This is a genomic window from Pseudomonas syringae group sp. 247E2 (assembly GCF_032587795.1).
GTDB lineage: Bacteria > Pseudomonadota > Gammaproteobacteria > Pseudomonadales > Pseudomonadaceae > Aquipseudomonas > Aquipseudomonas amygdali.
This window is the reverse complement of sequence record NZ_JAWHPK010000025.1, coordinates 111,958-227,300: the sequence shown is the minus strand read 5'-3', so window position 1 is coordinate 227,300 and position 115,343 is coordinate 111,958. Positions and strand designations below refer to the sequence as shown.

66 protein-coding genes and 4 tRNA genes (1 of these 70 running past the window's edge) are annotated in these 115,343 nt (G+C 60.5%); 30 read left to right on the top strand and 40 right to left on the bottom strand.

The window, feature by feature from the left end; genetic code table 11:
* The 7 genes from RYC18_RS21295 to RYC18_RS21265 all read right to left on the bottom strand — a co-directional run.
* A protein-coding gene (locus RYC18_RS21295; RefSeq protein ID WP_080900596.1) for a translation initiation factor 2 crosses the window boundary here: on the bottom strand, positions 1–444 show its 5' portion. The gene continues 198 nt to the left of window position 1, outside the view; 444 of the gene's 642 nt are visible here — the first part of the coding sequence; its start codon is at positions 442–444; the stop codon falls past the left edge of the window.
* Between the two features lie 116 nt (positions 445–560).
* Positions 561–2,000: a PLP-dependent aminotransferase family protein gene (locus RYC18_RS21290; protein WP_002552970.1), complete on the bottom strand. Its 1,440-nt coding sequence runs from the start codon at positions 1,998–2,000 to the stop codon at positions 561–563.
* Positions 2,001–2,216: 216 nt separating this feature from the next.
* The gene (locus tag RYC18_RS21285; protein ID WP_316886715.1) at positions 2,217–3,032 is read right to left on the bottom strand and encodes an OmpA family protein; all 816 of its coding nucleotides are present in this window, start codon (positions 3,030–3,032) and stop codon (positions 2,217–2,219) included.
* On the bottom strand, positions 3,029–3,382 hold the full coding sequence (locus RYC18_RS21280) for a DUF4398 domain-containing protein (protein WP_004658957.1): 354 nt from the start codon (positions 3,380–3,382) through the stop codon (positions 3,029–3,031). The genes RYC18_RS21285 and RYC18_RS21280 overlap by 4 nt, the downstream gene beginning before the upstream one ends.
* Positions 3,383–3,392: 10 nt before the next feature.
* Positions 3,393–4,220: a substrate-binding periplasmic protein gene (locus RYC18_RS21275; protein ID WP_316886713.1), complete on the bottom strand. Its 828-nt coding sequence runs from the start codon at positions 4,218–4,220 to the stop codon at positions 3,393–3,395.
* Positions 4,221–4,341: 121 nt separating this feature from the next.
* Positions 4,342–5,271, bottom strand: a complete 930-nt coding sequence (locus tag RYC18_RS21270) for an electron transfer flavoprotein subunit alpha/FixB family protein (protein WP_316886712.1) — start codon at positions 5,269–5,271, stop codon at positions 4,342–4,344.
* Positions 5,272–6,021, bottom strand: a complete 750-nt coding sequence (locus RYC18_RS21265) for an electron transfer flavoprotein subunit beta/FixA family protein (protein ID WP_005617248.1) — start codon at positions 6,019–6,021, stop codon at positions 5,272–5,274.
* 519 nt (positions 6,022–6,540) lie between these two features.
* On the opposite strand from RYC18_RS21265, the gene RYC18_RS21260 reads away from it, so the two are divergent.
* On the top strand, positions 6,541–8,196 hold the full coding sequence (locus tag RYC18_RS21260; RefSeq protein ID WP_316886711.1) for an electron transfer flavoprotein-ubiquinone oxidoreductase: 1,656 nt from the start codon (positions 6,541–6,543) through the stop codon (positions 8,194–8,196).
* Positions 8,197–8,243: 47 nt separating this feature from the next.
* Here the strand turns inward: RYC18_RS21260 and RYC18_RS21255 are convergent, their stop codons facing one another.
* Positions 8,244–9,137 carry an AraC family transcriptional regulator gene (locus tag RYC18_RS21255; RefSeq protein WP_058400453.1) on the bottom strand — a complete coding sequence of 298 codons (894 nt, stop codon included), beginning with the start codon at positions 9,135–9,137 and terminating at the stop codon, positions 8,244–8,246.
* A gap of 179 nt (positions 9,138–9,316) precedes the next feature.
* Between RYC18_RS21255 and RYC18_RS21250 the strand changes: the two genes are divergently transcribed.
* Positions 9,317–10,369, top strand: coding sequence for an NAD(P)-dependent alcohol dehydrogenase (locus RYC18_RS21250; RefSeq protein WP_004664663.1), 1,053 nt, complete (start codon positions 9,317–9,319; stop codon positions 10,367–10,369).
* 11 nt (positions 10,370–10,380) lie between these two features.
* On the opposite strand, the gene RYC18_RS21245 is transcribed toward RYC18_RS21250, so the two are convergent.
* From RYC18_RS21245 to leuC, 9 genes are all read right to left on the bottom strand, one after another.
* Positions 10,381–11,190 carry an IclR family transcriptional regulator gene (locus tag RYC18_RS21245; protein WP_005745244.1) on the bottom strand — a complete coding sequence of 270 codons (810 nt, stop codon included), beginning with the start codon at positions 11,188–11,190 and terminating at the stop codon, positions 10,381–10,383.
* Positions 11,191–11,266: 76 nt separating this feature from the next.
* Entirely contained in the window at positions 11,267–12,577 is a 1,311-nt protein-coding gene (locus RYC18_RS21240) for an MFS transporter (RefSeq protein ID WP_002552961.1), read from the bottom strand.
* Positions 12,578–12,880: 303 nt separating this feature from the next.
* On the bottom strand, positions 12,881–14,059 hold the full coding sequence (gene dgoD / locus RYC18_RS21235; RefSeq protein ID WP_255872618.1) for a galactonate dehydratase: 1,179 nt from the start codon (positions 14,057–14,059) through the stop codon (positions 12,881–12,883).
* A gap of 23 nt (positions 14,060–14,082) precedes the next feature.
* The gene (locus tag RYC18_RS21230; protein WP_005753318.1) at positions 14,083–14,718 is read right to left on the bottom strand and encodes a 2-dehydro-3-deoxy-6-phosphogalactonate aldolase; all 636 of its coding nucleotides are present in this window, start codon (positions 14,716–14,718) and stop codon (positions 14,083–14,085) included.
* A 1-nt stretch (position 14,719) separates the two neighbouring features.
* Entirely contained in the window at positions 14,720–15,724 is a 1,005-nt protein-coding gene (locus tag RYC18_RS21225) for a 2-dehydro-3-deoxygalactonokinase (RefSeq protein WP_044343275.1), read from the bottom strand.
* A 180-nt stretch (positions 15,725–15,904) separates the two neighbouring features.
* A complete protein-coding gene (gene asd / locus RYC18_RS21220) occupies positions 15,905–17,017 on the bottom strand; it encodes an aspartate-semialdehyde dehydrogenase (protein WP_002552957.1) in 1,113 nt (370 codons plus the stop codon).
* Between the two features lie 70 nt (positions 17,018–17,087).
* Positions 17,088–18,170, bottom strand: coding sequence for a 3-isopropylmalate dehydrogenase (gene leuB / locus RYC18_RS21215; protein ID WP_004658980.1), 1,083 nt, complete (start codon positions 18,168–18,170; stop codon positions 17,088–17,090).
* A 147-nt stretch (positions 18,171–18,317) separates the two neighbouring features.
* Positions 18,318–18,959, bottom strand: a complete 642-nt coding sequence (gene leuD, locus RYC18_RS21210) for a 3-isopropylmalate dehydratase small subunit (RefSeq protein WP_005753311.1) — start codon at positions 18,957–18,959, stop codon at positions 18,318–18,320.
* Between the two features lie 10 nt (positions 18,960–18,969).
* Positions 18,970–20,394 carry a 3-isopropylmalate dehydratase large subunit gene (gene leuC, locus RYC18_RS21205; protein ID WP_002552954.1) on the bottom strand — a complete coding sequence of 475 codons (1,425 nt, stop codon included), beginning with the start codon at positions 20,392–20,394 and terminating at the stop codon, positions 18,970–18,972.
* A gap of 145 nt (positions 20,395–20,539) precedes the next feature.
* Here leuC and RYC18_RS21200 point away from each other — a divergent pair, with 145 nt between their 5' ends.
* Complete coding sequence (locus tag RYC18_RS21200) at positions 20,540–21,409, top strand: LysR family transcriptional regulator (protein WP_002552953.1); 870 nt, start codon at positions 20,540–20,542, stop codon at positions 21,407–21,409.
* Between the two features lie 70 nt (positions 21,410–21,479).
* Complete coding sequence (locus RYC18_RS21195; RefSeq protein WP_004667509.1) at positions 21,480–23,669, top strand: putative bifunctional diguanylate cyclase/phosphodiesterase; 2,190 nt, start codon at positions 21,480–21,482, stop codon at positions 23,667–23,669.
* A 45-nt stretch (positions 23,670–23,714) separates the two neighbouring features.
* On the opposite strand, the gene RYC18_RS21190 is transcribed toward RYC18_RS21195, so the two are convergent.
* From RYC18_RS21190 to uvrB, 9 genes are all read right to left on the bottom strand, one after another.
* Positions 23,715–24,158, bottom strand: coding sequence for an Hsp20 family protein (locus RYC18_RS21190; RefSeq protein ID WP_002552950.1), 444 nt, complete (start codon positions 24,156–24,158; stop codon positions 23,715–23,717).
* A 129-nt stretch (positions 24,159–24,287) separates the two neighbouring features.
* A complete protein-coding gene (locus tag RYC18_RS21185; RefSeq protein WP_005745236.1) occupies positions 24,288–25,253 on the bottom strand; it encodes a tRNA dihydrouridine synthase in 966 nt (321 codons plus the stop codon).
* A 29-nt stretch (positions 25,254–25,282) separates the two neighbouring features.
* A complete protein-coding gene (locus RYC18_RS21180; protein WP_004658990.1) occupies positions 25,283–25,744 on the bottom strand; it encodes an acyl-CoA thioesterase in 462 nt (153 codons plus the stop codon).
* 318 nt (positions 25,745–26,062) lie between these two features.
* A tRNA-Glu gene (locus RYC18_RS21175) sits at positions 26,063–26,138 on the bottom strand.
* A gap of 46 nt (positions 26,139–26,184) precedes the next feature.
* Positions 26,185–26,260 (bottom strand) — tRNA-Ala (locus RYC18_RS21170).
* Positions 26,261–26,312: 52 nt separating this feature from the next.
* A tRNA-Glu gene (locus RYC18_RS21165) sits at positions 26,313–26,388 on the bottom strand.
* Positions 26,389–26,476: 88 nt separating this feature from the next.
* Positions 26,477–26,552, bottom strand: a tRNA-Ala gene (locus tag RYC18_RS21160).
* Between the two features lie 148 nt (positions 26,553–26,700).
* Positions 26,701–28,182 carry a glutamate--tRNA ligase gene (gene gltX, locus RYC18_RS21155; RefSeq protein WP_005734390.1) on the bottom strand — a complete coding sequence of 494 codons (1,482 nt, stop codon included), beginning with the start codon at positions 28,180–28,182 and terminating at the stop codon, positions 26,701–26,703.
* 632 nt (positions 28,183–28,814) lie between these two features.
* Complete coding sequence (uvrB, locus tag RYC18_RS21150; RefSeq protein ID WP_002552947.1) at positions 28,815–30,830, bottom strand: excinuclease ABC subunit UvrB; 2,016 nt, start codon at positions 30,828–30,830, stop codon at positions 28,815–28,817.
* A 381-nt stretch (positions 30,831–31,211) separates the two neighbouring features.
* Here uvrB and RYC18_RS21145 point away from each other — a divergent pair, with 381 nt between their 5' ends.
* Both RYC18_RS21145 and RYC18_RS21140 read left to right on the top strand, forming a co-directional pair.
* Positions 31,212–32,408, top strand: a complete 1,197-nt coding sequence (locus RYC18_RS21145; protein WP_005745233.1) for an amino acid aminotransferase — start codon at positions 31,212–31,214, stop codon at positions 32,406–32,408.
* Between the two features lie 235 nt (positions 32,409–32,643).
* The gene (locus RYC18_RS21140) at positions 32,644–32,967 is read left to right on the top strand and encodes a hypothetical protein (protein WP_005745232.1); all 324 of its coding nucleotides are present in this window, start codon (positions 32,644–32,646) and stop codon (positions 32,965–32,967) included.
* 55 nt (positions 32,968–33,022) lie between these two features.
* On the opposite strand, the gene RYC18_RS21135 is transcribed toward RYC18_RS21140, so the two are convergent.
* Positions 33,023–35,356, bottom strand: a complete 2,334-nt coding sequence (locus RYC18_RS21135; RefSeq protein ID WP_316886853.1) for an acylase — start codon at positions 35,354–35,356, stop codon at positions 33,023–33,025.
* Between the two features lie 209 nt (positions 35,357–35,565).
* On the opposite strand from RYC18_RS21135, the gene RYC18_RS21130 reads away from it, so the two are divergent.
* From RYC18_RS21130 to RYC18_RS21120, 3 genes are read left to right on the top strand one after another with little or no spacing between them, the layout of a single operon-like run.
* Positions 35,566–36,738 carry an efflux RND transporter periplasmic adaptor subunit gene (locus RYC18_RS21130; RefSeq protein ID WP_004664641.1) on the top strand — a complete coding sequence of 391 codons (1,173 nt, stop codon included), beginning with the start codon at positions 35,566–35,568 and terminating at the stop codon, positions 36,736–36,738.
* Positions 36,739–38,709 carry a MacB family efflux pump subunit gene (locus tag RYC18_RS21125; protein WP_316886710.1) on the top strand — a complete coding sequence of 657 codons (1,971 nt, stop codon included), beginning with the start codon at positions 36,739–36,741 and terminating at the stop codon, positions 38,707–38,709. It begins immediately after the preceding gene.
* A 7-nt stretch (positions 38,710–38,716) separates the two neighbouring features.
* Positions 38,717–40,105, top strand: coding sequence for an efflux transporter outer membrane subunit (locus RYC18_RS21120; protein WP_316886709.1), 1,389 nt, complete (start codon positions 38,717–38,719; stop codon positions 40,103–40,105).
* 553 nt (positions 40,106–40,658) lie between these two features.
* Here RYC18_RS21120 and RYC18_RS21115 read toward each other — a convergent pair.
* Positions 40,659–42,293 (bottom strand): PvdJ/PvdD/PvdP-like protein, encoded by a 1,635-nt coding sequence (locus RYC18_RS21115; protein ID WP_316886708.1) that lies wholly within the window; start codon positions 42,291–42,293, stop codon positions 40,659–40,661.
* 183 nt (positions 42,294–42,476) lie between these two features.
* On the opposite strand from RYC18_RS21115, the gene pvdM reads away from it, so the two are divergent.
* The 6 genes from pvdM to RYC18_RS21085 all read left to right on the top strand — a co-directional run bounded on the left by pvdM (position 42,477) and on the right by RYC18_RS21085 (position 52,940).
* The gene (gene pvdM, locus RYC18_RS21110) at positions 42,477–43,871 is read left to right on the top strand and encodes a pyoverdine-tailoring dipeptidase-like protein PvdM (protein ID WP_004667505.1); all 1,395 of its coding nucleotides are present in this window, start codon (positions 42,477–42,479) and stop codon (positions 43,869–43,871) included.
* Entirely contained in the window at positions 43,864–45,144 is a 1,281-nt protein-coding gene (locus RYC18_RS21105) for an aminotransferase class V-fold PLP-dependent enzyme (RefSeq protein WP_316886707.1), read from the top strand. Before pvdM ends, RYC18_RS21105 begins: the two co-directional genes overlap by 8 nt.
* A 48-nt stretch (positions 45,145–45,192) precedes the next feature.
* Entirely contained in the window at positions 45,193–46,059 is an 867-nt protein-coding gene (locus RYC18_RS21100) for a formylglycine-generating enzyme family protein (RefSeq protein WP_316886706.1), read from the top strand.
* Positions 46,060–46,129: 70 nt separating this feature from the next.
* The gene (locus RYC18_RS21095) at positions 46,130–47,806 is read left to right on the top strand and encodes a cyclic peptide export ABC transporter (protein ID WP_005779979.1); all 1,677 of its coding nucleotides are present in this window, start codon (positions 46,130–46,132) and stop codon (positions 47,804–47,806) included.
* A 307-nt stretch (positions 47,807–48,113) separates the two neighbouring features.
* Positions 48,114–50,345, top strand: coding sequence for a TonB-dependent siderophore receptor (locus RYC18_RS21090; protein WP_016982544.1), 2,232 nt, complete (start codon positions 48,114–48,116; stop codon positions 50,343–50,345).
* Between the two features lie 189 nt (positions 50,346–50,534).
* The gene (locus RYC18_RS21085; RefSeq protein WP_316886705.1) at positions 50,535–52,940 is read left to right on the top strand and encodes a TonB-dependent siderophore receptor; all 2,406 of its coding nucleotides are present in this window, start codon (positions 50,535–50,537) and stop codon (positions 52,938–52,940) included.
* Positions 52,941–53,472: 532 nt separating this feature from the next.
* Here the strand turns inward: RYC18_RS21085 and RYC18_RS21080 are convergent.
* The 5 genes from RYC18_RS21080 to RYC18_RS21060 all read right to left on the bottom strand — a co-directional run bounded on the left by RYC18_RS21080 (position 53,473) and on the right by RYC18_RS21060 (position 81,252).
* The gene (locus RYC18_RS21080; protein WP_316886704.1) at positions 53,473–62,100 is read right to left on the bottom strand and encodes a non-ribosomal peptide synthetase; all 8,628 of its coding nucleotides are present in this window, start codon (positions 62,098–62,100) and stop codon (positions 53,473–53,475) included.
* Between the two features lies 1 nt (position 62,101).
* Positions 62,102–68,557 carry a non-ribosomal peptide synthetase gene (locus RYC18_RS21075; RefSeq protein WP_316886703.1) on the bottom strand — a complete coding sequence of 2,152 codons (6,456 nt, stop codon included), beginning with the start codon at positions 68,555–68,557 and terminating at the stop codon, positions 62,102–62,104.
* A 14-nt stretch (positions 68,558–68,571) separates the two neighbouring features.
* Positions 68,572–76,512, bottom strand: coding sequence for a non-ribosomal peptide synthetase (locus RYC18_RS21070; protein ID WP_147232469.1), 7,941 nt, complete (start codon positions 76,510–76,512; stop codon positions 68,572–68,574).
* Complete coding sequence (locus RYC18_RS21065) at positions 76,509–79,919, bottom strand: amino acid adenylation domain-containing protein (protein WP_316886702.1); 3,411 nt, start codon at positions 79,917–79,919, stop codon at positions 76,509–76,511. The genes RYC18_RS21070 and RYC18_RS21065 overlap by 4 nt, the downstream gene beginning before the upstream one ends.
* 355 nt (positions 79,920–80,274) lie before the next feature.
* Positions 80,275–81,252, bottom strand: a complete 978-nt coding sequence (locus tag RYC18_RS21060; protein WP_005746825.1) for a TauD/TfdA family dioxygenase — start codon at positions 81,250–81,252, stop codon at positions 80,275–80,277.
* Positions 81,253–81,548: 296 nt separating this feature from the next.
* Here RYC18_RS21060 and RYC18_RS21055 point away from each other — a divergent pair, with 296 nt between their 5' ends.
* Genes RYC18_RS21055 through RYC18_RS21020 form a run of 8 tightly spaced genes read left to right on the top strand, consistent with a single transcriptional unit; the run spans position 81,549 to position 87,752 of the window.
* The gene (locus tag RYC18_RS21055; RefSeq protein ID WP_002552924.1) at positions 81,549–82,775 is read left to right on the top strand and encodes a PepSY-associated TM helix domain-containing protein; all 1,227 of its coding nucleotides are present in this window, start codon (positions 81,549–81,551) and stop codon (positions 82,773–82,775) included.
* A complete protein-coding gene (locus RYC18_RS21050) occupies positions 82,772–83,314 on the top strand; it encodes a hypothetical protein (protein ID WP_044320815.1) in 543 nt (180 codons plus the stop codon). Before RYC18_RS21055 ends, RYC18_RS21050 begins: the two co-directional genes overlap by 4 nt.
* Positions 83,311–83,643: a hypothetical protein gene (locus RYC18_RS21045; protein ID WP_004664615.1), complete on the top strand. Its 333-nt coding sequence runs from the start codon at positions 83,311–83,313 to the stop codon at positions 83,641–83,643. The genes RYC18_RS21050 and RYC18_RS21045 overlap by 4 nt, the downstream gene beginning before the upstream one ends.
* Positions 83,640–84,206 carry a DUF6162 family protein gene (locus tag RYC18_RS21040; protein ID WP_316886701.1) on the top strand — a complete coding sequence of 189 codons (567 nt, stop codon included), beginning with the start codon at positions 83,640–83,642 and terminating at the stop codon, positions 84,204–84,206. The genes RYC18_RS21045 and RYC18_RS21040 overlap by 4 nt, the downstream gene beginning before the upstream one ends.
* A 35-nt stretch (positions 84,207–84,241) precedes the next feature.
* Positions 84,242–85,174, top strand: a complete 933-nt coding sequence (locus RYC18_RS21035; RefSeq protein ID WP_004660181.1) for a metal ABC transporter substrate-binding protein — start codon at positions 84,242–84,244, stop codon at positions 85,172–85,174.
* Positions 85,171–85,935 (top strand): metal ABC transporter ATP-binding protein, encoded by a 765-nt coding sequence (locus RYC18_RS21030; protein WP_005746819.1) that lies wholly within the window; start codon positions 85,171–85,173, stop codon positions 85,933–85,935. The genes RYC18_RS21035 and RYC18_RS21030 overlap by 4 nt, the downstream gene beginning before the upstream one ends.
* Positions 85,935–86,834, top strand: a complete 900-nt coding sequence (locus tag RYC18_RS21025) for a metal ABC transporter permease (RefSeq protein ID WP_316886700.1) — start codon at positions 85,935–85,937, stop codon at positions 86,832–86,834. The genes RYC18_RS21030 and RYC18_RS21025 overlap by 1 nt, the downstream gene beginning before the upstream one ends.
* Entirely contained in the window at positions 86,835–87,752 is a 918-nt protein-coding gene (locus RYC18_RS21020) for a metal ABC transporter substrate-binding protein (RefSeq protein ID WP_005782918.1), read from the top strand.
* A gap of 224 nt (positions 87,753–87,976) precedes the next feature.
* Here the strand turns inward: RYC18_RS21020 and RYC18_RS21015 are convergent, their stop codons facing one another.
* The 4 genes from RYC18_RS21015 to RYC18_RS21000 all read right to left on the bottom strand — a co-directional run bounded on the left by RYC18_RS21015 (position 87,977) and on the right by RYC18_RS21000 (position 103,718).
* Complete coding sequence (locus tag RYC18_RS21015) at positions 87,977–88,195, bottom strand: MbtH family protein (RefSeq protein WP_122693768.1); 219 nt, start codon at positions 88,193–88,195, stop codon at positions 87,977–87,979.
* An 81-nt stretch (positions 88,196–88,276) separates the two neighbouring features.
* Positions 88,277–89,689, bottom strand: coding sequence for an aspartate aminotransferase family protein (locus RYC18_RS21010; protein ID WP_044320822.1), 1,413 nt, complete (start codon positions 89,687–89,689; stop codon positions 88,277–88,279).
* Between the two features lie 163 nt (positions 89,690–89,852).
* Positions 89,853–102,863: a non-ribosomal peptide synthetase gene (locus tag RYC18_RS21005; RefSeq protein WP_316886699.1), complete on the bottom strand. Its 13,011-nt coding sequence runs from the start codon at positions 102,861–102,863 to the stop codon at positions 89,853–89,855.
* Between the two features lie 96 nt (positions 102,864–102,959).
* Positions 102,960–103,718, bottom strand: coding sequence for a thioesterase II family protein (locus RYC18_RS21000; protein WP_005746812.1), 759 nt, complete (start codon positions 103,716–103,718; stop codon positions 102,960–102,962).
* A 316-nt stretch (positions 103,719–104,034) separates the two neighbouring features.
* On the opposite strand from RYC18_RS21000, the gene RYC18_RS20995 reads away from it, so the two are divergent.
* Complete coding sequence (locus RYC18_RS20995) at positions 104,035–104,571, top strand: RNA polymerase factor sigma-70 (RefSeq protein ID WP_002552913.1); 537 nt, start codon at positions 104,035–104,037, stop codon at positions 104,569–104,571.
* Between the two features lie 72 nt (positions 104,572–104,643).
* Here the strand turns inward: RYC18_RS20995 and RYC18_RS20990 are convergent, their stop codons facing one another.
* Entirely contained in the window at positions 104,644–105,168 is a 525-nt protein-coding gene (locus RYC18_RS20990) for an SgcJ/EcaC family oxidoreductase (protein ID WP_002552912.1), read from the bottom strand.
* A 193-nt stretch (positions 105,169–105,361) separates the two neighbouring features.
* On the opposite strand from RYC18_RS20990, the gene RYC18_RS20985 reads away from it, so the two are divergent.
* The 4 genes from RYC18_RS20985 to RYC18_RS20970 are packed head-to-tail and all read left to right on the top strand — an operon-like array spanning position 105,362 to position 110,005.
* Complete coding sequence (locus tag RYC18_RS20985) at positions 105,362–106,546, top strand: sensor histidine kinase (RefSeq protein ID WP_005746811.1); 1,185 nt, start codon at positions 105,362–105,364, stop codon at positions 106,544–106,546.
* Positions 106,543–107,211 carry a response regulator gene (locus tag RYC18_RS20980; protein ID WP_002552911.1) on the top strand — a complete coding sequence of 223 codons (669 nt, stop codon included), beginning with the start codon at positions 106,543–106,545 and terminating at the stop codon, positions 107,209–107,211. The genes RYC18_RS20985 and RYC18_RS20980 overlap by 4 nt, the downstream gene beginning before the upstream one ends.
* Positions 107,208–109,544, top strand: coding sequence for an ATP-binding protein (locus RYC18_RS20975; RefSeq protein ID WP_005734075.1), 2,337 nt, complete (start codon positions 107,208–107,210; stop codon positions 109,542–109,544). The genes RYC18_RS20980 and RYC18_RS20975 overlap by 4 nt, the downstream gene beginning before the upstream one ends.
* A complete protein-coding gene (locus RYC18_RS20970) occupies positions 109,541–110,005 on the top strand; it encodes a response regulator (protein WP_054076447.1) in 465 nt (154 codons plus the stop codon). Before RYC18_RS20975 ends, RYC18_RS20970 begins: the two co-directional genes overlap by 4 nt.
* A 7-nt stretch (positions 110,006–110,012) precedes the next feature.
* On the opposite strand, the gene RYC18_RS20965 is transcribed toward RYC18_RS20970, so the two are convergent.
* Complete coding sequence (locus tag RYC18_RS20965) at positions 110,013–110,444, bottom strand: universal stress protein (protein ID WP_002552909.1); 432 nt, start codon at positions 110,442–110,444, stop codon at positions 110,013–110,015.
* Positions 110,445–110,683: 239 nt separating this feature from the next.
* On the opposite strand from RYC18_RS20965, the gene RYC18_RS20960 reads away from it, so the two are divergent.
* Together RYC18_RS20960 and RYC18_RS20955 are read left to right on the top strand one after the other, a co-directional pair.
* A complete protein-coding gene (locus RYC18_RS20960) occupies positions 110,684–112,162 on the top strand; it encodes a hypothetical protein (RefSeq protein ID WP_316886698.1) in 1,479 nt (492 codons plus the stop codon).
* 25 nt (positions 112,163–112,187) lie between these two features.
* Complete coding sequence (locus RYC18_RS20955; RefSeq protein WP_187126167.1) at positions 112,188–113,690, top strand: glucosyltransferase domain-containing protein; 1,503 nt, start codon at positions 112,188–112,190, stop codon at positions 113,688–113,690.
* A 19-nt stretch (positions 113,691–113,709) separates the two neighbouring features.
* Here RYC18_RS20955 and RYC18_RS20950 read toward each other — a convergent pair whose 3' ends face one another.
* The gene (locus RYC18_RS20950; protein WP_316886852.1) at positions 113,710–115,197 is read right to left on the bottom strand and encodes a glucan biosynthesis protein D; all 1,488 of its coding nucleotides are present in this window, start codon (positions 115,195–115,197) and stop codon (positions 113,710–113,712) included.
* Positions 115,198–115,343 lie beyond the last annotated feature (146 nt).

Here is a 115,343-nt window from a genome sequence, read left to right as displayed (position 1 = left end):
CAGTTCCTTGACAAGCTCGGGCGGCAAACTCAGGTCCAGCTTTGGCGACTTGATTCGCACATCCTTGGCACTGGCCGTTTTGACATCTTTGGCGTTCTTACGTTTGCTGACAGGCGCCTTGGCGGCCACTACTTTTGAAGGCGACTTTTCAGAGGCTACCGCTTTGGTCACCGGAGGCGCTGAAGGTTGTGATTTTTCCTTGCCCACCACTACCGGAACCACCGGAACCCCCGGCATCAACTGATGCATGGTATCGGGCGCCTGTATCTGTTTTGCATCCGTCGCCACCGCCTCCACAGGGGCCTCGGTCTTCAAGTGCACTTCAGGCGAGACCGGAGCCGTAATAACCGTATCGGTTTTGGGCTTGGGCACAGACGAGTCCTGAGCATCACAACCACTCAGAAGCACAACGACAAGCAATCCCAGACAGCGAAAAACATTCATAGGCAAAAAGTCAGGCAAGACAGTGGCAAATAGCCGGAAAAGAAACACATGCTGTCCTTTTGAGGCCAACCTGACAAGCCAAGAGTTCAAAACAATTGACAAAAAATCTTTACAACTCAGTACACATGTACCGCTTCCTGACACAACTGCTTGGCCAGAATACCCAGCGTCATCAGTGCCCGCTCAGCCTCTTTGTTCCAAGGCATCCCGCAGTTGAGGCGGATGCAGTGATTGAACTGCTCGGTATTACTGAAGATCAACCCCGGCGCGATACTGATACCCTGCTCCAGCGCACGAACATGCAGCTCCTGAGTATTGACCCGGCCCGGCAGGCTAACCCACAGAATGAACCCACCCGCAGGGCGACTCATCTGCGTGCCCTCAGGGAAGAACTGCTGCACCGCCAATTGGAAGGCGCTGAGATTCTTGCGGTATTCCAGGCGAATGAAACGTAAGTGCCGATCGTAGCCGCCGTTTTCGAGGTATGCGGCGACCGCCATCTGCGTAACACTGCATGCAGAATGCGTGCTGAAAGTCTGCAGACGTTGAATTTCTGCCTGGTATTTGCCAGCAATGATCCAGCCGATGCGCACACCGGGCGACAGCGTCTTGGAAAAGCTGGAACAGTAAATCACCCTCCCCAGCCGATCGAACGCCTTGAGCGCCTTGGTCCTCCCGACTTCGAACATCAACTCACCGTAGACATCGTCTTCAACCACTTGAATATCGAAGTCCGAGGCCAGACGCAGCAGGTTCTTCTGCCGCTCCTCCGGCATGGTGCCGCCCAGTGGGTTGCTCAGGCGTGAAGTCAGTACCAGTGCCTTGATTGACCATTGATTGGCCGCCAGTTGCAGGGCCTCCAGACTGATGCCGGTGGCCGGGTCGCTGGGGATTTCGATGACTTTCAAGCCCAATAGGTCGGCAAGTTGCAACAACCCGTAATAAGCAGGCGACTCGGCAGCGATCAGGTCACCCGGCCGGGTCAGCACGCGTAGAGTCATCTGCAGTGCATCCACGCACCCGTGGGTGATCACCACCTCGGACGGATCGACCACCACGCCGGCGTCGCGCATACGGATGGCGACCTGCCTGCGCAGCGGCTCGAAACCCGGGCTGAACATATAGCTGAAGGCCCGCGGGCTGTGAAAACGCGTCACTTTCGCTAATTGCTGATGCAGCGCGCGTACCGGCAGGTAGTCCACATGAGGCACAGCGGCGCCCAGAGCAAACACGCCCTCGCGTCGGGATTCCTCGAGCACTTGCTGGATGATACTGCTGCGCGTGACCAGACCAGGCCGCTCGACCCGCGCGATATCCGGGGTCGAAGCCGTAAGTGCCGGGGTTTGATGAACATAGTAGCCGGACTGAGGACGCGCCCGGATCAACCCTTGATCTTCAAGGTTCGCATAAGCCTGCAATACCGTCGCATGGCTGACATTGAGCTGCGAACTCATCTTGCGAACCGAAGGCACACGCTCACCGGGTTGATACACCCCACGACGAATATCTTCGGCAAGCTGCTGGGCGATACGCTGATAGAGCAAAAGATTGGTCATGACACAGCCTCGAAAAGACCGGTGATTTATTGTTTTTAAAATACAGATACGGAATAACCGGCACAGTCCAGAAGTGTACGGGAACAGTTTACGTTCAAGCCAGCGGTCACGACCGCTGCACGAAAATAAACGCGGCTGAAAACGCCATATGCAAAGCCTTTAAAGCCAAAAAAGCCCGAGACCGTTTCCGGCGTCGGGCTTTTTGAAAAGTTTTTATCAGCGCGCTGCGCCTAACTGACCTTTTTCATCAGAAAAAACAATTTCCACACGGCGATTTTGCGCGCGCCCGCGCTCGGAGGCGTTGGCGTTCACCGGGAACTGCTGACCGTAGCCATCGACATGTATACGTTTTTCATCAACACCCAGGTCCATCAGAACGTCTGCGACTGCTTGTGCACGATCCTTCGACAGCTTCAGATTCTCCTGACGATCACCTGTGCTGTCGGTGTAGCCCTCGATCCGGACCACTCGACGCGGATTGATCTGCAAAAACTGCACAACCTTGAGAATGGTGCGACTGGCCGAGCTTTTCAGCTCGGCGTGGCCGGCGTCGAACAGCACATCTCCCAACGTCATGACCAGCCCGCGATCGGTCTCGGTGGTGGCCAGACTGAGGATCTGATCTTCCAGCCAGCGCCCCTGCTGCTGGGCACTGGCCAGCTTGGCCTCACGCAGCGCCAATTGCAGACGCTGGCGCTCCATGTCCATTTTCGCCAGGCGCTCCTGGCTCAGCATCAGATTGCTGTGCTCATGTGCGATCTCGCTGTAGCGGCTGCTGAGGTAGGCGTAATGACTGACGTCGGCACCGCTTCCCAGATAGCTGGACAGACGCTCGGCGCGAGCCAGAGATTCGCCAGCGCGAATCACATCCTTGGGCGCGCTGCGCAACACATCGGTATCTTCCTTGACCTTCTGGAAGTCGGCACTGGCCTGCTGCAAGGCCTGCCCGCTGTCCTGATGACCGGCACACCCGTAAAGGCCAGCCGAACCCAGCAACAGGCACACACTCAATACACGCGGAAGACGGTTCATTGCGCCTCTCCCAGTTGCTTGCGTAACCGATTGAGGCGGGTATTCAACTGATTGACCTGCTCCTGACTCTTGAGTGTGAGCACTCGGGCCTCTGCCAGCCGGGCATCCAGCTCGGCCTGTTCGGCTTTCATGCGCGCGTCCTTGTAGGCGTGGGTCGCCATGGAGGCGCGAGCTTCGGCAAAGCGGGCCAGAGCAACTTCCATCTCGGGCTGATCATCACCCGCGCCAACGGCTTTGGCCTGCTCCAGCGCCTGCTCGGTCAGCTTGAACTGCTCGGTCGGTAGCGGGTCGCTGGCGCAGCCAGCCAGCGTGGCGATGGCCATGACGGCGATTGAAAAACGAATACTCACAAAAACATCCCTACTTGTCTGGTGCGCTGGCGCTGGCAGGTTGCAACAGTTGGGCTTTCCACAACTCCAGGTTGTGCCTGATGACATAACCCGCAAGGCCGGAGGCGGCCGATTCTGTCATCTTTTTCGCCAGTTGTCCGCGCAACCATGGTTCGTTGCAGGCCGAATTGAACGACAACGCCAGATAAAACCCGGGCGTATCGACCGGCAAGGGTTGCGCAGCCAGGTCTGCAGAAAGACCCAGCGTCTGCACCATGACCATCCCGGCGTAACGACCGGCAAGCACGTAATCCACCTCACCCAGCGCCAGCTTCTGAAAAGCCGGGGTCAGGCCTGGCAAGCGTGTCAGGGTCAGATGCTGCTTGGCCGCAGCCTCGAATGAAGGCGTCAATCGGGTCTTTTCCGACATGGCACCAGGACGGTCGTGCAGCTCGGCCAGGGTATTGAACGGTACGCTGTGATCGTGGCGCGTCCAGACCATGATGTCGTTCTGCACGATCGGCGGGTGAATGTAATCAAGCGACTCAAGTTGCGCTGCATTGAACGGCGCGTCGGCCAGCAAGTCCATGCGCCCGGTGCGCACCTCCTCAAGTGCCTGACTGCGTTTGCCGCCGTACAGGAACTCGACCTTGATACCCAGCTCACCTGCCGCCTGCATCAGCAGATCGGCATTGGCGCCCATCAGATGACGTGGGTCCTGAGGATCACGCCACAGATAAGGCGGCGCGTCCGGACTGCCGGTCACAATCAGACGCTCGCACTTGCCGGCAGCAAATGACAGCGTCGGCAGCATGATCAGCCCGAGAAAAAGCGGAGACAGCAGCCGGAGGTGCACCATGAAAAGCCCTTCTGATACCCGATAAAAAAACCCGCTCGATCCGGGTCTATGTACCGCAAGCAATCTGCCGGCACACAAACCCCGAACGGAACGGGTTCTCTTTATAGTGGAAGCGCGTGGCTTAAACCAGCTTCTCCAGCTCGGGAATGGCTTCGAACAAATCAGCCACCAGCCCGTAATCGGCCACCTGGAAGATCGGAGCTTCCTCATCCTTGTTGATCGCAACGATCACCTTGGAGTCTTTCATGCCGGCCAGATGCTGAATGGCGCCGGAAATACCGACAGCAATATACAGCTGAGGCGCGACGATCTTGCCGGTCTGGCCGACCTGCATGTCGTTGGGCACAAAACCGGCATCGACCGCAGCACGGGAAGCACCCACTGCAGCACCGAGTTTGTCGGCCAGCGTGTACAGGTGCTTGAAGTTGTCGCCGTTCTGCATGCCACGACCGCCGGATACGACGATCTTGGCCGCTGTCAGTTCTGGACGATCGGATTTGGCCAGTTCTTCGCCAACGAAGCTGGACTTGCCCGCATCGTGAGCAGCCGAAACCGCTTCGATAGAAGCCGAACCACCCTCGGCAGCGACCGGATCGAAACCGGTGGCACGCACGGTGATGACCTTGATCGCGGCAGTGGACTGCACGGTGGCAATGGCGTTACCGGCGTAGATCGGGCGGGTGAAGGTGTCGGCCGAGACCACCGAAACGATCTCGGATATCTGGTCGACATCCAGCTGCGCAGCAACGCGAGGCAGGATGTTCTTGCCGTTGGAGGTTGCAGCGGCCAGAACGTGACTATGGCCCGCAGCCAGCTCTACGATCAGTGGCGCAACGTTTTCAGGCAATTGATGTGCATAGGCAGCGTTGTCGGCCACCAGCACTTTCGCCACGCCAGCAATTTTGGCGGCGGCGTCGGCAACGGCACTTACGCCTGAACCGGCAACCAGCAAGTGGATGTCACCGCCGATCTTCTGCGCGGCAGCCAGGGTATTGAGCGTAGCCGGGGCTACGGTCGCATTGTCGTGTTCAGCGATAACCAGGATCGTCATTTAGATTACCTTCGCTTCGTTTTTCAGTTTCTCGACCAGTTCAGCCACCGATTTGACCTTGATGCCCGCGCTGCGTGCAGCCGGTGCTTCAACCTTGAGGGTCTTGTTGGTCGAGGCCGTGGAAACGCCCAGTGCATCCGGGGTCAGCACTTCAAGCGGCTTCTTCTTGGCTTTCATGATGTTAGGCAGCGAAGCGTAGCGTGGCTCGTTCAGACGCAGGTCCGTGGTCACGATGGCTGGCAGGCTCAGGGAAACAGTCTGCAGACCGCCGTCGATCTCACGGGTCACGGCAACCTTGTCACCGGAGACTTCAACCTTCGAGGCGAACGTACCTTGCGGGTAGCCGCTCAGTGCGGCCAGCATCTGGCCGGTCTGGTTGTTGTCACTGTCGATAGCCTGTTTACCAAGGATAACCAGTTGTGGCTGCTCCTTGTCGACCACTGCCTTGAGCAGCTTGGCCACGGCCAGAGAGGTCAGTTCTTCGGCAGACTCGACCAGCACGGCACGGTCTGCACCCAGCGCCAGCGCAGTACGTAGTTGCTCCTGAGCAGTGGTAGGACCAATGGTGACGACCACGATTTCCGTTGCCACGCCCTTCTCTTTCAAGCGCACCGCTTCTTCAACAGCGATTTCGCAGAACGGGTTCATGGACATTTTGACGTTGGCAAGATCGACGCCGGAGTTGTCCGCCTTGACGCGAACCTTGACGTTGTAGTCGACCACTCGTTTGACAGCTACAAGAACCTTCATGGATTCCTCACTCTCCGGTGAAAAGAAGTCGCCTGGCGATACCAGGCGATCGATATGTGTCCTCAACAAGCAATCGCAATGCGTGCAGGCCGTCCGGGCGACTTCAAAAAGCCATATAAAAGCCGGGAGTCACCCATCAAGCAGCGGCAGGGTGTGTAAAATGCGCCGTGCGACGTTGACCTGTTGCCTGCACCGCGTCCGCCTGATGCCTTTTGAGAGACTTCCTGCAACGCAGGTGCCTCGTTTCAGCCTACGGCAAACGCAAAACCGCCCGTATATTGACCGCAACGCCTTTTCCGGTCAATACGCCAAATCGGCCAGTTCCGAGTCTGGTGTCTTTGATTTATCTGGGCTGCGGGCAATTCAAACAAACGTTTGTATTGGACCCATGCAGTGGTGTAGATATAATGCGTGCCATTAAAAGACGGGTGGTGCCCAACACCTCCTGTGTCGGCCTGCAGCGACTCATAAAGCAGCGCCCATAAAAATACCGTGAGCCTTGAAAGTAGGAGATAGCCTGTGGAACGCGAATACATGGAATTCGACGTCGTCATCGTCGGAGCCGGCCCTTCCGGGCTTTCTGCCGCTTGCCGCCTTAAACAGAAGGCCGCTGAAGCCGGGCAGGAAATCAGCGTCTGCGTGGTGGAAAAAGGCTCCGAAGTCGGCGCACACATTCTGTCCGGTGCCGTGTTTGAACCGCGCGCACTGGACGAGCTGTTTCCAAACTGGCAGGAATTGGGCGCTCCGCTCAATACACCGGTCAAGCGTGATGACATCTACGTCCTGCGCGACGCCGAAAAGGCGCAGAAAATTCCGGACTTTTTCGTCCCCAAGACCATGCACAACCATGGCAACTACATCATATCCCTGGGCAACCTGTGCCGCTGGCTCGCCCAGCAGGCTGAAAACCTCGGTGTGGAAATCTATCCGGGCTTTGCCGCTCAGGAAGCACTGTTCGACGAAAACGGTGTAGTGCGCGGCATCGTCACCGGCGATCTGGGTGTCGACCGCGAAGGCAACCCCAAGGAAGGCCTGTACACCCCCGGCATGGAACTGCGCGCCAAGTACACGCTGTTCGCCGAAGGCTGCCGCGGTCACATCGGCAAGCAATTGCTCAAGCGCTTCAATCTCGATGACGAAGCCGATGTGCAGCATTACGCCATCGGCCTGAAGGAAATCTGGGAAGTCGACCCGGCCAAACATGAACAGGGCCTGGTGGTGCATACCGCAGGATGGCCACTGGACGACGCCAATCCGGGCGGCTCGTTCCTGTACCACCTGGAGAACAATCAGGTGGTAGTCGGCCTGATCGTCGACCTGTCATACAGCAACCCGTACCTGTCGCCGTTCGACGAATTCCAGCGCTACAAGCACCACCCGGTCATCAAGCAGTACCTTGAAGGCGGCAAACGCATCAGCTACGGCGCACGCGCCATTGCCAAGGGCGGCCTGAACTCGCTGCCGAAGATGGTATTCCCTGGCGGCGCGTTGATCGGTTGCGACCTGGGCACCCTGAACTTCGCCAAGATCAAGGGCAGCCACACGGCAATGAAGTCCGGCATGCTCGCAGCCGATTCGGTGGCAGATGCCCTGTTCGCCGGCAAGGAAGGCGGCGACGTGCTGACCTCCTACGTCGATGCCTTCAAGGCCAGCTGGCTGCATGCAGAGCTGTTCGCCAGCCGCAACTTTGGCGTGGCGATCCACAAATACGGCGCGATCAAGGGTGGCGCCTTCAACTTCATCGATCAGAACATTTTCGGTGGCAAGCTGCCGTTCACGCTGCACGACACCACGCCGGACTACGCCTGCCTCAAGCTGGCAGCGGACTCAAAGAAAATCGATTACCCGAAACCCGACGGCAAGCTCAGCTTCGACAAGCTCAGCTCGGTATTCCTCTCCAGCACCAACCATGAAGAGGAGCAACCCTGCCACCTGAAGCTGACCGACCCGAGCATCCCGATCAGCAAGAACCTGCCGCTGTACGACGAACCGGCACAGCGCTATTGCCCGGCTGGCGTGTATGAAGTCATCACTAAAGAAGATGGCGAAAAGCGCTTTCAGATCAACGCGCAGAACTGCGTGCACTGCAAGACCTGCGACATCAAGGACCCTTCGCAGAACATTACCTGGGTTGCACCGGAAGGCGCTGGCGGGCCGACGTACCCGAACATGTAAGGCGGCGGCAAGCTACAGGCTTTGATCTTGCCGCTTGTAGCTTGCCGCTAAACCCTACAGCCCTCTTCTCCCGGACTGCGTTCAAAGTAGCGCTTGTATTCACGGCTGAACTGCGACGCACTTTGATAGCCGACCCTGAGCGCGACCTGCGACACATTCAGCCCGTCGGCCACCAGCAGTTGCTGAGCCTTGAGCAGGCGCAGACGTTTCAGGTACTGCACCGGTGACAACAGGGTGCTGCGTTTGAAGTGCTCGTGAAAGGTCGAGGTACTCATGTTTGCGCAACTGGCCAGCGTGTCGACGTTCAGCGCGTGATCATAGTGCTCATGCAGATAGGTTACCGCCGAAGCAATCCGTGCGAATTGCCCCTGCTGTTCGACCAGCGCACGCAATACCCCTGATTGCGGTCCACGCAGCGCGCTGTACAGCACCTCGCGAATCCTTGATTGCCCCATCGCCTGACACTCCAGCGGATCGTGCAGACAACGCAGCAGGCGTTCGACGCTGTCACGCATCGCAGAGTCGATGCGTACCGAGGTCATCGACTCCGGGGTCTGCATCTGGCTTTCCTGGCCGCTGGCCGGGCCCATCGCTTGCACCAACTCGCCAAGCAGCACGCGGTCGATGGCTACCGACACGCCATACAGCGGCTTGTCCGGGGTGGCGAAGGTCTCGCATTTGAACGGCACAGAAAGCGCCTGAATCAGGTAATGCCCGGTGCCATACTCAAACGTACGCGGCCCCAGGCAGGCGACCTTGCTGCCTTGCACGACAATCATCAGGCTCGGCTCGTAAATCTGCGGGCTGCTGGCGACATAGCCAAACGCCGAAAGCACACGGACTTCAGGCAAATGCGTCGCCACAAAGCCTGGACGCACTGCCAGCGGCTGGATCAAGGAGACAAGCGTGGCATTGCCATCGATAACAACAGGTAACGTCATGGGAGCAGCCTGACAGAGAAACAGACAGCTGCATCATCGCAGATTTGCGCTTCATAGCCGACCCTGAAACGCCAGGTCGGAGGAATAGGCATGAAACACGTAGGATTCACCATAGCCACGAAGGGCACGTATCAGGACAATTGACCGCCTCTATTCCGTAACACCTTGCGAGGTCAAACATGTACACAGCTATCGGTTATGCCGCACAGTCCGCTACCGCCCCCCTCGCCCCGATGACCTTCGAACGTCGCGCTCCGCGTGCCGACGACGTTGCCATCGAAATCCTCTACTGCGGCGTCTGCCACTCCGACATTCACCAGGCGCGCAACGAATGGGGCATCGCCGTCTACCCGCTGATGCCTGGCCATGAAATTGTCGGTCGCGTCACCGCCACTGGCACCAACGCCAGCAAATACAAGGTTGGCGATCTGGTCGGTGTTGGCTGCATGGTCGATTCGTGCCGCGAATGCTCGGCCTGTAAATCGGATCTCGAACAGTATTGCCTGGAAGGTCCGACCATGACCTACGCCACGCCTGACCGCGTGGACGGCAGCAACACCATGGGTGGCTACTCCAACAGCATCGTGGTCGCCGAGCATTTCGTTGTGCGCATTCCAGAGAAACTCGACCCGGCTGCTGCTGCGCCAATCCTTTGCGCAGGCATCACCACTTATTCGCCACTCAAGCACTACGGTGTGAAGGCTGGCGACAAGGTCGGTATTCTGGGCATGGGTGGTCTGGGCCACATGGGCATCAAGTTCGCCAAGGCAATGGGCGCTGAAGTGACCCTGTTCACTCGCTCCGCAGCCAAGGCTCAGGAAGCACGTCGTCAGGGTGCAGATCATGTGATCGTGTCCACCGACGCTGAACAGATGAAAGCCGCTGCCGGTCATTTCGACTTCCTGCTCGACACCATTCCGGTCCAGCATGACCTGAACCCCTACCTGGAAACACTGCGCTTTGACGGCGTGCACATTCTGGTCGGTCTGATCGAACCGGTCGAGCCGCCAGTCCATGCAGCCCACCTGGTGATGAGCCGTCGCGTATTGGCCGGATCGCTGATCGGCGGCATCGCTGAAACCCAGGAAGTACTGGATTTCTGCGCCGAGAACGACATCACCTGCGACATCGAAATGCTCGATATCCGCAATATCAACGAAGCCTACGAGCGTATGCTGGCCGGTGACGTGAAATACCGCTTCGTGATCGACATGGCCACGCTGCAGGCCTGATTCACTACGAATCAGCCGCCGAGATCGGCCGAGAGTTCCGCTGCTATCTGCTTGATCAGCGGGACCAGCTCGGCCATCTTCTCCAGCGGCATGTAGGGCACGGTACTGGCAACACTGATGCCGGCAACGATCTGTTTGCTGGCATCACGTACCGGCGCTGCAACGCAACGGATCGACGGTTCGTTGTCCTCCAGATCGAACGCATACCCTCCCTGCACGTATTCTTCCCTTCGCGCCTGCAACTGCTCCCAGGTTTGCTGCTCATGAGCAGGCCACAGCGCATTCCTGCCACTGCTCGGCATGCTGGCGTCATACAAGCGCTGCCACTCCGGCAACCCGCTGTCCAGCAGCAACGCCTTTCCGATACCGGTTCGCACCAGCGGCATGCGATGCCCGACCCGTGAGCGCATTTCCGGGCCATTGCGACCAGGGTTCTTGTGCAGATAAAGCACGTCGTCCCCTTCCCGCACCGCCAGATGCACCGTATCGCCCGTCAGCTCCGACAGCCGATCCAGATACGGCCGGGCGAGAATTGCCAGTGGCACTTCTTCGCGCGCCTGAAACCCCAGCTCAATCAGTTTCGGCCCAAGCAGATAACCCACTTGAGGCACCACCCGAAGATAGCGCTCCTCGACCAGGCAACTGGCCAGCCGGTGCGTGGTACTGCGTGTGGTGCCGATCAGCCGGGCGATTTCCTTCAGGTCGCGTGCGCCACCGGCCACCGCCTGCACAACGCCAAGCCCACGCAACAGAGTCTGGGTCCCTGTCGGCGCCGGTTCTTTGCCGGTAATTTTTTCAGGGATGATCGAATCGTTGTGCATGACAGGCCATTTTCATAAAAGGGGCGGATCGAAAAGCTGACGGCATTATCGCCGCCAGCGTCCAGATACGTCGACATCAGAGCTCGATACGCTCTACTTTGCCTACCAGCAGGATGTACGACAGCGCGCCCAGCAATGCCAGCACTGAAATGTAAGTGATGGCAGGCGCAAACGAGTCACCGGTTGCCAGAAAGCCGATCACGATCGGCGTGGCGATGGCGGCGAGGTTGCCGATGAAGTTGAACGTGCCGCCAGTCAGGCCCAGCAAGCGCGCCGGGGCCAGGGTCGACACCAGCGACCAGGTGATCGACGCCAGACCGTTGCCGAAGAATGCCAGCGCCAGAAAGGTGATAACCAATGGTGTGGAGTCAACGAAGTTGGCACCGATGATCGAGGTCGAGATCAGCAGCCCGGCAATGATTGGCAACTTGCGCGCAAAGCCCACGCTATGCCCGCGACGGATCAGCCAGTCGGAGAAGAACCCCGAACACAGCACGCCGACAAACGCCGCGAGAAACGGCAATGACGCCAGTAGCCCGGACTTGATGAAATCCATGCCGCGGTATTTCACCAGATAGGTCGGGAACCAGGTCAGGAAGAACCACAGCGTGGAGTTCAGGCAGAACTGGCCCAGATAGATCCCCCACAGCTTGCGCTTGCTCAACACAATGCCCAGGTCCAGCCAGCTGAAACCCTGCTTCTGTTTTTCGACATCCTTCTGGATGTCTACCAGACCGCCGCCCTCTTTGATCAGGTCGATTTCCTGCTGATTGACACCTTTGAAGTCACGCGGCTCGCGATAGACCGTATACCAGATCAACGCCCACAGCACACCGACACCACCTGTAGCGACAAACACCATGTGCCAGCCATAATGAGCCTGCAACCAGGCCAGCACCGGCGTCAGAAACGCCAGACCGACGAACTGCCCCGAGGTATAGACGCCAATGGCAGTAGCCCGCTCGCGCTCGGGGAACCAGGTGGTCACGACACGGCTGTTGATCGGATAGGCAGGTGCTTCCAGCGCACCGACCGCCATGCGCAGTACGAACAGCGCAATAAAGCTGGCCGCAAAACCAAGCATGATGGTCGCAATGGACCACAGCAGCAGCGCCGCAGTGTAAAGGATACGCGGCGGCACACGGTCCACCAGCCAGCCACCAGGCAATTGCATGGCGGCATAGGTCCAGCCGAACGCGGAGAAGATCAGCCCGATGTGAACCGTATCAAGGCCCAGCTCGGCGGTCAGCGCCGGAGCGGCAATCGACAGGTTGCTGCGGTCCAGGTAGTTGATCACCACCGTAATGAACAGCAGCACCATGATGAAGAAACGTTTGCGGGACGGCGTCACCAGGGATGCCGCACCCTCAAGAGTTCGAGTGCGCATGGAATGTAGCCTCTTGTTGGATTTATTGAGGTCTGTGTTTCGATTGGCGAGCTCTCGTTCCCACGCTCCCGCGCTCAGTGCTATACAAATCCGCTTTTGATTCTGGCTGAAGGCCGTGGGAGCGAACTTGTTCGCGAAAGGGCCAGCGCATTCCCCAAAAACGCATCGGCTGAACTACCTTCTTCGCGAACAGGTTCGCTCCCACGCCCTCCGGGCAGAAGCCCGATCTACGGGCTTCTCAGGACTTATGTATAACGCTGAGTGCAGAGCGTGGGAACGATGGTTATGGGGATTTACTGTGCTCTACCACTCAGCAAAACTGCCATCGGCATGGCGCCAGATCGGGTTGCGCCAGCGGTGGCCGATGGCCGCGCGTTCGATGACATATTCTTCGTTGATCTCAATGCCCAGGCCCGGCCCGTTGGGAATCTTGACCATGCCTTTGTCGTAGTCGAAGACTTCCGGGTGCTTCACGTAATCGAGCAGATCGTTGCTTTCGTTGTAGTGAATGCCCAGGCTCTGTTCCTGAATGAAGGCGTTGTAACAAACCGCGTCCAGTTGCAGGCATGCCGCCAGCGCGATAGGTCCGAGCGGACAATGCAGCGCCAGCGCGACGTCATACGCTTCGGCCATATTGGCGATCTTGCGGGTTTCAGTGATGCCACCGGCGTGGGACGCATCAGGCTGGATAATGTCGACATAACCTTCGCTCAACACGCGCTTGAAGTCCCAGCGTGAGAACAGCCGTTCACCCAGGGCAATCGGCGTGCTGGTCAGCGGTGCCAGCTCCTTCAGTGCTTCATAGTTCTCGCTGAGCACCGGCTCTTCGATGAACATCAGCTTGTAGGCGTCCAGCTCCTTCATCAGCACCTTGGCCATGGGCTTGTGAACCCGGCCATGGAAGTCCACACCGATGCCCACATTCGGCCCGACCGCATCGCGCACGGCAGCCACGTTGGCCAGCGCCAGGTCGACCTTGTCGAAGGTGTCGAGAAATTGCAGCTCTTCGGTGCCATTCATTTTCACCGCAGTAAAACCACGTCCGACCGCTTCTTTCGCAGCCCGCGCCGTGTCTGCAGGGCGGTCACCACCGATCCACGAATAGACGCGAATCTTGTCACGCACCTGACCACCGAGCAGGTCGCTGACGGAAACGCCCAGAGCCTTGCCCTTGATGTCCCACAACGCCTGATCGATGCCTGCCAGAGCACTCATGTGGATCGCCCCACCCCGATAGAAGCCGCCGCGGTACAGCACCGTCCAGATGTCTTCGATATTGCGTGGGTCCTTGCCGATCAGGTAATCGGAGAGCTCTTCCACTGCAGCGGCCACGGTGTGCGCGCGGCCTTCGACCACTGGCTCGCCCCAGCCGACAACGCCCTCGTCGGTCTCGACCTTGAGGAAGCACCAGCGTGGCGGAACGATGAACGTGGTGAGTTTGGTGATTTTCATGGGTGCGGTTTCTCTTGTTGATTCTCTTATTGGATAGCGACTACCGGCGCCGGTCAGTCTGCAAGCGTTGCGCTGTGCTGCTTCCAGGCAGCAACATAGGCCTGGGCGCGCTCAGTAACGTCGGCGACGCTCATGCCTGGCTTGAATAGCCCGGAGCCCAGGCCAAAGCCTTTAACGCCGGCATCAAGGAACACCTTCATGTTGTCCGGCGAGATCCCCCCGACCGGCAACAGAATCGTGCCCTTGGGCAATACCGCCAGCCACGCCTTGACCACCGCGGGCGACATCTGCTCGGCAGGAAACAGCTTCAGCACATCAGCCCCTTCGGCCAGCGCGGCAAAGGCTTCGGTCGGCGTCGCCACGCCCGGTGAGAGGAACAGCCCGGCAGCCTTGGCTGCACGCAACACCTTCGCATCGCTGTGCGGCATGACAATCACTTGGCCTCCGGCATCCTTGACCTGAGTCACCTGCTCCGGGGTCAGCACCGTTCCCGCACCGATCAGGCAATCGGCTGGCAGTTGCTGGCGCAACAAGCGGATGCTGTCGAACGGCTGTGGAGAGTTGAGCGGCACTTCAATGACCCGAAAACCGGCCTCGTACAACACATCGCCAATCGCAGGCGCTTCTTCGGGACGCAGGCCGCGCAGGATTGCGACCAGACCGTTTTCCTTCAATGCTTGCTTGAGCATGTCAAACCTCTCGAATGTGTTGGGACGAGCGGCGCGCGATCAGACCGGCTTGAACGGCGACCTGCCAGAGGCCGCGCTCGGTCGCCTGCTCGGCCAATGTCACGCCGGGAAAGCCACAAACGGCCAGCCCGCGTGCATAGCGCGTGCACAGCGAATCGCTGCCGATGAGGATCACCGCAGGCAATTGTTCGTGGTTGTGCAGATGCAGCCTGGCGATGGCGCCCAGTTCATGGCCAATCAACAGGCCGGAAAGATAGTCAGGTTGCGCACTGGCAGCCAAATGCCCGGTAAGGCCGAGCGTTCGTGTGCTGAAAATCGTCGATAGCGGCCCGGCAGAGCCCGCGTCGGACAGGGCAATCGACAAGCCGCGGTCAAACGCCTGCTCGTCGAACGCCTCCGAAGGCTGCATGGTGCGTCCCAGAATAGTGTGCGCGCAGAGCGCGGCGTAGACCTCGCCGGTCATGAAGGTGTCGAAGTGAACAATGCGACCCCGTTCTACCTGCACCCATTTGGAGTGGCTGCCGGGCAGACCGATCAGCAGCTGCTGGCTGCTCTGCCCGGCGTCGAGGCCGGCCAGCACACCCAGCACCTGGGTTTCTTCGCCACGCATGACGTTGGGCAGGGTCGAGCGTTGCAGGACGCCGGGGATGATGTGCACCGTCACGCCGCGCACGCTGCGCACCGTCTGCAGCGCTGCGCTCAGCTCATTGACGCTGGCCGGCGTTTCCCGGTAAGCCGCCTCGCGCCAGCCCTGTGCGCTGCCGACCATGCCACAGGCAATCACCGGCAGGTCCGGTTGGGCGTCGAGCCAGTCGCCGCACGCCTGGTCAAAGGCCAACTCGAAACCGTCACTGCAGAACTGCCCCGCGATCAGCCGCGGCGTGGTCGGCAACTGCATGATGCCCGCGCTCAATGCGCGCTGTTCCAGTACCTGGCCATGTTCGCCAAGTCGATAAGCACGAAGTGAGGTTGTCCCCCAATCGAGCGCGATCAATTGCGCCTGCATTGCGTCACCTGTTGTTTTTTTGGAAGTGAGTGCAGGACGACTATAAACCCGTTGTTACACTTATCTCAATATGTAAATTTCAATCCCATATATAGGGAAAAAAGACAGTCAATCAAAAGTATCAGGCACTAAAAAACCCGCCTTCCTTTCGGAAAGCGGGTTTGCTGTAAAACCGAAGCCTCAACGCTCCAGCAGGATTCTCAGCATGCGGCGCAGCGGCTCTGCCGCGCCCCACAACAGCTGGTCACCCACGGTAAAGGCACCCAGGTACTGCGAACCCATGTTCAGTTTGCGCAAACGGCCCACCGGAATACTCATGGTGCCGGTTACGGCAGTCGGGCTCAGCTCGTGCATGCTGGCTTCACGGTTGTTCGGCACCAGCTTGACCCACGGGTTGTGCTGGCTGATCAAGCCTTCGATGTCCGCAATCGGCACATCCTTGTTCAGCTTGATGGTCAGCGCCTGACTGTGGCAACGCATGGCACCGATGCGTACGCAAATGCCGTCGACCGGGATCGGGCTCTTGAAGCGACCGAGAATCTTGTTGGTCTCGGCCTGGCCTTTCCACTCTTCGCGGCTCTGGCCGTTCGGCAACGCCTTGTCGATCCACGGGATCAGACTGCCCGCCAGTGGCACACCGAAATTCTCGGTCGGGAACGACTCGCTGCGCATGGCTTCAGCCACCTTGCGGTCGATATCCAGAATGGCGCTGGCCGGGTTGGCCAGATCATCGGCCACCGAGGCATGCACGGCGCCCATCTGCCTGATCAGCTCACGCATGTTCTGCGCGCCGGCTCCGGAGGCCGCCTGATAGGTCATGACGTTCATCCACTCGACCAGCCCGGCGTCGAACAGACCGCCCAGGCCCATCAGCATCAGACTGACCGTGCAGTTACCGCCGATATAGTTTTTGGTGCCCGCGTCCAGCTGCTGGTCGATGACCTTGCGGTTCACAGGGTCGAGCACGATAACGGCGTCATCCTGCATGCGCAGACTGGAAGCGGCATCGATCCAGTAACCCTGCCAGCCGGCTTCGCGCAGCTTGGGGAACACCTCATTGGTGTAGTCGCCACCCTGACAGGTCAGCACTACGTCCAGGGTTTTCAGCTCATCGATGCTGTAGGCGTCTTTCAGTGGCGCAACATCCTTGCCCACCGAAGGCGCCTGGCCACCGACATTGGAAGTAGTGAAGAACACCGGCTCAATGAGATCGAAGTCCTGCTCTTCCCGCATCCGCTGCATGAGCACGGAACCGACCATGCCGCGCCAACCGATCAGACCTACACGTTTCATCGCAACTACACCTTGAATAAAAGTGGGACCACCGCTCTGCGCATGCACAGCAGGCGGCGGGCCAGAGAGATTACAGATTCCGCAGCGCGGCGACTACTGCATCGCCCATTTCCTGCGTACCAACTTTGACTTTGCCTTCCGACCAGATGTCGCCGGTGCGGATGCCCTGATCCAGTACCACGCTGACCGCCTTCTCGATGGCGTCAGCCGCGTCGGTCAGGTTGAAGCTGTAACGCAGCATCATCGATACCGACAGAATGGTCGCCAGCGGGTTGGCAATGCCTTTGCCGGCGATGTCCGGCGCCGAACCATGACAAGGCTCGTACATGCCCTTGTTGGCGGTGTCCAGCGAAGCCGACGGCAGCATGCCGATGGAACCGGTGAGCATCGACGCCTGATCGGACAGAATGTCGCCGAACAGGTTGTCGGTCACGATTACATCGAACTGCTTGGGCGCACGAACCAGCTGCATGGCGGCGTTATCGACGTACATGTGGCTGAGTTCGACTTCAGGGTAATCCTTGGCCACCTGCTCGACGATTTCGCGCCACAGCTGGCTGGACGCCAGCACGTTGGCCTTGTCTACCGAGCAGAGCTTTTTGCCACGCACCATGGCCATGTCGAAACCGACCTTGGCAATGCGGCGGATCTCGCTTTCGCTGTACGGCAGCGTGTCATAGGCCTGACGCTCGCCATTATCCAGCACGCGAGTGCCGCGTGGCGCGCCGAAGTAGATGCCACCGGTCAGTTCGCGGACGATCAGGATGTCCAGACCGGCAACGATTTCCGGCTTGAGGCTCGACGCATCCGCCAGTTGCGGGTAAAGGATCGCCGGACGCAGATTGCCAAACAGGCCCAGTTGCGAACGAATTTTCAGCAGACCGCGTTCAGGACGGATGTCGCGCTCGATGGTGTCCCATTTCGGGCCGCCGACTGCGCCCAGCAGTACGGCATCGGCCGCACGGGCGCGATCCAGGGTCTCGTCTGCCAGCGGCACGCCGTGTTTGTCGATGGCTGCGCCGCCGATCACGTCGTGGGTCAATTCAAAGCCCAGCTGATACTTTTCGTTGGCCAGTTCCAGCACCTTGACCGCTTCGGTCATGATTTCCGGACCAATACCATCACCTGGGAGAATCAGAATCTGCTTGCTCATAACATCCTCGATTTTGTGCATCGGCGTCGTGAACAACGCCTGTTTATAACGCTCGCAGCGGCGAAAAATTTATCACCTGTCTTAAACACTTTTGCCAGCAAGGCGCAGGGCCCCTTGCTGGCAAACAGACAGGTTGCGATGAATCAATCAGTCGCGGAACAGCCACGGCTGACCGGCGCGATGCCTGCTTTCGAAACTGGCAATGGCGTCAGCGTCCATCAGCGTCAGGCCGATGTCGTCCAGGCCGTTGAGCAGGCAATGTTTGCGGAACGCATCGATTTCAAAGCTCAGCACCTTGCCGTCGGGACGGGTCACGGTCTGTGCCTGCAGATCAATGCTCAACTGGTAGCCGGGGCTGGCCTCGACCTGCTTGAACAGCTCGTCGACCTCGGCTTCAGACAGAATGATCGGCAACAGGCCGTTCTTGAAGCTGTTGTTGAAGAAAATGTCCGCGTAGCTCGGCGCAATAATCGCGCAGAAACCATACTCTTCCAGTGCCCACGGCGCATGCTCGCGGCTGGAGCCACAACCGAAGTTTTCCCGGGCCAGCAGCACGCTTGCACCCTGATAACGCTCGTGGTTGAGCACGAAGTCATGGTTCAGCGGACGCTTGGAGTTGTCCTGATACGGCTGCCCCACATCCAGATAACGCCACTCATCGAACAGGTTCGGGCCAAAACCCGTGCGCTTGATCGACTTGAGAAACTGCTTGGGGATGATCTGGTCGGTGTCGACATTGGCACGATCCAGAGGAGCGACCAGGCCATTGTGCTGGGTAAAGGCTTTCATGCTGGATTCCTCAGAGCTGGATCAAGTCGCGAACGTCAATGAAACGGCCATTGACCGCCGCCGCGGCAGCCATCGCAGGGCTTACCAGATGCGTACGGCCGCCAGCGCCCTGACGGCCTTCGAAGTTGCGGTTGGACGTGGATGCGCAATGCTCGCCGGAACCCAGGCGGTCCGGGTTCATCGCCAGGCACATCGAACAGCCCGGCTCACGCCATTCGAAACCGGCTTCGATGAACACCTTGTCCAGCCCTTCCTTCTCGGCCTGCTCCTTGATCAGGCCCGAACCCGGCACTACGATGGCCTGCTTGATGGTCGCAGCCACCTTGCGGCCCTTGGCGACGTCGGCAGCCGCGCGCAGGTCTTCGATTCGCGAGTTGGTGCAAGAACCGATGAACACCCGGTCCAGCTGGATATCGGTGATCGGCTGATTGGCCTTCAGGCCCATGTACTTCAAGGCGCGCTCGATGGAGCCACGCTTGACCAGATCCGGCTCTTGCGCAGGGTCCGGCACGTTCTGATCGACGGCGAGCACCATTTCCGGCGAAGTGCCCCAGCTGACCTGTGGCTTGATCTGCGCGGCGTCCAGCCTGACCACGGTGTCGAATACAGCGTCAGCGTCGGAAACCAGATCCTTCCAGGCCTCGACTGCCAGGTCCCATTCTGCACCTTTAGGGGCAAACGGACGACCCTTGACGTACTCGACGGTCTTTTCGTCGGTGGCAACCATGCCGACCCGGGCACCGGCTTCGATAGACATGTTGCAGATGGTCATGCGGCCTTCGATCGACAGGTCGCGAATTGCGCTGCCGGCGAACTCGATGGCGTAACCGTTACCGCCTGCCGTACCGATCTTGCCAATCACGGCCAGCACGATGTCTTTAGCGGTCACGCCGAACGGCAGTTGCCCTTCGACCGAGACCAGCATGTTCTTCATTTTCTTGGCCACCAGGCACTGAGTCGCGAGCACGTGCTCGACCTCGGAAGTGCCGATACCGTGCGCCAGCGCACCAAATGCGCCGTGGGTCGAGGTGTGCGAGTCGCCGCAGACCACGCTCATGCCTGGCAGGGTTGCACCCTGCTCCGGGCCGATTACATGAACGATACCCTGACGCGGATCGTTCATCTTGAATTCGGTAATGCCGTACTCGTCGCAGTTGTCGTCGAGAGTCTGCACCTGCAGGCGCGACACCTGATCTTCAATGGCGTCGATACCCCCCTTGCGTTCCGACGTGGTCGGCACGTTATGGTCAGGCGTGGCGATGATCGAGTCGATCCGCCATGGCTTGCGCTTCGCCAGCCGCAGGCCTTCGAACGCTTGCGGCGAGGTCACTTCATGGATGATATGGCGGTCAATGTAGATCAGCGCCGAACCGTCGTCGCGCTGCTTGACCAAATGCGAATCCCAGAGCTTGTCGTAGAGCGTTTTCCCGGCCATCGGACGTACTTCCTCATCAGCTTGTTTCTATGCCTTGGGCAATCGTGACGATGACCCCTTGGCTTGTGCGGTCATCGTATGGAATATGCTTAAATAACTCAAATTCATAATTTTCATACTTTGGATAACCAAATGGAATCCGACCATGGATCTCGCCAACCTTAATGCTTTTATTGCCATCGCCGAGACCGGCAGCTTTTCCGGGGCAGGCGAACGCCTGTACCTGACTCAACCAGCCATCAGCAAGCGCATTGCCGGTCTGGAGCAACAATTGAATGTGCGCCTGTTCGACCGCCTGGGCCGGGAAGTCAGCCTCACCGAGGCCGGACGCGCCCTGCTGCCACGTGCCTATCAGATTCTGAACGTTCTGGATGACACTCGCCGCGCGCTGACCAACCTGACCGGCGAAGTCACCGGGCGGCTCACTCTGGCGACCAGTCACCATATTGGCCTGCATCGCCTGCCCCCGGTATTACGGGCATTTACCCGGACCTATCCAAAGGTCGCACTGGACATTCAGTTCCTGGACTCGGAAATTGCCTATGAGGAAATTCTTCACGGGCGCGCCGAACTGGCAGTCATTACACTCGCACCCGAACCGCATACGCTGATCCGCGCCGTGCCCGTGTGGGACGACCCGCTGGACTTCGTCGCGGCACCGGAACATCCGCTGGCCAACAGCGGCCCCATGAAACTGGAGGATGTCGTGCGCTATCCGGCAGTATTTCCGGGCGGTAACACGTTTACCCATCACATTGTCAGCGGTTTGTGCGAAGCCCAGGGCCTCAAGCCCAACATCGCGATGAGTACCAACTATATGGAGACTATCAAGATGATGGTCTCCATTGGCCTTGCCTGGAGCGTTCTGCCACGCACCATGCTCGACGAACAAGTGGCGCGCATTCCATTGCCGGGCGTGCAACTCAATCGCCAGCTAGGCTACATCCTGCATACCGAACGCACGCTATCGAATGCAGCAAGAGCATTCATGAAACTGCTCGATGCGCAGACATAGTAGGTAGACCATGCTGCAAACTGCAGACTGATCGCCCTATCGGTTCTTTCGATTAAAGGCTCGTGATCACATGTCCAACCCACCGGATAACTCCGTGCTGAAAGTCCCTGCACAGGCAGCCACCCCCAGCCTGCCGCCGACAGGCGCGGAGCGCGTCCTCCAGCAAACCCGGGACCGTCTGGAACTGGCGCTGGAACTGGCGCATATGGGCACCTGGGATCTGGACATTACCGGCAACCGGCTGCAAGCCTCGGCGCGTGCGTCTGCGCTGCACGGCATGGCGGCACTGCCCTTCGACGAGGATGGCCGACAGTTCTTCGGCAGCCTGCCCGCTGAAGAGCGACGACGCATGCGCGCAGTTTATGCTGCGGCACTGGAAAACCAGCAGGATTGCCTGCAGGTGACGTACCGTTTTCAGTTGCAAAACGGCACATCGCGCTTGCTTGAAAGCCGTGCACGAATCTATCGCAATGAACATGGCCAGGCCGTGAAGCTGTCGGGAACCGTGCTGGACATCACCCAACAGTGCGTCCAGTCAGCGCTGGAGGCCAGCGAGGAGAAGTTTGCCAAAGCATTTCACTCAAGCCCGGACTCGATCACCATCACTGAAATCGAGTCCGGCCGCTATGTAGAGGTCAATGACGGCTTCTGTCGCCTGACCGGCTTCAGCGCTCAGGAAGTCCTGGGCCGCACAGCCCACGAAATCGGTATCTGGTCCGACACTGTGCAGCGCGAATACATGATTGACGAACTACGCCAGAAAGGCCGCGTGCATCATCGGGAAATGAATGGTCAGGACAAGCACGGCGCGCCCCTGGTGCTGGACATATCGGTCGAGTTCATCACCCTGAACAACACCGCCTGCCTGCTAATGAACGCCCGAGACATCGGCCAGCTGAAAACCGCCCAGGCACAGGTTCAGCATCTGGCTTATCACGACCCGCTCACCGGGCTGCCCAACCGCGCGCTGCTGATGGACCGCCTCAGCCAGCAAGTCTCGCTGCTCCAGCACCAGAACCTGCGCGGTGCCCTGCTGTTTCTCGACCTGGACCATTTCAAGCACATCAATGACTCACTTGGCCACCCGGTGGGCGACAGCGTGCTGAGCATCATCGCCGCGCGCCTGGAGGCCAGCGTACGTCAGGAGGACACAGTGGCCCGCCTGGGCGGTGACGAGTTCGTGGTGCTGATCTGCGGGCTGGACGGCACCCGTGATGAAGTCACTCAGCAGGTCCGCGTGCTGGCCGACAACCTTCGCGAGCTGCTGGCCGAACCGATGTTCCTCGACGGTCATCGCCTGCAGGTTACGCCGAGCATCGGCATCGTTCTGATTCCGGACGATGGCCTGGCCCCTGCCGATTTGCTCAAACGGGCCGATATTGCGCTGTATCGCGCCAAGGATTCCGGACGCAATGCGTCACAGTTTTTCCATGTATCCATGCAGCAGGCCGTCAGCCAGCGCCTGCGTCTTGAAAACGACTTGCGGCTGGCGCTGACCCGCAACGAATTCCAGCTGCACTTCCAGGCCCAGATCGATTGCCGGGACCAGTACATTACCGGTGCAGAGGCACTGCTGCGCTGGGAGCACCCTGAATACGGGTTGCTGTCACCTGATCAGTTTGTCCAGATACTTGAAGAAAGCGGGATGATTCTGGAGGTCGGCAGCCATATTCTGGACGAGGCCTGCAAAACCGGAGGCCTGCTTTTAAAGCAGGGGCTGATCTCGAAAAACAAATTCCTGATGGGCGTCAATATAAGTCCGCGTCAGTTCCGCCAGAACGACTTTATCGAGCGCGTGCAACACAGCCTCAAGCAGCATCAATTACCTGCCTCCATGCTCAAGCTGGAAATCACTGAAGGCATCGTCATCCAGAACCTTGACGACACCATCCTCAAAATGCTCAGCCTGAAGGAATTGGGCGTGAGTTTTGCGATGGATGACTTCGGCACCGGCTATTCCTCACTGACTTACCTCAAGCGCTTGCCGGTGGATACGCTGAAGATTGACCAGTCCTTCGTTCAGGACGCCACCAGCGACCCCAACGACGCAGAAATCATCCGCGCCATCGTGGCCATGGCTCAGAGCCTGAACCTTAACGTCATCGCTGAAGGCGTCGAAACGCCGGAGCAACTGGCGTTCCTGGAAAGAGTGGGCTGTTACAACTATCAAGGCTACCTGTTCAGCGAACCACTGCCGGGTCCGCAGTTCGAGAACCTGCTGCTAAAACGGCAGTTTCAGGAAACTGCGTCTCTGGAATGAAGACAGAAAAGGCGCCCGAAGGCGCCTCTTCTATAGAACAACTGATTAGCTGCCCAGTACTTTCTGGGTATTGAGCGGAATGCGCTTTGGTTTTGCCTCTTCCGGCACGTTGCGCACCAGGTCGATGCTCAACAGACCGTGAGACAGGTCGGCACCCTTTACCTCGATATTGTCGGCCAGCCTGAACGACAGCTTGAATTCACGCCGGGCAATACCCTGATGCAGATAGGTCACGTTGTCGGCTTCCTGCTCGCGCTTGTTGCCGATCACGGTCAATACGCCCTTCTCGACCTGTAGCTCAAGGTCCTGCTCTTGCATGCCTGCTGCAGCGATCACGATCCGGTAATGATCATCGGTATGCCGCTCCACGTTGTAGGGAGGGTAGCCGCTGGTTGTCTCATTTCGTGCCGCCGACTCGAACAGGTCGTTGAAGCGGTCGAAACCCACTGAGTTGCGAAACAGTGGAGCCAGAGAAAATGCAGTAGCCATAACAATTCTCCTGTTTATCAGCGAGTGGTGTACGCGACCCGTTTTCGGCATCGCTTGATCAGCAAAATAGGGATACCCATTCACTTTTCAAGAGACTTTTTTCAGGTTTTTTTCGACCGTTCGTCGGGGTTAGCTTTCGGGTGAGCAGCCAGGCAGACAGCCCAGCATCACGCCGATTCGATCACAGTCGGTTTCGCGGCGTAGCGCATTGAACATCAGGGTCGCCTCAGGGTAGCTCTTGGTCAGTAGCACCAACCATTGCTTGAGACGACCCGGCGCCTGAATGAGCGTCATCTTGATCAGACAAGCCTGCCAGAAAGCACGCAGCATCGGCTGCAACTCATCCCAGGTCATCGGCACGACCTCTTCACCCTTCTGTGCCGCAGCTATCTGCCTGGCCAGATCAGGGCGCGCCACCAGCCCGCGACCAATCATGATGTCGCGTGCGCCGCATATTTCCCGGCAACGACGCCAATCATCAACGGTCCAGATTTCACCGTTGGCCACCACTGGGACCTTGACCACCTCCTGAATGCGCGCAATCCACTCCCAGTGGGCGGGCGGCTTGTAACCGTCGACCTTGGTGCGTGCGTGAACGACTATTTGCTCAGCCCCGCCGTCAGCCAGTGCCCGGGCACAGTCCAGCGTGCCATCGGTGTTTTCGTAACCCAGACGCATCTTGGCGGTCACTGGAATATGCCTGGGCACGGCACGGCGTACCTGGCTGACGATGGAATGCAGCAGTTCCGGCTCTTTGAGCAGGATTGCGCCACCACGGGAGCGATTGACAGTCTTGGCCGGACAACCGAAGTTCAGGTCCAGTACCGGTGCGCCCAACTCACAGGCGAACGCGGCGTTCTCGGCCAGACACACTGGGTCGGAGCCCAACAGCTGGAGCCGCAAAGGCGTACCTGCGTCGGTCTTCGCGCCTTTGTGGAATTCCGAAGCGTATTTGTAAAAGTAGTGCGCAGGCATCAAGCGCTCGGACACCCGGATGAATTCGGTCACGCACCAGTCGATACCACCTACTTTCGTCAGGGCATCGCGCAGGATGTCGTCGACCAACCCCTCCATGGGCGCCAGAGCAATTTGCATGGGTCACACTCGAAAAAAAGTCCGGCAGTTTACTGCCCGGCGTGCGGATTGGGAACGGTGCCGTCAGGGATGGCTGCGCCATAGCCCTCGATGAACTCGGCGGGCATGCGCTTGGGCCGACCGCTGGACAGTTCGATGCAGACAAAGGTGGTTTGCGCGCGCAGCAACGTCAGGTTGTCGGCGGGTCGCTTGAGCTGAAAGCAACGGGTCATTTTCAGGCGGCGATCCCAATCGACGATCCAGGTCGCCAGTTGCAGTTCATCGTTCTCATAGGCACTGGCCAGATAGTCGATCTCGTGTCTGACCACCGCCATGGCCCGGTCCAGACGCCGGTATTCGGTCAGGTCCAGGCCCAGATACTGCGAATGCCGCCAGGCACAGCGCTCCAGCCAGGAGACGTACACGGCATTATTGGCATGCCCCAGCCCGTCGATGTCTTCAGCGCCGACGTTCAGATCAATGACGAAAGGCGTTGCCCGATCCCAGACCATGCGTGCTCCTGCTTGAGCGAATGTGATTGGCGGGAGTGTAGCGAAGTCAGGATAGTGGCGCGTCTGCTTTTGATTCTGGCCGAAGGCCGTGGGAGCGAACTTGTTCGCGAAAGGACCTGTACATTCCTCACGCTCCAGCGCTCAAAGTCATACACAAGTCTGAATAAGCCCGGATAAAAGGGCTGAAACCGCAATTGCAGGCTGAACACATACCTGTGGGAATAAATAGAAGCAGGAAGGGCGATTTTTCAAACCCTGAAAAAACAAAAGGGCCATTCAATAATCGAATGACCCTTGGTCCCGCAGAGCGGGAAATCGTGGCGTCCCCTAGGGGACTCGAACCCCTGTTACCGCCGTGAAAGGGCGGTGTCCTAGGCCACTAGACGAAGGGGACGCAAAACCTTCAGTCAGGTTCATCGAACGATGAACCCTGGCGAATTTGGTGGAGCTTAGCGGGATCGAACCGCTGACCTCCTGCATGCCATGCAGGCGCTCTCCCAGCTGAGCTAAAGCCCCGGATTTATCGCCTCGCGGCGGAGATCAACGTTGAAGTATCACTCGGTGAAACTGGCGTCCCCTAGGGGACTCGAACCCCTGTTACCGCCGTGAAAGGGCGGTGTCCTAGGCCACTAGACGAAGGGGACAAAACCTTCTTACAAAACAAACGATTGCTGGATCCGCTTGTTTCACATCGTTTCAAAGCAGTGTAGCAGCGCTCTGAAACGCTAAATTTGGTGGAGCTTAGCGGGATCGAACCGCTGACCTCCTGCATGCCATGCAGGCGCTCTCCCAGCTGAGCTAAAGCCCCACATCAGTGGACGGGGCGCATATTAAGCGTGAGTGACAGGGCTGTCAAATTTATTTTTTACATTTTCCAAACTTTTTTGTCGGTAATACAACCACTTACCTTTAAACCCCCGGAAAACCGGGGGCGACTGACAGGAACAGGGAACGCCTCAGGCAATGGAGCCCAGCAGCTTTTCCCATTCCTTGTTTTCTTTCTTCGAAACGCCACCCAGCAAATCCAGGGCCTGACGCAGGCGGAAGCGGGTCAGGTCCGGACCGAGGATCTCCATCGCATCGGTCACCGAGACCGAATTGGCCTGGCCGGTAATCGCCGCAAACATCAGGGGCATGGCGTCACGCAGTTTGAGCTCGAGGTGCTCAACGACGGCCTGGATGCAACCCATGATCCGGTCTTTCTCCCACTGACGCAGCGACTCCAGTTTCCACAGGATCAACTGCATCACCTGACGGACCTGCTCCGGGGACAGCTTCTTGTGCTCAAACAGCTTCACATCGGGCGTAACGCCACCGGCGAAGAAGAACCCGGCCAGCGGAGCGACCTGACTGAAGGTCTCTACCCTGCCCTGCACGTGCGGTGCGATCTTCATCATGTAGTCTGGGTTCAGTGCCCACGTTTTCAATCGGCTGGCAAACTCCTCGACCGGCAGATCACGCAGCCACTGACCATTGAGCCAGGACAGTTTTTCGATATCGAAGATCGGCCCGCCCAGCGAGACACGCGACAGGTCGAAGTTGTCGACCATTTCCTGCAACGAGAACTTCTCGCGCTCGTCCGGCATCGACCAGCCCATGCGCCCCAGGTAATTGAGCATGGCTTCAGGCATGAAGCCCATGCGCTCGTAGAAGGTCACCGACGTCGGGTTCTTGCGCTTGGACAGCTTGCTCTTGTCCGGGTTACGCAGCAGCGGCATGTAGCACAGCTGTGGCTTGTCCCAGCCAAAGTACTCGTAAAGCAGGATCAGTTTGGGTGCCGATGGCAGCCATTCTTCGCCGCGCAGTACGTGGGTGATGCCCATCAGGTGGTCATCGACCACGTTGGCGAGAAAGTAGGTCGGCAGACCGTCGGTCTTCATCAGGACCTGCATGTCCATGCGGTCCCACGGGATTTCGACTTCGCCGCGCAGCATGTCCGGCACGACGCAGACGCCTTCGGTCGGCACTTTCATGCGAATCACGTGGGGCTCGCCAGCGTCCAGACGGCGTTGTACTTCTTCCTTGGAGAGCAGCAAGGCGCGACCGTCATAGCGCGGGGTTTCACCCTTGGCCTGTTGCTCGGCGCGCATCTCGTCCAGCTCTTCGGCGGTGCAGAAACACGGGAAGGCGTGACCCAGCTCGACCAGTTGCTGCGCGTATTTCTGGTAGATATCGCCCCGCTCGCTTTGACGATACGGGCCGTGTGGACCACCGACATCCGGCCCTTCGCTCCATTCGATACCCAGCCAGCGCAGTGCGTCGAAGATCTGCTGTTCGGACTCGCGGGTCGAGCGCAGTTGATCGGTGTCTTCAATGCGCAGAATGAACTCGCCGCCATGCTGTTTGGCAAAGCAATAGTTGAACAGCGCAATGTAGGCCGTGCCGACGTGAGGGTCGCCCGTGGGCGATGGCGCGATGCGGGTACGAACGGTGGTCATGGAAAATCCCGAAATAGGTCAATCAAGCGCGGAATGTTAACAGGCTGGGGGCATGCGGCTCCAGCGTGAAAGGTAATCGCCGGAACACCTATCGTTCCGCACGCTCCGCGTGGGAATGCAGTTCGTGACGCTCCGCGTCACACGGCGGTTCTGTGGTTTCAGGTAGATTAGGGTTCGACTCAGGTCACTTTTTCGCCCCTCGGCGACTCACTGTGAGGGACCAAAGTGAGCAAAGTCCTTCGCTCCTGTTTCCGGCCCGACTTCGTCGGGTTCCTTCGCCCTGGCACTGATCCGGGGGTCGCCGCAACGGACCATCCATGGTCCGGTGCGGCTAGCCTGGCGTCCTGCCAAGCTAGCCCCGGATCAGCGCCAGGACTCAGCCGTCACTAAGGTCGCACTCTGCGTCGTCAGTACCACCGTGATCAAAAAGCGCTTTTTCTATGTGCAGCGACTACGAGCGCCGATCTTGAATGTGCGGTGCGGCGCAGAATGGCATGACGACGCGGAGCGTCGCACGATAGTTTACCTATCGTTACCACGCTCCAGCGTGGTAACGCCGCTCTGGACGCTCTGCGTCCGATCTTGAGCGCATGGCGCGACGCAGGCTTGTGAGACAGAGCATCACCCCTCTCTCAAACCGCCAGCAACCGCTCGCGCAATTTGCCAATCTCGTCGCGCATCTGCGCCGCAGCTTCGAATTCCAGGTCGCGGGCCAACTGGTACATTTTTTCTTCCAGCTGGCGAATGCGCTTGTTGATCTCGCTCGGCGAGCGCAGTTCGTTTTCGTAGCGAGCGTTTTCTTCGGCGGCCTTGGCCATGCCCTTGCGCTTCTTGCTGCGCGAGCCTGGCACCGTGGCACCTTCCATGATGTCGGCAACGTCCTTGAACACGCCTTTTGGGGTAATGCCGTGCTCAAGGTTGAAGGCGAGCTGTTTATCGCGGCGCCGTTCGGTTTCGCCAATGGCGCGCTCCATGGAACCGGTGATGCGGTCGGCGTACAGGATCGCCCGGCCATTGAGGTTACGCGCAGCCCGACCGATGGTTTGAATCAGCGAACGGTCGGAACGCAGGAAACCTTCCTTGTCGGCATCGAGAATCGCCACCAGCGACACTTCCGGCATGTCCAGGCCCTCGCGCAGCAGGTTGATCCCCACCAATACATCGAAGGTACCCAGACGCAGGTCGCGGATGATCTCGACACGTTCAACTGTATCGATGTCCGAGTGCAGGTAACGCACTCGCACCCCGTGGTCGCTGAGGTAATCGGTCAAATCCTCTGACATGCGCTTGGTCAGCGTGGTGACCAGTACCCGCTCTTCCAGCGCCGTACGTTTGTGGATTTCCGACAACAGGTCGTCGACCTGGGTCAGCGCAGGGCGAATCTCGATCTGTGGGTCCACCAGACCAGTCGGGCGTACTACCTGCTCGACGACACGTCCCGCGTGTTCCGCTTCATAGTTGCCCGGCGTCGCCGAGACAAAAATGGTCTGCGGGCTGATCGCTTCCCACTCGTCAAAGCGCATGGGCCGGTTATCCAGCGCCGATGGCAAACGAAACCCGTACTCAACCAGGGTTTCCTTGCGTGAGCGGTCGCCTTTGTACATCGCGCCGACCTGCGGCACGCTGACGTGAGACTCGTCGATCACCAGCAAGGCATCGGCAGGCAGGTAGTCGAACAGGGTCGGAGGCGGCGCACCGGACGGACGGCCCGACAGGTAGCGCGAGTAGTTTTCGATACCGTTGCAGTAGCCCAGCTCCAGCATCATCTCCAAATCGAAGCGGGTCCGTTGTTCCAGACGCTGGGCTTCCACGAGCTTGTTCTGAGTGCGCAGGTATTCAAGACGCTCCTGCAACTCGACCTTGATCCCTTCCATTGCCTCGATCAGCGTCTCGCGCGGGGTAACGTAATGGCTCTTGGGGTAGAACGTGAAGCGCGGCAGCTTGCGGATCACCTCACCGGTCAGCGGATCGAACGCCGACAGGCTTTCGACCTCATCATCGAACAGCTCGACGCGGATCGCTTCCAGATCGGATTCGGCCGGGTAGATGTCGATGACATCGCCACGCACCCTGAACGTCGCACGGGCGAAGTCCATGTCGTTGCGGGTGTATTGCAGGTCGGCCAGTCGTCGCAACAGGGCGCGCTGGTCCAGTTTGTCGCCACGGTCGATGTGCATGACCATGCGCAGATAGGTTTCCGGGCTGCCCAGGCCGTAGATGCACGACACCGTGGTGACGATGATCGCGTCCTTGCGCTCCAGCAGCGCCTTGGTTGCAGACAGGCGCATCTGCTCGATGTGGTCGTTGATCGACGCATCCTTCTCGATGAAGGTGTCAGACGACGGCACATAGGCCTCGGGCTGGTAGTAGTCGTAATAGGAAACGAAATATTCCACGGCGTTGTTCGGGAAGAACGCCTTGAATTCGCCATACAACTGCGCGGCCAGGGTCTTGTTCGGTGCCAGGACCAGCGTCGGGCGCTTCACCTGAGAGATCACGTTGGCGATGCTGAACGTCTTGCCCGAGCCGGTCACCCCCAGCAAGGTCTGGTGCGCGAGCCCTGCGTCGATCCCTTCGACCAGTTGGCGAATGGCCTCGGGCTGATCGCCGGCTGGCTCAAAACGGGTAACGAGCTGGAACTCGGACATATCCTACCTCTTGGTTCATACGCGACTTGATTCGTACGCGACGGGATCGCGCAAAGGGCTCGCCTCACCTGAATGGACTGACAGGCCATGACGAAATCATCGCCAACGCCAGGTCCCGCCGGGAAAGGGCGTGCTGCGATGTCTTGAAATGATGCTTACTAGATGGAGCCACATGCTGGCCTTTCAAGTCACGCACTTAAAGCATTGAGGCTCGAACGGGACGAACGTTCTGAAAATATGCACATAACCTCGAAAAAAGCCGCCCCGACCTGTCGCCCGGCGAGGGGATGCTCTCTATACTAAGCCCTGTTTGTGCACCGCTTTGGCGCATTCAGCCGCAGCGTGCATCCCTACCCACTCTTCATCAAGAGCCGCCGCACAATGAGCCTGTTCTCCGCTGTCGAAATGGCACCCCGCGATCCGATCCTGGGTATCAACGAAGCCTTCAACGCCGACACCCGCACCACCAAGGTCAACCTTGGCGTAGGCGTCTACTGTGATGAAGAGGGGCGCATTCCTCTGCTGCGTGCCGTGGCTGAAGCTGAAAAGATCCGTGTCGCCCAGCACGCGCCGCGCGGTTACCTGCCGATCGACGGCATTGCCGCTTATGACCAGGCAGTGCAAAAACTGCTGCTGGGAGCTGATTCACCGCTGATCTCTTCAGGCCGTGTGCTGACCACTCAATCGGTCGGCGGCACAGGTGCCTTGAAGATCGGTGCCGACTTCCTCAAGCAACTGCTGCCCAACGCAGTGGTAGCGATCAGCGACCCAAGCTGGGAAAACCACCGCGCACTGTTCGAAACCGCAGGTTTCCCGGTGCAGAACTACCGTTATTACGACGCAGCCACCCACGACGTGAACCGCGCAGGCATGCTTGAAGACCTGCAGAACCTGCCAGACAACTCTGTGGTTGTGCTGCACGCCTGCTGCCACAACCCGACTGGCGTCGATCTGAGCCTGGATGACTGGAAAAAAGTGCTGGAAGTGGTCAAGGCCAAGGGCCATGTACCGTTTCTGGACATGGCGTACCAGGGCTTCGGTCAAGGCATTCAGGAAGATGCACTGGCTGTGCGCCTGTTCGCCGAGTCGGGCCTGACTTTCTTCGCCTCCAGCTCGTTTTCCAAGTCGCTGTCGCTGTATGGCGAACGTGTGGGCGCGCTGTCGATCATTACCGAATCGAAAGAAGAAACTGCCCGCGTTCTGTCGCAGGTCAAGCGCGTGATCCGCACCAACTACTCCAACCCGCCGACCCACGGCGCAATCATTTCCGCTGCCGTCCTCAATGACCCGGCACTGCGCGCCCTGTGGGAAGAAGAACTCGGCGAGATGCGCGTGCGCATTCAAGGCATGCGCAAAGCCATGGTCGAGCGCCTGGCGGATAACCCGGCCGGTCAGGACTTCAGCTTTGTCGGCCGTCAGTGCGGCATGTTCTCCTATTCCGGCCTGGCCGCCGCACAGGCACAACGCCTGCGCAGCGAATTCGGCATCTACGCGCTGGATACCGGGCGTATCTGCGTGGCGGCGCTGAACCAGAAGAATATTGATGCCGTGTGCGACGCAATCAAAAAAGTGCTCTAACCGCGCTGCCTATATCTTCTGTAGCGAACCTGTTCGCGAAGGCTATATTCCGTTCAATGCATCTCATGCAACTGTACGGCCCCCTTCGCGAACATCGTACCTCCCGTAGCCTCACACAACACCCAATCCTGCATCACCCTCCTTCAGCACCGTTCGGCAACTGAATCGAACGATCCATATGGCTACCGTTCGAAACCCTGTCAGACCATTTTCTGAAACAGATATCGAGGTACTCATGTCCATCGAACCGCAACGTCAGAAAGAACAGCCACCGGGCCAGCATACGCCCGCTGACCAGGGCGCAGACCGCAACGACCCGGCCATCGAGCCACAGGTTGCGGACGTAGAACCAGAAACGGAAAAAGGTGGAGGCCAGAATCAGGGCAAAAGCCCTGCTCCCAGCCAGTCTCAGTCTCAAGGCCAAAGCCAAAGCCAAAGCCAGTCATCCGGCGACAGCGCTTACGTGCCTGACCATGAGCCTGAGGAAAAAACCGAGGATCTGCGCAATCATCAGCCTACCCAGGGTGTTGACGCCGATATCGATACGCCCGGCGGCTAATCCCGACAGGCAAGCGCATTTGGGCCGCCCGGCCCAAACGCTTCTCCTGCCATGTTCAGCGGCTGCCCTCCTCGCTGATCACCTGCACCTGATACGCTGGATCAGCCTTGATTTGCTGTTCGGTGAACGGCAACTCACTCCACTGTTTTTTCGAAAACGCCTCGGTCTGGTCCCTCGAGTGGGCCGACTGCGGGTTGCTCGATTCAGAGAACGCCAGCAGGCCTTGCGCTTTGGGCCCCTGCTCATCAAACGTCACCACCTGCAGATAGCTGGTGCCGCTCACCACCTCACGCTTGCCGTCCTTGCCAGCGATGGTCTGCATGGCGTTGTAGACGCCGAGCCCGGCCGGGCCACCATGAATCGGAATGGGTTTGCCGCTGAGGCTGGAGACCTGAATGTCGCCCCATTTACTCTCGGGCGAAAGACCGGCCTTGGCCACCTCATCAACCGCCGCAAGCATGGCGGCGCGCAGTGCGCTGGCAACCTGAGGGTTTTCAATGGCCAGCCCGGTTGGCGTATGGATCGGGTTCTGCGGGTCGAACACCACACGCCAGCGCGAGGCAACGCCTTGCATGGATGTCATGATCCGCTGGAAGTACACGAACCCGATGCCACTGTTCAGATCAGCGCGTCCGTCCCAGGCTTTCAAGGCGGCGCACAACGGCGTCAGACGCGTTACATCATCACCCAGCTCCGAAGCACAGAACTTCAACAGATCCGGCAGCACTTGCCCGGCCTGATACACCTCGTTGTCCATGACCATCGCTTGCAGATTCTCGGCGCTGACCTTGCCAGCCTGTTGCAGGCTGCCCAGCCGATCCAGCGCGAAGCGCGCACGCTGACCGAGTGGCTGACCGTCCTGGCTGATCAACGGCGAAAATCCCTTCAGTGGTGCCGCGGGATTGACCATCCAGGCAGAGTCATTGGAATGCTGCACAAAGTCGCTACGCAACAGTTGCGGCTGGCGTGAGGACGGATAAATACCCGCCTGAGCCGCCTCCGCGGATATGTCCCAGTTACATTCACTGCGCGAGCCGTCGAGCACGATCAGCTCGGTGCCGATACGCGGGTCACTGCACTTGGCGAGCTTGGCGGCGTCCACGTTCGGTACTACCGAGAGGTTCATGTACAGCGCCTGCCCTTTGGCATCGACCGCCAGGGTATTGACCCACGGAATGCCCTGAATCTTGTGCACCGAATCCTGAAACGCCTTGAGGCTGTCAGCCTTGTCCATCGAATACCACTGCTGTAACACACGGTCGTTTTCCAGGTTGGCGTCACGCAGGCTGAAGGCGAACTTGTCATCCCAGTCCAGCTTGCCCGGCCACTGCACCACCGGGCCGAACTTCGAGGAATAAATGATGCGTGGCACAGCCTTGAGGCTACCGTCCGGCTGCTTCACCTCGACGCTGACTTGCTGCTGGCCCATAGCGATGGATTTTCCATCCAGCAGGTAACGGGTCGAGTCTTTCGGGTCGAGCTGCAAGCGATGCAAGGTGAAGTGTTTCGACGTGTCGACGGTATGGCTCCAGGCCAGATGCCGGTTGAAACCGATATTGATCAGCGGCAGGCCCGGCAATGCGGCGCCCATCACGTCGAGCTTGCCAGGAATGGTCAGGTGCATTTGATAGAAACGCATGCCGCCGCCCCATGGAAAATGCGGGTTGGCCAACAGCATGCCGCGCCCATTGGCGGACAGCTCGTGCCCTACTGCAACGGCATTGCTGCCACGCTCCAGGGCAAAGCGCTGGTTGCGCACAGCGGCCAATTGCAGCGCCTGAACCTGCTGGCTATCAACCTGCAATGGCTTTTGCGCAGAAGGCGGTTTGGCACCGGCAAAGGCCTCAGTGAACTGCCCTACGCCGCCCTCGACCAGCAAGCGGCGAGTCAGGCGCAGCAAATCATCGGTACTGATCGGTCGAACCCAATCGGCTGCGCAAGGCTGCGGCAGCCCCTTGGCCTTCTGCTCACCCAGCGAGCGGTTGTAGCCGGCGACATAGCCCTGCATCAACTGGCGAATCTCGGGCGGCTGGGCTTTCCAGAAATCAGCCAGTGCCTCAGGCGTGTTGAGCCACTTGAACAGCAGGTCGCTGGCCATGTTGCTGCGTTGCTCAAGGGTCGCCTTGTCCGGCCCGAAATAGCGTGAGCGCTCGCCGTTTACGGTGACGATTTCGTTGGCCAGCAGGCACAGGTTGTCCTGCGCATACGCATAACCGATGCCGTAACCCAGACCGCGCTCATTGGCGGCGACGATATGCGGCACGCCAAAACCGGTACGCCGGATTTCGGCACGGGCGGCCTGATGATCCGCGGCAACCAGGGCCTGGGCAGGCAATATCACCGCGAAAGAAAGACCTGCAAACACAAAACCGCACAGGGGTCTGGAAATAATCACGCTGACTCCAACTCGACAAGACGACCCGAATTAGCCGCTCCCCTTAAACGAAGCGCAGACGCAAAATTTACTCGCGCAATGCAACCCGCAGCCGACGCTAAATTCCCGTCCTCATCCCTCGTTTAAAGGGCAGCTCTATATAAAGGCCCGCTCTGCAGCCGGCGTCCGTCGATCGGTTGATTTTTCCCACCCCAGGAACCTGCATGAAACGCTCTCGCCCTCCTCGACGCGCCCTTCTCGTGGCGCTGTGCCTGTTCCCGGTCATCGCCGTGTGTGCCTGGCAGATCATGCCCGACAGCAAAGGTCATGCAGCGACCGTGACGGTGACCCGCAGCAACATCGAAAACAGCGTGACCGCACTGGGCACCTTGCAGCCGCGCAGCTATGTGGACGTTGGCTCGCAGGCCACCGGGCAGATCATGAAAATCCACGCGCAGGTCGGCGATCAGGTCAAGGAAGGCGACTTGCTGGTCGAAATCGATCCGTCGACACAAAAAGCCAGGCTGGACGCCGCGCGTTACGCCATCGAAAACCTCAAGGCCCAGCTTCAGGAACAGCGGGCGCTGCACGAGCTGGCCGAACAGAAGCAACAACGTCAGAAACGCCTTGCGGCGGGCGGTGCCACGCGTGCCGAAGACGTGCAGGCTGCGGAATCGGAATTTCGTGCCACACAGGCACGGGTCGACATGTTCAAGGCACAGATCCTGGAAGCTCAGGCGGCGCTGCGCAGTGACGAGGCGGCGCTGGGCTACACGCGCATCTACGCCCCCATGAGCGGCACGGTGGTCGCACTGGATGCGCGCGAAGGTCAGACCCTGAACGCGCAACAGCAGACGCCGCTGATTCTGCGCATCGCCCGCTTGTCGCCCATGACCGTCTGGGCCGAAGTCTCGGAAGCTGATATTGGCCATGTCAAACCCGGCATGACGGCCTACTTCACCACTCTCAGCGGTGGCAATCGGCGCTGGAGCAGCACGGTGCGGCAAATTCTGCCAGTGCCGCCCAGACCGCTTGATCAAGCCAATCAGGGCGGCGGCAGTCCGAGCAGTGCGCGCAAGAGCGGCGGCGGTCGGGTTGTGCTGTACACCGTGCTGCTGGACGTTGATAACAGCGACCAGGCACTGATGGCAGAAATGACCGCACAGATATTCTTCGTCGCCGGCAGCGCGCAGAACACCCTGACCGCCCCGCTCGCAGCCTTGCAGAACGGTCCTCAGGCCGATGTGCAGATCGCGCAGGTGCTGTCCGCCAATGGCGAAGTGCAAAACCGTCAGGTACGCACCGGCATCAGCGACCGCCTGCGCGTGCAGGTGCTCGACGGTTTGAATGAAGGTGATCGCCTGCTGGTGCCGGCTTCTGTCGGCAGCGGGGGCTGAATGCAAACGCCGCTGATCGACCTGCGCGCCATCCGCAAATCCTACGGCGGTGGCGACAGCCCGCTGGTCAACGTTCTGCGTGGCATCGATTTATCGATCCATGCCGGGGAATTCGTAGCGATTGTCGGCGCCTCCGGTTCCGGCAAGTCGACACTGATGAACATCCTCGGCTGCCTCGATCGCCCGACCTCGGGTGAATACCTGTTCGCCGGGGAAAACGTCGCCGATCTGGGCAGCGACGAACTCGCCTGGCTGCGCCGCGAGGCATTCGGTTTTGTGTTTCAGGGCTACCACCTGATCCCTTCCGGCTCGGCACAGGAAAACGTTGAAATGCCAGCCATCTACGCTGGCACACCCGCCGCAGAGCGCCACGCCCGGGCTGCCGCACTGCTCGACCGGCTGGGCCTGGGGTCGCGCACCGGCAACCGGCCACACCAGCTGTCTGGTGGCCAGCAGCAACGGGTGTCCATTGCCCGCGCCTTGATGAATGGCGGGCATATCATCCTCGCCGACGAACCCACAGGTGCGCTGGACAGCCACAGCGGTGCCGAGGTCATGGCGCTGCTGGACGAACTGGCCAGCCAGGGCCATGTGGTGATCCTGATCACCCATGACCGGGAAGTCGCAGCCCGCGCCAAACGGGTCATCGAGATCAGTGACGGCCTGGTGGTCAGCGATACCGCATGCGATCTGTCTGCGCCACGTTCAGCCAACCCCGCTGCGCTACAGGCCGTCGACCTGCGCAAGCGTCTGAGTGAAGGCAGCGGCAGTGGCGGGGCGTGGAAAGGCGAACTGCTCGACGCGGTTCAGGCCGCGTGGCGGGTGATGTGGATCAACCGCTTTCGTACCGCGCTGACGCTGCTGGGTATCGTCATCGGCGTTGCATCGGTGGTGGTCATGCTGGCGGTCGGTGAAGGCAGCAAGCGCCAGGTCATGGCACAGATGTCCTCGTTCGGCTCCAACATCATTTACCTCAACGGCAAGGCCCCCAACCCGCGTGCACCCAAGGGCATCATCACGCTTGAAGAGGTCGCGGCGCTGGGCGAACTGCCCGAGGTAAAAATGATCATGCCGGTCAACGGCGGACAGGCCGGCGTGCGCTACGGCAACGTCGATCATTCCAGTTATGTCGGCGGCAACGACACGCACTTTCCGGCGATCTTCAACTGGCCGGTGGTGGAAGGCAGTTATTTCAGCGAAGCGGATGAGCAAAGTGCTGCCGCCGTGGCAGTGATTGGTTACAAAGTTCGCCAGAAACTGTTCGGCGAGCATACCGACCCTATTGGCCAGTACATCCTGATCGAAAACGTGCCGTTTCAGGTGGTCGGCGTGCTTGAGGAAAAAGGTGCCACTTCCGGTGACCTGGACAGCGACAACCGCATCGCCATTCCCTACTCGGCAGCCAGCATCCGTCTGTTTGGCTCGCAGGACCCCGAGTACATCACCATCGCTACGCGTGATGCCAACAACGTCAAACACGCCGAAGAAGCAATACGCAACCTGCTGCAACGCCTGCATAACGGCAAGCAGGATTACGAGCTGACCAACAACGCCGCGATGATCCAGGCTGAAGCACGCACCCAGAACACCCTGTCGCTGATGCTCGGCTCGATTGCGGCGATCTCGTTGCTGGTCGGCGGCATCGGCGTGATGAACATCATGCTCATGACCGTGCGTGAGCGCACCCGTGAAATCGGCATCCGTATGGCCACCGGCGCTCGGCAGAGCGACATCCTGCGGCAGTTCCTCACCGAAGCGGTGATGCTTTCCGTGGTCGGCGGGCTGGCCGGTGTCGTGCTGGCGCTGGGCATGGGCGCAGCCTTGTTGCTGAGCAAGGTGGCGGTTGCGTTCACCGTGCCGGCAGTGGCCGGAGCGTTTGCCTGCGCACTGGTCACCGGCGTGATCTTCGGCTTCATGCCTGCCCGCAAAGCTGCCCGGCTCGACCCGGTTGCGGCCCTTACCAGTGAATGAACAATCAATGAAGCCGAGCCTTTCCCTTTTGACCGTCTGCCTGTTACTGACCGCCTGCAATACCCCGGCTCCGCGCCTGGACAGCGGCATTCAGCCACCTGCACGCTGGGCGTTTGCCCAGAGCGCTGCCGCCCAGCGCAGCGACGCCCGCTGGTGGCAGCAGTTCGGCAGCCCGCAATTGAATCGCCTGATCGAACAGGCCAGTCGCGACAGCCACGAAGTCGCTGCAGCAATGGCGCGTGTGCGTCAGGCGCAGGCCACCGCCATCATTGGCGGCGCACCTTTGCTCCCGGAGCTGGCCTTTGACCTGCGCGGCGAACGCAACAAGTTCGTGCGCAACAGCGACCGCAAGGCCAACCCTTCCGACGACAACAACACCAACAACTTCACCAGCGACCTGACCGCCAGCTATGAAGTGGATTTCTGGGGCGGTATCGCCGCCGGACGCGACAGTGCGCTACAAAGCATGCGGGCCAGCGAATTCGATCAGGCGACAGTGGAACTGACCCTGCTCGGCAACGTCGCTGACCGCTATGCGCAAACCCTCGCGGCGCGCGAGCAAGGCCGGATTGCCGAGCTGAACCTGGCCAACGCGCAAAGCGTTTTGAGGCTGGTGCAGACCCGTTACGACTCGGGTTCGGCCACTGCACTGGAACTGGCGCAGCAGAAAAACCTGGTCGCGACCCAGCAGCGCGAACTGCCACGCGTTCAGCAACTGGCCAACGAGCAGTTGATCAGCCTGGCAGCGTTGCTCGGCCAGCCGGTACAGAATCTGAACCTCGGTGATCAGGCATTCGCCACCCTGAACTGGCCGGACATCGGCCCCGGTCTGCCCAGCGAACTGCTGACCCGCCGCCCGGATCTGGCCAAAGCCGAAGCTGAACTGGCCGCGGCGCAAGCCAATGTCACGGTGGCGCGCGCTGCCATGCTGCCAAAGCTGACCCTGAGCGCCAGGCTCGGCACCGAAGCCACCCGCGCCGAAGACTGGTTGCGCGCACCGTTCAGCAGCCTGGCTGCCGGTCTGGTCGGGCCGATCTTCAATAATGGCCGTCTGGCTGCCGAGCGCGACAGGGCCACAGCTCGTCAGGAAGAGCTGCTGGAAACCTATCGCGGAGCGATCATCAACAGCTTCGCCGACGTCGAAAAAGCCCTGAACAGCATTCAAGGCCTGGACCAGCAACGCTACTGGCACGAAGAAGAACTCAAACAGGCGCAAACCGCTTTCAACATCGCCCAGAGCCGCTATGAAGAAGGTGCCGAGGACTTACTGACGGTACTGGAAACCCAACGCACGCTGTATCAGGCGCAGGACGTGAGCGTGCAGTTACGGCTGGCACGCTTGCAGGCGAGCATCGCACTGTACAAAGCGCTGGGCGGGGGTTGGCAGGTGCGCTGAGCGCACGATCCACTATCGTGCGACGCTCTGCGTCGACATGCAGGTCTGGACGCTCCGCGTCCTCTTGCGACGCAGAGCGTCGAGAGCTGCATTCCCACGCTGGAGCGTAGGGAACGATAATCTCAACTATCGTACTGAAGCTCTGCGTCGGTCTGCGCAGATAACTCAATTATCGTGCGACGCTCTGCGTCCTCTTGCGACGCAGAGCGTCGAGAACTGCATTCCTACGCTGGAGCGTGAGGAACGATAATCCCAACTATCGTACTGAAGCTCTGCGTCGGTGTGCGCAGATAACTCAATTATCGTGCGACGCTCCGCGTCCTCTTGCGACGCAGAGCGTCGTGACCTGCATTCCCACGCTGGAGCGTAGGGAACGATAATCCCAACTATCGTACTGAAGCTCTGCGTCGGTCTGCGCAGATAACTCAATTATCGTGCGACGCTCTGCGTCGCATGCCGTTCGGGACGCTCCGCGTCCTCTTTGCGACGCAGAGCGTCATGACCTGCATTCCCACGCTGGAGCGTGCGGAACGATCATCTCAACGACCGTTCGCTAAAACCACCTGTCCGGCAACAGATTGCGCGCATACCACGGCCTGCGTGGCACGCGGCGTAGCAGGTTGCTCAATTTGTCATCCGCCGCAAAGGTAATACGCAGCGCAAGCTTCATGACTTCCGGGTCCATTTCCATGGTCGTGCCTGCCGCCTGCCCGGGCACGGTGCTGCAGCCGTGGGTTTCCGGCCCCAGCCACGGGTCGCTGACTTCGACCCAGCGGCCCGCCGCGAACCACGGCACGCCATTGACTTCCAGGCGCTTCACTTCACCCGGATGAAAGCGCTCATGGGCGCGGAACCAGTCGTCGATGCGGTCGTCGATCCAGCCGTGAAACATCCAGAACACCGGGTTCACATGCGATGAAAACGGATCGGCGAGAAAGTCGTTTTCCGGCTCGAACCAGCGCTCGGCGAAGTCGTCCGAACGACGCGCCATGGGCACCGGCTGGCCGTTGGCGGGGTCGCGAGCGACGGACGCCCAACGCATGTGCAACCAGTCGTGCAGTTCCAGCTCGACCTGCGAACCAAACTGCCCCAACGTCAGCTTCGACAGAAAGCGCGGGTCGCGGTACTGCGACTCCCAGACCTGAAAGTGCGTGTGAAACGTCTCGTGGCTTTTGATATCGCTGACCAGTTGCGTGTATTCCTCATCGCCCTGGGCCAGCCAGTTGGGCGGCAGCGAACAACCGTCGTGATTATCGAAATAACGTGCGAAACCCAACCGGTCACGCTCCAGCTCAGGCTGAGGCAACGGAAACCGCGGCCACGACGGCAGGTCCTGAATCTTGCGCGCCTGAATCAGCATGTGCCGGTGCATGTAAAAGAAGTCTTCACCTGAACCATTGCGGTCCTTGTGCGGGCCACGCGCATCACGCTCTTTCTCGCGCGGCCCCGGCTGCCAGCCGATACCACGCAGGGCGTTGCGCTTGTCTTCGGGCAGCTTGTGCCATTTGTCCCGAGAAGCATGCCACAGCTGGTGAAACAAGCGATGCTCCTTGGAAACCAGCCAGGCCAGAAACGGCGGACTCAGGCCGACCCGCTCGCGCGCCTCAGGGAACACCTGCTTGATGGCAATCAGGCGGCTTTCCAGCTCCGGCAGGGCCAACGGCCGGTCCAGACGTTCGATACGTCCGCTCAACGTGCCGCTGCCCGCATTGCCGAACGCGCCCCAGACTTCATCAAGGGTCAGGCTGAATTCGTAATCCGCAGTGTCGCTGTGCGGGTCATTGCCAGCATGGCCGTCCATCACCCGCAGATACAGCTTTGCCGCGTTGGCCGGTTGCAGGTCGCCAATCACCCGGAAGCGTGGCTGTGCGTCGCTGCGCAATTGCTGCGGCGTATCGATATAACCGCGCAGGCCGCGACCGCGCGGGGCAATGTCGAGAAACATTTCCAGACCTTCAAGCGGCGCATCGGCCAGCCCGGCATCACGCCCTTCGAAACGCAGCGTCCATACCCCGCGCAGCTTGTCGGCCAGGCGCTGGGTAGACGTATCTGCGGGCCCGGCCGTGGCCTCGCCCGGTGTCACGGGTTCCTCGACACGGGTGAATTCCCGATGCGCATAATAGGCAGCCGGAACTGCCGCGCCGGTCAGCGCCAGCCCTGCTATGAACCCTCGTCGAGAAATCGTCATTACCCTACCTGTTCCAGCACCGAGACAGCCGTTATCCAAGCTAGAACGTAAACCCGGCAGACAAATTTAGCTCAGCATCCGAATCCAGGATACGGCGCTAAATTTTTCGCCCATCCGCTCGTTCTCCACCAGATAGCAACAGCCCTTGCAGGCTGCGCAACGGTTAATCTGAACGAGACGGAAATGACAAGACCGCGTTGGAAAAAGGCTCTCTTCATCGGCCTGCCGCTGGCCCTGGCCATCAGTGCAGGCGCGGGTTTTCTGGCCTGGAATTACTGGTCGCCTGCCGGTTACCCGGTCAAGGTCATGAAGCAGGCCGACGACCTGCAAGAGCGGATCATTTCCTTCGACAGCCACATCACCGTGCCGATGAAATTCGGCAGCGAGGGCAATGAAGCCGACAAGGACGGTTCGGGCCAGTTCGATCTGGTGAAAACCGCACGCGGGCGCTTGTCCGGCGCAGCACTGACGGTGTTCGGCTGGCCGGAAATCTGGAACGGCGACAATGCCCCGCATCGCCCGACACCCGGCTTTGTCGACGAAGCGCGCCACCAGCAGGAAGTGCGCTACAAGATCATCACCGGCATGGTTCGGGATTTCCCCAATCAGGTCGGCATCGCCTATACCCCCGACGACATGCGCCGCCTGCACGGCGAGGGCAAGTTTGCGATTTTTATCAGCATGCTCAACGCCTACCCGCTGGGCAATGACCTGAGCCTGCTGGACCACTGGACAGCGCGCGGCATGCGCATGTTCGGCTTCAGTTACGTCGGTAATAACAGCTGGGCCGACTCTTCACGCCCCCTGCCCTTTCTAAACGACACGCCCGACGCGCTGGGCGGCCTGTCGGAAATCGGCAAGCAGGCAGTGCAGCGCCTCAACGACCTGGGCGTAATCATTGATGTCTCGCAAATGTCGAGCAAGGCACTGGAGCAGGTCAGCCAGTTGAGCCGTACGCCAATGGTCGCCTCGCACTCGGCCCCGCGTGCGCTGGTGGACATCCCGCGCAACCTCAGCGACGAGGAAATGCAGCTCATCAAGCGCAGTGGCGGCGTGGTGCAGATCGTGGCGTTCCCGGCTTATTTGAAGCCGCTGACCCAGAAGACTCAGGACAAGCTCAACGCCCTGCGCAAGGACTTCGACCTGCCGCCACTGCCCAACCTGGCCATGGCACTGATGCCCGGCGACGCGATTATCACGGTCTGGCCGGAACAGCGCTTCGGTGCCTACGCCAGCAAGCTGTACGCGATCCTTGAAGAAGAGCCCAAGGCCACGGTCAAGGATTTCGTCGACGCCATCGATTACACGGTCAGAAAGATTGGTATCGACCATGTCGGCATCAGCTCCGATTTCAATGATGGCGGTGGCGTAAAAGGCTTCAACGATGTCAGCGAGATTCGCAACGTGACCGCCGAGCTGATCGAGCGCGGTTACGCCGAAGCGGATATCACCAAGCTCTGGGGCGGCAATTTTCTGCGCGTCTGGGAGCAGGTGCAGGCTTCGGCGCGTCCGGATGCGAAACAAACCAACCTTTCGAATGCCGCTAGCCGAACATCAGGCGCTACCGCTCATGACTGACCGCAGAACCTTCCTCAAACAGGCCGGAGTGCTGGCCGCAGCCTTGCCACTGGGCTCCGGTCTTGCGTCAACGGCACTGGCGTCCGCACCTGCACCGACATCCACAGACAAATGGGCGCGCTTGAAACAGCTGTTCAATCAGGACTCGGATTACGTCCACCTTTCCAACTTTCTGGTCACCTCGCACCCCACTCCGGTTCGCGAGGCCATCGAACAGCATCGCGCGCGCATCGACCGCAACCCCGGACTGGCGATGGACTGGGACCTGGGGGAAACCGAGCGCCGCGAACATGAAGTTCGCGTCTGGGCGGGCAAGTACCTGAATGCCCAGCCTGGCCAGATCGCCCTCACCGGCAGCACCACCGAAGGGCTGGCGATCATCTACGGCGGTCTGCATGTGCGCCCGGATCAGGAGATTCTGACCACCGAGCACGAGCATTCCTGTACCCGCGACATCCTCAAATTCCGCCAGCAGCGCGAAGGCACTCAGGTGCGCAAGATTCGCCTGTTCAAAGACCCGGCGACCGTGTCGGCAGACGAAATCATCGGCTCCATTGCGCGCAGTATTCAGCCGAAGACGCGAGTGCTGGGCATGACCTGGGTGCAGTCCGGCAGTGGTGTGAAATTGCCTATCGGCGCCATCGGCGATCTGGTCGAGGAACACAACCGCAACCGTGACGACAAAGACCGCATTCTGTATGTGGTCGACGGCGTACACGGGTTTGGCGTCGAGAACCTGGATTTCCCGGACATGAAGTGCGACTTCTATGTCGCCGGCACTCACAAGTGGATGTTCGGCCCGCGCGGTACAGGCATTGTCTGCGCCCGCTCGGAGCAGGTCAAAGACCTCACCCCACTGATCCCGACGTTCTCGGAAGCCACCGGTTTCAGCACGATCATGACGCCCGGCGGCTATCACTCGTTCGAACACCGCTGGGCACTGAACGAGGCGTTCAAGCTGCACCTGCAACTGGGCAAAGCCGACGTGCAGGCGCGCATTCACGAGCTTAACAGCTACCTCAAGCAGCGCCTCAAGGCGCAGCCCAACGTCGAACTGGTGACACCGATGGACCCGACACTGTCGGCGGGTTTCAGTTTCTTCCGGCTCAAGGGCCAGGAAAGCGACGAGGTGGCCGCCTGGCTGATGAAACAACGCATGGTCGTGGACGCCGTGAGCCGTGATGTCGGCCCGGTGGTGCGCACCGCGCCCGGATTGCTGAACAACGAGGCCGAAATCGATCGATTCATGGCCCTGCTCAGCCAGCGCAGCTGACGTGCACGCACTGAATCCACTGTTTTCCGTTTTCTATCGAGACCCGTCATGAAAAAAACACTGCTGCCCCTTTCCGCTTTGCTCGGCCTGTTGCTCTGCGGCACCACCCTCGCCGCCACGCCCGCGCCAGTACCCGCGCCCGGAAAAGTGTTCAAGGACTGCAAGGATTGCCCGGAAATGGTCGTGCTGCCTGCAGGCACTTTCACCATGGGCGCACCCGAGGAAGAAATGGGTCGCCAGCCGGACGAAGGTCCGCTGCACGACGTGACCTTCGCCAAACCGTTCGCCATCAGCCGCTTTCAGGTACTGAGTGGCGAATGGAACGCCTACATCAAGAGCTCCGGTTACAAGATGCCAGACGGCGATACCCGCCCTGGCCGCGAGTGCAAGGCCGGCAAGCCACGCTACCCGCTGACGGCGCGCCAGCCCGCCGTGTGCATGGACTGGAACGAAGCCAAGGCCTATGTCGAATGGCTGTCGAAGAAGACCGGCAAGTCCTATCACATGGTCAGCGAAGCGCAGCGCGAATACGCGGCACGTGGCGGCAGCAAGGGCTCTTTCCCGTTCCCGATGGATGAAGGCAAGCCCTACAGCATCGCCAAACACGCCAACACCTACGGCCCGGAAGACGGCTTCAGCTACACCGCGCCCGCTGGCAGCTACAGCCCCAACGATTTCGGCATTTACGACGCCCACGGCAATGTCTACGAATGGACCGCCGATTGCGAGACCAGCAACTACAACGGCGCACCCACTGACGGCAGCGCGTGGCTGGCCGGCGATTGCACCTGGAAAATGATTCGCGGCAATGACTGGACCGAAGCGCCGATCTTCTCCCGCTCCGGCAACCGCAACAGCCGTCAGCCGGATGTACGCGGCGACTGGCTGGGTTTCCGGGTCGCCCGCGACCTGTAACGGACTTCATGCGCGCCTGCGGCCTGCGACAGACGCGGGCCGCACTCACGGACACTGACGAGACACACCCATGACCCGCAAAACTGAAAGCCTCGCCCGGGAAACCCTGAGAATCCTCAAGCCCTTCTGGTGGCTGGTGGCGCTGTCGACCGTGCTGGGGATTGTCAGCGGTCTGAGCGTCACCGGCCTGCTGGCCACCATCAACAATGCGATGAACATGCCCGGCGGACCGGACACGCAGACCGCGCTGCTGTTCGCCGGGTTATGTGTGCTGACCCTGGCCTGCTCGACACTGTCCAACCTGTCGACCAACTACGTTGGCCAGCGCGTGGTCGCCAACCTGCGCCGCGAGCTGGCTGCCAAGGTGCTGGTGGCACCCATCGAGCAACTGGAGCGTTATCGCTCGCACCGTCTGATTCCGGTGCTGCTCAACGACGTCAACACCATCAGCACCTTCGCCCTGTCGGTCGCACCGATGGTCATCTCGTTCACCGTCACCCTGGGCTGCCTGACCTATCTGGCACTGCTGTCCTGGCAGATTCTGGCGTTGACCGTGCTCACCGTGGTGCTCGGCACCGGCGCGCAGTACCTGGCCCATGCGTACGGCATGCGCAGCATTCTGGCGGCGCGCAACAGCGAAGACGAATTGCAGAAGCACTATCAGGCGCTGTCTGCGGGTGCCAAGGAGCTGCGCATTCAGCGCAAGCGTCGCCAGCACATGCTCGACGAGAAGATTCACGGTGCCACCGAGCACATCTGCCGCTCGAACATTCGCGCCGCCAACATTTTCGTCAGCGCGGAAACCTTCGGTTCGATGCTGTTCTTTGCCGTGATCGGCATCGCCATCGCCTTCCAGGCCATGTGGCCGACCACTGAAAAAACCGTGCTGGGCGGCTTCGTGCTGGTGATGCTGTACATGAAAGGCCCGCTGGAACGCCTGATTACCGCCCTGCCCGGCATCAGCCGCGCGCAGATCGCCATGCGCCGTATCGCCGAACTGTCGTGGAAGTTTTCCAACCCCGAACCCCACTTGCTGGTCAGCGACCGCCCCAATTCGCTGGCCAATATGCAAACCCTGGAACTGCACAACCTGCGCTATGACTACCCGCCGGTCGAGGGCAGCGACGCCTTTCATCTCGGCCCGGTCGATTTGAGCATCAAACAGGGCGATATCGTGTTCATCGTCGGCGAAAACGGCTGTGGCAAGACCACGTTGATCAAGCTGCTGCTGGGTCTGTACACGCCGCAACAGGGCGAAATCCGCCTCAATGGGCAGACCGTCACCCCGGAAAACCTGGATGACTACCGCCAGTTATTCACTACGATCTTTGCCGATTACTACCTGTTTGATGAGCCGTTGCAGGGGCAGGCCGCGCTGCCGCAAGACGCCGGCAAATACCTGGAGCGGCTGGACATCGCGCACAAGGTCAGCATAAAGGACGGTGCCTTCACCACCACCGACCTGTCGACCGGTCAGCGCAAGCGTCTGGCACTGATCAACGCGTGGCTGGACGAGCGTCAGGTGCTGGTCTTCGACGAGTGGGCCGCTGATCAGGACCCGGCGTTCCGGCGCGTGTTCTACACCGAACTGCTGCCGGAGCTGAAGCAGCAAGGCAAGACCATCATCGTCATCTCCCATGACGACCGCTATTTCTACATCGCCGACCAACTGGTACGCATGCAGACCGGGCAGATTCAGGTGGAGAAGGTGCAGAACGACACTTACGACAAAACCATTCCGGCCTGATTCATCCACGCCTCGAAAGCCCCGCCCGGCCAGTCCGCGAGCGGGGCTTTTTCTTACCCGGCGAAGCCATACCCGCCCTAATCAGATAGCCAAGCGCCATCTTTTTTCCGGAATTGTGAAAAATTCATTAAATAAACGTTATTCGCTTTCGTTCTCATTAACAGCGAATTGCGTGCACAGCCATCTCCCGCGCAGCGCCTTATAAAAAAGTTGCTCACGCCTGCCCCGTCGACGGCTGAACCCGACTGCGCAGACTTGAACAACGCTCTCAATCTCCTTGCCGATACCCACTGGAAAGAGCCAATTCATGCACAACCCGTCACGACTTACCCCGCTCAGCAAAGCGTTGATGCTCAGTCAGATGTTCCGCTCCCGGCCATCCATGGCGGCCATGGGCCTTGCGCTCTGTATGCCGGTGGCCAGCCAGGCACAGGAAACCGCCGCAGACGGTTCGACCACAACGGGCACGGTCAACCTGGCCCCGACCGCGATCGACTCGCAGTACCTGGGCACCGCCACTGACGGCACTGGCTCTTACACCACCGGCGCGGTAAGTATCGGCAAGGGCGCGCCACAGTCGCTGCGTGAAACACCGCAGTCTGTGAGCGTAGTGACTCGGCAAGTCATGGATGACAACAACCTCAACAGCCTGAGCAAGGTTCTGGAAGACACTCCGGGGATCACCTTCCAGTACCGTAACTTCGGCGGTCACGTGTATACCTCGCGCGGCTTCTCGCTGCTGGCGGAGAGCTTTCTGGTCGACGGCATTGGCGGCCAGGGCTATCAGATCACCGGCTGGATGCAGCCGGACATGGCCATCTATGACCGTGTGGAGGTATTGCGCGGCGCGTCTGGCCTGCTGGTAGGTGCCGGTCAGCCCGGTGGCGCGGTCAATCTGGTGCGCAAACGCCCGACCGCCGACAACAAATTTTCGATCACCACTCGCGCAGGTTCGTGGGATCAGTACCGCGTCGATCTGGATGGCAGCGGCAAGCTCAACGATTCGGGTACGCTGCGCGGGCGCATGGTCGCGGCTTACGATGACAGCGGTTCGTACCTGGATGGGCGCGACAGCCGCACCCCGCTGCTGTACGGCATCGTCGAAGCCGACCTGAGCGATGACACCACGCTGACCATGAGCCTGCGTCGCCAGGAACAGGTCATCAATGGATACTCGATCTACGGCCTGCCGCGCTACAGCAACGGCCAGTCGCTGGGCCTGTCGCGCTCGACCAATCTGGCGCAGAAGTGGAACCGTCTTGAAAGCGACATGACCGAGGTCTTTACCGAAGTCGCGCATCGCTTCAATGAGGACTGGACCAGCCGCACGTCTTTGACGTATTCGCAGGGCGGGTTTGATCAGGCTATCGCTTACGCGCGGGGAGCAGTCAACCCTGCGACGCTGGCGGGCTCGACCTTCCAGAACACACTTTTTCGCAGAGACGAAGTGGACAGCACCGGCTTGAACACTCAACTGGAAGGTAACTTCAACGCTTTCGGCCTCGAGCATCAGGTGACGTTGGGCGCCGACTGGTCGAGACAGAACGCCAATACGCATCAGGCTACTGTACCAACCCGATCCGCGATCAACATTTTCGACGTCAACCAAAGTGCGTTCGCCAAACCAGCTCGTCCGGCCTGGACCACCGACATCGACACCACCGAAGAACGCGCAGGCCTGTACGCCAACACGCGTATTCACCTGAGCGAGCCGTTGAGCGTGGTTCTGGGCAGCCGCCTGAGCTGGTATGACTACAAGTACGACGTCAAAACCGGCGCAGCCAACAGTTACGAATCCAAGCAGACTCAGGAATTCACTCCGTTCGCCGGCCTGATCTACGACATCAACGACAACTGGTCGTGGTACGCCAGCTATGCCGACATCTTCACGCCACAAGCCAACTACGTAACCGCAGGCGGCTCGCCGCTGGACCCGGCCATCGGTTCCAACTACGAAACGGGCTTCAAGGGTGAACTGTTCGACAAGCGCATGAACCTGTCGATGGCGCTGTTCTACATCAAACAGAAAGATGTCGCCGCGCTGGACGTGAACACTACTCAGACCTGCCCGACCAGCTCCGACGGCTCCTGCTACCTGCAGGACGGCATCAGTCGCAGCAAGGGTGTCGACGTCGAAGCCAGCGGTGAAGTGTTGCCAGGCCTGCAGGTATTCGGCGGCTATACCTTCAACATGCTGCGTAACAATGGCGATGCAGATGTAGCCTACGAAACACCGAAACACATGCTGCGCCTCAACACCAGCTACAACCTGCCGGGCGCATGGAACCGCCTGACCCTGGGCACCGGCGTGTCGGCAGATTCGGGTTATGAAGTGCCGTCCAACAAACAGCTGGGCGTTTCTGGCAAGGCCATCTGGGATGCGCGAGCCTCGTGGAAACTGGACGAGAACTGGAAGGTGTCGCTCAACGCCGAAAACCTTTTCGACCGCAAGTATTACAGCACCTCGATCGCCACCGACCGCTCCAACGTCTACGGCGAACCGCGCAGCTATGTCCTGACCTTGCGGGGGGATTTCTGATCTGAGTCCAGGCTTTTGATTCTGGCCGAAGGCCGTGGGAGCGAGCCGGGCGACGCTTCGTTTGTTCGCGAAGAAGTCAGTATGTTCTCCGAAAATGCATTGTCTGAACGACCGTCTTCGCGAACAAGTTCGCTCCCACAGGGATTTGCATTTATCCTGCACCCTCGATTTCAATGAGCCATCCTTCCCATGCCAACACCCTTCAGCCGTCTGCGCACAGGCCGCGTGAAAACGCTTGGCTTGCGTCTGGGCGGGCTGGTGCTGGCATTGGCTTTTCAGGGCGAGGCACTGGCTGAAGAGTTCGACTTCGATATCCCCGCACAACCCTTGAACAGCGCCCTTAAAGAGCTGGGGCGCCAGGGCGACCTGCAAATTCTTTACAACTCCGATGATGTGAACGGCAAGTTCAGCAGCCCGGTGCACGGCAGGTTGACGCCTGAACAGGCGGTCGCGGATCTGCTGAAACAGGCTGGTGTAACGCACAACCTCGAGGCCGACACCCTGACCCTCGGCAGCGCGGCGTCCGCGCACCCCATGAACCTTGGGCCGGTGGCGATCAAGGGCGACCCGTTCGGTATCACCACCGAGAGCAGCGGCTCGTATGCGGCGACCGGCGTGAGCATCAACAAGACGTCACAATCGCTGCGCGAAACCCCGCAATCGGTCACGGTCATGACCCGCCAATTGATGAACGACAAAAACCTCAATGGCCTCGACGAGGTGATGGCGCAGACGCCTGGCATCACCTTTTCGCAACGCAACTTTGGCTCTCATGTGTTCAGCTCGCGGGGCTTCGCGCTGGAAGACGAGAGCTACACCATCGATGGCGTTGCCGGTCAGGGTTACAGCGTGACCGGCTGGATGACCCCGGACACGGAGATCTACGACCGCGTTGAAGTGCTGCGCGGTGCTGCCGGGCTGTTGATCGGCGCGGGCAACCCCGGTGGCGCGGTCAATCTGGTGCGCAAACGGCCGACCGCCTTACCGCAGTTCTCGATCACCACCCGCGCCGGCAGTTGGGACCAGTACCGGGTCGATCTGGATGGCAGCAGCAAGCTCAACGACTCGGGCAGCGTGCGCGGGCGTTTTGTCACGTCTTACGAAGACCGTGGATACTTCATCGACGGCCTGAAAAAGACTGCGCCGCTGTTGTACGGCATTCTGGAAACCGACCTGAGCGAAGACACCACACTCACGCTGGGCCTGCGCCATCAAAGCGCGGATACCCACGGCTATTCGATTTTCGGCCTGCCCCGCTACAGCAACGGCAAGGCCATCGATCTGCCGCGCTCCACCTCCTTGGCCCAGGACTGGAACCGTCATCAGACCCGCACCGACGAAGTGTTCAGCGAACTGGAAACCCGCTTTGACGAAAACTGGAGCGGCACACTGTCTGCCACTCACTCCGATGGGGCTTTCGATCAGAAAGTCGCCTACGCACAAGGCGCCATAGACCCTGCGACCCAGAGCGGTTCACGACTGGTCAGAACCCTGTTTCGCTCGGACACGCTGCAAAGCGACGGTTTCGACAGCCATCTGGACGGTCGTTTCGACGCCTTTGGCCTGACCCACCAGTTGACCATCGGCGGCAACTGGTCTGAGCAAAAACGTGATTCGCGCTATGCCACCGCCAACAGCAATCGGCCGCTGGACATCTTCAATCCCGATCACGACGCGATTGCTGAACCTGCGCGTCCAGCCTGGCGCAGCACCGACTACAGCGACAAGCGTTATGGCATTTACAGCAACCTGCGCCTGAGCCTGAGCGAGTCGTTGAGCCTGGTCATGGGCGGCCGGGTCAGCTGGTATGACTATCAGAGCCAGTCCGCAGGCGTGACTACTCGCGCCCAGGAGGAAAACCAGGTCACGCCGTTCGTTGGCGTGATCTACGATCTGAACCGAGACTGGTCGTGGTACGCCAGCTACACCGATATCTTCCTGCCGCAGAGCGGTTATCGAACGGCATCCGGCGCATTCCTCGACCCGGCCATCGGTGCCAGCCATGAAACCGGCATCAAGGGCGAGTTGTTCGACAAGCGTCTGAACGTATCTTTTGCGCTGTTCTATGTGAAACAGAAAGACGTAGCGGTCGAGGACGATGCCAATGCGGGCCAGTGCCTGAGCAACGACGCTTACGGCACCTGCTATGTGAATGGCGACATCCGGCGCAGCAAGGGTATCGACATGGAGATCAGCGGTGAACCGTTACCGGGCTTGCAGACCCTGGCCGGTTACACCTTCAACCTCACGCGCGGCAGCGACGGGAAATCGATTTCAGCAGAAACACCCCGGCACATGCTGCGCTTGTCCAGCAGCTACAACCTGCCCGGCACCTGGCGTCGACTGACCGTCGGCGGCGGTGTGTCGGCGCAAAGCGGCTACTCGGAGCACGAGTCGACCCAGCCCATCGACAACCCTGGCCGCGCCATCTGGGACGCACGCGCCTCATGGAAGATCGACGAACACTGGTCGGTGGCCCTCAACGGCAACAACCTGCTGGATCGCAAATACTACAAGGCAACCGGCGACATCGACCGCGGCAACTACTACGGCGACCCGCGCAACTACGTCCTGACGTTGCGCGGCGATTTTTAGAAGCCCGCGCTCGCGCCTTACAATCAAGACCGGACGCAGAGCGTCGCACGATAGTTGGGGTCATCGTTCCGCACGCTCCGCGTGGGAATGCCGTTCGTGACGCTCCGCGTCACAGATCTGCGCCGCGCCGCACAATCAAGATCGGACGCAGAGCGTCCAGAACTGCATGCGACGCAGAGCGCCGCACGATAGTCGAGATTATCGTTCCGCACGCTCCAGCGTGGGAATGCCGTGCGTGACGCTCTGCGTCACAGATCTGTGCCGCGCCGCAACCTCAAGACCGGACGCAGAGCGTCCAGAACTGCATGCGACGCGGAGCGCCGCACGATAGCTGGGATTATCGTTCCGCACGCTCCAGCGTGGGAATGCCGTGCGTGACGCTCTGCGTCACAGATCTGTGCCGCGCCGCAACCTCAAGACCGGACGCAGAGCGTCCAGAACTGCATGCGACGCAGAGCGCCGCACGATAGTCGGACCAGACACCTATCGTTCCGCACGCTCCGCGTGGGAATGCCGTTCGTGACGCTCTGCGTCACACAAGCCGCTCGGCAAGCCCCTGCAGAAACACTTCCGCGAGCACCACGTTGTCATGCCGCTGATCAACCGTTGTCGAGCTGCGCAGCCCGTTCACCGAGCACTGTTCAAGCAGCACCGCTTCAGCCCGGGCAATCTGCCCTGGCGCACGGCTCTGCCCGGCCCACCAGCAATCGGCCTGTACGTTAAGCGTTTTCAGGGTAAATGCCTGGCTCAGTTGTGCGTTGGCTTCCAGTAGTTTGTAACCGGTTTCGATCTCGTCCTGCACGGCGATGTCCTGGAATATGCTGCGCAGGTTGTCGGCGTTCATGCCGGCCTCCAGCGCGACATGGTCGACCACCCAGTCAATCACCTCGCCCTCGCTGGACAGCGACTGCCGGGCGGTTTCGATAAGCCCCACAATCGACGCTTCCTGCAAGCCCGGCACAAACGCCTGCAAGCTTTTGATCAGGCTGCGGTAGTAGTTTTCGCCCTGTTTCTGCGTGGTGACCTCCGGCGCTTCTTCGACCCACTCCATCCCGACCGAGGCAGGCAACTGGGTGTCCACCAGCCCGAGAAAGCTCACCGTGTCGCCCTCACGCTCAAGCACATGCGCCACCTCGATGGCCAGCGCACCACCCATCGACCAGCCAAGCAGGTTGTAAGGCCCGTGCGGTTGAGTCATACGGATTTGCTCGACGTAGTAATCGACCATTTCCTGCCACGACGTATCAAACCAGCCCGGCACCACGTAAGCCTTGTTGACCAGCCCGTAAACCGGTCGGCTGTCGCTCAATTGGCCCGCCAGCGGGTAATACGAGTACGTGCCGCCACCGCCCGGTGGCAGGCAGAATAATGGCGCGTTGTCAGATCGACTGGCGTTCATGGCGATTACTGCCGATTTGACCTTAGCCTCATCGCTACGCATGAAATCGGCCAGCTCACCGAGGGTCTGCATCAACAGGAAATCATGCAGTTTGATGGAGACATCAAACGTCTCGCGAATCCTGCCTGCCAGCGAAACCGCCAGCAGTGAGTGGCCGCCCAGGGCGAAGAAGTTGTCGTTGAGCCCTACCCGTTCGACCTGCAGCACCTGCTCCCACAACGCGGCAAGACGTTGCTCGAATTCCGTACGTGGTGCGACGTGGCCTTGCTGTGAACGAGCCACGTCCGGTTTGGGCAGTGCGCGGCGATCCAGCTTACCGTTGGCGGTCAGCGGCATCACCTCGATAAAAACAAAGTATGTCGGCACCATGTAATCCGGCACATGAGTCTTAAGGTGCGTTTTCAGGGTTTCGCGCAGAGCGTCCGAATCCAGACCAGCATCAGTGCGCACCAGATACGCCACCAGCTGCTTGCCGGAAGGCCCGTCAATGTCGATTACATTGGCTTCTCGCACACCGGCATGCTCATGCAGACGCGCTTCGATCTCGCCCAGCTCGATACGCAGCCCGCGAATTTTCACTTGATGGTCGATACGCCCGGCGTATTCGATAACGCCTTCGTCACGATAACGCGCCAGATCCCCGGTGCGGTAAAGACGCCCGCCCTGCTCGTCGAACGGGTCCGGCACAAAGCGTTCAGCCGTCAGCGCTGCACGGTTGTGATAACCCCGCGCCAGGCCAACGCCACCCAGATACAGCTCTGCCGCAACGCCTTGCGCGGCAGGCAGCAAGCCGTCATCCAGAATGTGGGTTTTCAGGTTATCGATGGGTCGACCAATCGGCACGCTGAGCACGTCGTCCGGGGTGCAGGTCCAGTGGGTGACGTCGATAGCCGCTTCGGTCGGGCCGTACAGGTTGAACAAACCCGCCTGCGGGAGACGCTTGAGCACCTGACCGGCGAGTTCGGCAGGCAGTGCTTCGCCGCTGCACACCACACGATGCAGGCTGTTACAGCTTTCCACCTGAGGATGAGTCAGAAACGCCTGGAGCATCGACGGGACAAAGTGCAGCGTCGTGACCTGATGTTCGCGGATGGTCTGCACCAGCCGCTCCGGATCGCGATGATCGCCCGGCAACGCCACGGCCAAACGTGCGCCGGTCATGAGCGGCCAGAAGAATTCCCACACCGACACGTCGAAGCTGAACGGGGTTTTCTGCAATACCGTATCGCTGCCATCCAGCGCGTAAGCCTTCTGCATCCAGTGCAAACGGTTGACCAGGGCGCGATGGCTATTACCCGCGCCCTTGGGCTTGCCGGTCGAGCCGGAGGTGTAAATCACATACGCCAGATTTAGCGGGTGGCTGAGGTTTTCCGGGTTGGCAGTGCTGTAACCGGCCAGCCAGTCGCCGTCCTGATCCAGGCACAGACTTTGTACTTTCGCAGGAACCGGCAGGCGCTGTAACAGCGCGCTCTGGGTCAGCAGCAAACCGATACCGCTGTCCTGCATCATGTAAGCCAGACGGTCCTCGGGGTAATCCGGGTCCAGCGGCACATAAGCGCCACCGGCCTTGATGATCGCCAGCAAACCGACCACCAGTTCCAGACTACGCTCGACACAAATCCCCACCAGCACATCCGGGCCAACACCCGCCTCACGCAAGCGATGGGCAAGCTGATTAGCGCGGGCGTTAAGTTGCGCATAGCTCAGTTGTTCAGCCGCAAAAATCAGTGCCGGAGCGTCCGGCGTGGCCAGCACCTGCGCTTCGATCAGGCCGTGCAGGCAGTGCTCACCAGGGAAATCGGCAGCCGTGGCGTTCCAGTCGCGAACAATCTGCTGCTGTTCGTGATCATCCAACAACGCCAGCTCACCAATCGCCGCCTGCGGATCACGCACCAATGCCTGCAAAACCTGGCTCAGATGCGCCGACAACTGCGCCATGTGCTGCTCGCTGAAATGCTGGCGGGCATAGCTGAAGCGCATCGACAGGGTTTCGCCCAGATTGACCACCAGAGTCAGCGGGTAATGAGTCTGCTCCTGGGTGTGCAGGCCGCCGAACACCAGCCCCTGCGGCGCGGACTGTTGCAGCGCTTCGGACACCGGGTAGTTTTCGAACACCAGAATGTTGTCGAACAGCGCCTCGCCAGCGCTGCGTGCCCAGCGTTGAATCTCGTACAACGGTGTGTGTTCATGCTCACGCAGGGCGATGTTCTTCGCCTGCACTTGCTGAACCCAGTCCGCCACCCGCTGTTCCGGGCGCGGGCTGGCAATTACCGGCAAGGTGTTGATGAACAGCCCCAGTTGCTCCTCGACGCCCGGCAGGTCAGCCGGGCGCCCGGCCACGGTTGCGCCGAAGGTCACGCTGGACTGCCCCGTGTAGCGTTGCAGCACCAGCAGCCAGGCCGATTGCACCAGCGTGTTGAGGGTGACGCGCTGCTCGCGGGCAAACTCGCTCAACTGGCGGGTGCCATCGGCATCGATCAGTTGCAGGTAATCGCCATGCCCCTGCTCGCTCCCGGACGCTTTGAAGGCCTGAACCAGCCGGGTCGGCTCGTCCAGTTCGGCAAGCTGGCCGGTCCAGAAACGTTCACTGAGCGCAGCATCCTGGCGTTGCAGCCATTCGATATAGTCGCGATAACGACTGACTTGCCTCGGCAGCGTCTGGCCGCTGTAGCGTTGCAGCACCTCGCCCAGCAGACGCGAGCTGCTCCAGCCATCCATGAGAATGTGATGGCTGGTGTAGATCAGTTGATGCGTCTGTTCGCCAGTGCGCAATACGGCCAGGCGCAGAAGTGGCCCCCGAGCCAGGTCGAAGCCCTGCTGGCGATCGGCATTCGCCCAATCGTCGATCCATTCGCCTGATTGCGCACGAGCATCCAGTTCGACAAACGGCATGCTGACATCGCGCAACACCACTTGCAGCGACTGCTCAAGATGGCTGACAAAGCCGCTGCGCAGTACTTCATGGGCATCCAGCGTGGCCTGCCAGGCGGCACGGAAACGCGGCACATCCAGGCCACTGACCTCGACGCGCATCTGGTTGATGTAATTGCCCGCGTCCTGCTCGAACAGGGTGTGGAACAGCATGCCCTGCTGCATCGGTGCCAGCGGGTAGATGTCTTCGATCTGCGCCGCAGGGATTGGCAAACTGCTCAACTGCGACTGGCTCAGGCGTGCCAGTGGGAAGTCCGACGGCGTCAAGCCTGCCACGCCTTCGCGGGTGCAATGCGCAATCAATTGTTGCAGTTCAACGGCATATTCGTCGGCCAGCCGCTGCACGGTGTCGCGTTCAAATACCGCACCGCTGAAGGTCCAGCTCAGGCGCAATTCGCCGCCATACACTTGGCCATTGATGCTGAGCGGCGCAGCCAACGGTGCATCGGCGCTCTGCGACGCGCCGCTGCTCTCGGCCGAGGGCGTGAACAACGCGCCTTGTGCGTCGAAGCTGCCGTCGAACTGCCCGAGGTAATTGAACACGATACTGCCCAGCGGCAACGCTTGCAGGGTCTGCCGCGCCGATTCACTGCCCAGATAACGCAGGGCGCCGTAACCAATGCCCTTGTCGGGCACTGCGCGCAGCTGTTCCTTGATGGCCATGAGCGAATCAGCCAACGTGGCCTGCGGCGTGAGCCGGACCGGGTACAGGTTGCTGAACCAGCCGACCGTACGGGTGATGTCCAGCGTGTCGAAGAGGTCTTCGCGGCCATGCCCTTCCAGACGAATCAGGGCATGCGGCTGCGCGGTCCAGCGACTGACCACCCGCGCCAGCGCGGTCAGCAGCAGGTCGTTGATCTGCGTGCGATAAGCCGCCGGAGCGTCTTGCAGCAGTTGCCGGGTCTGCTCGCCATTCAGTTGCGTGACCACCGACAGCGCGTGCTTCTGTTGCTGACCGCCGTGCGGGTGATCGCAGGGCAAGGCGTCGCTGACATCCTGCAACTGCGTCTGCCAATAATCCAGTTCCTGCGTCAACGCAGGGCTTTGCGCGTAGGCCTGCAAGTGCTCGGCCCAGCTTTGCAGCGAGCTGGTTTTCGTCGCCAGCGCCAATGGCCGGCCTGCTGCGATGGCGACATACGCCTGTTGCAGGTCTTCCAGCAGCACCCGCCACGACACGCCATCCACCACCAGGTGATGGATCACCAGCAACAAACGCTGCTCGCCCTGCGGCAAGTCGATCAGCACCGCACGCAGCAACGGGCCGTTTTTCAGGTCCAGACTGCGTTGTGCTTCATCGGCCAGTTCAGGCAAGCGCTCGGCACTGTCCAGTTCGTGGGTCCAGAGCAGGTCGCGAGTGTTCAGCGCACCGAATGTGGCGTGCCATTGGCCGTCTTGCTGGGTGAAACCCAGGCGCAGCGCGTCGTGCTGTTCGATCAGCGCGGTCAGTGCAGCTTGAAGGTGGATTGCATCCAGCGTTTGCAGAGGCTTGAGCATCAGCGCCTGATTCCAGTGCTGACGCTCTGGGATATCCTGCTCAAAGAAACGTGCCTGAATCGGCAGCAGCGACAGCGAGCCACTGACCTGTTCAGCCGTCGCAGCAGGCTTTTTCTGGATCAGTTTTGCCACCGAGGCCAGCTGGCCGATGGTCTGCTTTTCGAACAACTGCTTGGGGCTGAGCTTGATGCCCTGGCGCTTGGCGCGAGCGATGATCTGCAGGCTGAGAATCGAATCGCCGCCCAGTTCGAAGAAGTTGTCGGTGCTGCCGACCTGCTCCAGTTTCAATACGTCCGCCCACACGGTGGCGAGCTTTTCCTCGATCTCGCCAACTGGCGCGGTGTAGCGCTGTTTGACCACGCCGGGTTTAGGCAAGGCGCGCTTGTCGAGCTTGCCGTTGGCGGTCACGGGCAGCCTGTCCAGCAGCATGATCTGCGCGGGCACCAGGTATTCGGGCAAGCGCGCAGCCAGTTGCTCGCGCAGACCTTCGACATTCAGGCTCGCACCGGCCGCCGCAACGCAGTACGCCACCAGTTGCAGACGTGTTTCGTCGCTTTCCAGCGGCTGCGCCAGCACCACGGCTTCGGCGACGTTTTCCAGGGTTTGCAGCAACTGGCCGACTTCCCCCGGCTCGACCCGGTAACCGCGGATTTTCACCTGATCATCCGCGCGCCCCAGGTACTCCAGCACGCCGTCCACCCAGCGTGCGCGGTCGCCCGCACGGTACAGGCGCTGACCCTCGGCGTGCGGGTCCGGCACGAAGCGTTCGGCGGTCATCGCCGCACGGCCCAGATAGCCCTGCGCCAGACCGCGACCGCCCAGATACAGCTCGCCCGCCACTCGTTCGGCAACCGGGTTGAGATAGGCGTCCAGCACCCGCGCTTTGCCATTGGCCAGTGGTTGACCGACCGGCACACTGCGGCAAGCGTCAACGCGCTCGGCGACTTCATGGGTGAGGATGCCGACCGTGGTTTCCGTCGGGCCGTAGTGGTTGACGATCCGGCAGCCCGGTTTGAGCGCGCGGATTTGCTCGATCAACGCCCAGGAACTGGCCTCGCCACCCAGAATCAGCAATTGGCCCGGCAGCACGTCGGTCGGGTTGGCGGCTTGCAGCAGCCCCTGCAAATGGCTGGGTACGATTTTCAGCACTTCAACCTGATGCTCGGCCATGTAACGGGCGAAGCCATCAGGGTCGAACGCTTGCTCGTGGGACAGCAGATGCAGCGGGCGCCCAGACGCCAGCGCACCAAACAGCAAGGTATGGCCCAAATCTGCGGCGACAGTCGACACCATCGCCATGCTCGCCCCGTCATCCAGCGACAGGCGCTCAAGCACGCCCTGCACGTAGTTGGCCAGCGCGCCGTGGCTGATCACCACGCCCTTCGGCTGCCCGGTGGAGCCGGAGGTGTAGATGATGTACGCCGGTTGTTCGGCGATGACACGCACATTCAGCGTACTGCCATCCACCTCGGACCATAGCGCAGCATCGAAGGCCAGCACCGGGCACACACCCAGTTGCGCGGCCTTGTCGTCGCCGGACGCGTGAATCAACAACACCGCGCCGCTGTCACGAACCAGTTGCTGCAAACGCTCGGCGGGCTGTGCGCTGTCCAGCGGCAGGTAAACGGCACCGAGTTTAAGCACCGCCAGCAGGCTGACCACCCATTCCACAGAGCGGTCCAGGCACAGCGCAATGGTCATGCCCGGTTTGATGTCCTGCGCATGCAGGTAGCGGGCGAACTGGTTACTGCGTTGTTCAAGTTCATCAAAGCTCAACACCTGCTGGCCAACGCGCAACGCGGTCTTGCCGCGCCCGATGCGCAGGCCCTGTTGCCACAGGCTGAGGAAGTCGCCGCAGGCAAAATCGGCGGTCTGTTCAGCAATCGGCAGCGACACCGTTTGCGGCTGATCGGCAAGTCGCTGGTCGGTGTCTGCGACCAGCGCTTGCAGTACAGCGCGTAGCGCCTCGGCCATGCGCTCGATGGTCGATGGCTCGAACAGGTCGGTGGCGTAAGTGAAATAACCGCGTATGCCGCCCGGCGTGTCGGTGAAGTCGAAGGCCAGATCAAAGCGCGCATCGCTGCTGCCAATCGGAAATTCATCGACAGTCAGGCCCGACACACGTTGCCCGCTGTCGTCGGCCGCCAACACGTGCTGATTGATCTTGAACTGGAACAACGGGTTGTGGCCCAGATTACGCTCGGGCGCCAGCGCATCCACCAGATGTTCAAAGGGCAGTTCCTGATGCGACTGGGCACCGGTCACGACCTGTTTCACCTGATCCAGCAACTGCGCAAAGCTCTGCTGTTCGTCCACCTGCACACGCAACACTTGAGTATTGATGAAGAAACCAATCAGGCCTTCCAGCTCGCTGCGGGTGCGCCCGGCGTTGGGCGCACCAATGCGAATGTCGGCCTGACCACTGAAACGCGACAGCACCACCGACAGTGCCGCCAGAGTCAGCATGAACAAGGTCTGGCCACTGTTACGCGCCAGGCTTTTCAGTTGCGCGGACAATTGTTCCGGCACATCGACGCGCACCGTCGCGCCACGCTGGCTCGGTTGCAGCGGTCGCGGATGATCCAGCGGCAGACTCAATAGCGGATGCTCAGTGCCCAACTGCTGTTTCCAGTAATTCAACTGCCGCTCGCCCTCCCCGGCCTCCAGCCATGCGCGCTGCCAGATCGCGTAGTCGGCATATTGAATGGCCAGCGCAGGCAATTGCGCTGGCTGCCCGGAGACCTGCGCCTGATACAACTGCACGAACTCACGAATCAGCACTTCGCCGGACCAGCCATCGGAGACGATGTGATGCATGCACACGGTCAGGACGTGCTCGGTTTCAGCCAATTGAAACAGCCTGACCCGCAGTAATGTACCGCTGAGCAAATCGAAGGGCTTTTGCAGCTCGGCGCGCACTTGGTTTTCGAGGTCGGCTGGCGCAACCGAGGCAAACTCAAGGGCAACGGTCGCCTGCTGAAGAATCTCCTGATAGAACGCGCCGTCCTCGGAAACAAACCGGGTGCGCAGGGTTTCGTGGCGCGGCACCAGCCTGTCCAGCGCTGCGCTCAATGCCTGGCGGTCCAGCGGGCCATTCAGACGCACCGCCATAGGCACGTTGTACGCGGCGTTGCCCGGTTCCATCTGCCAGAGAAACAGCATGCGCTGCTGGGCGTAGGACAGCGGGATACGCGCTACATCATGCCGGGTTACAGCGATGGGCAGCAGTTTGAAGCTCTGCCCGGTCTCGTGCATCTTGTTCAGAATCTGGCGGCGCTGTTCGACGGGCAAACCAACGAAACGCTGGGCGATACGCTCTGCTGCAGACTTGTCCATGTCAGATACCCGCCATTTCATTCATCATTTTTTCAATATCGGACAAGCCGTCCTCGGTCAGCGACAAACCGCTGCTGGCGAAAGCCTGAATAAATTCGTTCAATTGCGGTTTCTCGAAAATCAGGCGCAGCGGGATGTCGATCCCCAGGCCCGTTTGAATTCTGGAAATCAGTTGTGTGGCCAGCAGCGAATGGCCGCCCAGTTCGAAGAAATCGTCGCTCAACCCGACGCGCTCGACTTTCAGCACGTCGGCCCAGATCGCAGCCATTTGCTGCTCCTGTTCAGTCGACGGCGCGACGTACTGGCGCTGCAACTGGCTGGCGTCCGGTGCCGGCAGGGCTTTGCGATCCAGCTTGCCGTTGGCGCTCAGCGGCATGCTTGCCAGCCAGACGAAGTGGGTCGGCACCATGTAATCGGGCAGTGTTTCCTTGAGATACACCTTGAGTGCATCACGCAGGTTATCGCCGCTGTGCTCAGCCACCAGATAGGCTGCCAGCTGCTTGCCGGACGGGCCGTCAACGTCGACAACTACAGCTTCCTGAACGTTTTCGTGTTCCAGAAGGCTGGCTTCGATCTCGCCCAACTCGATACGCAGGCCGCGAATTTTCACCTGATGGTCGATACGCCCGGCGTATTCGATAACGCCTTCATCGCGATAACGCGCCAGATCTCCGGTGCGGTAAAGACGCCCGCCCTGCTCGTCGAAAGGGTCCGGCACAAAGCGTTCAGCCGTCAGCGCTGCACGGTTGTGATAACCCCGCGCCAGACCCACACCGCCCAGGTACAGCTCTGCCGCAACGCCTTGCGCGGCAGGCAGCAAGCCGTCATCCAGAATGTGGGTTTTCAGGTTATCGATGGGTCGACCAATCGGCACGCTGAGCACGTCGTCCTTGGTGCAGGTCCAATGCGTCACGTCGATAGCCGCTTCGGTCGGGCCGTACAGGTTGAACAAACCCGTCTGCGGCAGACGCTTGAGCACCTGACCGGCCAGTTCGGAAGGCAGTGCTTCGCCGCTGCAAACCACACGACGCAGGCTGTTACAGCCTTCTACCTGCGGATGAGTCAGAAACGCCTGGAGCATCGACGGGACAAAGTGCAGTGTCGTGACCTGATGTACGCGGATGGTCTGCACCAGCCGTTCAGGGTCGCGATGATCGCCCGGCAGCGCCACGGCTAAACGTGCACCGGTCATGAGCGGCCAGAAGAATTCCCAGACCGACACGTCGAAGCTGAACGGGGTTTTCTGCAATACCGTATCGCTGCCATCCAGCCCGTAGGCCTTCTGCATCCAGTGCAAACGGTTGACCAGGGCGCGATGGCTGTTGCCGGCGCCCTTGGGCTTGCCGGTCGAACCGGAGGTGTAAATTACGTATGCCAGGTTCTGCGGGTGACTGAGGTTGATCGGGTTGGCGGTGCTGTAACCGTCAAGCCAATCGCCCTCCTGATCCAGACAAAGGCTCTGCACCTGAACCGGCAGGCCCTGTAGCAGCGCACTCTGGGTCAAAAGCAAGCCAATGCCGCTGTCCTGCATCATGTAGGCCAAACGATCTTCAGGGTAATCCGGGTCCAGCGGCACATAAGCGCCACCAGCCTTGATGATCGCCAACAGGCCGATGACCAGCTCGAGGCTGCGCTCGACACAAATCCCCACCAGCACATCCGGGCCAACACCCGCTTCACGCAAGCGATGGGCAAGCTGGTTGGCGCGGGCGTTGAGTTGCGCGTAGCTCAGTTGTTCAGCCGCAAAAATCAGTGCCGGAGCGTCCGGCGTAGCCTGTACCTGGGCTTCGATCAGGCTGTGCAGGCAGTGCTCGCCAGGGAAATCGGCAGCCGTGGCGTTCCAGTCGCGAACAATCTGCTGCTGTTCGGCAGCGTCAAGCATTGGCACCTCAGCAATACGCTGACCCGCATTGGCGCAAATGGCCTGCAACAGCGCGAGCCAGTGCCCGGCCATGCGCTCGATGGTGCTGCGTTCGAACAGCGCGGTGGCATAGGTCAGGCCCGCGCTCAAACCGCCATCGTGTTCGGCGGTGTTGAGGGTCAGGTCGAACTGCGCCGGATAGCTCTCGGACGTCAGCGCTTCGACCTGCAAACCGGGCAGTGCGCGCACCTCAGCACTGGCCTGGCTCTGGTGGTTGAACATCACCTGGAACAGCGGGCTGTGGCTGAGGCTGCGTTGAGGTTGCAAGGCCTCGACCAGCTGTTCGAACGGCAGTTCCTGATGCGCTTGAGCTTGCAGGGCCGCCTGTTTGACCTGTTGCAGCAGCTCGCTGAACGTGGTGTGCAGGTCGAATTCGGCGCGCAGCACCTGGGTGTTGACGAAGAAACCGATCAGGCCTTCGGTTTCCGCGCGGGTGCGGTTGGCAATCGGCACGCCGACACGAATGTCCGGCTGGCCGCTGTGGCGATGCAGCAAGGTCTGGAACGATGCCAGCAACAGCATGAACAGTGTGACGCCCTGTTGCCGCGCGACCTGTTTCAAGTCGTCGATCAACGCTGGCGCCAGCTCGACCGCCAGCCGCGCACCGGCGTGGCTTTGCACCACCGGGCGCGGATGATCGGCGGGCAATTCCAGAATCGGCTGCTGTTCGCCCAGTTGCTGCTTCCAGTAATCCAGCTGCCGCGCCTGTTCTCCGGCGTCCATCCAGTTGCGCTGCCACAGTGCGTAGTCGGCGTATTGCATGTCCAGCGCGGTCAACTCCACCTCACGGCCTTGGCTGTAGCCTTCGTACAGGCGCACCAGTTCATCGACCATGATCGGCATCGACCAGCCATCGGAAACGATGTGGTGCTGGGTCAGAATCAGCACATGTTCGTCAGCAGCAAGGTTCAGCAAGCGGACGCGCAGCAGCGGGCCCTTTTCCAGATCGAACGGGCGCTGCATTTCCTGCTCCACGCAGGCTTCAAGGGGTTGACCGGCAGGCACGGACTCGACCATCAGGGTCAAGGCACGCGGCGCATGGATGATCTGCACAGCCTGTTCGCCCTGCTGGCGGAAGGTAGTGCGCAGGGTTTCGTGGCGGGCAATCAATGCGCTGAAACTGTGCTCCAGCGCGGCAATGTCCAGCGAGCCGCTCAGACGCAGGGCCGCAGGAATGATGTAAGCAGTGCTTTCTGGATCAAGCTGCCAGAGAAACCACTGGCGCTGCTGCGCGTAAGACAAGCCCAGCGGCTGGCTGCGGTCGGCCTTGATAAAACGCGGCGCAGCATTGCCCTGCCCGTTGCCCGCCGCCTGGGCGAAGGCTGCCAGATCACGCGCTTCGAACAGGTCGCGCAACGACAGTTCGACGTCCAGTTGCTGACGGATGCGCGAGATCACCTGAGTGGCGAGCAACGAATGCCCGCCCAGTTCAAAAAAGTTGTCGCTACGCCCGACCTGCTCGACTTTCAGCACATCGGCCCAGATCGCCGCCAGTTGCTGCTCCAACTCGCCTTGCGGGGCGATGTAGGTCGCCTGCAACTGGCTGGCATCCGGCGCGGGCAGCGCCTTGCGGTCCAGCTTGCCGTTGGCGGTCAGCGGCATCTTGTCGAGGACGATAAAATGCGTCGGCACCATGTAATCCGGCAGATGCGCACGGAGCTCGGTCTTCAGGGTTTCGCGCAGGCTTTGCTGATCCTGATCAGGCTCGGCTGGGACTAGATACGCGGCCAATTGCCCGTCCACGGCCAGCACGATCACTTCGCGCACGGTCGGGTGCGCTTGCAGCCGCGCTTCGATTTCACCCAGTTCAATGCGGAAACCACGGATCTTCACCTGATGGTCGATACGCCCGGCGTATTCGATCACTCCGGCAGCGCGATAACGGGCCAGGTCGCCGGTGCGGTACAGGCGACCGCCGTCGCTGGAGAACGGGTCCGGCACGAAGCGTTCGGCAGTCAGCGCCGCGCGATTGTGATAACCGCGCGCCAGACCGGCATGGCCGATGTGCAGTTCACCGCTGCAACCCTGGGCGACCGGGTTGAAATCAGCGTCCAGCACGTACCACGACAAATCCGGGATCGCCTCGCCAATCGGGCTGGCCGGGTTTTGCGTGTCGGCCTCGGTTATTGGCCTGTAGGTCACGTGAACCGTGGTTTCGGTAATGCCGTACATGTTGATCAACTGCGCTGCCTGATCGCCGAAACGGTCGAACCACGGCTTCAGGCTGGCGACGTCCAGCGCTTCGCCGCCGAAGATGACTTTTTCCAGCGACATCGGCGCAGGTGAATCACACGCCACACGCATCAACTGCTTGAACGCCGACGGCGTCTGGTTAAGCACTGTGACGCGCTGTTCCACCAGCAGCGCATGGAAGTCTTCCGGCGAGCGGGTCACCTCGCGCGGCACGATAACCAGTCGGCCGCCATGCAGCAGCGCGCCGAAAATCTCCCACACCGAGAAGTCGAAGGCGAAGGAATGGAATAGCGTCCACACGTCCTTTTCGTTGAAAGCAAACCACTCGTCCGTGGCAGCAAACAGGCGCATCAGGTTGTGATGGGCGAGCAAGGTGCCTTTCGGTTTGCCGGTCGAGCCGGAGGTGTAGATCACGTAGGCCAGATTGTCCGGCGAGGTCTGGTTGACCGGGTTTTCCGTGCTGTAACCGTCCAGCGCATCCGCCAGATCCAGTGTCTGAACATGTGCAGGAATCGGTAACTGGCCAAGCAAATGTGCTTGAGTCAGCAACAGTTCGATGCCGCTGTCGTGCATCAGAAAGCTCAGGCGATCCTGCGGGTAATCCGGGTCCAGTGGCACGTATGCACCACCAGCCTTGAGGATCGCCAGCATCCCTACAATCATGTCCAGACTGCGTTCAGCGGCCAGCCCCACGCGAACATCCGGGCCAACGCCCTGCTCGCGCAGTTTATGGGCCAACTGGTTGGCACGGCTGTTGAGCTGTTGATAGCTCAGTTGCTCGCCAGCAAAAGTCAGAGCGATGGCCAGCGGCGTGCGCTCGGCCTGAGCTTCAATGCGTTGATGGGCGCAATATTCACTTGGATAAACCGCAAGGTTAGGGTTCCAGTCGCGCAGAGTGTCTTGCCGCTCATCGACGCTTAACAGCGGCAGATCAGCGATACGCTGGTTGGCGTCGCGGCACATGCCATTCAGCAGGTTGCGCCAATGCCCGGCCATGCGCTCGATGGTTGCGGCGTCGAACAGGTCGGTGGCGTAGGTCAACGAAGCGGCCAGGCCGTTCGGGCGTTCGCAGGTGTCCAGGGTCAGGTCGAACTGCGCCGTGTGTTTGTCGGACACCTGATATTCCAGGCGCAGACCGGCCAGTTCGCGGGCCTCGTTGTGGCCTTCGCTCTGGTGGTTGTAGGCCACCTGAAACAGTGGGCTGCGGCTCAAGTCGCGCTGCGGTTGTAAGGCTTCGACCAGTTGTTCGAACGGCAGGTCTTGATGGGCTTGGGCCTCGACAGCAGTCTGCTTGATCTGTTGCAGCAACCCGGCCACGGTGGTTTGCGTGTCGAAGTCGGCCTTGAGCACCTGGGTGTTGACGAAGAAACCGATCAGCCCCTGGGTTTCGCTGCGAGTGCGGTTGGCGACGGGCACGCCGACGCGTATATCGGCCTGACCGCTGTAGCGGTGCAACAAGGTCTGTAACGACGCCAGCAACAGCATGAACAGGGTGATGCCCTGCTGCCGCGCCAGAGTCTTGAGGTCGTTCAGCAGCGCGGCATCCAGCTCGACATTCAATCGCGCTCCTTCGTAGCTGCGCAGCGCCGGGCGCGGTCGATCGGTGGGCAGTTCCAGAATCGGCTGTTGCTCGCCCAGCTGTTGCTTCCAGTACGCAAGCTGGCGTTCCTGCTCGCCCATTTCCAGCCAGTTGCGCTGCCAGAGGGCATAGTCGGCGTACTGAATCGGCAACGGCGTCAATTCGGCCTTGCGGCCCAGCGTGGCGGCCTGATAGCACTGCATCAGCTCGTCGACCATGATCGGCATCGACCAGCCATCGGAGACGATGTGGTGCTGGGTCAGCACCAGTACGTACTCCTGCTCGCTCAGTTTGAGCAGCCTGACCCGCAACAGCGGCCCGTGTTGCAGATCGAAGGGCTGTTGCACTTCCTGATCGACATAACGCTCGAGCGTTTCGCCAGCCGCCAGTTGATCAACGTCCAGCGCAAACGGCGACGCCGGATGCACCACCTGCAACGCCTCGTCACCCTGCTGTTCAAACGTGGTGCGCAGGGTTTCGTGACGCTCGATCAGGTGTTCGACGCTACGCCGTAATGCCTCGACATCCAGCACGCCATGCAGGCGCAGCGCCAGCGGAATGTTGTAGGCCGCGCTGTGCGGTTCCAGTTGCCAGATGATCCATTGCCGCTGCTGCGCATAGGAGAGCGCAGACGGGGCCTGCGTCTCCCGCACAGCGATCGGTGTGACCCCGTAGAGATTCACCCCCTGGCGCTTGAGCAGGACCGCCAGCGCCTTGCGTTCACGGGCGGACAGCGATTTAACGGAGTCAAGCAACTGTTGCACTGGGGTCTCTCCTGCTAAGCAATCAAATTATCAATTTCCTCCGCTGATAAACGTTTGAGTGCCTCCAGTGATTTAGTCAATTCGTCCAGCGCATGGTCACTTTCGCCATTTTTTTCGTGCAGCGTGGCGCAGAAGTCCGCCAGCACCGGCTGTTCGAACAGGTCCTTGAGGCCGACCTCGCGCTGCAACTGCTCGCGCACTCGCACCAGCATCTGTACCGCCAGCAACGAGTGGCCGCCCAGCTCAAAGAAGTTGTCGCTACGCCCGACCTGCTCGACCTTCAGCACATCAGCCCAGATCGCCGCCAGTTGCTGCTCGAGCTCGCCTTGCGGAGCGATGTAGGCCGCCTGCAACTGGCTGGCATCCGGCGCGGGCAGCGCCTTGCGGTCCAGCTTGCCGTTGGCGGTCAGCGGCATCTTGTCGAGGACGATGAAATGCGTCGGCACCATGTAATCCGGCAGATGCGCACGGAGCTCGGTTTTCAGCGCTTCGCGCAGGCTTTGCTGATCCTGATCAGGCTGGGCTGGGACTAGATACGCGGCCAATTGCCCGTCCACGGCCAGCACGATCACTTCGCGTACAGCCGGGTGCGCTTGCAGCCGCGCTTCGATTTCACCCAGTTCGATGCGGAAACCACGAATCTTCACCTGATGGTCGATACGTCCGGCGTATTCGACCACTCCGGCAGCGCGATAACGGGCCAGGTCGCCGGTGCGGTACAGGCGACCGCCGTCGCTGGAGAACGGGTCCGGCACGAAGCGTTCGGCAGTCAGCGCCGCGCGATTGTGATAACCGCGCGCCAGACCGGCATGGCCGATGTGCAGTTCACCGCTGCAACCCTGGGCGACCGGGTTGAAATCAGCGTCCAGCACGTACCACGACAAATCCGGGATCGCCTCGCCAATCGGGCTGGCCGGGTTTTGCGTGTCGGCCTCGGTTATTGGCCTGTAGGTCACGTGAACCGTGGTTTCGGTAATGCCGTACATGTTGATTAGCTGCGCTGCCTGATCGCCGAAACGGTCGAACCACGGCTTCAGGCTGGCCACGTCCAGCGCTTCGCCGCCGAAGATGACTTTTTCCAGTGACATCGGCACAGGCGAATCACACGCCACACGCATCAACTGCTTGAACGCCGACGGCGTCTGGTTAAGCACCGTGACCTGCTGTTCAACCAGCAGCGCATGAAACTCTTCCGGCGAGCGGGTCACTTCGCGCGGCACGATCACCAGTCGGCCGCCATGCAGCAGCGCGCCGAAGATTTCCCACACCGAGAAGTCGAAGGCGAAGGAATGGAATAGCGTCCACACGTCCTTTTCGTTGAAAGCAAACCACTCGTTCGTGGCGGCAAACAGGCGCATCAGGTTGTGATGGGCGAGTAAGGTGCCTTTCGGCTTGCCAGTCGAGCCGGAGGTGTAGATCACGTAGGCCAGGTTGTCCGGCGAGGTCTGGTTGACCGGGTTTTCGGTGCTGTAACCGTCCAGCGAATCCGCCAGATCCAGTGTCTGAACATGTGCAGGAATCGGCAGTTGGCCCAACAAATGTGCTTGATTCAGCAACAATTCGATACCGCTGTCCTGCATCAGAAAGCTCAGGCGATCCTGCGGGTAATCCGGATCCAGCGGCACGTATGCACCACCGGCCTTGAGGATCGCCAGCATCCCTACGATCATGTCCAGACTGCGTTCAGCGGCCAGCCCCACGCGAACATCCGGGCCGACGCCCTGCTCGCGCAGTTTATGGGCCAGTTGGTTGGCGCGGCTGTTGAGCTGTTGATAGCTCAATTGCTCGCCAGCAAAAGTCAGGGCGATGGCCAACGGCGTGCGCTCGGCCTGGGTTTCGATACGTTGATGGGCGCACTGCCCGGTCGGGTAATGCTGCACGCTTTGCGTCCAGGCAGTCGGCAGGGTCAGCTCGCCGAGACGTGCCGTTGCGGATGTACTGAGGCTTTGCAGCAAGTGATCGAAATGCGCCGCCAGTTGCAGAATGCCTTCTGCACTGAAGTGTTGCCGGTCGTAACTGAAACGTACCGACAGCACGTCGTTGGCCTCGACCACCAGGGTCAGCGGGTAATGCGCTTGTTCCTGATTGCGCAGGTCGCTGAACGTCAGACCGTCCGGCGCGCGCTGCAAGGCTTCGGACACCGGGTAGTTTTCGAATACCAGTATGTTGTCGAACAGCGCCTCGCCACTGTTACGTGCCCAGCGCTGGATGTCATACAGCGGCGTGTGCTCATGCTCGCGCAGGGCAATGTTCTTCGCCTGCACCTGCTGCACCCAGTCGCCGACGGTCTGTTCCGAACGCGGGCTGGCGATCACCGGCAAGGTGTTGATGAACAGGCCCAGTTGCTCCTCGACGCCCGGCAATTCAGCCGGACGCCCGGCCACCGTGGCACCAAAGGTCACGCTGGACTGACCGGTATAGCGTTGCAGCAGCAACAGCCAGGCGGATTGCACCAGCGTATTGAGGGTCACGTGCTGCTCGCGGGCAAACTCGCTCAAGCGCCGGGTGCCGTCGGCGTCGATCAGCTGAATGTAATCGCCATAGCCCTGCTGATCGGTTGATGTTTTGAAGGCTTGCAGCAAGCGGGTCGGCTCGTCCAGTTCGGCCAGCTCTGCGGTCCAGAAGCGCTCGCTGACATCGGCGTCCTGATCCTGTAGCCACTGGATGTAATCGCGATAACGTCCCGCCTGTTTCGGCGGCGTCTCACCGCTGTAGCGTTGCAGCACTTCGCCCAGCAGCCGCGAGCTGCTCCAGCCATCCATCAAAATATGGTGACTGGTGTAGACCAGCTGCCACGCGTCGTCGCCAGTGCGCACTACCGCCAGGCGCAACAGCGGACCGTGCGCCAGATCAAAACCCTGCTGACGGTCGGCCTGCGCCCAGTCGTCGAGCCAGTTTTGCGGCTTGCCACGCGCATCCAGCTCGACAAAAGGCAGTGTGACCTGACGTTGCACGACTTGCAGTGACTGTTCGCTCTGGCTGATAAAACAACTACGCAGCACTTCGTGGTTGTTCACCGCTGATTGCCATGCGTTATGGAAACGCGGCACATCCAGCCCGCTGATGCTCACGCGCATCTGGTTGATGTAGTTGCCCGCGCTCTCATCGAACAGCGAGTGGAACAGCATGCCCTGCTGCATCGGCGACAGCGGGTAGATGTCTTCGATCTCGCCCGCGGCAATCGGCAAGCCGTCGAGTTGCGTTTGAGTGAGGCGCGCCAGCGGGAAGTCCGACGGCGTGACGCCCTGATGCCCGACGGTGCAGTGGTCGATCAGCGTGGTCAGCGCCTGCTCGTAGCGGCGCGCCAGGGTATCGATGGTCGAGGCGTGGTACACCTCACGGCTGAAGCTCCAGTCCAGTTGCAGCTGGCCATCGAACACCTGACCATTGAGGCTCAGCCAGTTGCCCAGCGGGCCGTCTTCGCACAGCGCAGTGCCAGTTTTGTCGGCACTCGGCATGAACAACGCGCCTTGTTGTTCGTTGAAGCTGCCGTCGAACTGGCCCAGGTAATTGAACGTGACTCGTGCCTGCGGCAAGGCGGCCAATTGTTGCTTAAACGACGGCTCGCCGAGATGACGTAATACGCCGTAACCAATACCTTTGTTCGGTACGGCACGCAGTTGTTCCTTGATCCCGCACAGGCTCGCACCCGGCGCGATTTGCGGCGTGAGGCGAACCGGAAACAGGCTGCTGAACCAGCCGACGGTACGGCTGAGATCGGTGTCGTCAAACAAGTCTTCGCGGCCATGCCCTTCCAGCTGGATCAGCACCGACGGCTGCTGACTCCACTCGCACAACACTTGCGCCAGCGCGGTCAACAGCAGATCGTTGACTTGCGTGCGGTACGCGGCAGGTGCGACTTTCAGCAGTTTGTGGGTCAGGTCCTTGCTCAACCAGGATGACGCATGGGCCGCATCGCGATTGCGCATCGAACCTTCGGGCTTATCGCGCGGCAACGGTTGATCTGCGCCTTGTAAAGCGTGTAGCCAGTAATCGCGCTCGGCGGTCAGCGTTTCGCCGGTCGCATGCTGTTGCAATTGCTCGGCCCAATGCTTGAGCGACGTGGTTTTCGCTGCCAACGCCACAAGCTGGCCCTTAGTCAGGGCGACGTAAGCCTGTTGCAAGTCTTCCAGCAGCACCCGCCACGACACACCATCCACCACCAAGTGATGGATCACCAGCAACAAACGCTGCTCGCCCTGCGGCAAGTCGATCAGCACCGCACGCAGCAACGGGCCGTTTTTCAGGTCAAGACTGCGCTGCGCCTCGTCGGCCAGTTCAGGCAAGCGCTCGATGCTGTCCAGCTCATGAATCCACAGCAGGTCGCGAGTGTTCAGCGCGCCGAATGTGGCTTGCCATTGGCCGTCTTGCTGGGTGAAACCCAGACGCAGCGCGTCGTGCTGTTCGATCAGCGCGGTCAGTGCAGCTTGAAGGTGGATTGCATCCAGCGTTTGCAAAGGCTTGAGCATCAGCGCCTGATTCCAGTGCTGACGCTCGGGAATGTCCAGTTCGAAGAAGCGCGCCTGAATCGGCAGCAACGGCAGCGAACCACTGATCTGTTCGACCGGCGCAGCAGGCTTTTTCTGGATCAGTTTTGCCACCGAGGCCAACTGGCTGATGGTCTGTTTTTCGAACAACTGCTTGGGGCTGAGCTTGATGCCCTGGCGCTTGGCGCGGGCGATGATCTGCAGGCTGAGGATCGAGTCGCCGCCCAGTTCGAAGAAGTTGTCGGTGCTGCCGACTTGTTCCAGTTTCAGTACGTCAGCCCATACGGCGGCGAGCTTTTCCTCGATCTCGCCGACCGGCGCGGTGTAACGCTGTTTGACCACGCCCGGCTTGGGCAAGGCGCGCTTGTCGAGCTTGCCGTTGGCGGTCAGCGGCAGGCTGTCCAGCAGCATGATCTGAGCGGGCACCATGTAGTCGGGCAAGCGTGCAGCCAATTGCTCGCGCAGGTTGTCGACGGTCAGGCTGGCACCGGCTGCCGCGACGCAATAGGCCACCAGTTGCAGGCGCGATTCGTCTTCATCGACAGGCAATGCCAGCACGCTGGCTTGCGCAACCGAAGGCAGGTTCAGCAGCACCCGCGCCACTTCGGCAGGCTCGACACGATAACCGCGCACTTTGACTTGATCGTCGGCACGGCCGATGAATTCCAGCAGGCCCTGATGATTGCGCCGCATGCGGTCGCCGCTGCGATAGGCGCGTGCGCCATTCTCTGCAAACGGGTCCGGCACGAAACGCTCGGCGGTCAGCGCAGGCTGACCGATGTAGCCCAGCGCGACACTGTCGCCACCGATGTACAGCTCGCCCGCCACCTGAGTGCCAACAGGGTTCAGCACATCATCCAGCACATAAGCACTGGCCCCCGGCAACGGCGCACCGACCGGCACCTTAGTGGATAGATATAAACCTTGTGGGAGCGAGCCGGGCGACGCTTCGCTTGCTCGCGAAAGCGGTGGTAGGGCCTCAGCCTTTTGCAAGCCTGTGCCGGCCTCTTCGCGAACAAGTTCGCTCCCACAGGGAATCGTGTCCACTTTCAATTCATGGGTCAGTACGCCAACTGTGGTTTCGCTCGGGCCGTAGTGGTTGATCACCCGGCAATCCGGTTTGAGCTGACGCACCTGCTCGACCAGCGCAGGCGAACAGGCTTCGCCGCCGACGATCAGTGCATGCTGCGGCAACACATCGGCAGGCTGGCTGGCCTGTAAAAGCGCGGCCAGATGACCGGGCACGATCTTCAGCACGCCAACCTGATGCTCGGCCATGTAAGCCGCAAAGGCATCCGGGTCGAAACCCAGCGCCTCGGTCAGCACATGCAGCGTGCGTCCTGAACACAGCGCGCCGAACAGCACGGTATGACCAAGGTCGGCGGCGATGGTCGAGACCAGCGCCATGCTCGCCTCGGGAGCCAGTTGCAACTGCTCCAGCAGTCCACGCACGTAAGAGGCCAGCGCGCCCTGGCTGACCAATACGCCCTTGGGCTGACCGGTGGAGCCGGAGGTATGAATAACGTAAGCCGCTGAATCGGCTGACAGCGTGATATCAGGACGACTGACCGGCAAGTCCTGCCACAGCGCAGGTGTCCAGGCCAGGCCCTCACAACCGGCAACATCCAGTGACGTCTGACGCACATCGCCTTCGGCGCACAGCAGCACTTTGGCCTGGGCGTTGCTCAGCATCTTTTGCAGGCGCGCATCCGGGGCTTTGACGTCCAGCGGCATGTACACACCACCGGCCTTGAAGATCGCCAGCACCGCCGTGAGCCAGTCCAGCGAACGCTCCATCAACACCGCAACCGGCTGGCCTTCGCTAATACCCATCCGGATCAGATGATGGGCCAGCTGATTGGCGGCCTGATCCAGCTCCAGTGTCGTCAGGGTGCGATCAAGACACTGGGCAGCCAGTGCATGCGGCTGGTGTTCAACCTGTTGGCCCCATAGCTGAAGCATGTGCGGCGCGGGTTCGCGCACTTCGCGTGGTGGCTCGATTGCCAGTGCACCGAGGCTGAACAACGGCGCCTGCGGCGCATCGAGCAGGGTTTTGAACAGCGCAAGCATTTCGGGAATGAACCCTTCGACGGTGGCGCGTCGATACAGGTCGCTGGCGTAGGCCATGTCGCCATGAATCAGCGTGCCGTCGTCGGTGATGTCCAGCGCCAGATCGAAATGCGCGCCCTGCTTGTCGAAGGCGTATTCGCTGACTTCCAGCCCGGCCAGCTTGAGCGCGGTTTTCTGTTTGAGAATTACGTTCTGGTTGAACTTGGCCTGAAACAGCGGGTTGTGGCCCAGGCTGCGCTCGGGTGCCAGTTGATCGACCAGTTGCTCAAAGGGTACGTCCTGATGGGCCTGCGCGCCGAACGAGGTGTCACGGATCTGCGCCAGCAGGTCAAGGTAGCTCAGGCGCTCGTCCACCTGGCAGCGCAAAACCTGAGTATTGATGAAGAAGCCGATCAACCCTTCGGTTTCAGCACGACCGCGGTTGGCGTTTGGCACGCCGATGCGGATATCGCGCTGCCCGGCCTTGCGCGACAGAAACAGCGAAAAACCGGCCAGCACCAGCATGAACAGGGTCATGCCCTGCGTGCGCGCAAAGGCGTTGAGCTGGCGCGACAGATCAGCGCCGAAATCAAAGCGCAGGTGCTCGCCCTGATAGCTTTGTGTCACCGGGCGCGGGAAATCCTGCGCGGCGTCCAGCAAAGGTTGTTCGTCACCCAACTGGCTGCGCCAGTAATCCAGTTGCCGCGCGCCCTCGCCCGCCTCCAGCCAGCTGCGCTGCCAGATAGCGTAGTCGGCGTATTGCAGCGGCAGCTCTGGCAGCGCTGGTTCGCGACCTTCGCAATACGCCTGATAGCAATGCACGAACTCCTGAATCATGACGTCCATCGACCAGCCGTCGGAGACGATGTGGTGCATGCTCACCACCAGCACATGCTCGTCACTGGCAAGACGGAACAGGTGCGCACGCAGCAACGGGCCTGTGCGCAAATCAAACGGCTGGCTGGTGACGGTAATAACTCGCAACGCCAGTTCGGCATCGCGCAGTTCGACATCAGCCAGACCGGACAAATCAATGCTGTCCAGCGCCACGGTCTGATCATGCAGCAGCACTTGCTGCGCCTGATCACCGTCGGTATGGAACACGGTACGCAGCACCTCATGGCGCTCGATCAGATGATCAAAGGCGCGGCGCAATGCCGACTCGTTCAGCGGGCCTCGCAGACGCAGGCCGGTGGTCATCTTGTAGGCGTCGCTCTGCGGGTCGAGCTGCCAGAGGAACAGCAGGCGTTGCTGGGCGAACGACAGCGGAATCGCGCTGAAATCATGACGGCTGACCGGTACCGGCAACAGGCTGAAATCCTTGCCTTCCTGGCGCAAGCGGGCGAGGAACTGCTGGCGTTGTTCCAGCGGCAGGCCGACAAAACGTTTCGCGATGCGTGCAGCGGTGGTCCCGGTCATGCGCCAAATTCCTCCAGTGAGTCCATGAACTGGTCCATGTCGCTCCAGTCGTTATCCGTTGTGTTGTCGGTCAGCGCGGCCACTTCGAAGGCGAGATCGCTGAGCAGCGGTTTTTCAAACAGGGTGCGCAACGGCAGGCTGATGCCCAGTCGCGTCTTGATCCGGGCGATGACTTGCGCGGCAAGCAACGAATGGCCGCCCAGCTCGAAAAAGTGATCATCCAGACCGACCTGCTGTGCGTGCAGGACTTCTTGCCAAATAGCAGCGAGGCAGATTTCCACATCGCTGTGCGGCGCGCGATAACGCGCCTGCAACTGGCTTGAATCGGGCGCTGGCAGTGCCTTGCGGTCCAGTTTGCCGCTGGGCGTGAGTGGCAACTCCGGGAGCAGCAATAAATGCGTCGGCACCATGTAATCCGGCAGGCTGGATTGCAACTGGCTCTTGATGCCCTGGCGCAGCGCCAGTTGCTCGGCATCGCCGTTCGCCATGACCTGCGGCACCACGTAAGCGACCAGTTGCGTGCTGCCCGCCAGCTCGACAGCCAGTACCACCGCTTCGCGCACGCCTGTGCATTGCTGCAGACGCGATTCGATTTCGCCCAGTTCAATACGGAAACCGCGGATTTTCACTTGATGGTCGACCCGTCCGATGTACTCGACAGCGCCGTCAGCGCGCAGCCTGGCGCGGTCACCGGTGCGATACAGGCGCTCACCGGGCACGAACGGATCCGCCACGAAACGCTCGGCGCTCAGGCCGGGCTGGGCGTTATAACCCCGCGCCAGACCGGGGCCGCCGATATACAACTCGCCCACTGCGCCCTGCGGCAGCAGATTCAGTTGATCGTCGAGCACGTACAGCCGTCGTCCCGCCAGAGCTCTGCCAATCGGCACACCGCGCCACGACACCTGTTCCGCAGTCAGTGCACTGCAATCGTGAATGCTCGACACCACCGTGGCTTCGGTCGGCCCATAGGTGTTGAGCAGGCGCACGTGCCCGAGCCCGGCCTTGTGCCACAGGCGCAGACCTTCGACAGCCATCGCCTCGCCGCCGACGTGAATCTGCCGCAGCGCGCCATAGTGCGCAGGCGGGCTGGCGGCAAAATCCTGAACCAGTGTCAGCCAGTAGGCCGCAGGCAGGTCAGCCAGGGTTACGCCGTGCTCGACAATGGCTTGATGGAAGGTGGTGCTGTCCCACAAACGCTTGTCACGCAAGACCACGGCCGCGCCGCGACACAGCGGTGGGTAGAACTGCTCGACGAAGCCGTCGAAGCTATGGGTGGCAAATTGCAGGACCCGGTCGCCTTCGCGCAGGCCGCTGTAGTTCGCGCCCAACGTTACAAATTCGGCCAGCGCGCCATGACTGATCGCCACGCCTTTTGGCCGACCGGTAGAGCCCGAGGTGTAGATCACGTAGGCCAGATTGGCCGGATCAACGGCAATGTCCGGGTTTTGCGGGCTGGCTGCCGCACTGCTCATCTGATCGATGCACAGGCACTGAATACCCGCCAGCTCAGGCAGCGTCGTCTTTTGCTGGCTGTGGGTCAGCAGCAGTTTCAGGCCGCTGTCCTGCAGCACATGACGTAGACGCTCGCTCGGCGCGCTCAGGTCCAGCGGCACATAGGCACCGCCTGCCTTGAGCACCGCCAGCAGCGCGACGGGCATGTCCAGCGAACGGCCCAGCGCCACGCCGACCAGCACGTCCGGGCCGACGCCTTGCTCACGCAGTTGCCAGGCCAGACGGTTGCTGCGCTCATTCAGTTCGGTGTAACTCAGGCTGGGCGCCTGGCCTTCACGGGCGAGGATCAATGCCGGGGCGCTAGGTGTGCGCTGCACTTGCGCTTCGAACTGGCGATGCGCGGGGGTTGTGGTGTCGGCTTTGGCTGCGCTGTCGATATCCAGCAACTGAGCGCGCTCATCGGTCGACAGCATCGACAGTTCGGCAACGGTTTGCAGCGGGTCGGCACAGACCGACGCCAGCAGGTTGCGCCAATGTGCGGCCAGACGAGCGATGGTCGCCTGGTCGAAAATATCGGTGGCGTAGGTAAAAGCGGCGTTCAGCTGCTCGCCTTCGCCGCTGGTGGCAAGCATCAGATCACTGGCCGCGGCGTGCGAACGCTGGGCAAGTGCCTGTTGCTCGGCAGGCAGATTGGCCACGCGCAGGCCGCCGCTCAATTGTTTGTCCAGCAGGTCGGCAACCACCGGCTGGTGGTTGAACATCACTTGAAACAGCGGGTTGTGGCTCTGGCTGCGCTCGGGTTGCAAGGCGTCGATGATCGCGTCGAACGGCAACTCCTGATGCGCCTGAGCACCGGTCGAGGCATTGCGCACGGTGTGCAGCAAATCGATAAAGCGCGTCTGCGCCGTCACTTCACTGCGCAGCACTTGGGTGTTGATAAAACAGCCGATCAGCCCTTCGGTTTCGCTTCGGGTGCGGTTGGCGATCAGGCCGCCGACACGAATGTCGGTCTGCCCGCTGTAGCGGTGCAGCAAGCTTTTGAAGGTTGCCAACAACACGACGAAAAGAGTCACGCCCTGACGTTGCGCGAGGTTTTTCAGGTTGCGCAGCAGCTCGGGCTCCAGCGCCAGTTCCAGGCGCGCGCCATCATGGCTGGGCAGTGCCGGGTACGGGCGGTCTGTGGGCAGCTCCAGTACCGGGTGCTCTTCGCCCAGATGGCTGCGCCAGTAATCCAGCTGACGTTCCTGTTCGCCAGCCTCCAGCCAGCTGCGTTGCCACAGCGCATAGTCGCGGTACTGCACAGGCAGCGGCTGAAAAGGCAGCGGTTTACCAGCCAGCAGCGCATCATAGCCGCGCAGCCATTCGTCGATCAGCACGTTCATCGACCAACCGTCGGTGATCATGTGGTGCAGGTTGAGCAGCAGTAGGTGTTCCTGTTCGGCGAGGCGCAATACCTGCACGGTAAACAATGGCCCGCGCTGCAGGTCGAAGGTCTTCGCCGACTGTTCGGCCATCGCCTGCCGCGCACTCGCCCAGCGCTGTTCGCAAGGCTGCTGGCTCAGGTCGATCAGACGGATGCTGACGGGTGTCGGCGGCGCAACACGCTGAAACGCCCGGTCGCCGTCCTGACCGAAGGTGGTGCGCAGACTTTCATGCCGCTCGACCAGCGCACTGAAGGCTCGCTCCAGCAACGGCAGCTCCAGCGGGCCATTCAGGCACACCGACATCGGCAGGTTGTAGGCTGCGCTGTGCGGGTCCAGTTGCCAGAGAAACCACATGCGTTGCTGGGCATAAGACAGCCCGTCACGCTCGGCCAGCCCTGCGCAGGAAGGGATCGGGAACAGCGAGAAATCCATGTTCTCCTTGCGCATGCCATCGAGAAACAGACGACGTTTTTCAAGGGGCAACTCGACAAAACGACGAGCGAGTTTCTGGGCGTGTTCGGGGTTCATGGGTCGATCCTTGCTGAATGGGGCTGACCGTCGGGCGGGGTCGTATCAACAAGAACGAATTGGCGGGGAAATATTTAGAAAGGTTTCTCAAGGCTGGTGCTCTGCATTGCATCGCACACTCAAGCGATGACGCAGAGCGTCCAGAACTGCATGCCTAAGCGGAGCATCGCACGGTAGTTAAAACCTTGTGGGAGCGAACTTGTTCGCGAAAGGGCAGGTACATTCTCCAAAAATGTACCGGCTGAACTACCGTCTTCGCGGACAAGTCCGCTCCCACAAAAGCACGATTACTTGAGTTCTGCAGGACCGGGGTATAACGCTGGCGCGGAGCGTTGGCACGGAAATCAATAAACAACTACTTATCCGAATGCCCCTGCGCCATGGCCACCACCACTTTGCGTTTGCCGGTGAACGGTGCGCGGGAGTGGGCGGTGAGCATGTTGTCGAGCATCAGTACGTCGTTTTCCAGCCATGGGAAGCTGACGGTGCAGTCGTCGAGCACGCCACGAATCTCGTCCAGCAGGCTTTCTTCGAGGGGTGAGCCGTCGCCGTAGTAAACATTGCGCGGCAGGTCTTCTTCATCCACGACATCCAGGAGGGTTTCGCGCACTTCCGGTTGCAGGTTGGAGATGTGAAACAGGTGCGCCTGATTGAACCAGACGGTATCGCCGGTCACTGGATGGCGGGACACAGCCTGGCAGATCTGCCGGGTGCGCAGTTCGCCGTCGTCTTTCCATTCGCACTCGATGTTGTGCGCCCGACAGTAGGCTTCGACCACGGACTCATCTTCGGTGTTGAACACCTGACTCCATTCCACATCGAGCCCGTTGCCGTAGTTACGCACGTACATCAGCTTCTTTTCGATGAAGCGATCACGAATACGCGCCGGAATGCGCCGGTAGATCTCACGGCTGTCGGCAATCGGCGTTTCGCCACCGGTCTGCGCCGCGATCATGCTGTAGAACCAGATCTTCATCGGCCAGTCCAGCGTGTAGGCCTGCTCGTTGTGCAACGGGATGCTCTGATGCGCCGGGTATTCGGTGGAGGTGTACACACCCTTGGTCACGTTACTGCGCGGCGTAGAACCAAACTCGTAGTTGAGCAGCGGATCGCCGAAACCGGCAGCGAACTCACGAAACGCTTCCGCACCGCCGACGTCGAAGCCGCGAAACAGAATGCCGCCCGCGCTGTACAGGTGCGCGGCCACCAGTGGCTTGAGTTCGCCCAGCGCTTCCATCAAGTCCAGACCGGGCTCGGGTGCCTGTACCAGCATGGGCAAGCTGCCCGCCCCTGCAAGCAGCGGCCGGATATCCAAACTCAACGCATGACTCATGATGTCTCTCCCTTGATGGCAAAAGCGCCCGAGCCCCTGCGGCCTGGCGCAACACCAATGTCCAGATTGAACGTACTTCGCCACGAGAAAATTAGCCGTCCAAGCCCTTTTCCTGTGCCATACGGGGGATTCCGGTAGCTCTGAAACAATTTTTTTCATTTAAACGCAAAATATTCCTACAGGAATCTCATTCTCATTCGTCTTTAATTGAATGCGAGGCTTTATATCGCCCGCGCGTACAGACAGAAGGAGTCGCTTTGCGGCTGCTTTACATCGTGAATCGAGATTGTTTATCCATGTCGAAGAAGTCCCGTTCAAAAATCTGGTTTCTCGTCCACAGCTGGCTTGCCCTGCCCATCTGGTTTTTTGTGCTGATCGTCTGTGTGACCGGCACGTTGGCGGTCATCAGCAAGGAAATCATGTGGCTGGCCAACCCGGAGATGCGTGACAACCGCCCCTCCGACGACGCCCAACGCATGAGCTTCGAGCAGATTCGCGCAACCATCGAGCGCAACGAGCCGGACCTCATCGTCGGTACGATCATGCAGCCTGACGGCGATTACTTCGCCCTGAGCGTGTTCGTCACCTACCCGGACGGCCGCTCGGTGCCGGCTTACGTCAACCCTTACACCGGGGTGATTCAGGGCCTCACGCCGTCGTTCGACTTCCGCCGCTTCACCCGCGCGCTGCACGGTTGGTGGCTGGTGCCGTTCACCAATGGCTATTCGTGGGGCTGGTACCTGGTGTCGATTCTCGGCCTGCCCTTGCTCGCGTCGCTGGTGACCGGGCTGGTGGTCTACAAGAAATTCTGGCGCGGCTTTTTCAAGCCGGTACGCTTCAGCCAGGGCCCGCGGATTTTCTGGGGCGACCTGCATCGCCTCAGCGGCGTGTGGTCGATCTGGTTCATTGCGGTGATTTCCATCACCGGCACGTGGTTTTTGATTCAGGCAATTCTTGGCGATAACCAGATCAGTATCTCGAGCAAATCCCAGGTTGCCTCGATCATTCCACACAGCGCCGTGCCGCTGACTGCCGACGGCCGCCCGGCACCGACCATCAGTCTGGAAAAGGCCGTGGAAATCGCCAAGGAGCGAATTCCAGGTCTTGAAGCAAGCTTCATAACGCCGCCCTTCAATGCCTACAGCAACATGCAGGTTGGCGGGCGCAGCTGGTATCCGCTGATGTTTCAGACCGCCGAAATCAACCCGTACAGTGGCGAAATCGCAGCGTCACACCTGTTGTCGGACCGCAACAAGCTGGAGTTCGTCACCGAATCCATGCGCCCACTGCACACCGGCGACTTCGGCGGTATCTGGATCAAGCTGATCTGGGCGTTCTTCGGCCTGCTGTTGAGCATGATGGTGCTCAGCGGGTTGCTGATCTGGAGCAAGCGCACCGCGCTGGCGACGCTCAATGCCCTCAAGCGTGAGTCCAGAACCAGCCCGGCCACCTTCACCCCGGCATCGACTCCGGACACCACCCGCTCGCCACTGGCGACCCGCACCCCGGAGAACAGCCTGTGAGCAAGGCCGCTGTTGCACAACCTGCATCGTCGCTGAGTCGTTTCTGGCACAGATGGCGCTTCCACATCAACGTGCTGCTGGTGCTGATTCCGCTGGGCTTCATGCCCAAGTACTTCTCCGACAACGCGCTGGATCGCGGCGATCAGGGCCTTGGCCAACGCGACGTCGGCGAGATTCAGGTCGGCCCGTGGAGCCTGCGTCTGGCCGAAGACCGTAACGAAGCCCCGCGCCTGTCCGGCCCGTCGGGCTACATGAAAAGCTTCAATGCCGCGCTGTGCAACGCCTGCATCGACCGGGTCAAGGCCACTTACCTGCGCATCGGCAAACCACGCAGTCTGCGCACCGCCGGGGTTATTTTCTTTGGCGGTGGCTACCGCATGAGTGCGTTCATGCAGATTCCCGAAAACACCAGCGCCGACTCAGACCTATGGATCACCATGGAAGGCTGGGACGGCGCCGTGCATCAGACTTCCATCCCGCTGCAACAGGCTTCGCCCACCACCGTGGCGTGGCTGAAAAAACAAGGAGCCAAACCATGAGTGCCCGCCCTTCCCTGCGCTGGCTGACGGCCAGTGCCCTGTGCCTGCTTGGCTTGAGTGGCAACGCACTGGCGCACAACCCGATGTGCGAATGCAAACAGATCGACAACGAGCAGATTCGCTGCACCGGAGGTTTTTCCGACGGCAGTGGTGCGCCGGGCGTGACCCTCGACGTGATCGGCTATGACGAAACCATTCTGGTACCCGGCAAGCTGGGTGAGGATTCGACCGTGACCTTCAAGCGTCCGGCTTCCGAGTTCTATGTGCTGTTCGATGCCGGCCCCGGCCATGTGGTGGAAATCGATCAGGCGGACATCCCCAGCCCATGAGTGCGCCAACCCGACAAATCGTCCGCCCGGCCGGCGCCGGGCATGAAACCCTGTACGTCCTGCTGCTGTGCCTGCTGATCCTCGGCGTCGCGGCCGGAGTCGTCAGCCTGTACCGTGATACTCAGGAAACACACAGCCTTGCCAGCCATCAACTTGATGCGCGACGAGACCTGACCGCTGCCGAACAAGGCATCTACGCCGACCTGCGCGTGACCCTCGACGAAATTCGCCTGCTGGCAACCGAACAGCAAACCCCTGTTACCCCGCAACAACTGGGTGACGAGGGCTTTGCGCCGTTCGCCCAGGACGCCAGTTCGGTGAGCCGTGGCGGTCACGAGTGGCAAATGTTCGAGCAGTCCTATCTGGGCCTGAGCCAGACGCCGAACGTGGCCGGCTCGTTTCTGATGCGCATCGATTCGGACAACCAGCCTGACATCTGGATCAACCGCAGCGCCTCGATCGCACCTGTCAGCGACCTCGGCGACAAAGCCCTGGTCGACGCGGGCTGGAAACAGGTCGTCGCGCAATTCGATGCTGGCGTAACCCGTCAGCACCCACACTGAAACTTCGCATTCCTTTGAAAGAAGACCGCTTGCCCATGCCTATTTCATTCAAACGCCGTCCCTTGCTGCGCGTCCTGTTGGCAGGGTTGTTTGCCGCCCTGCTGGCACCGTCCAGCTACGCCGCCGACCCGGCCAAGCGCCTGCGCATCGGCATCACGCTGCACCCGTATTACAGCTACGTGAGCAATATTGTCGGTGACAAGGCCGACGTCGTGCCGCTGATCCCGGCCGGTTTCAACCCGCATGCCTACGAACCGCGCGCCGAGGACATCAAGCGCATCGGTTCGCTGGACGTGATCGTGCTCAATGGCGTCGGCCACGACGATTTCGCCGACCGCATGATCGCCGCCAGTGAAACGCCGAACATCAAGACCATTGAAGCCAACGCCGACGTGCCGTTGCTGGCCGCCACCGGGGTTGCAGCACGCGGCGCAGGCAAGGTGGTCAACCCGCACACCTTTCTGTCGATCAGCGCGTCCATCGCCCAGGTCAACAACATCGCCCGCGAGCTGGGCAAGCTGGACCCGGACAACGCCAAAACCTACACCGCCAACGCCCGCGCCTATGGCAAGCGACTGCGGCAGATGCGCGCCGACGCCCTCGCCAAACTGACCAAGGCCCCCAACGCCGACCTGCGCGTGGCCACGGTACACGCCGCCTACGACTACCTGCTGCGTGAATTCGGCCTGGAAGTGACAGCAGTGGTGGAACCGGCACATGGCATCGAGCCCAGCCCGAGCCAGTTGAAAAAGACCATCGACCAACTGCGCGAACTGGATGTGAAGGTGATCTTCTCGGAGATGGATTTCCCGTCCACTTACGTCGACACCATCCAGCGTGAATCCGGGGTCAAGCTGTACCCGCTGTCGCACATTTCCTATGGCGAATACACCGCCGACAAGTACGAGAAGGAAATGGCCGGCAACCTCGACACCGTGGTGCGGGCCATTCAGGAGTCGGGCACATGACTGTCGCGCAGAACCTCGACATCGTCAGCCAGGGGCCAGGCATCGAGTTCAACCAGGTGAGCCTGACCCTGGGCCGCACAACGATTCTCGACCGCGTGCATTTCAACGTGCGCGCTGGCAGCGTACACGCGCTGGTAGGGCCGAACGGCGGCGGCAAAAGCTCGCTGATCAAGACCCTGCTCGGGCAGACACCGCATCAAGGCCAATTGAGCCTGCAATGGCCTGCCGCGCCGGGCCTGATTGGCTATGTGCCGCAGGCGCTGGAGTTCGATCGCGGCTTGCCGATGACCGTCGACGATTTCATGGCTGCCATGTGCCAACGACGCCCGGCGTTTATGGGCTTGTCGAAACACTACGCGGCAGCAATTGGCGATGCGCTGGAACGGGTCGGCATGCAGGACAAGCGCAAGCGGCGCATGGGCGCGTTGTCCGGTGGTGAACGGCAGCGCGTGCTGCTGGCGCAGGGGCTGATTCCTGCGCCGCAATTACTGGTGCTGGATGAGCCGATGTCGGCTCTGGATGAAGCAGGGATTCAAGTCTTCGAGCGCCTGCTCGGTGACTGGCGCCGAAGCGGTATCACCGTGCTGTGGATCGAGCACGATCTGGATGCAGTACGGCGGCTGGCGGATCAGGTGACCGGGCTCAATCGCCGCGTATTGTTCGACGAGCCTGCCGCCACGGCACTGACGCCGGAACGCCTGCTGACGTTGTTTTCTGCTCATCCGCGCACTGCTGATGCTGTTAACGGGAGCGCCGCGTGATGGATTACGAAACGTTTCGTCTGTTCATTCAGGGCCTCGCCTCATCCGGCTATCTGCCCGAAGCGCTGGCCTATGGCTTTGTGGTCAACGCCCTGCTTGCGGGCCTGTTGATCGGCCCGGTGCTGGGCGGTCTGGGCACGCTGGTGGTGGTCAAGCGCTTTGCGTTCTTCTCCGAAGCGGTGGGCCATGCGGCACTGACCGGCGTGGCCATCGGTATTCTGCTCGGTGAGCCGTACACCGGGCCTTATGGCGCGCTGTTCGGCTATTGCCTGCTGTTCGGTATCGTCCTCAACTACCTGCGCAACCGCACCGGACTGGCACCGGACACGCTGATTGGCGTGTTCCTCTCGGTGTCCCTTGCGCTCGGCGCAAGCCTGCTGCTGGTGCTGGCCGGCAAGATCAACGTGCACATTCTGGAAAACGTGCTGTTCGGCTCGGTACTGACTGTCAACGGCAATGACCTGCTGGTGTTGCTGATCGTTGGTTCGCTGGTCATGGGCCTGAGCCTGCCGTTATACAACCGCATCATGCTGGCCAGCTTCAATCCGCAACTGGCTGCGGTGCGCGGCGTGGCAGTGAAGGCGCTGGATTACCTGTTCGTGATTCTGGTCACACTGATCACCGTTGCCGCCGTGAAAGTCATCGGCGCGATTCTGGTCGGTGCGTTGCTGGTGATTCCAGCGGCGGCGGCACGCCTGTTGAGCCAGTCGCTGAAAGGCTTTTTCTGGATTTCAGTGGCCATCGCAACCGTCAGCACCCTGTGCGGCATTCTGCTGCCTATCGTCTTCGACCTGCCTGTGCCGTCCGGCGCGGCGATCATTCTGGTGGCTGGCGTTGCCTTTGCCCTGGCCGCCATCGCCCGCGGCACGCTGCCCGGCCTGAAAGGGAATATTGGATAAATGCCTACTTTACGTACATTGACCCTGGCGCTGGCCATGACCGGCCTGTTCAGCAACAGCCTGTATGCCGCCGACGCCAAAGCCGACAGCGCTCAACCGGTACGGGTGCTGGCCAGCCTGCCGATTACCTACGGGCTGGGGGAAATTCTGCTCAAGGACAGCGGTGTCATGCTGGAACGCGCTGCCGCGGCCAACCTGCCCGGCTCGCGCCAGACTGCTTACTTCACAGGGCGCGGTGCCGATGCATTGCGCGGCTTGGCGAACAACGCCGATGCGGTAATCGGCTTGCGGTCGATCTGGGCCGATGACCCGCTTTACCCGAACGCACGCCGCAGCAATATTCGCATCGTCGAAATTGATGCAGCCCGCCCGGTGGACGGTGGTTTACCGGGGATTGCCGTGCAGCCGGGCCAGGGCACTGACGGGCTGAACAGTCAGCCGTGGCTGGCGAGCAACAACATGGGGCGCATGGCCGATGTGCTGGCGGCGGACCTGGTGCGCCTGGCACCGAGTGCGAAGCCGAAGATCGAGGCCAATCTGGCGGCGTTCAAGCAGCAACTGCTCAAGCTGAGTGCCAGCAGCGAAGCGGCACTGGCCGGTGCCGACAATTTAAGTGTGGTGAGTTTGTCAGACCGCTTCGGCTACCTGATCAGCGGGCTGAATCTGGAGCTGATCGACAGCCTGGTGCTGACCGACGAACAGTGGACGCCCGAGGCATTGAGCAAACTGAGCGCGACCCTCAAGGATAACGACGTGGCGCTGGTGCTTGATCATCGTCAGCCGCCAGAAGCGGTGAAGTCTGCAATTGAAGCGGCAGGCAGCACGTTGCTGGTGCTGGGGATTGATGGCGCTGATCCGCTGGCGGAGTTGCAGGGGGATATTCAGGGGGTTATCGAGGTGCTGGCTGGCAAGGGGTGAGCTTATCGTTGCTCACGCTCCAGCGTGGGGAATGCAGGTCGCGAACCTCTGCGTCGCACGATAGCCGCGCGGAGCATCGGCACGATAGTTGAGATTATCGTTCCGCATGCTCCAGCGTGGGAATGCAGGTCGCGACGCTCTGCGTCGCAAAGAGGACGCGGAGCGTCCCGAACGGCATGACGACGCGGAGCGTCGCACGATAGCCTGGTTGGCCTACCAGCCAATCAGGCCGTCTGCGCTTCCATTTTCTGGCGCAGGCTCAGGGGGCGCATGTCGGTCCAGACTTCTTCGATGTAGGCCAGGCACTCTTTCTTGAAGCCGCTTTTGCCAACGGTGCGCCAGCCGTTGGGGACGGCTTTGTAGTCGGGCCAGATCGAATACTGTTCTTCGTGGTTGACCACAACTTGAAAGACGATGTCTTCCCGATCGAATACTGAAGTCATTGCTGCTCTCCGTGTTGGTTCAGTGCTGCTGTGCCAATTCATAGCAGCTATAGGGATTGAACGTATCGCTACGTCGAAAAATTAAAGCTGTGCGACAGCGGCGTTGAGTGCGCGACCAAAGATTTCGGCCACTTCGTCGACCTGCTCGGCGGTGATCACCAGCGGTGGCAGGAAGCGCACCACGCTGCCGTGTCGACCACCCAGTTCCAGAATTAGCCCGCGCTTGAGGCATTCGCGCTGGACCAGCGGGGCCAGACGGGCAAATACCGGCGGATGACCCTGCGCATCGCGCGTACCGGCCGGATCGACCAATTCGACACCCAGCATCAGCCCGCGCCCGCGAATATCGCCCAGTTGCGGGAAGTCACGCTGCAAGGCATGCAAGTGCCTGGACAGACGCGCGCCCATCGCCGTCGCGTGCTCGCAAATATTGTGTTCCTGAAGATAGCGCATTACCGCCGAACCGGTAGCCATCGCCATCTGGTTGCCACGGAAAGTTCCTGCGTGGGCACCTGGCAGCCAGGTGTCGAGCCATGAACGATAGACCACCACCGCCAGCGGCAGGCTGCCGCCGATGGCTTTGGACATGACCACGACGTCCGGGATAATCCCGGCGTGTTCGAAGGCGAACATCTTGCCGGTGCGGGCAAAACCGCTCTGGATTTCATCGACAATCAGCGCCACACCGGCCTTTTCAGTAATACGCCGCACGCCGCGCAACCAGTCCAGGTCAGCAGGAATGACCCCGCCCTCGCCCTGCACCACTTCAAGAATGACCGCTGCAGGCAACTGCACACCGGCTTCCGGGTCGTTGAGCAGGTTCTCCAGATAATGCAGGTTGGCGCGCACGCCCTGTTCGCCGCCGAGCCCGAACGGGCAGCGGTAATCATAGGGGTAAGGCAAAAACTGCACGCCTGTGCCGAGCAACGCGCCGAGCGGCTTTTTCGGCCCCAGGCTGCCCATCAGGCTCAACGCGCCCTGGCTCATGCCGTGATAACCGCCCTGAAACGACAGCACCGTGCTGCGTCCAGTGGCAGTGCGTACCAGTTTCAGCGCGGCTTCCACTGCATCGGTACCGGTCGGGCCACAGAACTGTATCTTCGCGTCATCGGCCAGTTGTTGCGGCAGCAGGCCGAACAGGTCCTGAACGAACTGGTCTTTGACTGGTGTGGTCAGGTCCAGGGTGTGCAGCGGCAACTCATCACTGATCACCTGCTGAATCGCTTCGATGATCACTGGATGGTTATGCCCCAACGCCAGCGTGCCCGCGCCTGCCAGGCAATCGATGAAGCGCCGCCCTTCGACGTCCTCGACGTGAATGCCCTTGGCTCGCTTGAGCGCCAGCGGGATACGCCGCGGGTAACTGCGCGCATTGGATTCCTGGCGATTTTGCCGCGCCAGCAATGGCGACTCTTCGAATTGGTAGAGCGTTTCAGCCGCTGCCGGGGCAACCCGTGTCAACTGATCATCGATAAGCCTGGTAGCAACTGACATCTGTGCAACCCTCAATACGCTGGTTGAATGACCTGATGCATGACGGTTGGCCATGCGGGCTCAGGCGTTTATTCCTTCCCTTGAAAACGCGCCAGCGAGCTGCGGATTTACACCCGGTAACGAGTTTTTTATCCGCAACGCCAGCGCGCCGACGAGAGGCCGATCAGAGCCCTTCCAGTTCCGCCATCAAGTCCGCCAGACGGTCGAATTTCTGCTCGTCAACCTGCGCTCCGCCAAGGCTTTGCAGATGCTCGGCCAACGCCTGAACGGTGTTGAATTCGAACATCGCCCGCAATGGCACGTTGCGCTGCAACAGCTTCTGCGCACGGGTGACGACCTGGGTAGCGAGCAGCGAGTGCCCTCCCAACTCGAAGAAGTTGTCGGTAATGCCCACCCGCTCGACCTTGAGCACATCGGCCCAGATGGTCGCCAGTTGCTGCTCCATCTCGGTCTGCGGCGCGAGGTATTCCTGCTGCGCCTGACTGACGTCCGGCGCAGGCAAGGCCTTGCGGTCAAGCTTGCCGTTCGGCGTCAGCGGCATGGCCCCCAGAATCACCAGATGCGCAGGTACCATGTAGTCCGGCAGGCTGGCTTTGAGATGGTTTTTCAGCTCGTCTCGTAGCGCATCGGGATCCTGCGTGGCAGCGCTTGGCACCAGATAGGCCGCCAGCACTTTGCCCAGCGGACCGTCGACGTCCAGTACCACCGTCTCGCGGATCGCCGAATGCTCCAGCAAGCGGGTTTCGATTTCGCCCAGCTCGATACGATAACCGCGAATCTTCACTTGGTGATCGACCCTGCCGACGTACTCCAGCACGCCGTCCTTGCGCCGCCGCGCCAAGTCACCGGTGCGGTATAGACGCTCGCCCGGTGCACCGAACGGATGCGGCACGAACACCGGCACGCTGCGCGAGGGATCAGCGACGTAACCACGGCCGACTCCGGCCCCGGCCACGCACAGCTCACCCACTGCGCCCAGCGGCACGAGGTCCAGCGCTTCGTCGAGCAGGTACAGGCGGTTGTTGTCGGTCGGCGAACCGATCGGCAGATAAGCGCTGCGTGTGGACGCTGCATCAACGCGGAAGAACGCCACGTCGTCGGAACACTCAGCCGGGCCATAGGCATTTACCAGCCCAATCTGCGGGTAGCGTTGCAGCCACTGGCTGGCCAGCTCGGGCGGCATGGCTTCGCCGGTAGGCAGCATCCAGCGCAGGCTGTCGAGCGTTGCCTGCTGCTCGGCGAGCAGGCCGGTTATCAGCGACGGCACGCTTTCCAGCACGCTGATGCGCTGGGCCTGCACATGCGCCAACAAGGCCTGCGGGTCGCGGGCGATGTCGTTCGGCACAATGTCCACCCGCGCGCCAAACAGCGGCGCAGCGAGGAACTGCCAGACCGAGATGTCGAAACTCTGCGAAGCGGTCTGGGCGATGACATCTCTTTCGCTCAGGCTCAGGTACGGCACCTTGCTCAACTGGTTGTTGAGCATGCCGCGCTGCTCGACCATCACGCCCTTCGGCAGCCCGGTGGAGCCGGAGGTGAAAATCACGTAAGCGAGGTTTTCCGGTGCGCTGTAGCGGCCGGGGTTGTGCTGCGCTGATTCGCTCTGCTGCACAGTTTCCCAGACCAGCAACTGCGGACGAGTGGACTCGGGCAGCGCTTCAAGTAGCGCCCTGCCCTGTTCCAGACATTGCGCGCTGCACACCAGCAGCGGCGTGCCGCTCTGGCCGATGATGCCGCTCAGTCGCGAATCGGGCAGCGCCGGGTCCAGCGGCAGGTAACCGCCACCGGCCTTGAAGCTGCCGATGATCATGCCCGGCAGTTCAACGCCACGCTCGGAGAGCAAGGCAACCGGCTGATCGAAACTGACACCGGCCTCGATCAGGGCATGGCCCAGACGGTTGCTGGCAATATTCAGCTCGGCATAACTGAGCTGGCGATCCAGGCAACTGACCGCAATGCGCTCGGGATGCTCCACGACCTGTGCTTCGAACAGTTCGACATAGCTTTTATCCAGCGGGTACGCGTGCTCGCTCTGGTTGCAGCCCTCGATCAGGAACGTGCGTTCCTGCTCGCTGACCAGTGCCAGTTCGCTCATGTCGCCGTGGAAGCCCTCGATCAGCGCCAGCAGCAGACGCTTGAACTCGCCGAGCATGTTCTGCACGGTGGACTCATCGAAATAACGCTGGTCGTAAGACAGATGCAGGCCCAGATCATCACCCGGATAGCAGACGGCCGTCAGCGGATAGTTGGTGTGGGTGCGACCGGAATCCGACGTGGCGTTGAGGCTTTGCGCACGGTCGAGCACCGAAACTTCCACCGGTGCGTTCTCGAACACGAACAAGCTGTCGAACAGCGGCTGGCCTTTGGGCAGTTCGCTGTTTTCCTGAATAGTCACCAGCGGCAGGTATTCGTACTCGCGCAGTTGCATGTTGCTGTCCAGCAACTGACTCAGCCACTGGCGCACGCTGCAACGCTGATCGTCGCCGGGCATGCCGACGCGCAGCGCGATGGTGTTGATGAACAGCCCAACGGTGCGCTGCATTTGCGGCAGTTCCACCGGACGACCGGCCACCGTGACGCCGAACACCACGTCGCGATCACCGCTCATGCGCCGTAGGGTCAAGGCCCATGCTGCCTGGGCAAAGGTGTTGACGGTCAGTTGATGCTGCTGCGCCAGCTCGCGCAGTCGTGCGCCGTCGCGTTCATCAAGGCGGGTATAGCAATCGCCCACGACCATGCCGCCGCTGTCGCCCGCATGTTCACGCAGGAACGGCCGGTCGCTGGGGATCGGCGTCGGCCGTTCGAAGCCGCGCAGGTTGTCTTGCCACCAGTCACGCGCCTGCGCCAGGCCACGGCGCTGCAGCCAGCCGATGTAGTCGCGATAACGCGGGGCAGGCGTCAGTTGTGCTTCACGACCTTCGCCCAGCGCAGTGTAGATATCGAAGAAGTCGTTCATCAGCAGCGAACGGCACCAGGCATCGATGAGGATGTGGTGGTTGCTCATCATGAACCAGTAGCGCGCTTCATCGACGCGAATCAGGCGCAGGTGGAACGGCGGCTGATCGAGCAGGTTGAAACCGGCCTCGCGCTCGGACTTGAGCAAGGCCTGCAAACGCGGCTCCTGCTGGTCCTCCGGTACGTCACGCCAGTCCAGATAATCAATCGGCGTGCTACCCGGCTTGTGGATGACCTGCAGCATGGTTTCGCCGATGTCCCAGCAGAACGAGGCGCGCAGCGCTTCATGACGGGCGATCACCGCCTGCCAGGCCTGGGCAAAACGCTCCGGGTCGAGCGCGCTGTTGATGCGATAGCGGTCCTGCATGTAATACAGGCCGGTGCCCGGTTCCAGCAGGGTGTGCAGCAGCATGCCCTCCTGCATTGGTGTCAGCGGGTAGACGTCCTCGATGTGCGTCGCAGCGACCGGCAGTGCGTCGAGTTGCGCCTGATCCAGATCGGCCAGCGGGAAGTCCGAAGGCGTCAGGCCACCGCTGCCATCGCTCAGGCAATGGGCAATCAGCGCCTGCAACCGGGCCAGGTAATCCTGCGCCAGCGCTTCGATGGCGGCGGGTTGATAACGCTCGGCACTGAAAGTCCAGCGCAGCAGCAGTTCGCCGCCATACACCTGGCTGTCGATGCTCAGCTCGTTGGGCAGCGGCGCATGCGGATCGTGGGCCGCGCCCGCTGACTCTTCCAGCGGACGGAACAACGCATCGCTGGCGAAGCTCTGGTCGAACTGACCGAGGTAGTTGAAGGTGATCGGTGCCACCGGCAGCGCCTGCATGGCGGCTTTGCTGGCACTGTCGGCCAGATAGCGCAGCACGCCATAGCCCAGGCCTTTGTGCGGCACCTGACGCAGCTGCTCCTTGATCGCCTTGATCGACTCCCCCGGCGCTGCATCGCCAGCCACTGCTGGCGTGAGGCGCAGCGGATAAGCGCTGGTGAACCAGCCGACCGTGCGGGTCAGGTCGATGTCGTCAAACAGGGTTTCGCGGCCGTGTCCTTCCAGCTGGACCAGCGTCGATGGTTGCCCGCTCCAGCGGCAGACCACTTGCGCCAGCGCCGTCAGCAGCAGGTCGTTGACCTGAGTGCGGTATGCGCTGGGTGCCTGTTGCAGCAGTTGTCGGGTACGTTCGGCATCCAGCCGCACGCTGACGGTTTGCGCATGACGATTCTGCTGGCCGCCCTGCGGGTTGTGGCACGGCAACTGCGCCACAGGACCGCCAAGCTGACGCTGCCACACGTGCAGCTCTTCACGTAACGATTCGTTACCCGCGTAGGCCTGCAAACGTGCGGCCCAGTCACGGAACGCACTGGTCTTGGCGGCAAAGCGCACTGGCGTTGCTTCGCTCAACTGTCGATAGGCCGTTTGCAAATCGTCGAGCAGCACCCGCCACGAAACGCCATCGACCACCAGGTGGTGAATGACCATCAGCAGACGTTGCTGACCCTGCGGACCATCGACCAGCAAGGCGCGCAACAGCGGGCCGTTTTGCAGGTTGAGGCTGCGCTGGGTGTCGGCGTACAGCGCGGCACATTCGGCCATGTCGGCGACCTGCGCCTGTATTAACAGGGTTTCGGCGGTGACGGCGCGGTGCTCGGCCTGCCATTTGCCGTTTTGCCCGGTGAAGCTCAGGCGCAGTGCGTCATGCTGTTCGCGCAGCGCCCGCAATGCCTGCTCCAGCAGACGCGGGTCGAGTGCAGTGAGCGGCTCCAGCACCAGCGACTGGTTCCAGTGCTGACGCTCGGGGATCGGCGTGTCGAAGAACCAGTGCTGGATCGGCGTCAGCGCGGATGCGCCTTGCAGTAGGCCCTGTTCGGCCTGAATCAGTTCGCTGGCGGTCGCCACGGCGGCCAGGGTCTGCACGGTCTGGTGCTGGAACAGATCACGCGGGCTGAAATGAATACCCACCTGACGCGCCCGGCTGACCACCTGAATCGACAGGATCGAATCGCCGCCCAGTTCGAAGAAGTTGTCGTTGAGGCCGACTTTCTCCACGTTCAGCACCGCACACCAGATCGCTGCCAGCTGTTGCTCCAGTTCACTGGCCGGGGCTACGTAATGCTGACGATTGAGTTCCGGGTCCGGTGCAGGCAATGCGCGTCGATCGAGCTTACCGTTGGCGGTCAGCGGCATGCTGTCGAGCAGAATCAGGTGAGTTGGCACCATGTAATCCGGCAGTTGCGCCTTGAGGTGCGACTTGAGCGATTCACGCAATTGCGTCTGCTGCTCGTCGCCCTGCCCGGCCACATCACTGACCAGATAACCCGCCAGTTGCTTGCCCGACGGCGTGTCCAGCGCCAGCACCACGGCTTCGCGGATGGCCTCGTGTTCCAGCAAACGGGTTTCGATTTCCCCCAGTTCGATACGGAAGCCACGAATCTTCACCTGATGGTCGATACGCCCCAGATATTCCACCAGCCCATCGGCGCGCTGGCGCACCAGGTCGCCGGTTCGATACAGACGCCCGCCGTTGCTGGCAAACGGGTCGGCCACGAAGCGCTCGGCGCTCATGCCGGGGCGCTGATGGTAGCCCTGCGCCAGACCGGCACCGCCGATATAGAGTTCGCCGCTCGCGCCCTGTGGCACCAGGGCCAGATCGGCGTCGAGAATATAGGCAACCCGCGCCCCGACCACACGACCGATCGGTACGCTGGCTTCGCCCTCTTCCAATTGCTGCGGGGCCAGGCTGGCCAACGGCATGACCACGGTTTCGGTCGGGCCATAGGCGTTGAACAATAGTTCCGGCTGGAAGACTGCGCGAATACGCTGCAAGTGTTCACCGGTCAGCGCTTCACCGCCGGTGATGCACATGCGCACCGGCAAGGTCTGGCCTTGAGTGGCCAGCCACTGCGCCAACTGGCTGCCATAGCTGGGGGTGAAGCCGAGAATATTGACCTGCTGCTGGCGAATCAGCGTGCAGATTTCTTCGGCGTCCCACTGGCCTTGGGCGCGCAATACCACGCGCGCACCACTGAGCAGCGGCACCAGCAGACGCTCAGTGGCGGCATCGAAGTTGATCGAATAGAAATGCAGTTCGCAGTCATCGGGCTGCATGTCGAAGCGACGAATCACCGCCTGACAATGCATGGCGATTTCACCGTGGGACACCACCACGCCCTTGGGCTTGCCGGTAGAGCCGGAGGTGTAAATCAGGTACGCCTGATGCTGCGGCAGGCTGATAAACGGCAGTTCATCGGTTGAGAAAGACGCCAGCAGCGGCTGATCGTCTTCCAGGCACCAGCGGGCCACACCGGCAGGCAGCTCGCCCAGCGCGGCAAACAGCGCACGGTCGCTCAACAGCAGGCCGACGCCGCTGTCTTCGATCATGTAGTGCAGGCGTTCCAACGGATATTCCGGGTCCAGTGGCACGTAGGCACCACCGGCCTTGAGGATCGCCAGCAGGCCGACAACCATATCCAGCGAACGCGGCAGCGCCAGGCCGACGCGAACCTGCGGGCCGACGCCGCGCTGGCGCAGCATTCCGGCCAGTTGATTGGCGCGGGCGTCCAGCTCGGCGTAGCTCAGGGTTTCCCCGGCAAAGGTCAACGCAGGCGCATCTGCGCGCAGCCGGGCCTGCTCGGCGAACAGGCTGTGAATGCACTGATCAAGTCGTTGTTCGCCGGCTTCGACGCCGAGGCTGTCGAGCAGTTGCTGACGCTCGTCGTCCTGCAACAGCGGCAGTTCACTCAGGCGCTGTTGCGGGTCGGCGAGCAGTGCTTGTAGCAGGTTCAGCCAGTGCTCGGCCATCTGCGCGATGCGCGGCTCGTCGAACAGATCGGTGCTGTAGGTCAGGCAGCAACCCAAGCGGTGATCCAGCTCAGTGACCTCCAGGTTGAGGTCGAATTTGGTGGCACGCGCATCGTTGACCAGATAGTCAACGGTCATGCCCGCCAGCTCGCGACTTTGCTGGAATTCCCAGCGCTGCACGTTGCACATCACCTGGAACAGCGGGTTGTAGGCCGCGCTGCGTGGCGGTTGCAGGGCTTCGACCAGATGATCGAACGGCAGGTCCTGATGCGACTGGCCTTCAATGACGGTGTGACGAACCTGTTCGAACAGCTGCGCAACGCTCATTTGCCCGTCAAGCTGCACGCGCAGCACCTGGGTGTTGAGGAACGCGCCGATCAGCCCTTCGCTTTCCGGACGGATGCGGTTGGCCACCGGCGCACCGATGCGCAGGTCATTCTGGCCGTTGTAACGGTAGAGCAGCACCGCCAGTGTGGCGGTCATGGTCATGAACAGGGTCAAGCCATTGCGGGCGTTGAACGCGCGGACTTTGGCGGCCAGTTCGGGATTCAGGTCGAAACGGTACAGTTCGCCCTGGTGACTTTGTACCGCTGGGCGTGGCCGGTCAGCGGGCAGTTCCAGCAGCGGATGCTCGTTACCCAACTGCGCGGTCCAGTAATCCAGCTGGCGCTGGCGCTCGCCCGCCTCCATCCACTGACGCTGCCAGACACTGTAATCCAGATATTGCACCGCCAGCGGTTCCAGCGGCGACGGCTTGCCTTGCAGAAATGCTTCGTAGAGCAGGCCCAGTTCGCGAGCGAAAATGTCCATCGCCCAGCCTTCGGTGACGATGTGGTGCAGGGTCAGAACGAAGTAATGCTCAAGATCAGCCGCCTTGACCAGACAGGCACGCAACAGCGGACCGGTCTCCAGATCAAAAGGCTGATGCGCCTCGCTGTCGGCCAGTGCCTGAAGGCGCTGCTGACGAAGCTCGGCAGGCAGGGCCGAGTAATCCTGCCATTGCACGCGCAGGCCGGTCTGTTCGCTGACCTTCTGGCATGCTACGCCGTTGACGCTCGGGAAGGTGGTGCGCAGGGTTTCGTGGCGCAGGATCAAGGCTTGCAGCGCGGCTTCGAAACGTTCGATATCGAGCACGCCGTTCAGGCGTGCCATGCCGCCGACGTTGTACGCCGGGCTGTCCGGTTCCATCTGCCAGAGGAACCACATGCGCTGTTGCGAATAGGACAGCGGCACCGGTTGACTGCGGTCGACACGGGCAATCGGTTGCAGGCTGCTGCGTTCGCCTGACAGCTGAATGGCTTGAACCTGTTCGACAAACGCGCCCAGCTCGCTGGCTTCGAACAGCGCACGCAACGGCAAATCGATATCGCAGGCCTGACGCACCCGGGAAATGATCTGCGTGGCCAGCAACGAGTGCCCACCCAGCTCGAAAAAGTCGTCGCGCAGGCCGACGCGCGGCACGCCCAGCACTTGGCGCCAGACAGCGGCGATCTGCTTTTGCAGGTCGGTTTGCGGCTCGACATGCTCGCGAGTCTGCCATTGAGGCTCGGGCAAGGCGCGTCGATCCAGCTTGCCACTCGGGCTCAGCGGCATGCTGTCGAGGCGCACCAGCTGCGCCGGGACCATGTAATCCGGAAGTTCCAGAGCCAGCGCCGATTTGATGCGCTCGGCCTGAGCGTCCTGCCCGGCTTCGGCGGTGTAGTAACCGATCAGTTGCGGGCCCGCAGCGGTTTCGCGCACCAGCACGGCAGCATGACCAACACCCGGCTGGGCCAGCAGACGGGCTTCGATCTCCTGCGGTTCGACGCGGAAGCCACGCAGTTTGACCTGCTGATCCAGACGCCCAAGGTATTCCAGCGCACCGTCAGCGGCCCAGCGCACCAGGTCGCCGGTGCGGTACAAGCGCTCACCCGGCTGGCCCAGCGGATCGGCGATAAAGCGCTCGGCGGTCAGGCCCGGACGATTCAGGTAGCCACGCGCCAAGCCGATGCCACCGATGCACAGTTCCCCGGCAACCCCACGCGGCAGCGGGTTGAGCTCGCTGTCCAGCACCCGGCACAGCACGTTACCCAGCGGACGACCAATCGGTGAACGCAGGCCGTCGCTAACCTGACATTGCCAATGGGTGACGTTGATTGCAGTTTCGGTCGGGCCATAACGGTTGTGCAGTTGTACGCCCGGCAGATGCTCCAGCACCCGGTTGCGCAGTTCGCTCGGCAACGCTTCGCCGCCAGAGAACAGGCGACGCAGGCTGGTGCATTGCTGCGCCAGCGGCTCGTCGACAAACAGCTGCAACAGGGGCGGCACAAAGTGCAGCGTGGTCACACCGTGCTCGTTGACCAGTTGCGCGATGCGATGCGGGTCGCGGTGTTCGCCGGGGCCTGCCAGTAGCAGGCGGCAACCGGTAATCAGCGGCCAGAAGCATTCCCAGACCGACACGTCAAAGCTGATCGGTGCCTTCTGCATCAGCACGTCGCTTTCATCCAGCCCATAAGTGTCCTGCATCCATTGCAGGCGCTCGGCCAGTGCCGCGTGGGTGTTGCCGACGCCTTTGGGCTGACCGGTGGAGCCGGAGGTGTAAATCACGTACGCGAGATTGTCGCCGCTCAAATGCAGGCCCGGCGCGCTGACCGGCCAGCTGTCCAGGTGCAGCATGTCCATCGCAACCGTGCAGACCCCGTCTGCGCTCGGCAGGTCGCCGAGCAGATGGCTCTGGGTCAACAGCAGCTCAACACCGCTGTCTTGCAGCATGTAGGCCAGTCGTTCAATCGGGTAATCCGGGTCCAGCGGCACGTAGGCGCCCCCGGCCTTGAGGATTGCCAACAGACCGATCAACAGTTGCGGCGAACGCTCGGCGGCGATTGCCACCTTGACGTCCGGGCCGACGCCCTTGTCGCGCAGGTAATGCGCCAGACGGTTGGCCTGGGCATGCAGGCTGGCGAAATCAAGGCTGCCGCCCTCCCACACCAGCGCGATGCGTTCCGGGGTTTGCAGCGCCTGACGCTCCAGCATTTCAGGCAGCCAGATGTGTGCAGGCGTGCAGGCGGCAGCGCTCCACTGCGCCTGTTCGGCCAGCTCGTCAGCGCCAAGTAATTGCACGTCGCCCAGCGCAACCTGCGCCTGCTGACTGACCTGGGTCAGCAACTGAACGTAGTGCCGCGCCAGACGCACGATGGTGTTGCGCTCGAACAGCTCGTCGGCGTAGTCGAAGGACAGATTGAGGCGACCGTTACGGTCTTCCTCGCTGTGCAGTTGCAGGTCGAACTTGGCCTCGCGGCTGTGCCACGGCAGTTCTTCGGCGAGCAGCCCCGGCAGACGACGCAGTGCGCCGAGGTCGCGTTGCTGGTGGTTGAACATGACTTGAAACAGCCCGTGTTCGCGGGCCTGCGGAAACGCTTCGACCAGTTGCTCGAACGGCACGTCCTGATGCGCCTGAGCGTCCAGCGCGGCCTGGCGGGTCTGGGCCAGCAGTGTGGAAAACGGCAGGCGCGGATCGAGTTGCGCACGCAGCACCAGGGTGTTGATGAAGAAGCCGATCAGGCCCTGGGTTTCATGACGAGGACGGTTGGCACCGGGCACGCCGATGCGAATGTCGGTCTGCCCGCTGTAGCGATGCAACAAGGCCTGGAAGCCCGCCAGCAAGAGCATGAACGACGTTGATTGCCAGGCTTGCGCGGTGTTGCGTACGGCGGCGCTCAGCTCGGCACTCAGGCGCAGGCTGTAACGCGAAGCGCTGTGCTGCTGATGTGCCGAGCGCGGACGATCAGTGCTCAATTCCAGGGTTGGCTGCTCATCGCCCAGTTGCTGCTTCCAGTAGTCGAGCTGGCGCTCGGCCTCGCCGTTTGCCAGCCATTCGCGCTGCCATTGGCCATAGTCGGCGTAACGCAGTGGCAGAGGTGCCAGTTCCAGTGGCTGCCCCTGAACAGCCGACGCATAGAGCCGCGAGAATTCGTCGATCAGCACATTCAGCGACCAGCCATCGGCAATGATGTGGTGCAGCGTGACCAGCAACTGATGCTCTTCCTCGTCCAGTCGCAGCAGCGTAACGCGCAGCAACGGGCCGTTTTGCAGATCGAATGGCAGACGCGCCTGCTCTTCGCGGATCGCCAGCGCACGCGTCTGGCGTTCGTCGCTCGGCAGGTCGCTGATATCCAGAGTGTCGAAATGGAACTCACCGGGCGCGTCGATGCGCTGCAGGGCGACACCGTCATGCTCATAGAAGCGCGTGCGCAGCGATTCATGGCGCTCGATCAGGCGCTGGAAGCTGGTACGCAACGCCGTGGTGTCCAGTTCGCCACGCAGGTACAGACCACCGGGAATGTTGTAGGCGCTGCTTTGCGGGTCAAGTTGCCAAAGGAACCACAGGCGGTTCTGTGCCAGCGATTGTGGCAGATGCTCGTTGCCCGGCAGGCGGACGATAGCGTTCTGCGTCTGGCTGTCGCCTTGCGATGCGGCGATTTGAAGCGCTTCGATCTGCGCCGCAAAGGCGGCCAGCGTCGGCGCTTCGAACAGCAGGCGCAGGTTCAGGTCGATGCCCAGTGTTTCACGCAACCTTGCCACCACTTGGGTGGCGACGATGGAGTTGCCGCCCAGCAGAAAGAAATGATCGTCGACGCTGACCTGCTCACACTGCAAATGCTCGCACCAGACGCTGGCGATCTGCGCTTGCAGGTCCGATCCTGTGCTCAGGGTCCGGTTTTGAAGCGTCGTATCGTTCGCGGGAAACACCGCGTAGCTGTCCAGGCTGCCATCGGCCAGACGCGTGCGGCAGGCCGAACGTTGCAACTTGCCACTGGAAGTTTTGGGCAGAGCGCCCGGATTGAGCAGCACCACAACGCTCGGCGCCTCCTGAAACGCCTCGGCAACGGCTTGGCGAATGATCTTGATCAGCGCCTCGGCGGACAGTATTTTCTGCACGCTGCGGCTCACTTCGGCAGCGATCCCAATGCCTTCGCTACCGTCCTGATTGACCGCAAATGCCGCAATACGGCCTTTGCGCACCACATCGACCTCGCGCTCGACGACTTTCTCGATGTCCTGCGGGTACAGGTTGTGGCCACGGACGATCAGCATGTCTTTCAAACGACCGGTGATGTACAACTCGCCATGCCGCTGAAAGCCCAGGTCGCCGGTACGCAGCCAGGTCTGGCCGTCATGCCGGACGAACGCCTTGGCGGTGGCTTCAGGGTTGCGCCAGTAACCGTGGGCGATGCTCGGCCCGCTGGCCCACACTTCGCCGATACGGTTTTCGTCCAGTACTTGCAGTGTGGCGGGGTCGGCAATCAATACGCCATGCCCCGGCTGGCCGGTGCCGCAGCTCATGACTGGCTGACCGTCGCCCAACTCTGCCACATTGCGCGCCAGCGCCTGCGCATTCAAACGCAGCGAAGGAATGCCTTTGCCGCGTTTGCCACCCGCTACATATAGCGTGGCTTCGGCCAGCCCATAGGAGGCCATGAAGCTGTCAGGCGTGAAGCCGCAACTGGCGAACTTCTCGGCAAACGCATTCAGGCTGTCTTCGCGGATAGGCTCGGAGCCGGAATACGCCACGCGCCAGCGACTCAGGTCGAGCTGCACCAGCGCCGAATCACTGACCCGCGCGCTGCACAGCTGGTAGGCAAAGTCGGGCCCGCCGCTGATGGTGCCGCCGTATTCGCTGATAGCTTCCAGCCAGCGCAATGGCCGCGTGAGGAAGTAAGCCGGGGCCATCAGGATGCACGGAACGCCGCTGAAAATCGGCTGCAACAAGCCGCCGATCAGACCCATGTCGTGGTACAGCGGCAGCCAGCTGACGATCACGTCGTCCGGATTGACGTCGATGCCGAAGCCATGACGAATCAACAGTTCGTTGGCAACCAGGTTGCCATGGCTGACCTGCACGCCCTTGGGCAAGGCGGTCGAGCCCGAGGTGTATTGCAGGAACGCGATGTCGTCGGCCTGCAATTGTGGCCCCTGCCAATTGTCGGCAGACGCACTGTCCAGCGTATCGACGCAGAGCAGTTGCGGGGCATCGGCAGCAGCCAGCTCATCCATCTGCAGCAAGGCGGGCTGCAGGTCGGAACCGGTCAGTACCAGCCGTGGCTCGGCATCGGCGATGATCGACAGCAGCCGTTCCTGATGATGACGACGATTGGATTCCGGCGGGTAAGCCGGCACCGCAATGACCCCGGCGTACAGGCAGCCGAAAAACGCAGCGACATAGTCCGGCCCACTGTGAAACAGCAGAATTGCCCGATCACCCGGCACGGCCTGACGTTGCAGCGCAGCGGCGATGGTCCGCGCGCGCAGGTCCAGGTCACGGTAGGTCAACACCAGTCCCTGGTCTTTCTCGTCGGTGAGGAAACGCAGCGCCAGCCGATCCGGCGTGTGCAAGGCGCGACGCTGAAGAGCCTGGGCCAGAGTGTCGGGGAGTTCAAACGCATCCATGATGGAGTTCCTGCTAGATTCGGCGTGCCAGATAAGATCTGAATTTCAAAAAAAGACACGCGCCCTGCAGAGAGGCCGCGCGCGAGGCAAACAGGGTCAACCGGCGGCCCGGTTCATTTGCCGTGAGGTGCTGTTGCGCCAGCGGGCCAGGTGCTGTTCGCAATAGCGCCGCAGCAGACGGAGCAGCTGTGTTTGCTCGTCGACCAGATAAAAGTGATGGCCCTCGAACATGTCCAAAGAGAATCCGGTGCGGGTCTCTTCCTGCCAGTCGAGCAGTTCCTCGACGCTGATGCTGTCCTGCTTGCCGCCAAATACATGGATCGGCACGCTGAGTGGCTCGCGCACGCCATACACAAAGCTGCCGCAGAGCAGAAAATCGGCGCGCAGGATCGGCAGCATCAACTGCATGAGCTCCTGATTGGCGATGACGTTTTCGCTGGTGCCCTTGAGCGTGCGCAGCCGATCGATCAGTTGCGCATCGGTCTTGGCGGCGACGTATTCGCTGACATCGCGGCGCACCGGACCGGCAGTCGCTGATGCGAACAGCGCCAGCGGTGCGGGCAGACCGCGCTCGCGCAAGGCGTGCGCCAGCTCAAAGGCCAGCAGCCCGCCCAGACTGTGGCCAAACAACGCATAGGGCTTGTCCAGCTCGGCGCTGATTTCGTCGGCCAGACGGTTGGCCAGTTGCACGATATCGGTCTGCAACGCCTCGTCCATACGCATGCCGCGGCCGGGAAGCTCCAGAGGCCGTACGTTCAGCCACTCCGGCAATTTGCGCCGCCAGGGGCTGTAGAACATCGCACTGGCGCCAGAAAAAGGCAGGCAGAACAGCGTCAGGCTCACGGACGTACTCATATCTGAACCGTCCGTCTGTTGGCGCGGATGTGAAAGCGGCGTTGCGCGTGATCGAAGCGCATGGGGTTCTCCTGAGGTATTCCCTGGCCGCAACCGTGGTCGGGCCTGTCACCAATGAGAACGGATGGCGTCTGCAAATAATTAGTGGAGATGCGCGTCGCGAGAGCGCACCTGACGAGGCCGCACTGTTAAAGTGCGCTGATTGGCTTTCGCATTTGACAATAATTATCATTAAGGCTAATTTGTTGCCCCATGTGACGGCGCTGCCCCTCCTGCAGCCCTCCCCCTCAATTGTTCAAGCAGCAAGGTGAATTCCATGACGGAACACGTAATCACAAGTAAGTGCGACTCACCATTACTCCAGGCATTCGTCGACAACTACTTGCTGCTGGTCAAAATCGCGGCGCGCATCGTGGGTTGCCGGTCCCGGGCCGAGGACGTAGTGCAGGACGCCTTTTTCAGACTGCGCTCGGCACCTCAAGCCACGCTGACTTTCAAGGCCCAGCTCAGTTACCTGTTTCAGATCGTGCGCAATCTGGCCATCGATCATTACCGCAAACAGGCGCTGGAACAGAAATACACCGGCCCCGAGGCCGAGGGGCTGAATGTGGTCATTCAGGGTGCATCGCCGGAAACCTCGCACATCAACTTCTCCAGCCTGGAGAAAATTGCCGACGCCCTGACCGAACTGCCGCCCCGCACGCGCTACGCGTTCGAGATGTACCGTCTGCACGGCGTGCCACAAAAGGACATCGCCAAGGAACTGGGCGTGTCGCCGACGCTGGTCAACTTCATGATCCGCGATGCGCTTGTTCATTGTCGCAAGGTCAACGGTGCCAACGCTGAAGCGTGATAATTCAGAAAGACAAAAAAATCCGGAGCACTGGCTCCGGATTTTTTGTTTCTGCCTTGAATAGACAGTCGATCAGCGGCTGACCTGATATTCAGGCTGTACTTCCGGCATGGCCGAAGAGTGGTGGTTGAGAATCTTCCACTCGTTGCCGATGCGGTGGTAAAGGAACGAATAACGCGCCTGTACCTTGGTTTTCTTGCCGTCTGCAGCCGTCAGAGTGAAGGTGTAGACACCGTTGTCCGCAGCGGCATCAGGCCCCAGACGACGAATCTCACGGTAGTTGATCTCGCCAACCGGTTTAAGCGCCAGGAAGTGATCGAAGTAGTCGGTGATCTCTGCCGGAGTAGCACGTACCTTGTTGGAGACCGTAGGCTGCAAGACTGCGTCCTGCGCATACAACGAGGCGACTGTCTTCGAGTTACCGGTCTGCAGGGCCTTGTTCCAACGGTCAAACAGACCGGCGATTTCCTTGTCATTCACATTGCTTGGCGTCTCGGCCACCATGCGGTAGGTGTAGCCGGACGGCTCGGCAGCAGCCTGAACCATCGGTGCACTCACAGCCAGCAACAGGGCCAGGGCGGTCAATTTAGTTTTCATCGCTACTCTCCTACGGGGTATCTGTTCAGGGATTCAGTGAGTGCCACTTTGCCCTCCCCGCCACTGCGCGCCATCGGCCAACCGGGGTTAACTGTGTATGCCAATCGGCAGATAGGCTTTATCTCCTGATAAAGTTCTAATAGCGTCACTTCCGTTATGCCCGCGCGGGCATCCACCCTCGCTGGAGCTCCCCATGCAAAGCCCCCCCCATGACCCGGCAAGCGCGCTGGCAATCCGCAATCAGTATCGCCAGTCGCAAAGCCGCGCTGCTCGCCTGCGTCTGTTAGTGGATACCGGTCAGGAGCTGACCCAATTACCTCCAGAGGCCATGCGCCAGCGAGTGCTGCAGCGCGCCTGCGCATTCGTCGCCATGGACCATGGCCTGCTGCTGGAATGGGGCACCGACAACAATGTGCAGACCACCGCCAGCCATGGCAATGCCGACCGCCTGAGTACCCTTGAAACAGTTGCCGACCCGCTGGCCATCGGCCCGCAATGGCTGGAGCGCAGCGGTCCCGACTTGCCTTGTGTGCTGTTATTGCCGTTGCGTGGTGCCGACGAAGGCTGTTTCGGCACCTTGATGCTGGCCAACAGCGTAGGCATCAATGCCCCGGACAATGAGGACATCGAGTCCCTGCAACTGCTGGCAACGTTGCTGGCGGCACATCTGGAAAACAATCGACTGCTTGAAGCACTGGTCGTCAGAGAGCGCACCATGTCTGAACTGGTCCGCCAGTTGTTCACCGCTCAGGAAGACGAACGCAAACGCATGGCCTACGACCTGCACGACGGGCTGGCCCAGACACTCGCCGGTCTGCACCAGCGACTGCAGGGTTTTGCCGGTCGCTGTCCGGAACTGCCTGAACCGCTGGATGCCGACCTGCAAGCCATTCTCAAGCTGGCGCAGCACTGCGTCGGTGAAGGTCGGCAGTTGATCAGCGGTCTGCGACCAAGCGTGCTGGATGATTTCGGGCTGTTGCAGGCAGTCGACAAGGAAGCCGACCGGCTGCGTGAAGCGGGCATCGCCGTGCAGTGGACTTCGCGTTCCCAGGCACGCTTGCCCAGCCACCTGGAAATTGCGTTATTCCGCATCGCTCAGGAAGGCATCAACAATGTCTTCAAACACGCCGGTGCCAGCCGCGTAGAATTGGCGTTGGAACTGAGTAACGACAATGTTTCACTAAGCCTGGAAGACAACGGCCGGGGTTTCATCACCGAAAAGCCGCGTAACGGCAGTAGCGTTCAAAAGCTGGGCTTGGTGGCCATGCAGGAACGCGCCAGCCTTCTGGGCGGTCGCCTGACCTGCTTCAGCCGCCTTGAGCGCGGCACCCGGCTGCGCGCCATCGTCCCTTTTACCGCAGACAAGGCAACAACATGACTGACACTGTGCGACTGGTTTTGGCGGACGATCATGAAGTGACCCGCACCGGGTTCGTCTCGCTGCTGGCGGGGCATCCGGAATTCGAAGTGGTCGGCCAGGCCGCAGACGGCCAGCAAGCCATCGACCTGTGCCAGGAACTGCAACCGGACATCGCAATTCTCGACATTCGCATGCCAGTGCTCAACGGACTGGGCGCTGCGCGAATTCTCCAGCAGCGTATGCCGGACCTGAAAGTGGTGATTTTCACCATGGACGACAGCACTGATCATCTGGAAGCCGCGATCAGCGCGGGGGCGGTGGGCTATCTGCTCAAGGACGCCAGCCGCGACGAAGTAATCGCCGGTCTGCAACGTGTGGCCCGTGGCGAAGAAGCCTTGAACAGCACCGTCAGTGCGCGCCTGCTAAGGCGCATGACCGAGCGCAACACCAGTGGCGCAGCTCTGCCGGAATCCCTCACACCTCGCGAACGTCAGGTACTGGGACTGGTGGCGGGCGGCTTCAGCAATCGTGAAATCGGCGAAAAACTCGGTATTACTACCGGCACCGCCAAGGCACACGTGGAAAAGGTCATCGGCAAACTGGGTGCCTCGGACCGTACTCAGGCCGCCGTGCGTGGCGTGGCGCTGGGCCTGGTGAGCCAGTCGACGAGCGAGTGGCGATGACGACAACCGGAAGCAGTCGCTGGGAAGACCTTCCGTTACGCGGCAAGGCGCTGGTGGCCATTTCTTTGCCGCTGGCGATTCTCATGTTCTCGCTGGTGCTCATCTATATCGCTGAACGCCAGACCGCTCAGGCAGAGGAAGATGTACGCCGTGTGCTGCTGGTGCAAGGCGACATCCAGACACTGCACACCCAGATCGCAGAAGGTGCGGCCAGCGTACGCGGCTACCTGCTGACTCATCAGGAAGACTTCCTGCCTGGCTACATCAACGCGCAGCCGCTGATCGGTGCGGCATTGGCGCGACTCAACGACAATGTGCGCGATGAGCAGATGCGCGAACACCTCAAAGCCATCGAGCCGCTGATCAACACCAAGGTCGACGGCCTGGAAAAACTGCGCTCGATGAGCATGGAAGATCAACAAACCGTTGCCCGCATTCTGGTCGAAAACAAGTACGTGCTCGACCAGTTGCGCGAGCGGATCGGCATCATGCGCGAGCGCGAAGACGCCTTGCTCGCCGAACGTACCGAAGCGGCGGCCGCTACCCGCGAACGCCTGCTGCGCTCGACCCTGCTGGCAGCCGCCTGCGGAATATTCGGAGCCATTCTTGCCGTGCTGATGCTGTCCAAAGGCATCGTCGCGAGGGTGCATCAGGTGCAACGCAATGCTCAGCGGCTGGCGCTCGGGCACCCGTTGCTGCCCCAACCCCCGGAAAAGGACGAAATCGGCCAGCTCGGCACTCGACTGGTCGAAGCCGGCCAATTGCTGGCCGAACGCGAACGCGCCCTGCGCGACAATGAAGAACGTTTGCGGCTGATTATCGAAGGCGTGAAGGACTACGGCATCTTTGCGCTGGACCGCAACGGCTATGTCACCACCTGGAACGCAGGTGCCGAGCGCATCAAGGGCTACACAGAGCAAGAAATCATCGGTAAGCACTTCTCTGTTTTCTACCTGCCGGAGGAATGTCCGCAACACCCTGACATGGCATTGCGTGAAGCAACGGTCAACGGCCGCTACACAGAAGAAAGCTGGCGCAGACGCAAGGACGGCAGCCGTTTTTGGGCCAGCGTGGTGATTACCGCCCAATACGATGGCAATGATGAACTGCGCGGCTTTTCCAAGATCACCCGTGACATCAGTGATCGTCGTGTCGCCGAAATAGCCCTGGGTACGGCCCGCGAGGAAGCCGAGCGGGCCAGCCGGGCGAAAAGCGAGTTTCTCTCGCGCATGAGCCACGAGTTGCGCACGCCCCTGAACTCGATTCTGGGCTTTGCCCAGTTGCTGGACATGGACTCGCCTGCAAGCCAGCGACCGCAAATCGGCCATATCCTGAGAGCCGGCCAGCACCTGCTGAAACTGATCAATGAAGTGCTCGACATCGCCAGAATCGAAGCCGGGCATGTGTCCCTGAGCCTGGAGCCGGTATCACTGTCGAGCGTACTTGAAGAAGCACTGGTGCTGGTCTCGCCGATGGCGGCTGATGCCAACATCGAATTGAAGGCGTTGCCGCAGTTGCCTGACAAGCTTGGCGTGGTCGCGGACCGCCAGCGCTTGATTCAGGTGTTGCTCAACCTGCTGTCCAACGCCATCAAATACAACCGTCCCGAAGGTCAGGTGCGGATTGAAGTCGAGCAGTCGGACGAGCGCGTTACCGTGAGCGTAATCGATACCGGCTACGGAATTGCGCCAGAGCGTATCGGGCAGTTGTTCAAACCGTTCGAACGACTGGATGCCAACCCGAGCGTCGAGGGCACCGGGCTGGGGCTGGCGCTGAGCAAAAGCATGCTGGAAATGATGCACGGTACCCTGTCAGTGCAGAACACACCGGCTGAAGGCTGCCGCTTCATACTCGAGCTGCCACTTGTTCTGGTGCACGCCCCCACAGCTCCCCTGCCACAGACTGGCATGCCTGCTGACGCCGCCCCTGTCGCCCGCCTGCCTGCTCGCCCGGCTTATCACGGCAAGCTGCTGTGCATCGAAGACAACCTGTCGAGCATGGCCTTGATCGAGACGCTGATGCAGCGCAGGCCCGGTATCCAGTTGCTGTCGAGCATGCAGGGTCAGCTGGGGCTGGATCTGGCCCGCCAGCATGCGCCGCAGCTGATTCTGCTGGACCTGAACCTGCCGGACATCAAAGGCCTTGAGGTGCTGCATCGTCTGCGGCGCTTGCCGGCTACGGCCAATACCCCCGTCCTGATGATTACAGCTGACACCCGTGATAAAGCCAGTTGCGAACTGAAACAGGCCGGTGCAACGGCCATCCTGACCAAACCCATTCAGGTGCCGGTGTTTCTTGCCCTCCTGGACCAGTATTTACCGGAGCCAACATGACCGGAGATTTTCGCATTCTGATCATTGACGACCAGCGGCCCAACCTTGATCTGATGGAGCAACTGCTTGCCCGCGAGGGCCTGACCAATGTGCTGAGCAGCACCGAGCCGTTGCGCACGCTGGACCTGTTTAACAGCTTTGAGCCGGACCTGGTGGTGCTTGATCTACACATGCCCGAATTCGATGGTTTTGCGGTTCTGGAACAGCTCAACCGGCGCATTCCGGCCAATGACTATCTGCCGATCATGGTGCTGACCGCCGACGCGACACGCGATACCCGACTACGCGCACTGGCGCTGGGCGCACGGGATTTCATCAGCAAGCCGCTGGATGCGCTGGAAACCATGCTGCGTATCTGGAACCTGCTGGAAACCCGCGCGCTGTATAAATCGCTGCGCAAGCTGGTGCCGCCGGAAAACATCGAGCTGTTGCGCCAGCCAAGGACGCTGACGCAGCAGTGAGGCGTCTTTATTTGATGAGTGTCACCGGCACCGACACTTCATGGATCACCCGCGTGGCTACCGAGCCCAGTAGCAGGCCGCCAAAGTTGCCTAGCCCGCGGGTGCCCATGACCACAGCATCACAACCCAATCGCTGAACCTCGGCTTCTACCTGCTCGGCGACGTTGCCCAGCTCGACATGGGCCTGGAACGGCACGCCCGCTGCGGTCAGCAGCGCAATCGCATCATCGAGCACCCGCTTGCCTTCATTGGTCAGCCCGGCCTTCACACCATCAATCATGTCGGGGGCCAGATAAAGGCTGTAATCAATGGGGCTGGCCTGCACATTGAGGATATGCACCTCAAGCGATTTGGTGAGGTCGCCAGACAATTCGATGACATAGCCCAAGGCACGCATGGCGTGCTCGGAGCCGTCGAAGGGAACCAAAACTTTGTGCATGTGCGCTTTCCTTGAGGGGGTATGCGATCAATATAATCCGTTGACTGGCAGGCAACCACTGCTGAACGGCAGCTTGTTGATTCAGGGCAATGTGTGCTGGCCTACACCTCTGCGACCGCAACACACGATGGGCTGGAAGATGATTTGATTTGACGAAGGCATTTATTCTTCTAGAGTGAGTGCAGTAGTGCCAGCAACGACCGGCAGTGGCGGTATCGGTCTCATGGAACGATCAGTCAATGACTGCCCATTGGAACAAACGCCTCTCGAAACAGGCCACGCTGCTATTCATCCTGGCTGCCAACGTTTTCTATATTCTGCCGTTACTGCTTGCCAATGCGCCCTCTGCCGAAGATGACCGGATCTCAAGCAATGCTCAGGGGCAATGGGCAGAGCAAGGATATCCACTTGCCACCCTCGCCTATCGCGCGCTGACCTTTACAACCGGCGCACCCGAACTATTCCCACTGCCACTGTTAATCGCTACAGCGCTGATTTCGTGGGCCATGTTCAAGTGGGTGCGTGACTGCTTTGCGACGCCCACAGTGATTGACTGTCTGGTGGTACTGCCGCTTTGGTACAACCCGTTCCTCCTGCAGAGCCTTTCTAGCCACTACGACGGCCCGATCATTGCGCTGGGCATCGCTTTGATCGTTTTCGCAATTGTTTATGACTCCCCCTCAATGGTCAGAAAACTGGCCATTCCAGGCCTGATGATCGCCTGCGCACTGGCGTCCAGTAAAACAAGCCTCAATGTTCTCCTCGGCCTCTGTTGCGTTGAATGCATGAGAGCGCTGATACAGCAGCGCATTCCGGGTTTCATTGGCAGGCTGCTGATGATCAGGCTGACGCAGTTGTTGTGCGGATTGTGCCTTTACGCGACGGTCGGCGCATACAACTTGCTGACAATGGACAGTCACTGGCTTGCGGAAATAATCAGGCGGCTGGCCCTGCTCCACCAGAACGTGGGATTTTTGTTCAACACAGGCACCACCTGGCTGGCTATCGCGCTTTTACTGGTTGCGCTACCTGGTTACGTCAGCCACGTACTCAATGCATTCAGGCGACCGAACGGCGTTGCCCGCAAGGCAGTCGCTGTCCTCTTTTACCTGAGCCTGCCTGTTGCACTCTTGCTGCTGATTCCCGGAACAGCCTTGTTGGCAAATGATTTCGCCGGCCGGGCCGGAACATTGACGGGATTCTCGACACTGCTGATCGCGCTTTTTTTCCTGATCAACACGCATGCCTGGAAACAGCATGATGCCGTGCGTCTGGTGCTGATCCTGCCGGTCGTGTGCATGCTGTCCTTTTCCTATGCCTACGCCAGAGTGCTGATCCTGCAGAAAGAGCTCGGCACTTATGTACTTTTCAGCCTTGCCTACGACATCGACACCCTGCCTGATCTGCAAAATATAGACACTTTTCACTTCGACAGTCAGCCACTTCAAAACTGGCTGCCAGCGGCCAGCGGAACCTTCGAAAAACTTCCTGCGATCAAATACATCATGAATGTCGACGAGCGCGCGACACCTGCAAGACTGCAACGCGTTGGTATCACTCGCGGTGAATGGCTGACATCGCCATGCACTGCGCAGGACCTGACGTCCAGTGCACCGATAGTTGATCGCACGTTCTACAGCATTAAGGTTCATCAGCAGACCGGCTGCATCGTCATGAAAAAAATTACAACCCCCGATACTTATATCTGGGAACCGTAACCCACTTTCCGCAGCGACACTTCCCATGCCCCCTATCAGATGGCTGAGTCAAGCACTTTCCTGGCAACACTCATATTGGCTACTGCTCGGGGCAAGCCTGCTGTACATAGTTCCGTTTCTCATGGCCGACCAGACTTACGCCGATGACTACTGGAGGTCGCAACTTGCACAGGGTCGCTGGACAGAACAAGGCCGCCCCGGCGTAGACCTGCTTTATATGGTGCTCGGTTTTTCGTCAGGCGCGATCAATCTGTTCCCGCTGCCGTTATTGCTGACCACTGGCCTGCTGGCGGTATCCCTGACCCGCTTGGCGCATCATTACTTTAGCCGCCCTACCGCGCTGAACTGCCTGATTGTGTTGCCTGTTCTGTACAACCCTTTCTTCCTGCAGAACCTGTCTTACCAATACGACGGTCCAGGGATGGTACTGAGCCTATGCCTGGCGGTGGAGGCACTGCTGCATTCGACCTGCAAGCCGTTGAAAAGCAGTTGGAAAGCGGCCTTATGGGTGGCTGCAGCGCTTGCACTCTATCAGCCGGCACTCAATGTTTTAGTGGGCCTGTACTGTATTGAGTTTATTCGCAGCGTCGAGGCGAGAAAGACGTTCAACGCCTTGTTCTCTTCACTACTGAGCCAACTGATCATCCTGGCAATGGGGCTTCTGATTTATGCGTGCCTGGCGATACCGTTCATCAAAGGCAGCCGCACGCATCTGCTGAATATAAATCAGGGCGCGTTACAGGAGTTAGATGACCGTATACAGTTTCTGGCTCAGCAAATAGCACTGCTCGTGCACGGTGAGTTACTTGAAATGACCGCCACGATTATCACCCTTGTTGCCACTGTGAAACTTATTTCCATCGCGACAGCCCTGCTGCAATATGCCGAGCCCCTCTGGCGCAGAGTGGGCGTGTTTTTCATATTTCTGGTCACCGCCCCACTGCTGATATTTCTTGTATCGGGTACAACCCTGATGCTCAAAGACTTCATCCCGGAGGCCCGAACCCTGACCGGTTTTTCGATACTGATTGTCGCAGCGCTCTATCTTTACGAACGTTCCTGCCCGCCGGAAACGCTGTTACCCAGACTGTTTATCGTCCTGCCACTGGCGGGCATGCTCTCGCTTTCGTTTGTCTACGGGAATGTTCTGAGCGCGCAAAAAGAGCTGGGCCAGCATGTTGCACGAAGCATTGCCTACGACATCGACGCGCTATCACAGTCGAGAACGCTGGAGCGTATACATTTGCGAGGGTTCTATTTGCAAAACTGGTTGCCCGCGGCGCAGTCGGCCTCAAACGTCTTACCGGTACTGGGTTACCTACTGAATACTCATTACCTGACGCTGCCGGAAGCACTGCCGAGAACCGGCATCATCAATGTCCATAAATATACCGAACCGCCAGTCGGTGAACATCTTCAGCCCCCGGTGCTGATCAGGCCGCTTTATCGCGTTCACCTGTCTGAAAATACGGGTTATCTGGTACTCAAAAAAATCACCGAGCCGCAGGACTATCATCCAGAGCACTGACCGCATCGGGCCTCATCCGTCAGGATGGATGGTATTGGTACAGCCAGCTCTCGGTTAACGTCTGCTCACCCAGCCGCAGATACAGACGCATGTCTACCGGTTCTGCACCTTCTACCGTCAGGTCGAATTGCGCCCGCCAATGCCCCGCCATACCGTCAGGCACCGCCTCAGTGAAAATATTGGAGAAAGTCCCTCTTGAGCTGGACAATACCGCTTCCGGAAACGTATTGAACGGCACTTTTTCCAAAGTGCGACCCTGAAATTCGACGACAAATTTCCGCACGCCTTGCGGTCGCGTCTGTCCGGGCCGGCCACCATTACCGAAGCGCGTCGCCACGCAATGTGCCAACTCACCGGGGTACGGCTCATCCGCCAGCCAGTGCAGACGATAACGCAGCCGGTAATCTGTTCCGGGGCCTGCCGGTTTTTCAGGCACCCACATGGCGACGATATTGTCGTGGATCTCATCGTCAGTGGGAATTTCAACCAACTGTACGGCGCCTTTTCCCCAATCGCCCAAGGGCTCGATCCACAGGCTCGGCCGCCGTTCATAATGCACGCCATCCAGGTAATGGCTGAATTCGCGATCCCGCTGCAGCAGACCGAAACCTCGCGGGTTATTGTCACTGAACGCAGATGCCATGGTTCTCGGCGGGTTGTTCAACGGTCGCCATATTCGCTCGCCTGCACCGGTCCAGATCGCCAGTCCGTCGGAGTCATGCACCTCGGGCCGCCAGTCAGCAGCTGTTTTCTTGGCCTGTTCGCTGAACCAGTACATCGAACTGATCGGCGCGATGCCGAACCTTTGCACTTCGCCGCGCATGAACAGTGCGGCCTCGACCTCCATCACCACCCCTTTGCCCCGCTGTATGGCAAAGCGATACGCCCCACAGATACTCGGCCCGTAAAGCAGTGCATAGACAACGACCGAGTCGGATGTATTGCTGTCCGGCGATTCAAACCAGAGGTGAGTAAAATCGGGAAATTCTTCCGCACGCTCGGGCTGGGCGACATCCAGCGCGATACCCCGTGCGGAAAGTCCATATTGATACAGCTCGCCAATGGCACGAAAGTACGCAGCGCCGAGAAAAGCCGTCCAATCGTTATTACGCCAATCCAGTTTTTTCTGATCGCCTGTTCGACTTTCCTGAAAGCGAAACCCGGCAAAGCCAACACCCTGAGTCAACTGACGCGCAGGGCTGTCTTCGGGCATGTCGAAATACGCCTGATCGTAGAGAATTTCCTTGGCAGCCCCCTTATCGACGACATAGAGCCGCACAGGCTTGGGGAAGAACTTCCCCGGATGGAAAAAAGTGACCGGAAACTGCCCCGGTCCCTCCGCGAACAATGCGTACTCCGGCCTGAAACGAATCTTGCCGTGAGCGTCATAGTCCAGTTTCGCCAGTACCTCCGCCGAAAGAGTTGACGGCACAATATACGGCTGTGAGGCGGCCTCTTTTGCGCGCTGCACTAAAAGATCAAACGAAAAGGGCTCGCTATCGCCCATTTTCAGCGGCTCGTCAGCCTGTGAGGAAGAAGGGATACCTGATACGAACAACAGAGCAGATATCGAAGAAAACTCGAGAAAGTTTCGTCGATTCAACATGGTGGGAAGTGACCTGGTGGGGGTGGATCTGGTGGGCGGTAGACCTG

Excerpts from the sequence above, each read along its gene's own strand:
- RYC18_RS21290 (WP_002552970.1), bottom strand. The coding sequence starts at position 2,000 with ATGACCAATCTTTTGCTCTATCAGCGTATCGCCCAGCAGCTTGCCGAA.
- RYC18_RS21285 (WP_316886715.1), bottom strand. The coding sequence starts at position 3,032 with ATGAACCGTCTTCCGCGTGTATTGAGTGTGTGCCTGTTGCTGGGTTCG.
- RYC18_RS21275 (WP_316886713.1), bottom strand. The coding sequence starts at position 4,220 with ATGGTGCACCTCCGGCTGCTGTCTCCGCTTTTTCTCGGGCTGATCATG.
- RYC18_RS21270 (WP_316886712.1), bottom strand. The coding sequence starts at position 5,271 with ATGACGATCCTGGTTATCGCTGAACACGACAATGCGACCGTAGCCCCG.
- RYC18_RS21265 (WP_005617248.1), bottom strand. The coding sequence starts at position 6,021 with ATGAAGGTTCTTGTAGCTGTCAAACGAGTGGTCGACTACAACGTCAAG.
- RYC18_RS21255 (WP_058400453.1), bottom strand. The coding sequence starts at position 9,137 with ATGACGTTACCTGTTGTTATCGATGGCAATGCCACGCTTGTCTCCTTG.
- RYC18_RS21250 (WP_004664663.1), top strand. The coding sequence starts at position 9,317 with ATGTACACAGCTATCGGTTATGCCGCACAGTCCGCTACCGCCCCCCTC.
- RYC18_RS21245 (WP_005745244.1), bottom strand. The coding sequence starts at position 11,190 with ATGCACAACGATTCGATCATCCCTGAAAAAATTACCGGCAAAGAACCG.
- RYC18_RS21240 (WP_002552961.1), bottom strand. The coding sequence starts at position 12,577 with ATGCGCACTCGAACTCTTGAGGGTGCGGCATCCCTGGTGACGCCGTCC.
- RYC18_RS21230 (WP_005753318.1), bottom strand. The coding sequence starts at position 14,718 with ATGCTCAAGCAAGCATTGAAGGAAAACGGTCTGGTCGCAATCCTGCGC.
- RYC18_RS21225 (WP_044343275.1), bottom strand. The coding sequence starts at position 15,724 with ATGCAGGCGCAATTGATCGCGCTCGATTGGGGGACAACCTCACTTCGT.
- asd (WP_002552957.1), bottom strand. The coding sequence starts at position 17,017 with ATGAAACGTGTAGGTCTGATCGGTTGGCGCGGCATGGTCGGTTCCGTG.
- leuB (WP_004658980.1), bottom strand. The coding sequence starts at position 18,170 with ATGAGCAAGCAGATTCTGATTCTCCCAGGTGATGGTATTGGTCCGGAA.
- leuD (WP_005753311.1), bottom strand. The coding sequence starts at position 18,959 with ATGAAAGCCTTTACCCAGCACAATGGCCTGGTCGCTCCTCTGGATCGT.
- leuC (WP_002552954.1), bottom strand. The coding sequence starts at position 20,394 with ATGGCCGGGAAAACGCTCTACGACAAGCTCTGGGATTCGCATTTGGTC.
- RYC18_RS21200 (WP_002552953.1), top strand. The coding sequence starts at position 20,540 with ATGGATCTCGCCAACCTTAATGCTTTTATTGCCATCGCCGAGACCGGC.
- RYC18_RS21195 (WP_004667509.1), top strand. The coding sequence starts at position 21,480 with ATGTCCAACCCACCGGATAACTCCGTGCTGAAAGTCCCTGCACAGGCA.
- RYC18_RS21190 (WP_002552950.1), bottom strand. The coding sequence starts at position 24,158 with ATGGCTACTGCATTTTCTCTGGCTCCACTGTTTCGCAACTCAGTGGGT.
- RYC18_RS21185 (WP_005745236.1), bottom strand. The coding sequence starts at position 25,253 with ATGCAAATTGCTCTGGCGCCCATGGAGGGGTTGGTCGACGACATCCTG.
- RYC18_RS21180 (WP_004658990.1), bottom strand. The coding sequence starts at position 25,744 with ATGGTCTGGGATCGGGCAACGCCTTTCGTCATTGATCTGAACGTCGGC.
- gltX (WP_005734390.1), bottom strand. The coding sequence starts at position 28,182 with ATGACCACCGTTCGTACCCGCATCGCGCCATCGCCCACGGGCGACCCT.
- uvrB (WP_002552947.1), bottom strand. The coding sequence starts at position 30,830 with ATGTCCGAGTTCCAGCTCGTTACCCGTTTTGAGCCAGCCGGCGATCAG.
- RYC18_RS21145 (WP_005745233.1), top strand. The coding sequence starts at position 31,212 with ATGAGCCTGTTCTCCGCTGTCGAAATGGCACCCCGCGATCCGATCCTG.
- RYC18_RS21140 (WP_005745232.1), top strand. The coding sequence starts at position 32,644 with ATGTCCATCGAACCGCAACGTCAGAAAGAACAGCCACCGGGCCAGCAT.
- RYC18_RS21130 (WP_004664641.1), top strand. The coding sequence starts at position 35,566 with ATGAAACGCTCTCGCCCTCCTCGACGCGCCCTTCTCGTGGCGCTGTGC.
- RYC18_RS21125 (WP_316886710.1), top strand. The coding sequence starts at position 36,739 with ATGCAAACGCCGCTGATCGACCTGCGCGCCATCCGCAAATCCTACGGC.
- RYC18_RS21120 (WP_316886709.1), top strand. The coding sequence starts at position 38,717 with ATGAAGCCGAGCCTTTCCCTTTTGACCGTCTGCCTGTTACTGACCGCC.
- RYC18_RS21115 (WP_316886708.1), bottom strand. The coding sequence starts at position 42,293 with ATGACGATTTCTCGACGAGGGTTCATAGCAGGGCTGGCGCTGACCGGC.
- pvdM (WP_004667505.1), top strand. The coding sequence starts at position 42,477 with ATGACAAGACCGCGTTGGAAAAAGGCTCTCTTCATCGGCCTGCCGCTG.
- RYC18_RS21105 (WP_316886707.1), top strand. The coding sequence starts at position 43,864 with ATGACTGACCGCAGAACCTTCCTCAAACAGGCCGGAGTGCTGGCCGCA.
- RYC18_RS21100 (WP_316886706.1), top strand. The coding sequence starts at position 45,193 with ATGAAAAAAACACTGCTGCCCCTTTCCGCTTTGCTCGGCCTGTTGCTC.
- RYC18_RS21095 (WP_005779979.1), top strand. The coding sequence starts at position 46,130 with ATGACCCGCAAAACTGAAAGCCTCGCCCGGGAAACCCTGAGAATCCTC.
- RYC18_RS21090 (WP_016982544.1), top strand. The coding sequence starts at position 48,114 with ATGCACAACCCGTCACGACTTACCCCGCTCAGCAAAGCGTTGATGCTC.
- RYC18_RS21085 (WP_316886705.1), top strand. The coding sequence starts at position 50,535 with ATGCCAACACCCTTCAGCCGTCTGCGCACAGGCCGCGTGAAAACGCTT.
- RYC18_RS21080 (WP_316886704.1), bottom strand. The coding sequence starts at position 62,100 with ATGGACAAGTCTGCAGCAGAGCGTATCGCCCAGCGTTTCGTTGGTTTG.
- RYC18_RS21070 (WP_147232469.1), bottom strand. The coding sequence starts at position 76,512 with ATGACCGGGACCACCGCTGCACGCATCGCGAAACGTTTTGTCGGCCTG.
- RYC18_RS21065 (WP_316886702.1), bottom strand. The coding sequence starts at position 79,919 with ATGAACCCCGAACACGCCCAGAAACTCGCTCGTCGTTTTGTCGAGTTG.
- RYC18_RS21060 (WP_005746825.1), bottom strand. The coding sequence starts at position 81,252 with ATGAGTCATGCGTTGAGTTTGGATATCCGGCCGCTGCTTGCAGGGGCG.
- RYC18_RS21055 (WP_002552924.1), top strand. The coding sequence starts at position 81,549 with ATGTCGAAGAAGTCCCGTTCAAAAATCTGGTTTCTCGTCCACAGCTGG.
- RYC18_RS21045 (WP_004664615.1), top strand. The coding sequence starts at position 83,311 with ATGAGTGCCCGCCCTTCCCTGCGCTGGCTGACGGCCAGTGCCCTGTGC.
- RYC18_RS21040 (WP_316886701.1), top strand. The coding sequence starts at position 83,640 with ATGAGTGCGCCAACCCGACAAATCGTCCGCCCGGCCGGCGCCGGGCAT.
- RYC18_RS21035 (WP_004660181.1), top strand. The coding sequence starts at position 84,242 with ATGCCTATTTCATTCAAACGCCGTCCCTTGCTGCGCGTCCTGTTGGCA.
- RYC18_RS21030 (WP_005746819.1), top strand. The coding sequence starts at position 85,171 with ATGACTGTCGCGCAGAACCTCGACATCGTCAGCCAGGGGCCAGGCATC.
- RYC18_RS21025 (WP_316886700.1), top strand. The coding sequence starts at position 85,935 with ATGGATTACGAAACGTTTCGTCTGTTCATTCAGGGCCTCGCCTCATCC.
- RYC18_RS21020 (WP_005782918.1), top strand. The coding sequence starts at position 86,835 with ATGCCTACTTTACGTACATTGACCCTGGCGCTGGCCATGACCGGCCTG.
- RYC18_RS21015 (WP_122693768.1), bottom strand. The coding sequence starts at position 88,195 with ATGACTTCAGTATTCGATCGGGAAGACATCGTCTTTCAAGTTGTGGTC.
- RYC18_RS21010 (WP_044320822.1), bottom strand. The coding sequence starts at position 89,689 with ATGTCAGTTGCTACCAGGCTTATCGATGATCAGTTGACACGGGTTGCC.
- RYC18_RS21005 (WP_316886699.1), bottom strand. The coding sequence starts at position 102,863 with ATGGATGCGTTTGAACTCCCCGACACTCTGGCCCAGGCTCTTCAGCGT.
- RYC18_RS21000 (WP_005746812.1), bottom strand. The coding sequence starts at position 103,718 with ATGAGTACGTCCGTGAGCCTGACGCTGTTCTGCCTGCCTTTTTCTGGC.
- RYC18_RS20995 (WP_002552913.1), top strand. The coding sequence starts at position 104,035 with ATGACGGAACACGTAATCACAAGTAAGTGCGACTCACCATTACTCCAG.
- RYC18_RS20990 (WP_002552912.1), bottom strand. The coding sequence starts at position 105,168 with ATGAAAACTAAATTGACCGCCCTGGCCCTGTTGCTGGCTGTGAGTGCA.
- RYC18_RS20985 (WP_005746811.1), top strand. The coding sequence starts at position 105,362 with ATGCAAAGCCCCCCCCATGACCCGGCAAGCGCGCTGGCAATCCGCAAT.
- RYC18_RS20980 (WP_002552911.1), top strand. The coding sequence starts at position 106,543 with ATGACTGACACTGTGCGACTGGTTTTGGCGGACGATCATGAAGTGACC.
- RYC18_RS20975 (WP_005734075.1), top strand. The coding sequence starts at position 107,208 with ATGACGACAACCGGAAGCAGTCGCTGGGAAGACCTTCCGTTACGCGGC.
- RYC18_RS20970 (WP_054076447.1), top strand. The coding sequence starts at position 109,541 with ATGACCGGAGATTTTCGCATTCTGATCATTGACGACCAGCGGCCCAAC.
- RYC18_RS20965 (WP_002552909.1), bottom strand. The coding sequence starts at position 110,444 with ATGCACAAAGTTTTGGTTCCCTTCGACGGCTCCGAGCACGCCATGCGT.
- RYC18_RS20960 (WP_316886698.1), top strand. The coding sequence starts at position 110,684 with ATGACTGCCCATTGGAACAAACGCCTCTCGAAACAGGCCACGCTGCTA.
- RYC18_RS20955 (WP_187126167.1), top strand. The coding sequence starts at position 112,188 with ATGCCCCCTATCAGATGGCTGAGTCAAGCACTTTCCTGGCAACACTCA.
- RYC18_RS20950 (WP_316886852.1), bottom strand. The coding sequence starts at position 115,197 with ATGGGCGATAGCGAGCCCTTTTCGTTTGATCTTTTAGTGCAGCGCGCA.